A 115,343-nucleotide genomic window follows, 5' to 3' on the forward strand; every position below is an offset into this window, starting at 1 on the left:
TCGTTCCGGCATTCATCTGGGGGCATCGCCTCCGGTCGGCTTCGCTTCGACCTCCTCTCGATGTGTTCGACTGCGTCGAACGGCGCTGCGCGCCTACCCCCCAGATGAACACCTCCACTCAGCCTCCCGAAGGGGCGGGTGGATCAAGATCAAGAGCAGCAGGCGAGCTAACGCTCGGCCTGTTGAGTGGTGAGGAGCGAAAGGCGTACGCCGATCCCCTGTGGGAGCGAGCTTGCTCGCGATGGCGGCCGCACAGGCAACGGATGCGTCCGTTTAAACTGCGGTAAAAAAACCAGACCTTTCCCACGAGGTTTTCAGGTTGCCCGTAGGAAGCGGGTTCAATAACCTTTTGGGTGTCGCTGAAAATCAGCGATCGGGAGTGAGATCCCCGACTAAGCAATTGGAAACCAGCGCTAGGCCCTCCATAATTACCGCCAGCTCCAGGCTGTCAGCAATTGTTTTATGGCGGCTGTGTGCGGGCGGACTTCGGTCCGGCCGGGTTCCTTTTGCCGGTGATCTCACCCTGCACATAGCTGCCACCTCTTCTTCGAGTGAGATCGGGAATCGATGGCTCTAAACTCAAAAGGAAATGTAAGTGGATAAGTTAATCCCCGATCCCCCCTTCAACACCACCAAACCCTACAGTCCCAACACTATGTTCATGATCGCCCCCGACATGGATACCGAATCCCTTCTGGCCCACGCCTGTGAGTCATTGGCTTCAGCCAACGTCTTGGCCAGTGATTTCGCCACCTACCTGACCGGCTCCCAGCGCAGTACGGCGTTGGCCATTGCGCAGATCGTCATGTTGGCGGACCTTGCTGTGAATAGGGCTTTGGATATCGTCGACCCACAGGACTAGGCATTCCGTCAGGTTGACCGTGTCATCGTTCTTCGCGAGCAAGCCCGCCACCTTTGAAATGTATTCCCCCTGTGGGAGCGAGCCTGCTCGCGAAGGCGGCCTGACAGGCAACACATTTCCAGCGCCCATAAAAAAACCCGACCTAAGCCGGGTTTTTTTGACTGGTGTCGATCTTAAGCGGTGAAGGTTTTGCCTTCGAACTGCTCAGCCACGAATTTCCAGTTGACCAGGTTCCAGAACGCTTCGACGTATTTTGGACGAAGGTTGCGGTAGTCGATGTAGTAAGCGTGTTCCCAGACGTCGCAGGTCAGCAGCGGGGTGTCGCCGTTGGTCAGCGGGTTGCCGGCGCCGATGGTGCTGGCCAGGGCCAGGGAACCGTCAGCCTTTTTCACCAGCCAGCCCCAACCGGAACCGAAGGTGCCGATGGAAGTCTTGCTGAATTCTTCCTTGAACTTGTCGAACGAACCGAAGGCTGCGTTGATCGCGTCGCCAAGTGCGCCGGTTGGTTGACCGCCGGCGTTTGGCGCCAGGCAGTTCCAGTAGAAAGTGTGGTTCCAGACCTGAGCGGCGTTGTTGAAGATACCGCCCGAGGAAGATTTGACGATTTCTTCCAGAGTCTTGCCTTCGAACTCGGTGCCTGGCACCAGGTTGTTCAGGTTCACGACATAGGTGTTGTGGTGCTTGTCGTGGTGGTATTCCAGAGTTTCCTTGGAAATGTGCGGCTGCAGGGCATCGTGTGCGTAAGGCAGCGGCGGCAATTCGAAAGCCATGATGATTCTCCTAATCAGGTCAGTTGCGGTGAGCGCAAGGCCGATCACGGGCGGCCAGACAAGCGCCGGGGAGTTTGTACTCTTTGCGGCGCATCGGATCGGATCATAGCACCGGGGGTGCGGCATAACCACGCAACAACTGTGTGGGATAGAGGTTCCAGAGCCTTTTGGAATAAATCAGGCGCTGGTGATTAGTTGGGCCGCCACTGTGAACATCATCACGGCCACGAGCAGGTCGAGAATTCTCCAGGTGCTCGGTCGTGCCAGCCAGGGCGCCAACCACGCCGCGCCGAGCGCCAGGGTGAAAAACCACAGCAACGACGCACTGGCCGCGCCCACGACATAAGCGCCGGGCTCGGTTTGTTGGGCACCGAGGGAGCCAATCAGCAACACGGTATCCAGATAAACGTGCGGGTTAAGCAGCGTTACGGCCAAAGCACTGAGCATCACCGCGCGCAGCGAGCGCACCGTTTGGTTTTCGCCCTGTTGCAGGCTCTGTTTCGAGCAGGCCCGACGCAATGCCAGGCTGCCATACCAAATCAGAAACGCCGCGCCACCCCAACGGGCGACTGCCAGCAACGTCGGGTTCTGCGCCAGCACCGTCGCCAGGCCGAATACTCCGGCGGCCACCAGCAAGGCATCGCAGGTCACACAGAGTGCCGCCACGGGCAGGTGATGTTCACGCCGAAGGCTCTGAGCCAACACAAACGCATTTTGAGTACCGATCGCCATGATCAGCCCCGCGGCCACCAACAGGCCGTTCACATAGCTTTGCCACATAAGATGTTTACTCCGCGTTGGCCGCCAGATCCCGCAGCACGTGCAGGGCGCGTTCGGCATCGGCCTGGCCGACGAATAAATGGTCGTGGTAATAGCCGGCGATCACGTTGCAGCTGATGCCCGCCTGGCCTAATGCCGTGGCGAACGCGGCGGTCAGGCCGACGGCCTCGAGGGCCGAGTGCACGTTCAAGGTGATCCAGGCCGCGACGTAATCGAAACTGAAACCGGCCTTCTCGGCGTGGGAACGTTCCAGAATCACCGTCAGACCTTCCTGCTCGCGAAAACTGCCGACAATTTCAAGACCTGCCGGCAACTTGCCGTCTCGCAGGGTGCAGAACACGTATTCGCCGACGTTGAGTTGCGGGCTCATGCTGCGCAGCAAGGTTGCCAATGAAGTTTCGCCAGCCATGTCGATGATCCTTGTTGAAGAGTTCTTGCTGGCCATTCTCCGGTGTCAGCCTGTATAAGAAAAACCAATCATGCTGATCGCTCATTAGGAAAACTGATGTTCGACTATAAATTGCTTTCTGCCTTGGCCGCGGTGGTCGAGCAGGCCGGGTTCGAACGTGCGGCTCAGGTGCTCGGTTTGTCGCAATCGGCGATCTCCCAGCGCATCAAATTGCTCGAGGCGCGCGTCGGCCAACCGGTGCTGGTGCGGGTGACACCGCCGGCCCCGACCGAAATTGGCCGACGGCTGCTCAACCATGTGCAGCAGGTGCGTTTACTTGAACGGGACTTGCAAACTCTGGTGCCGGCACTCGACGAAGAAGGCCTGCCGGAACGCCTGCGCATCGCCTTGAATGCCGACAGTCTCGCCACGTGGTGGGCCGTGGCGGTCGGGGATTTTTGTGCGCAGCAGCATCTGCTGCTCGATCTGGTGGTCGAAGACCAGACCGTCGGCCTCAAACGCATGCGTGCCGGTGAAGTCGCAGCGTGCGTCTGCGCCAGCGAGCGACCGGTGGCCGGCGCGCGCAGCGTTTTGCTGGGGGCCATGCGCTACCGTGCGTTGGCCAGCCCGGCCTTTATCGCCCGGCATTTTCCTGAAGGTGTGCGCGCCGATCTGTTGTCGAAAACCCCCGCGTTGGTGTTTGGCCCGGACGACTTCCTACAGCATCGCTACCTCGCGTCCCTCGGCGTCGATGGCGGATTCGAACACCATCTATGCCCCTCGTCCGAAGGCTTCATCCGCCTCACGGAAGCGGGACTCGGTTGGGGCCTGGTGCCTGAACTGCAGGTGCGCGAGCAACTGGAGCGAGGTGTATTGGTAGAGCTTTTGCCCGATAAGCCGATCGATGTGCCGCTGTACTGGCATCATTGGCGCAATGGCGGTCAGTTACTGGGGTTACTCACCGATCAGTTGGTGCGTTCGTCGAAGCAATGGCTGGTGCCGTTGGACTGACGGGCAGCGTCAAGACCTGACGCCTTACGCAATATGCAAAACGCAAAACGAAATATTCGGAGTAATTCATGAAGATTCTGGTTACCGGCGCAAGCGGCTTCATTGGCGGGCGCTTTGCGCGTTTTGCCCTGGAGCAGGGCCTGGACGTGCGGGTCAACGGTCGCCGGGCCGAAAGTGTGGAGCATCTGGTGCGCCGTGGCGCCGAGTTCATCCAGGGGGACTTGAGCGACCCGGAACTGGCACGCGATCTGTGCTCAGACGTCGAAGCCGTGGTGCATTGCGCCGGTGCGGTCGGTTTGTGGGGGCGTTATCAGGACTTCCATCAAGGCAACGTGCAGGTTACCGAAAACGTGGTCGAGGCCTGCCTGAAACAGCGGGTTCGGCGACTGGTGCACTTGTCGTCGCCGTCGATCTACTTTGATGGCCGCGATCACTTGGGGCTGACCGAAGAACAGGTGCCCAAGCGCTTCAAACATCCCTACGCCGCGACCAAATACCTGGCCGAGCAAAAGGTTTTCGGCGCTCAGGAGTTCGGCCTCGAAACCCTGGCCCTGCGCCCGCGTTTCGTGACGGGGGCTGGTGACATGAGCATCTTCCCGAGGTTGCTGAAAATGCAGCGCAAAGGACGGCTCGCGATCATCGGCAACGGCCTGAACAAGGTTGATTTCACCAGCGTGCAAAACCTCAATGAAGCGTTGCTCAGCAGTTTGCTGGCCAGTGGTTCGGCCTTGGGCAAGGCCTACAACATCAGCAACGGCACGCCGGTGCCGTTGTGGGACGTGGTCAATTACGTGATGCGCAAGATGGATGTCCCACAGGTCACGCGCTACCGTTCCTACGGCTTGGCCTACACCGTGGCGGCGCTCAACGAGGGGGTGTGCACGTTGTGGCCGGGTCGTCCCGAACCGACCCTGTCGCGCCTGGGCATGCAGGTGATGAACAAAAATTTCACCCTGGACATCAGCCGCGCCCGGCATTATCTGGACTACGATCCCAAAGTCAGTCTCTGGACCGCCCTCGATGAATTCTGCGGCTGGTGGAAGGCCCAGGACATCCGCTGACGCGCGGGTTAGCGCCGCCACACTGAACCGAGTTCGGGGTTGAGGGTCAATCGATGCGGCAGTGGGGGTTATACTGCGCCGCATCAAGCCATCACCGCGTTCCACAAAGGTTGACTCAATGTCCATGCGTAACGATGCCAACGACGACTTCGACGATGTACCGAGCCTGCGTGCCGACAGCCTCGACGACGATGTTTTTCCGACCACGGCTCGCAACTCCGTGCATTCGCGGACCGCGCCAGTCGTCAAAGTCAAAAGCCCGAGCACCGGCCCGCTGTGGGCGCTGGTTGGCGCCTTGTTCTTTGCGTTTGCAGGCCTTGCCTGGTGGAGCTTCCAGCAGCTCTCGCTGATGGAACAGCAATTGGTGGCGACCCAGGAAAGTTTCGCGCGTATCAGTGAGGATGCGGCGGGGCGCTTGCAGGACATTTCCGGCAAGGTTGTCGCCAGTCAGACCAACGTCAGCAGCGACAGCGAAGCCTTGAAGCTGCAAATCAAACAGCTGGAAAGCAAACTCCAGGATCAAAGCAAACAACAGCAAGGCGTTGTCGGCCAGACCAGCGATCTGGACAAGCGCCTGGCACTGATGAGCGCACAAGCCACTGATCTGGATAAGCGCTTGGCGCAGATGACCGAGCAAGGCACCGAACAACAGACCGCCACCATTCAATTGCAGGCTCAGGTCAAAGTCTTGAACAGCGATGTAGCCGTGCTGAAAAGCACCCCGGCGGACACAGACAAATTCGACGCGCAACTTAAAAGCCTTGGCTCCGACATCGTTGCACTGAAGAAACAAGGCAACCCGAGCGCCTCCATCGAGCGTCTGGAGCAGGAAGTCATCATCCTGAAAAGCCAACAGGACAATCGCCCGGCCGCGACGCCAGGCGGGACCAATACCGCCGAATTCGACGCCTTCCGTAGCCAGGTCACCCGCAACATCAACACCCTTCAGGCGCAGATCCAGAATCTGCAGCAGCAGCTGCGCGCAAAGCCGTGAGTCTTCAACCGGCCTGTGTAGCAGCTGTCGAGCTCCAGCGAGGCTGCGTTCGGCTGCGCAGCAGTCGTCAATTCGATTAACTCGGTTTACCTGAAGCACCGCGTTGGTTGATTTACGACTGCTTCGCAGCCGAACGCAGCCTCGCTGGGGCTCGACAGCTGCTACAGAGCCGAACGCAGGCTTCGCCAGCTGCTACAGAGGATCGTCTTCTGTGCTTTCCTGAATATTCGTACATATCCCCAAGCCGTCTACGCTCTTGAAACACCGACAAGAACGAGGGATGCGTAATGGGGTTTTTGCATAGGTTGGCCTTGCTGGGCGTGATGCTTTTGCTGTGTCTTGGCCAGGTTCAAGCTGCCGGCACGGAAAAGGATGACAGCCAGGCTGCCAAAGCCTTGCTGGAAAAAGCCCTGGCGTACTACCACGACAATGGCGACAAGGCCTTCGCTGCTTTCAGCCGTCAGGGGGAGTTTGTCGACAAGGATCGTTACGTGTTCGTGGTCGACACCAAAGGCGTGATGCTTGCCAGCGGCGGACCGTCTTCGGCGTTGATTGGCCGTGATGTGTCCGATGTGCTTGGGCCGGATTTGCAGAAAGCCTTCAAAGACGCCTTGAACGTGCCGGAGGGCAATGGCATTCAGCAGGCCGAATACCGCTGGCAGAACTGGTCCGACGGCAAGGTCGAACGCAAGCATGTGTTCTACCAGCGCATCGGTCAGCGGATCCTGGCGGTCGGTTACTACTTGCCACGGGCCTCAGCGGAACAGGCGATGGCGTTGCTGAACAAAGCAGCGGCCGATCTGGCCAAGGACGAGAAGGGCACGCTCACGGCCATCAACTCCCTCAAGGGCGGTTACTTGCAGGATGACCTGTATGTCTTCGTCGTCGACTTGAACAACCAGCGTTATGTCGCCCATGGCACCAACCTGCGGTTGATCAATACCGATTTCAGCAAGATCAACGATCCGGAAGGCAAGCCGGTTGGGGAGCCGATCCTGGCGCTGATGGCCAAGCAGGACTACGGCGAATACCAATACCGTTGGAAAAACCCGGTGACCGGCAAGGTCGAGGACAAGCATGCCTACCTGAAAAAGGTCGGGCATTTTCTGGTGGCTGTCGGGTATTACAGCCCTTGAAGATCAAAAGATCGCAGCCTGCGGCAGCTCCTACAAGGGTGTACGCATGCCACTGTAGGAGCTGCCGCAGGCTGCGATCTTTTGCTTTTAGCGGACCTTGTCCTCACGCCCCCGCAACACCATGTTCGGCATCACAACCGCCGCCGCCAGCCCCAGCAGCGACACCGCCGCGCTGACCATCAGCAAATGTTGAAAGGTCAGCAACAGTTCGGCGCGCAAGGCGTTCTGCGCATCCCCCGGCGTGGCGTTCAAACCATCGAGCAAGACGTTCCCCGAACTGCCCTCGGCAATCATCGAAGAGCCGGCCAGGTGGGCAAAACTTGAGTCCTGTAACAACGCCAGCAGCAGGGCTGACATCAAGGCCACACCCACCGCGCCGCCCAGTGAGCGGAACAGGTTGGTGGTGCTGGTGGCGACACCGATGTCCCGTTGTGCCACCGAGTTCTGCGTCCCGACCAAGGACGTCGGGAACTGCATGCCGCTAGCGATCCCGCTGAGCAACATGAACAGACTACTTAGCACAAATGCCTGGGGAGGACTGAACGCCATACCGAGAATCGAGATCGGCATGAGCACGGCGCCCGTCAGAATCATGGGTTTGTAGCGCCCGGTCACCGAGGTTCTGCGGCCGGCGAAATACGCCCCGATCGGCAAACCTATCGCCAGCGGCAACAGGTGCAACGCGGCGCTGTCGGCCCCGGCGCCGGTAACGCTCTGGAAGCGCAGCGGCATCAACACAATCAGCGAGATCGCCTGGAAACTGGTGAAGAAGATCGTGCACCAGCACAGGATCGCATTGCGATTGGCGAACAAATGCATGGGTAGCAGCGGCTCCCGCGCCCGGCGTTCATGCCAGACGAACAGCGCCAGTACCAACACCGCACAGCCGAGCAGGCCCAGCACTTCGGCGCTGCGCCACGAATGGCCCTGGCCGACTTGGGTGATGCCCAGCAACAAGGCGGTCAAACCGATGATCATCAGCAACGTGCCGAGGTAATCGATGATGGGTTTGCGTTGTGGCACTGGCAAACCCACCAACGTTCGATTGGCCACCAGCCAGGCACCGAGGCCCAACGGAAGATTGATCAAGAACACCCAACGCCACGACAGGTACTCGGTCATGTAACCGCCGAGTACCGGGCCGGCCACGCTGGCCACGGCATACATGCTGCTGAAGTAGCCTTGATAGCGGCCACGTTCCCGGGGCGGCACGATATCGCCGATGATCGCCTGGCTGACCGAAATCATCCCGCCGGCGCCGATGCCTTGAAGAATCCGCGCCAGCACCAGCTGCTCCATGCTCTGGGCCATGCCGCAGAAAAACGAAGCGACCGTGAACAACCCCATGCCAAACAGCATTAACTTGCGGCGACCGTAGAGATCGCCCAGCTTGCCGTAGATCGGCACAGCCACCGTCATCGCCACCATGTAGCCGGAAATCACCCAGGCCAGCAGGCTGACGTCCTTGAATTGTGCGGAAATAGCCGGCATCGACACGGCGACGATGGTCTGGTCCAGCGCGCCAAGAAAAATCGCCAGCATCAGGGCGATCAACACGCTGCGAATGGCCGGTTTTGGCGTTTCAGGCTGGTTGAGATTGGTCACGGGTTAGAACCTGCGGACAGTGATTGACCCGCAAGGAGCAAGGCGAGCGGGGATGCTCGCCAGTGTAAGTCGATAGCAGGCTATTCGATAGCCTCGTATGGAAGGCCGACGTAATTTTCTGCAATGGTTTTTCGACCGGCCTCGGAGTCGACGAAGTACCCCAGTTCCGACTCGGCAATCCGCTGGCTGAAGGCGTCGTTATCGTCAAAGCGGTGCAGCATCGAGGTCATCCACCAGGAAAACCGTTCGGCTTTCCACACCCGGCGCAAACAGACCTCGGAGTATTTCTCCAGCAAATCCACACGGCCTTCTCGGTAAACCTTCAACAGAATAGTGAACAGCGTACTGACGTCGCTGGCCGCCAGGTTCAGGCCCTTGGCGCCGGTGGGCGGGACGATGTGCGCGGCGTCGCCGACCAAAAACATCCGTCCATACTGCATCGGTTCGACGACAAAACTGCGTAACGGCGCGATGCTTTTTTCGATGGAAGGCCCAGTGACCAACGATGCTGCCAACTCGCAAGGCAGACGGGATTTGAGTTCATCCCAGAAGCGCTGATCAGACCAGTTCTCGACGTGCTCGTCGGCCGGCACCTGGAGGTAATAGCGAGTGCGGGTGGCCGAACGCATGCTGCACAGGGCAAAACCGCGCTCATGCCGGGCGTAAACCAGCTCTTCGTGCACTGGCGGGGTATCGGCAAGAATCCCCAGCCAGCCAAACGGATAGACCCGCTCGAACACTTTCAGGCACTCGGCAGGAATCGACTGCCGGGCCACGCCATGGAAGCCGTCGCACCCGGCGATGTAGTCGCAATCGAGTCGATACAGCTCGCCGTCCTTCTCAAAAGTCACGAACGTCTCTTCGGTTTTCATCCCGTGAGGAACGACGTTGCTTGCCTCGTAAATCGTCTGCGCACCGGCCTCCCGACGAGCGGCCATCAGGTCGCGGGTGACCTCGGTCTGACCGTAGATCATCACCGTTTTGCCACCGGTCAGGGCTTGCAGATCGATGTGTACGCGGCGTGCGTCGAGGGCCAGTTCGAAGCCTCCATGGACCAGCCCTTCGGCGTCCATGCGCTGACCCACCCCGGCCTGGCGCAACAGCTCTACCATGCCTTGTTCGAGGACGCCGGCACGGATTCGTCCGAGCACATAGTCCGGGGTCTGGCGTTCGAGAATGAGGGTGTCGATGCCGGCGTTGTGCAGCAATTGGCCGAGCAATAAACCGGACGGCCCGGCGCCGATGATGGCGATTTGGGTTTTCAGCGTTTTCATTGTTTTTATGGCTCGCAAGCTTCACGCGACCAAGGCCGGTGAATAATTTTTATGGATCGAGTGCTTGCATTTTTCTCTCGCGAGTCTGTCAATTGAAGGGGAAAACTGAGCCGATACCTGTACATTCTGCCAATCGGTGCGATTATCGCCCGCCTACCCCCGAGGCCTGGATTGAAGTGATGAACAAGCCTGACCTACCTTCGATTCCAGTGTTCAAGCTCTACGGTGAAAGCCTGGATTGGCCGACCCCGGACTTGCTGCACTGTGAAACCATTTCCAAACGCAGCCGCGAACATCAATGGGAAATCAAACCCCACCGCCACGCCGATTTGTGCCAGTTGCTCTTCGTATTCAAAGGTCAGGCAGAGCTTGAAATCGAAGGCAAACGTACGCAACTGGCCGAGCCGGCGATCCTGGTTTTGCCGCCGTTATCGGTGCATGGCTATCGATTTTCCGAGGACGTCGAAGGGTTTGTCGTGACCCTTGCCGCGCCGCTGGTCGCCCATCTTCAGGCGCAACTGGGCAACTCGGTGAGCGCTTTGGCACAGGCTGAAAGTTATCCGGCAGGCAAGGACGGTGAATACCTCAACAGCCTGTTTTCAGCGCTGCAAGACGAATACACCGGCCACCAGCCGGCTCGCGAAATGCTCATGCATTCGCTGGTCAGCGTGATCATGGTGTGGGTCAGCCGCCAAGTGATTTCCCGCCGCAACGCCAGCCAGCGTCCGCAGCGTGCCCGGGAATACCTCAACGGTTTTATCCAACTGGTGGAAGAGACCTATCGCCAGCACGTCAAAGTCGAGGACCTGGCCCATCGGCTGGGGATTTCCGTGTCCCACCTCAACGGCACCTGCCGTGAGCTGGCGGGACAACCGGCGTTGCAGATCATGCACGAGCGTCAGTTACTGGAAGCCAAGCGCTTGCTGACCTACACCAGCATGACCATTTATGAGATGTCCGACGTGTTGGGGTTCTCTGATCCGACCAACTTCACGCGCCTGTTCCGGCGTCGAGTGGGGATCTCGCCCAAGGCATTTCGCGACCGCTTGAAGGCCGATCAGGACAACGAGGCCTGATCCCCTTCGTTACTTGAGGGCGTTGAGGGTCGCGTTGTGGGGAATGCAGCGTTCGAAGTTGCAGCTCGCGTATTCACGGGGCATTTGTCGCAACTGCTCGACGCGCCAGGCTGCGGTGCCATACAGCGCGAGCGTGGCCGCGCAGGTGATGAAAATCGCGAGGTATCTTCTTGTTTTGATGTTCATGGCGTTGACCTCTGAACGAATACCCTTCGGTACTCCTTTCAGCATAGGTCAGCGCCAGTGTGTTGCCAGCAAGCCGTGTTTTGTATGTAACCCGATATTCAGAACACTGATGCCCCCCTCGGGGGAGCGAGCTTGCTCGCGATAGCGGTTGATCATTCAACAAGGGTGTCGACTGACCCAACGCTATCGCGAGCAAGCTCGCTCCCACATTTTTTGATCCGGTTACAGGCCGATATCCCACTCCGGCTCTTCCGGAAATCTCAGCACCAGAAAATCCAGCATGCTGCGCAACGCCGCCGGCATGTGTTTGCGTGAGGCATACACCGCGTAAACGTTCATCTGTCGGGGTTCGGCATGGGGCAGCAGGCGGATCAGTTCGCCGCTGTGGATATGCACGCCAGCCTGATAACTGGGGAGCATCGCCAGCCCGGCACCGGCCATCGCCGCGCGCAACAACGTGCTGGCTTCGTTGGCGCTGATGTTGCCCTGCACCGGCACTGACACCTGCTCACCGTCCTCCTCGAAATGCCAGAGGCTTTTGCCGAAGTAGGAGTGGGTCAGGCAATTGTGCTGGCTCAGATCCTCGACCCGCAGCGGCGTCGGGTGTTCGAGCAGATAAGCGGGGGAGGCGCAGATCACCGAACGGCAGACCGTCAGCCGCCGCGCGATCAGGTTCGGGTCCAGGTCGTTGCTGGTGCGGATCGCCAGATCGATGCGCTCATCCACCAGGTTCACCGTGCGGTCGAGCATCTGCATGTCGATGCTGACGCCGGGATAACGTTTGACGTAAGCGGCCATGGCATCCGCCAGTTGTGCCTGACCGAACGAAGTGCTGACGCTGATGCGCAACACGCCGCGCGGTGCCTCGTCCGGTTCGCTGACGGCGGCTTGCATGTCCGTGGACAGGTCGAGCATTTGCCGACAACGGGGCAGGATTTCACTGCCGGCGGCGGTCAGGCTCAGCTTGCGCGTGGTGCGGTGCATCAGGCGTGCGCCGACCCAGTCCTCCAGCTCCGCCAGATAGCGCGAAACCACTGGCCGTGACAGGTCCAAGTGATCGGCGGCGGCCGACTGGCTGCCGAGGTCAACCACTGTGACGAACACCCGCATTGCTTGTAGACGATCCATCATTTGCCCGCTTTCAGAAACAAACTATGTCCCAGCATCGCATTTTTTGTACTGAGTCATGCAACTAAGCTCTGTCCCATCGCCAGCACGGCATTCGGACAACGGAGCAACAGATGATCGGCTTCCCCTCGCTTAAACGTATTTTGCTGGCCACCGCCACCCTCGGTTTCGCCGCCCACGCAGCGGCTGCCTCGACCCTGACCCTGGACGTCTACAACCCGGGCGACAAGGCGATTTTCCCGGTGACCTCGGTGTTGGTCAGCGGTGAGAAAGACGCGATTTTGGTGGATGCACAATTTGGCAAATCCCAGGCCGAGCAAGTGGTCGAGAAGATCCGCGCCAGCGGCAAGCAACTGACCACCATTTACATCAGCCACGGTGACCCGGATTACTACTTCGGCCTCGACACCCTGACTGCCGCATTCCCCAACGCCAAAGTGCTCGCCTCGCAGCCGACCGTGGACCACATCCAGAAAACCGTCGACGGCAAACTGGCGTACTGGGGGCCGAAAATGGGCGCCGACGTACCGGCCAAAACCATCGTGCCGGATGTACTCAAGGGCGACAGCCTGATGCTCGAAGGACAGAAGTTGCAGGTGGTGGGGCTGGACGGCAAGCAGCCGGATCGCAGCTTCGTCTGGATTCCGTCGATCAAGGCCGTGGTCGGTGGCGTCGTCGTCGCGGAAAACATCCACGTGTGGATGGCCGACACCCAGACGCCGCAGTCCCACGCCGATTGGCTGACCACGCTGCACGCCATCGAAACCCTGAAACCGAAAACCATCGTGCCGGGTCATTACCTCGGTGAGAGCGCCCGTTCGCTCGCCGCCGTGCAGTTCACCGCCGATTACATCAAGGCGTTCGACGAAGAAACCGCCAAGGCAAAGGACGCTGCCGCGCTGATCGCCGCGATGAAAAAACGCTACCCGAAGCTGGGTGAAGAAAGCTCGCTTCAACTGAGCGCCAAAGTCGCCAAGGGCGAGATGAAGTGGTAACCCGATTAACCCACTCACACTGATCCACGCTGGAGAACATCATGAGCAAGATCGCAATCATTGGTGCCACCGGTCGTGCCGGCAGCCAACTGCTGGAAGAAGCCCTGCGTCGTGGTCACAGCGTTACCGCCATCGCCCGAGACACCTCGAAGATCGGTCAGCGTGCCGGTGTGGTCGCCAAGAATGTCGATGCCCTCGATGCCGAAGCGTTGCAAGCGGCAGTTGCGGGCCATGACGTGGTGATCAGCGCTGCGCACTTCGCGACGCTTCCTGCCAGGGCTGTGATCGGTCCGGTGCAGAAGGCCGGCGTGAATCGTCTGCTGGTGGTGGGCGGTGCCGGTTCGCTGTTGCTGCCGGACGGAACCCGCGTCATCGATAGCGAGGGTTTTCCGCAGGCGTACAAGGCTGAGGCCAGTGCAGGTGCGCTGTTTCTGGAAAACCTGCGGCAGGAAAAAGAGCTGGACTGGACCTTTGTGTCGCCGTCGGCAGAGTTTGTCGAAGGTGAGCGCACCGGTACGTTTCGGATCGGCAAGGATGATTTGCTGGTGAGTAGCGAAGGGCGGAGCTGGATCACTTTTGCCGATTATGCGATTGCGATGATCGATGAAGTGGAAGCGCCGAAGCATTCTCGGCAGCGGTTTGCAGTCGGCTACTGATCCTCGTAACACCACAAACCTGTAGCAGCTGGCGCAGCCTGCGTTCGGCTGCGAAGCAGTCGTAAACCCGGTATCCACAGTTTTTCTGACACACCGCGGTGGATGGTTTCACGACTGCTTCGCAGCCGAACGCAGGCTGCGCCAGCTGCTACAGGATTTCGGTTTACCGTGACTGAGCCTGCTCCACCAACCACCCCATCAACTCCATCAACTTCGGCGAAGGCCCGGGTTTCTCCGGGAAAACCAGGTAATACGCCAACCCCGTCTTCACCTTCAATTCAAACGGCATGACCAGCCGCCCGGCACTCAGGTCATCGCCAATCAACGACCAATCCCCGATCGCCACGCCTGTCCCTTGGGACGCCATCGACATCGCCAGGTCCAGCGTTTCGAAATGCTGACCCTTGCCGACATTGCTCAAGCGAACATCCGCGGTGGCCAGCCAAGCCTTCCAGTCTCGTTCATCCCGAGTCGGGTGCAGCAGCATGTGCTGCTCCAGATCCTCCGGCGTCAGCAGCGGCACCGGACCTTCGAGCAACGGCTTGGAACAGACCGGCGTCAGTTGTTCATCGAACAAATGTTGAGACACCAATGAGCTGTCCGGCGGTGCGCCGTACATCACCGCTGCATCGAACTGCTCGCGATGAAAATCCACACCGTGCTTGGCCGTGGTGGTCAATTCCACCGGCACATCCGGACGCTCCCGTTGCCACTGCAACAGCCGCGGCAACAGCCAGCGCATGACACACGTCGGGGCCTTGAGTTGCAGGGTTTCGCGCTTCTCGCCGATCTGCTCCACGGCCTCGTCGATCAAGCCGAAAATCTGCTGGACCCGTGGCAGCCATTCCCGTCCTTCGGCCGTCAGGTCAAGGCCCCGGGCCTGGCGTATGAACAGTTCATAACCCAGATGTTCTTCCAGTCCGGCGATCTGCCGACTCACCGCACCTTGGGTGATGTACAGCTGTTCAGCAGCGCGGGTGAAGTTGCAGCACTGCGCGGTAATCATAAAAGTGTGCAGCGCCGGCAGGGGAGGCAATCGTTTCATTGGGATCCAAGGTATGACGTGAGGACATGGCTAGTATGACTTTTTATCCATTGTTGCGGCTACGTGTCGCCCGTTCCAATGAGGCCATCCCTGGACCTGCCCACTCATCATAAACACTGCGCAGGTCCGGCGTCTCAAACGAACAAAAAGGGCAAAGACATGGCGACGTGCGGCGAAGTATTGGTCAAGTTACTCGAAGATTACGGGGTTGAGCAGGTGTTCGGCATTCCCGGGGTTCACACCGTGGAGCTGTATCGCGGGCTGGCCCGTTCGAGCATCAACCACGTCACTCCGCGTCACGAACAGGGCGCCGGTTTCATGGCTGACGGTTACGCTCGCACCAGCGGCAAACCGGGTGTGTGCTTCATCATCACCGGCCCTGGCATGACCAATATCACCACCGCCATGGGCCAGGCCTACGCCGACTCGATCCCGATGCTGGTGATCTCCAGCGTGCAATCGCGCAGCCAGTTGGGCGGCGGTCGCGGCAAGCTGCACGAGCTGCCAAACCAGAGCGCATTGGTCGGTGGCGTGGCGGCGTTCTCCCACACCTTGATGTCGGCGGCTGAATTGCCGGGCGTCCTGGCGCGTGCCTTTGCACTGTTCCAGGCCGGCCGTCCGCGCCCTGTGCATATCGAAATTCCGTTGGACGTGCTGGTAGAAGAGGCCGATGACCTGCTCGCCAGCGTACCGGTGAACATCGACCGCGCCGGTGCCTCGCCGAGCGCGATCAGCCGCATGACCGCGCTGCTGGCCGGTGCAAAGCGCCCACTGATTCTCGCCGGTGGCGGCGCCATCGATGCCGCGGCCGAGTTGACTGAACTGGCCGAACTGCTGGACGCCCCGGTAGCCCTGACCATCAATGCCAAAGGCATGCTCGAATCCAACCATCCGTTGCTGATCGGCTCGACCCAGAGCCTGGTCGCCACTCGCGCCCTGGTGGCCGAGGCTGACGTGGTGTTGGCGATCGGTACCGAACTGGCCGAGACCGATTACGACATCACCTTCGCCGGCGGTTTCGAGATTCCCGGCGTGCTGCTGCGTGTGGACATCGACCCCGACCAGACCGTGCGCAACTACCCGCCGAAAGTCGCATTGGTAGCCGACTCGCGCAACGCGGCTCAAGCCTTGCTGAGCGAACTGTCCCACCACTCGCTGGCCGAGAGCCGCAACGATTGGGGCCAGGTCCGTGCCGCACGCTTGCGCGACGAACTGGCCGCCACCTGGGACGCGCCGACCCTGGCCCAGACCCGTTTCCTGGAAACGGTTCTGCACGAATTGCCAGAGGCCGTTTTCGTTGGCGATTCGACCCAACCGGTGTACACCGGCAACCTGACGTTCAACCCGGAGCGCCCGCGTCGCTGGTTCAACTCGTCCACCGGTTACGGCACCCTCGGTTACGCCTTGCCGGCAGCCATCGGCGCCTGGCTCGGCGGTAGCGTCGAAGGCGGTGTCCGGCCGCCAGTGGTGTGCCTGATCGGCGACGGCGGCCTGCAATTTACCCTGCCGGAACTGGCCAGCGCCGTTGAAGCGCGCACCCCGGTGATCGTCCTGCTGTGGAATAACCAGGGCTACGAAGAGATCAAAAAATACATGGTCAACCGCGCTATCGAGCCAGTGGGCGTAGACATCTACACCCCCGACTTCATCGGCGTGGCCAAGGCGCTGGGCTGTGCAGCCGAAGCCGTCGACGGTGTCGAGCAACTGCGCAGCGCACTGCGCGCCGCTGCCGATCGCCAGGGTCCGACCCTGATTGAAATCGATCAGACCCAGTGGATGAAGGCGGTGTCGAAATGAGTTTCCGCATGATTTTCCCAACGGCACTCGACGGTCTGTTCATCGATGGCCAATGGTCCGCTGGCAGCGAACACCTGCGCGTGATCAACCCGGCGACCGAAGCCTTGTTGACCACCGTGAACGGCGGCGATGAACGTGCTGTCGATCAAGCCGTCACTGCCGCGACCAACGCCTTCAAGGAGTGGTCGAAAACCACCGGCGCCGAGCGCGGTGCAATCTTGCGCAGAATCGCTGCGGGCGTGCAGGCCGGTCGCGAACAGTTGATGCATTTGCAGTCGAGCAACAACGGCAAACCACTGTTCGAAGCGGCCATCGACGTCGACGACGTGATCGCCACCTTCGAGTACTACGCAGGTCTGGCCGAAGGGCTCGATGCCAGGCAAGACAGCAATGTGGAGCTGCCAACCGACGACTTCAGCGCTCGCGTGCGCCGCGAGCCGTGCGGTGTAGTCGGCCTGATCGTGCCGTGGAATTTCCCTATGGTCACCACCGCCTGGAAACTCGCCCCAGCCCTGGCCGCCGGTTGCTGCGTGGTGCTCAAGCCGTCCGAAGTCACGCCGCTGCCGGAGCTGGAACTGGCGGCGATCATCGCCGAGGCCGGTCTGCCCAAAGGCGTGTTCAACCTGGTGTGCGGCACTGGTCTGGCGGTCGGCGCGCCGTTGTCCGCTGATCCGCGCATCGCCAAAATCTCCTTCACCGGCAGCAACGCGGTCGGTGTTCAAGTCATGCAACGTGCCGCAGAAACCGTGAAGGGCGTGAGCCTGGAACTGGGCGGTAAATCCTCGCTGCTGGTGCTCAAAGACGCAGACATCGAACTGGCCGTGGAAGTGGCCTGTGGCGGAGGGTTCTTCAACGCTGGGCAGATGTGCTCGGCCACCAGCCGCGTGCTGATCGCCGATGAACTGGCGGACGAATTCCTCATCCGTTTGAAGGCCCGCGCCGAAGCCATTCGCGTGGCTGACCCGTTCGACCCGAACGTGGAAATGGGCGCACTGGTCAATCAGGCGCAATACCAGCGCGTACTCGGCCACATCGATCGTGGTTTGAGTGCGGGCGCCAAACTGATGTGCGGCGGCAATCGTCCGGCAGACCTGTCGCGCGGCTATTTTTTGCAGCCGACCATCTTCATCGACGTGCCCCTCGACAGTGCGCTGTGGTGTGAAGAGATTTTCGGTCCGGTGATCTGCGTGCGCAGTTTTGCCACCGAAGCCGAGGCGATTGCCCTGGCCAATGACAGCCAGTTCGGTCTGGTGGCCAGCGTGGTCACCCGCGACGCCGAAGCGGCAGATCGGGTCGCCAACGCTTTGCAGGCGGGGCTTGTGTGGATCAACGCGCCGCAAGTGATCTTCCCGCAGACCGCCTGGGGTGGCTACAAACAGAGCAGCATCGGCCGCGAATTAGGTCCGTGGGGCTTGCAGGCGTTTCAGGAAATCAAACACGTGATTCGTGCCGTCTGAAGGCACGAAAAAGGTGAGCGCATGCCTCGTGATGAGGCATGCGCTGGCGTCATGGCTTCAATGAGTTTTTATCGATAGTCAGGTGTTTTGCACGACCTCAGGATGAAGCGGTCGGCTCAACTCAAACCCTTTGAAACCGGGGGTTTGGTGCTGATCTGGGCGCGCGGATGCAACGGTTGCGACCCACCTCATACTTACAAAAACAAAGGGAGTCCTTCATGGGCGAGCATGATTTAAACAGACGTCAATTCATTAAAACCGTGGGCGTGGCGTCCGTAGCCGCGGCGGCCATGAGTTTGCCCTTCGTCAAGGCCAATGCCAGTGACACACGCTTCCAGGGCAAAACCCTGCGCCTGCTGACCTGGTCCGATGACACGGGCCTGGCCGCACTGCGCAACATCGCGGCAACCTTCGAAGACAAATACGGTTGCAAGGTCATCGCTGACCGCACCGGCAGCACCTCGGAAATGGTCGCCAAACTCAAGGCCGCCGGTGATCGTCCGCAGTACGACATCATCACCCTGGCAGGCGTCGGTGCCGAAGGTCTGGCCGCGGCCAACCTGCTGGAAAAACCCGACCTCAACCGCATTCCCAACCTGGTCGACGTACCGGAGAAATACCGCACCGGCGCCAACGGTCACGGCATCGGTTACCTGCTCTGGTGCAACAGCCTGGTCTACAGCACCCGCACCATCAAAGAGGCACCGAACAGCTACGCCTCGCTGTGGGATCCCGAGTTGGCGCCGAACATTTTCCTGCCGCCGCCGAACTGGACCGAAGCGATGGACCTGATCATCATCGCCGCCAAACTGGCCGGTGGTGACGAGCACAACATCGAGCCTGGCTTCAAGAAACTCGCCGAGCTGAAAGATCGTGTGGTGACCCTGGGTGAAAACCCGAACCAGATCGCCGAACTGTTCCGTACCGGTTCCCTGGACATGGGCGGCTTGTACGCACCGGCATTCTTCCCGAAACAGATCCGCGACCCGGCTTACGGCCTGGGCGCCACCTTCGGGATGAAGGAAGGTTTCTACACCGACCTGATGCTCTCGGTGATGCCGAAGAATCGTCCGGGCGATATCGACCTGGCTTACGCCTTCATCAACCACTCTCTGGACCCACTGGTGCAGGGCAAGATGGCTGAGGACATCTACAACGGTCCGGTCAACGCCAAGGCGATCATCTCCGCCGAAGCACGCAAGAGCCCGTACATCCTCACGCCGGAGCAGATTGCCGAGAAGGCGATCATGCACGACAACGCCTTCCTGGCCTCCGTGCATGACCAATGGATTCGTCGTTACACGGAAATCTTTTCTTCCTGATCGAGTGACGAACACAGGATCTTCAACCACTGAAGATCCCCTGTGGGAGCGAGCTTGCTCGCGATTGCTGACTGTCATTCAACATTGATGTCGACTGATACACCGCTATCGCGAGCAAGCTCGCTCCCACAGGGGCCGAAGTGATTTCGAGTCTTGTGTTCGTCATCTGCTTTCCATTGACGAGACCCTTGCTATGGAACACCAACCTCTGACTCATCCGGTCGCCGCCGCTCCTGTGCGCGCCAATCGGGGTGTTTCGCCGACGACGCGTGCCTGGTTTTTCCTCTCGCCGTCGATGCTGTTTCTGGGCGTATTGATCGCCGCCAGCCTCCTGGTACTGCGCATGAGTGTGGGCACCAAAGGCGCGGAATGGACCGGGTTCAGCCTGGCCAGTTACGCCCAACTGCTGGAACCGTATTACCTCAAATCCTTGCTGCTGACCCTGCGTCTGGCGCTGATCAGCGCGGTGATTGCGGTCGTGTTGGCGATCCCGGTGGCCTACACCATGTCGCGGCTGACCTCACCGTTTGTGCGACGGATCTTCCTCGCCGCGGTGCTGCTGCCATTGCTGGTTAACCTGCTGCTGCAAAGCTACGGCTGGCTGGTGATTCTGGGACCTGGCGGGATGCTCAATCAGGCGCTGATGGGCCTGGGCCTGATAAAGCGCCCGATCATGCTGCTCTACAACCAGAACGGCGTACTGATGGGCCTGGTGCAAACCGCGTTCCCGTTGGCCGTGCTGCCGATTGCCAGCGCCATGCGCGGCGTCGCCCGTACTTATGAAGAAGCCGCTGCAACCCTGGGCGCCAGCCGTTTTCAGGTGTTCCGCCAAGTGGTGTTGCCGATGAGCATGCCGGGGATCATTACCGGCGCGACGTTGGTATTCGCCTACAACGCCAGCAGCTTCGTGGTGCCATTGCTGCTCGGTGGCCGACGCGTGCCGATGCTGGCCGTGATGGTGCACGACCAGATCGCCCCACTGATGAACTGGCCCGCCGCCTCCGCTGCCGGTGTGGTGCTGATTGTCACCACGCTCGCAATCATGACCTTGTCCGAATACATAACCGGCCGTCGTCGGCGCATGCTGGAGGCTTCCCAATGAGCACCCTGATCAAGAAACGTTACGGGCTGCTGCCCGGCGAGACCGGAAAGTTTGCCGGCATCCTGTCGGGCTTCATCCTGCTGCTGGCGGTGTTGCCGATCCTGACCATGATTGTGATGTCGTTCAGTGGTGCGTCGAACCTCGACTTCCCGCCGAACAGCTACAGCCTGCAATGGTACAAGGCTGCCTGGAACACCTTCGTGTCGCCGGATTCCAGCGATGTGCTGAGCCTCGGCAAGGCCATGACCACCAGCCTGATGGTCGCGTGCCTGACCATGGTGTTTGCGACGATTGTCGCGGTGCCGGCCGCCTATGCCCTGACCCGTTGTGAGTTCCGCGGCAAAGCCGTGGCGCTGCAACTGATGTCGCTGCCATTGGTGTTCCCGATGGTGGTGTTGGGGCTGGCGTTATTGCTGGTGTTTGACAGCCTGCCATTTCAAATCACTACGTCGCGGCTGGTGATTGCCCACGTGATCCTGGCGCTGCCGTTCGTGGTGAAAAACTGCACCGCCGCGATGCTCTCCATCGGCAGCGAAGTCGAAGAAGCCGCGCAGATGCTTGGCGCTTCACCGACCCGGGCGATTATCGATGTGGTGGTGCCGTTGATGAAGTCGGGGATTCTGGCGGGGATGCTGCTGGCGTTCATCGTCTCGTTCAACGAATTCACCGTGACCTACTTCCTCTACACCATCGACGTCATGACCGTGCCGATCTGGATGTACAGCCGCACCGTGTCTTCGCTCGACCCTACCGTTTTCTCGTTTGCCGTGCTGATCGTGCTGATCGACTTCGTCCTGATCTGGGCGTTGGAGAAGCTGGTCGGTGAAGGTGGCGTTTCGTTCTGATTCTTGAGGTGCAACATGACTGGTCTGATTCTGGAAAACGTCGAGAAACATTACGGCTCGGCCTGCGCGGTAAAGGATGTAAACCTGCATTTGCCTGAGGGCAAACTGGTGTGTTTTCTCGGCCCTTCGGGCTGCGGCAAAACCACGTTGCTGCGCATGATTGCAGGGCTTGAAACCTTGAGCGGCGGCGAGATTCGCCTGGACGGTGAAGACATCGGCCACACGCCTGCGCATCAACGTAACTTCGGCATGGTGTTTCAATCGCTGGCGCTGTTCCCGCACATGACGGTGGGGGAGAACATCGCCTATCCGCTGAAACTGCGTGGCGTCAGCAAGGCTGCTCAGCAGGCGCGGGTGGTGGAGTTGCTGCAACTGATTCAGTTGCAGGAAATGATCGACCGTCCGGTGTCGAAACTCTCTGGCGGTCAACGTCAGCGCGTGGCGATTGCCCGGGCGATTGCCAATCACCCGAAAATCCTCCTGCTCGACGAACCGCTGTCGGCGCTGGACGCCAAGCTGCGTGAGTCGATGCAGGTGGAAATCCGTCAGCTGCAACAACGCTTGAACATCACCACCATCATGGTGACCCACGACCAGCGTGAAGCCATGACCATGGCGGATATCGTCGTGGTATTGGGTGAGCATCGGGTCCAGCAAGTGGGCACGCCGATTGAAATCTATCGTCACCCGGCCAATGAATTTGTCGCGGACTTTATCGGCTCGGGCAATATTTTCCCTGCCACGGCACTGGGCAATGGGAAGATTGGGCTGCCGGGTGGCGATGCGCTGGAAGTGCCGATCTGCAGCAGCATTGTGGTGGGTGAGAAAGTGAAGATGCTGATTCGCCCTGAGGACCTGCAACTGTCGCATCCACAGGCGACGGCGGGGAATCGGTTGCTCGGTAAGGTGACGTTCGTGCGTGATATTGGCGCGACCATCGAAACGACAGTGGAGTGTTCCGGGGTGTCGTTTACGGCGTTGAGTACGCCGTGTCAGGGGTTTGGGTTGAGCATTGGCAATCCGGTGTCGGTGACGTTGCCGGCTGAGGCGTGCCGAGTACTAAGCGCCTGACATCAGGAATTGGCTGGATTCACTGGCCTCATCGCGGGCAAGCCCGCTCCCACAGGGTTCGTCGGTGTTCACACAATTTGTGACCACCAATAATCCCTGTGGGAGCGGGCTTGCTCGCGATGAGGCCGGCCACACCAGCGCAAAAATCAGATCAAACCGTCAACCGCAACCGCGCCAGATCCCTTAACGGCGGGGCCCCGAACAACCGGCTGTACTCCCGGCTGAATTGCGAAGGGCTTTCATACCCGACCCGATACCCCGCCGCCGAAGCCTCCAAGCCTTCCGCCAGCATCAACCGTCGCGCTTCTTGCAGGCGCAGTTGCTTCTGATACTGCAACGGACTCATCGCCGTCATCGCCTTGAACCGGTGATGCAACGTCGACACACTCAGGTTCACTTCCTTCGCCAGATCATCGATGCGTAGCGGCTGTTCATAGTTGCCGTTGAGCCATTTGATCGCCTGGCTGATGCGATGGCTCTGGCTGTTGGCGATAGCGATTTCGTACAGCCGATGACCCTGCTGGCTGCGCAATAGTCGATACAGGATTTCCCGGCGAATCAGCGGTGCGAGCATGGCGATGTCTTTCGGCGCATCCAGCAAACGTGCCAGACGCAGCACGGCGTCGAGCATCGCGGTGTCGATCCGTTCGACATACAAGCCTCTTCCCGTTGGCCGGGTGGGCACACCGAGAGGGCCGGCGTCGGCAATCAGCGCGGAGATTTCCGCCGGGTCGATATCCAGCCGCACCGCGAGGATCGGTTCTTCAGACGTGACATTCACCACGCGCCCGCTCAGTGGCATCGAAACCGACACCACCAGGTAATTCAGCGGATCGTAATTGAAGTATTCATCGGCCAGCCTGACCTCTTTACGGCCCTGCGCCATGATGCACAGCGCCGGTTGCGCCAGTACCGGGGCAAACTCATGGGACTTGCTATGGCGCGACATGAACAACGAGCCGACGGCAGTCGCATAAGTGCCATCCTCCGCCGTGTTATGGCGAATGATAGCGGCCAGTTCCGCGCGCTGTTTCTCCATGTCGGCGTCCAGCGGGGCTTCAAAGTGATCGAGCGACGACATGCAAGGCATCCTCGGTGGGGCTTCAGTAATGAGGCGAGCTTAAGTTTGTGCAAGACGAAGCGGTAGACACATCCTGCCTCAACCTTGCCTGATTCTGCACGGAGTGAATTAACGGCACCTCTATGACAGGGCAACCCAAGGAAAACTTGCTTGAAAGCCCTGTTTCATTGGCACGAAAGCGTTTACAGGTTGTTACAGGTTTCTCGAGACGCCGCGCAGGATTGTGCAACAAGCCGGCAGGAATCGACTAACCGCGCTTCTACTTGCGCGCTTAACCTTTGATCCTGTCGCAGCCCGTCCCACGGCTGCCACTCGAGTACCTGGGAGGGTTGAACATGTCTACGCAGATCCCCGTCAGTCATATGGCTTTTGTCCGCGCCCGCGTCGGGCGTTCAGCGGAACTCGGCGTGCGCCTGAGCGCCTTGATCGAGCCGTCCCGCAGCGCACCGGGTTGCCTGAATTTTGCCCTGCAACATTCGCAGTGCGATCCGGAGTTGTGGCTGGTGTCCGGTTTCTGGATGAACCAGCAGGCCATGACCGCTTACTTCAGCACCCCGGCCATGCAGATTTTTGCCGGGTTGGTGCAAGACCTGGTGGTCAACAGCCTGGATTTTCATACCTTCAAGGACGTGTCGGCCGCCCAGGCGCTGGGGCAGTCCCAGTCGTGGGTACACAAAATGGCGGGTTGAGGGTTTAATGGCTCAACTCTCAATCAGCCAGGATCCGCGACATGGCACGCAAAGCCTTTGAAACCTTCGAAGCCGTATCTGCCGTAGTACCCCGTGAAGGCGGCTATCACGCCGCAATCGCCACCAAAGCCATCGGTGGTTCGGGTGCACCGCGCTTTCACAAGCTGCTCGAAGAACAGACCTTCAAAACTGCCCATGAGGCCGATGAGGCCGCAGCCAAAGAACTGACCCGTCTCAGGGACGTCAGCGAAGACGGCGACCTGATCTGGTAATTACTTGACCGCCCCCGGGCGATACATCTTGAACAACGCCTCAGGCCCCAGCTGGAAATAATCCGCTGGCCCGCCGCCGCGCAGGATCGGTTCTGCCGCGGCGGTGTCGTACACCCCATCCTTCAACAGCCACTTGGCGATATGCACGGCGACCACTTCGCCGAGAATCAGCCAGCTCGGCACCACGTTCCCGTCGGCCCGCTGCAACTGAATGATCTGCGTGACCTTGCACTCGAAGGACACCGGGCTTTCGGCGACGCGAGGCACCTGAATGATTTTCGACGCTGCCGGGGTTAGCCCGGACAGCTCGAACTCGTTGACCTCAGGTCCGACCATGGCAGAGCACTGGTTCATCTGCTCGGCCAGAGGACGGGTCGCCAGGTTCCAGGCGAACTCGCCGGTTCGCTCGATGTTATTCAGGCTGTCTTTGCGCCCGACACTGGAAAAACCAATGATCGGCGGAATGTAGTTGAACGCGTTGAAGAAACTGTAAGGCGCCAGGTTCAGGCGGCCATCGGCATCCTGAGAGGAAATCCAGCCAATGGGACGCGGGCCGACGATGGCATTGAACGGGTCATGCGGCAGGCCGTGGCCGTTGGCGGGTTCGTAGAAATGGATGTCGTCAGCCATGGCGTAAATTCCTGGGGGGCTCGGGAGGCGGTCATGGTGCAAGGACGAACGGATAATTTCCAGCGATGAGATCCAAATGTGGGAGCGAGCTTGGTCCCACAGGTTCTGTGTCGATCCCGGCATTTGTGTTCTTCCAGAAACGAGTAAGCCCGGCCGAAGCCGGGCTGTGAACATTCCTCCGGTTATCAGCCAATAGCTTCTGCAGTTCCGGTTTTGTCAAAACCATCGGCGGCATAGGTGTCTGAATGAGCACGTTCGACGGAGGCGCTGGCTTCGGAGGAGAAAGAGGCCGAGCCGGTTTTGTCATAACCATCAGCGGCAAAGGTGTTGGCAGCCAATACGGAAAGGGTCAGGGCGAGGATCAATTGGATTTTCATGACAGGTACTCCAGGTTCGTTCGCAGTGAATACGTTCAGGCGCTGATTCAGGGCCTGCAACTGATATACGTGCGTCACGTTGATGTGGATGCGGTCTGCTGCAGAATGCTGCGGGAGCATTAACCGATCGTTATCTGCTGGAGGGGGGCGACTTGAAACCGAAGGGGCCATGACAGCCACCCTCAATGTTGCTGTCAGTCCGTCTCGATCCGCGAATGCTTGCGGGTGTCTTTCATAGTGATGTACACCAGCAACGACACGGCAATACACGCGGTGACATACCAGTAGTAACCGGTTTCCATGCCGATGCTCTTGAACCACAGTGCGATGTATTCAGCGGTGCCGCCGAAGATCGACACGGTCAGCGCGTACGGCAGGCCGACGCCCAGCGCACGGATTTCGGTCGGGAACAGTTCGGCTTTGACCACCGCATTGATCGAGGTGTAGCCGCTGACGATGATCAGCGCCGCCATGATCAAGAAGAACGCGCCCCACCAGGTCTGCACGGTGTGCAGGGTGGTCAGGATCGGCACGGTGAACAGCGTCCCGAGAATACCGAAGGCAATCAGGATTGGCCGACGACCGACTTTATCCGAGAGCCCGCCAATGATCGGTTGCAGGCACATGAACAGGAACAGCGTGGCAGCGGAAATGGTGGTGGAGTCGGAGATGCTCATGCCGACGGTGTTCACCAGGTATTTCTGCATGTACGTGGTGTAGGTGTAGAACGCCAGGGTGCCGCCCATGGTCAGGCCGACCACGGTCATCAGTTCCTTCGGATGACGCATCAAGGTGCGCATCGCGCTTTCCTTGGCCTTCTCTTTCTTGGTGAACGACTCGGTTTCTTCCATGCCACGACGCAAGTACAGCGCGACCACGGCACACAGCGCGCCGATGGCGAACGGGATGCGCCAGCCCCAGGCGTACAGCTCTTCAGTGGTCAGGGTCTGTTGCAGCACGATCAACACCGCCAGGGCGATGAGCTGGCCGGAGATCAGGGTCACGTACTGGAAGCTGGAGTAGAAGCCGCGACGTTCCTTGGTCGCCATCTCGCTGAGGTACGTCGCCGAGGTGCCGTACTCGCCACCGACCGACAGACCTTGCAGCAAACGGGCGAAAATCAGCAGGATCGGTGCGCCGATGCCAATGGTTTCATAACCCGGGCTCAGGGCGATCAGCAGCGAGCCGAAACACATCAGGTACACCGAAGCCATCAGTGCTTTCTTGCGACCGGCCTTGTCGGCGTAGAGGCCCATCAACCAGCCACCGATCGGGCGCATCAGGAAGCCCACGGCGAAGATCGCGGCGGTGTTCAGCAGTTGTGCGGTGGTGTCGCCTTTGGGGAAAAAGGCCTTGGCGAAGTACAGGGAGAAGGCGGCGTAGACGTACCAGTCGTACCACTCGACCATGTTGCCGACAGAGCCGCTGAAGATCGATTTGATGCGACTGGCAGTGGTTCTTTCTTTGGCAGGCGAAGCGGTCGACCCAAGAGGCAGGGTTTGTGAGTTATCCATGACGGATCCTTCATTTAATTGTTTTTGTGGAGCGCGTTGAAACGCAGCCTGCTTGGGCTATAGCAGGAGATGTGCCAACGGAGGGAGGGGCGGTTTAGAGGGGGTGACGATGATTAGTGAGCGAAAATCCGCTCATTCCGGACAGGGTGTGAGCGGAAAGGCGCTTATCCAGCTTATGGATTTGCTTTGCCTGTACCGGCCTCTTCGCGGGCTTGCCCGCGAAGAGGCCCGATCAGACGCTACAAGAACATCTCCCGACTCAACCCATGCCGCTGCATCTTTTCATTGAACGTCCGGCGCGGCAGTTGCAGCTCTTCAAGCACCGCTTTCACATCGCCCTTATGCCGGGTCAACGCCGCGCGCAGACAATGCGCTTCAAACGCTTCCTGCTGCGCCGCCAGCGATTGCCCAGGGTCAATCCCCACCGGTTCCGGCTCACCCAGTCCTAATACTTGCCGCTCAGCAACGTTCGCCAATTCGCGCACATTGCCCGGCCAGTCATGGCTCAGCAGATGGCTCAACTGTGGGCCGCTCAGCGGTGGAAACGTCCGTCCCAAACGCTCGGCGGCATTTTGCGCAAACGACTCGAACAGCAGCGGAATGTCTTCACGCCGCTCGCGCAACGGCGGCAGCCGCAACTCGGCCACGTTCAACCGATAGGCCAGATCCTCGCGAAAGCGTCCGGCCCGGGCTTCGTCCAGCAAGTCGGGTTTGGTCGCGGCGATGATCCGCAAATCCACGCGGATGCTCTGATTGGAACCCAATCGCTCCAGCTTCTGCTCCTGCAACACCCGCAGCAATTTCACTTGCTGGGCCAGCGGCATGCTTTCGATTTCATCGAGAAACAGCGTGCCGCCATCGGCGTATTCGAGCTTGCCGATGCGTTTGCCCGAGGCGCCGGTGAACGCGCCGCTCTCGTGGCCGAACAATTCGGCCTCGAACAACTGCTCGGGAATCGCCGCACAGTTCAATGCCACAAACGGTTTGTCGGCACGCGGACCGAAGTCGTGCAGGCAACGGGCAACCAATTCCTTGCCGCTGCCGGTTTCACCACGAATCAACACATTGACCGGCAGCGTCGCCAGGTCCAGCACTTGCCGACGCAGCGTCTGCAAACCACGGGACACGCCCAGCAGCGTCGCATCGAGTTTGGCGCGGTTGTCCGCCTGCTCGTGCAGGGCACGGTTCTCCAGCACCAGCCGCCGCTTGTCCAGCGCACGACGCAGACTGCCGAGCAGGGTTTCGGGGCTGAAGGGTTTTTCAAGGAAGTCGTAGGCGCCATCGCGCATGGCTTCGACCGCCATCGGCACATCGCCGTGACCGGTCAGCAGAATCACCGGTAAGTCGGCATCGCGCCGCTGAACCTCGGCCAGCAGTTCCAGACCGGTCATGCCCGGCATGCGCACGTCGCTGAGGATCACCCCGGGGAAATGCTTCGGCAGCTGTGCCAGGCACTCATCGGCGCGGCTGAACAACTGCACCTCGAAGCCCGACAGGCTCAGCCATTGTTCAACGGCACTGCGAATGCTGCTCTCGTCGTCGACCACCATTACTGAGTTCAGCATGAGCCAGGGGCCTCCAGGTCGATGGGCAAGGTCACGGTGAACACCGCGCCGTTTGCATTATTGTCGGCGCTCAGGCGTCCGCCCGATTCGTGAACGATGGCAAAGGATACGGCCAGCCCGAGGCCCAGACCATCACCCACCGGTTTGGTGGTGAAGAACGGATCAAACACGTTGGCCAAATGCTCTTCGGCAATGCCGCCACCGTTGTCGGTGACGGTCAGGCGCCAGAGTTGTTCGTCGGCTTCGAGACGGATTTCCAGGCGTTTGCAGGGCTTGTCCTGCATGGCGTCCAGGGCATTGCGCAGCAAATTGATCAGCACCTGTTCCAGACGAATCGCATCGCCACGCACCCAGGCCGGGCGCGTCAGGTGCAGCACCGTGCTGACCTGTTCATCGCGCAACCTTGTGTCGAGCAGCTGCAACGATTGGTCGACCACCGCCGCCAAATCCAGGCGTTCGCGTAAACCGCTGGGGCTTTTGCGGGCGAAGGTTTTCAGGTGACCGGTGAGGGCGGCCATGCGCGTCAGCATGTCATCCACCGGTTTGAGCGCCTTGTAGGCGTCGTCGACCCGGCCGTGATCGAGCAGCAGCCTCAGAGTAGCAAGCTGCATGCGTTGGGCGGTCAGGGGTTGGTTGATTTCATGGGCCAGCGCGGCGGACATCTGGCCGAGGGCGGCGAGTTTGGCCGATTGCACCAGACCGTCCTGAGCGGTGCGCAGGTCGCGGGTGCGTTCTTCCACCAGTTGTTCGAGCTCTTCACGACTGCGCTGGCGCAGCTTGGCCAGACGCCAGCGCTGATTGAGGAACAGCAACAGAAACACCACGGCCAGCCACAACCCGGCAGCGGCAAGCCCGGCGTTGCGGCTGTCTTCGAAAGCGATTTGTGGACGGCGCAGCAGGTGCAACGTCCAGCCTTCAGTGCTCAGCGGCAGCGATTCCCACAGGTAATTGGCCGTCCCGTCAGGTCCCACGACCCGCGTCAGATCACTGTTGTCGTCGAAGCGCCGCACCGATTGATATTCGAGCGGTGTCAGCGGTTGTTTGTCGTATTGGCGGGTGACCTTGAGTTCGGCGTGATCACTGTCACTCAGCGGTTTCAACAGGCGATAGCGCCAGCCCGGCTGATTGGCGATGAAGATAATCCCGCGTGCATCGCTGACCAGCAGCGTGTCGCTGCCCTGACGCCACTCGCGCTCCAGTTCCGGAAATTCGAGTTTCACCACCATGGCGCCGAGGAACTGGCCGTCGTCGCCGGTGACCGCGCTGGACAGGAAGTAACCGGGAATGCCGCTGGTCACGCCCACCGCGTAAAAGCGCCCGGTGCCCTGGGTGCGGGTCTGGCTGAAGTAGGGGCGAAAGCCATAGTTGTGGCCGACATAACTGCTGGGCAGACGCCAATTGCTGGCGGCCACTGCCAGGCCGGTGTGGTCGAGCAGTTCCAGGGTCGAGGATTGCGCCGCGCCGTTGATCTTTTCCAGTTTGCGATTCAGTGCGTCCTGCTGTTCAGCGGATACCGAACCATGGAGCGCAGCGCGTAACTCCGGGTCCAGCGCGAGCACGGCGGGCAGGGCGCGGTAGCGATCGATCAGGGTGTGCAAAGAGTTGGCGTATAACGCCAGTTGCTGATTGGCGCGGGCGGCGTCTTCGACTAGCGCCTGGCGTTCGGCGTGACGCACGGCAAAACCCGCAGCCAGAGTGGCGCCTGCGAGAATCAGCAAAGTGTAGAGCGTCAACCTGGCTGTGCGGGAAATCAAAGGCATGCGGTCGGCATCGGATCAGCCATCGGATCGGCAAGATAGCATGCCTGTGTAGAGTCTCTGTAATAGTCCTGCGCACGCTTCAGGCTGACGGTGAAGGTCGCTTACTTGGCCAGTCTTGTCGCTGTCTATACCTTGCAATATTTTCCTGCGCTCTTAGTATTTTCGCCTGGAATATCTTCATGTCTGCTTTTATGGTCTTGAGCTCTGTCAGCTCTTCACTGCCAGTCACCCCGCCGGTTGAATACAACGATTGGGTTCCTAGCGCGATAAAGTTTTCCATTGCGAGGTCGAAGTCTACCGCGGCATCGGTGCCCAGTTTCGTGTAAGCGTCTTCCAGTCCATTGACCTTCATAGGGCTCAAGCTGTCTACCAGATCATTTGATTCTTCAGAGAGTTTTCCCAACTGGATCAATTCTTTTGCGCCCTGCTTTACGAGACGCCCCATTGCGAACGTTGCTATCTCCTTGAAAGGTGTTTTTTGGCCTTTCGATGTAAACGGGTTGTATTCATTGAGCAGGCCTTTAGCGTATTCGACAGAAAGAATCGAGGCATTATTCTTCTTGATTGTTTCCCAGGAAAGAGCAGCAGCCTTAGGTGTAATCGAAGGCTCAAGATTCGTTGCTTCGCCTATTTTCTCCATGGCTTTACTGGCCGCTTTTTTTGCGCCGAAAGCGCCGGCGGTCACGCCCGCGACAGTACCCACTACGGGTAAGGTAACCGTTCCCGCCAGTCCACCTGCGAAGCCTCCGGCCACTCCAGCACCGTAGGCAACAACACCGGTTACAACAGCGAATGCGTTAGTTTTAGCGATCATACGGTTTATGTCCTTTTCCTCAAAAGCATGCTCCAGCAATGTATTTTGTTTATCTACGGCCTTCGTTGCTGAGGACAGGTTTTCGATGAACGCTTTTATTTCTGAGCGTCGTTCGGCTTCTGTCTTGCTGAACCCTGCATTATCGATGTACCGCATAGGGTTGTTCCCCACAAACCCATACAGATTCAGCCCATCCACATCACCCGCCGGATCAGCACTGACCCAACGCTGCAACCACGGTGCGTAATAGCGCGCGCCGTAGTAATACAGCCCGCTGTCATCCATTTCCTTGCCCGAATAGCGAATGGTTTTGTAGTCGACGTCCACCTCGCTTCCCCGTGCGTACCAGGCCGTGGCGCCGAACGGGTAATAACCTTCCTGGCTGATCACCTGCGCATCTTGATCGAGTTCAATCGCGCAGGAACCCAAATGATCGTCGAGGCTGTAGCGCAATTGATCAGCGGCGACTTTGCCGGGTTTGCCGATCTTCCAGTGCAGGCAACGCACGCTGCCGTGCCCGCCGTGCAAGGTGATCACGTGCAATTCTTCGCCGCTGGCGCGGATGCGGATTTCCAGCCCCGGCAGATAGATCACCTCCTGGAAATGGCTGAGCGAGGGCGTGTGGGTTTCATGCCGTTTGTACACGCGTACGCCCTGGCTGTAGCGGTAGAACTCTTCGTCATCGGGGCCATCGTCGCGTTTGACCAGCGTCACCGATTCCAGCTGGTCCAGTCTGTTCCACGTCAAGGCTTTGCCCGGTTGCAAGTCCTGGAGATTACCTTGGAGGTCGAACAGCCTGGAAAAAACCGGTGCAGGGTCGCCCTCTTTCCAGCGCACGCCGCGATTGCTGACAGGGTCGATACACATCTCACGGGTATGTGAGGCGCCCGCCCGAACATGACGCAACTTGATCAGATTACCGCCAGGGTCGTACTTGTAGTGTTGCGTGTAGTTGAGCCGATTATTGGGGTCGCCGGGTGAGGGCCGTCCCGGAATGTCCGACGGTGGGGCATCGTCATAACCGGTGGCGCTGATCAGCCGGTACAGCGAGTCATAGGTGAATTCGCGGTGGCCGTCGATGAGCTGGTTGGCGAAGTAAGTCGGTTTGAACGCGTGGTCTTCGATGCGGGTGATGTTGCCAACGCGGTCGTAGAAGTACTCGAGGTTTTGCAGCGCCGGCTCGGCGTTTTTTTGTGCGCGTTGCGTGGACAGGCGCCCATCGACCGGGTCGTAGGTCCAGGTGCTCAGCACGTCGTTGCCAGCGCATTGTTCGATGATCTGGCCGGCGGCGTTGTACTGCGCGTCTTTCAGAACCGATTCCCAACTCAAGCCATCTTTAATCCGCAGCTGAACCTGCTGGAGCTGCCCGGCAACGTCGTAGCACAACTGTTGCTGGTGATCACCGGCATCGGTCTGGCTCAACAGCGTACCGAGCGGGCCATAACTTCGGCTGCTGCGGTAGGGCTTGCTCTCGGCTAGGGTTCGGGTTTCGCGCAGTGGCTGTCCCAGCAGGCTGTAGCTGTCGAGACTCAGGGTGCCGGAGCGGTCGACCTGCGCGGTCAATTGGCCGCGCCGGTTGAAAGCAGGATCGGCGGAGGAATCGGCATAGGTAAAGGTTTCGACGTTGGGCTCGCCGCTTTCCTCAATGGCGAGCGGGCGCAACAGAAGGTCGTAGGTGGTGCGCCAATGACTGCCACGTGGATCCCAGAGCTGCAGCTCTTCACCGGCCAGCCCTGGCAGGCTCAAACGCCAGCCGGCATCGACGCTGGTTATTTTAAGTGCCATGCCGTCAAGGCGATGGATGGTGTGCTGATTGGCCGGTAAGGGCGCTTCGGCCAACCGTGGATCGCGTTGTTCGACCAGATGGCCGGCGGCGTTGTGCGATTGACGGGAAATCAGTGACTGCACGGGGCCATCGAGTATGTTGCGCAAGTAGGCGACATGGCGCACCGGCAACCCGCGAGGGTCGCTGGCTGTGATTTGCGGGGTGCGCCAATGTATCAGTGGACTCATTTCGCAACCTTTTGCTCAAGGACTCTGGCTCGAACTCAACGATGCTGGTTCGCGCGTTTGCTCTGACGTGCCTGTCTCATCAGGTACTGGTTATCTGTGGTGCCATCTTCCTTGTACCAGGACACGATTCTCTGGGTGCTTTCGATCATACCCAGCACAGCCTTGCTCTGTTGTTGCAAGGTACTGCGTCGGATCGGCTGGTAATTTGACCTGTCGGTCATGTGCGTCACATTGGGGATCAGGTCGATTGGATTCACCGTTTCCTGCTTCAAGCGGCCATACGCCATTTCGACGCCTGCCGAGCGTTCTTCGATGGTTTGTTTCCAGCTCTCAAGCATCGTTTCGATCTTCTGGATCTTGACCGGGTCCAGGCGATTCTTGATGTCCTCGGCTTCCTGCACCCGAGAGCCCATGTTGAGCGCCGCACTGACACCCGGCACCACTGACCCGACGACACGGTTCAGAAAAAAACCGACACTGTCCTGCACCCAGTCCGTCGAATCGTCTGATGTGCTGATGCCGGCCTCTCGATCAATGGCTTGTATGGTCATCGCCGACGTTTGTGGAATCAGTGGCCTGATCAGGCTTGCGGTCGGAGTGAAGGCACCGATTGTCCCTCCCGCAATATCGCCGCCGATGTTCCCGCCAACCACACCTTGTGAATACATGGGTTTGCTCTGCCGGGTGAAGTTGACCACATGCAGGTCATCGGGCAGGAGAAAGTCGAAATTCTGACTGCCGTAATAGCCGCCGACGAAACCGATCCCGGCATTGATGGATTCTCCCACCAGGTTTTTCAGCAAGTCCTTGCCGATATTCTGCGGATGGGCGATGTTGCCCATCTGGTCCATTGTGGTGGCGGCATGGCCACCGAGTACGGTAATGAACTTTGAGTAATCGACGATATCTCGCTTCTCTTTCTGGCTGCCATCCGGATCCACGTACGACAACGGATTGTTACCGACAAACCCATATAAATTCAGCCCATCCACATCCCCTGCCGGGTCGGCACTGACCCAACGTTGCAACCACGGTGCGTAATAGCGTGCGCCGTAGTAATACAGCCCGCTGTCATCCATTTCCTTGCCGGAATAGCGGACGGTTTTGTAATCGACGTCTACCTCGTTACTGCGTGCGTACCAGGCCGTGGCGCCGAACGGGTAATAACCTTCCTGGCTGATCACTTGCGCATCTTGATCGAGCTCCAGCGCGCAGGATCCCAAGTGGTCATCGAGGCTGTAGCGCAATTGATCAGCGGCGACTTTGCCGGGTTTGCCGATCTTCCAGTGCAGGCAACGCACGCTGCCGTGCCCGCCGGGCAGGGTGATCACGTGCAGTTCTTCGCCATTGTCGCGGGTGCGGATTTCCAGCCCCGGCAGGTAGATCACATCCTGAAAGTGGGTCAGCAATGGCGTGTGGGTTTCGTGGCGTTTGTACACGCGCACGCCCTGGCTGTAGCGGTAGAACTCCTGGTCATCGGAGCCGTTGGTGCGTTTGACCAGCGTGACCGATTCCAGTTGGTCCAGGCTGTTCCACTGCAAGGCTTTGCCCGGCTGCAAGTACTGAAGGTTGCCGTGGCGATCAAACAGCTTGTTGAAGTCGGGTTCGTCACCGGGTGTCCAGCGCACACCGCGATTACTGCCAGGGTCGATGAACATCTCGCGGGTGTGACAGGCCCCCTCACGCTCATGGCACAACTTGATCAGGTTGTTACCGGCGTCGTACTTATAGTGTTGCGTGTAGTTGAGCCGATTGTTCGGGTCGCCGGGTGAGGGCCGTCCTAGAATGTCCGATGGCAGCGCATCGTCGTAACCGGTGGCGCTGATCAGCCGGTACAGCGAGTCATAGGTGAATTCGCGGTGGCCGTCGATGAGCTGGTTGGCGAAGTAAGTCGGTTTGAACGCGTGGTCTTCGATGCGGGTGATGTTGCCAACGCGGTCGTAGAAGTACTCGAGGTTTTGCAGCGCCGGCTCGGCGTTTTTTTGTGCGCGTTGCGTGGACAGGCGCCCATCGACCGGGTCGTAGGTCCAGGTGCTCAGCACGTCGTTGCCAGCGCATTGTTCGATGATCTGGCCGGCGGCGTTGTACTGCGCGTCTTTCAGAACCGATTCCCAACTCAAGCCATCTTTAATCCGCAACTGAACCTGCTGGAGCTGCCCGGCAACGTCGTAGCACAACTGTTGCTGGTGATCACCTGCATCGGTCTGGCTCAACAGCGTACCGAGCGGGCCATAACTTCGGCTGCTGCGGTAGGGCTTGCTCTCGACCAGGGTTCGGGTTTCGCGCAGTGGCTGTCCCAGCAGGCTGTAGCTGTCGAGACTCAGGGTGCCGGAGCGGTCGACCTGCGCGGTCAATTGGCCGCGCCGGTTGAAAGCAGGATTGGCGGAGGAATCGGCATAGGTAAAGGTTTCGACGTTGGGCTCGCCGCTTTCCTCAATGGCGAGCGGGCGCAACAGGAGGTCGTAGGTGGTGCGCCAATGACTGCCACGTTGATCCCAACGCTGAAGCTCTTCCCCGGCCAGTCCGGCCAGGCTCAAGCGCCAGCCGGCATCTACAGAGGAGACCTTCAGCGGCTCGCCGGACAGGCGGTAGACCGTGGTCAGGTTGGGGACGATACCGAACAATCGCGGGTCCCATTGTTCGAGCAGTCGCCCGGCAGCGTCGTAGTGCTGGCGGGTTATCAGGTTTTCCACGGGGCCGGCAGTAACCTTGCGCAAGTACGCGATCTGGCGAATCGGTAAGCCCCGGCTATCAATGGCCGTCACATTAGGGGTGCGCCAATGAACGGTGGTTGTCATGGCTTGCCTGCCTTCAGCTCACCTTCAATCGGTGCAACATAGGTGTCATTAAAGTCCAGGCTGGTGGTGTACCAGGGATGGATGACTTCGCGCGCGACATCCCCTTTGGCGTTGATGACTTTGGTCAGGCGACCGAGCACGTCGTAGAACTGTTGATCGTGATGGCCGAACTTACGAAAGGAATGGTCGTTGATGTAGTGGTGCACGTTGGCGAAGTAGGGGCGAAACACTCGAACGGGCAAGCCTTTGTTGTTGTACTCCACACGTTCGCTGACGCGCCAGCGTGGGTTGGCCGGCTCCACGCGCGGCTGGCCTCGGTCAAGAATCAGTGAGCGGTCTTCGGCCACGACAAAAGCCGGGCCTTGCTCGACCAACTGTTTGGTCTGCAGTGGCCGGCCAAAACCATCCACAAAGACTTTGACGATCTGGATTTGCTGCAGCTCATCATCCCAATAGCGGTCGGCGGTGAGGACGACGCTGTGCACCGGTTCGCGGGGAACCGTATGGATCAGGTCGAGCAGCGCTTGTTCAGGCGCGGTCAGGGATTTGAGCCGGGACAGGCGACGGCGGGCGCTGGCGCGAATGTGCAGACTTGGCAACACGTAGCCTTGTGCGACCCAGGTGGTCAGCCAGTCAGGTGTCTGCCTGACGGAATAAGGGAGTTCACCCATCCAGCTGAACAGGTCCTTGCGCAATACGCTGGCCGCCTTTTGCAGGGCGCCTTTCGGATCTTCGATGGCAGGGTCCGGACGATGGTCCATAGGACGTTCGTGTTCGTCGAGGGGGCGAAAACCCATTTCTTCGCCGTCTTCAGTTCCATAAAAACTGATGGCAAGGGGTTGTCCGGACGGCTCGTAAAGGGCTTCCTCGACATTGTTATTGGCATTGATGCTGCGCATGAGTTGCAGCGCGTGATAGTCATATTCGAAACGGGCTTCGCACTTGTCCGGCTGCGTGATGCTTTTCGGCAGCAGACAGTAGGCGTCGTAGCAGGCTGTCGTGGGGCCGTAACTGGGCGTTTCGTTGTACTCCATCACTTTGTAAAAACTATCGAACTTGCCGTACTTGGCAAAACCATACCGGGATGACCAAAGATTTCTTTCCTTGTCCTCTTCCTCGTCTGCCTCCTCGTCTACCCCCAGCACCAGGGGCATGAACGAATAGCCGATTTTTTCCAGTTCGTTCCGAATAACGAGCGACGGCACCGTGTCGTAGGCTTGCAGTGCTGTCTTGTCCAGTTGTGCGAGTTCCAACGGTGCCCGCAGTGCCTCGAAATCGGCGTGGCCATCGGTAAGCACTGTTCGATCGTCAGTCTTGAGGTAGCGATAGACTGACTGCGAGGTCAGTAGCCTCTGTGCGGCCCATTCCGGCGTGGCGTACAGCTCGATAAAGCGTTCATACGAGATATCTGCTGGGGTAAGTCCCGCGGGTGCCGTCCCCTTGGGCAAGACCATTGCGTTGCCACGTTGCAGATAGGGCAGACCTAGTCGCCAGCCTTGCAGGTCCTCCGTCAAGTGAATGAACTCGGTGCGGGTTTCGCTCAGGTAATAAGACTGTTGCGCCGGATCATGGGCATCAAGCCACCATTTCTGTTCATCGACATCGTCAAAGGGCGGTTTATCAATGGAGGTTCTGCGCCGTGCATAGCTGACCGTAATGCCATGCACAGGCAGACCGAACTCGTCATGGCCCAACGTGATTTCATGTCGGCACAGCGGGTCATCAATGAAGCGTTCGTACTGGTAGCTGATCTTTTCCAGCGGCAAGGGCAGCATGATCGGGTAAGCGTCATGGTCGCCCTTTTTGCGCAGCTCGCGGACCTTGTAACGGTTTTCCTCCACCGCGAAAGGCACCGCCATGCCCAGGTCATCGTCGGCGGCGTAGGTCTCCACACGCAGCACTGAACCTGCGAGGGCGCGGGCGATTTCGTGGGCGGTGGCTTCATCGGGCGGCGGGATCGGGTCATCGAAAGCGTCGTTGCGGTGATACTGGCAGAACAGCGTGGGTTTCAAATCACACGCTTCGGAGTCACGGTTGAAATAGCCATCGCGTGGCAGATCGATTTGCCGTCCGGTGTGAAACCAGGTGCAGACCAGCGCTGGGGCGGTAAAACCGATGTCGTCTGCACTAGCGCTGGTTTCGCTGTCGGTCTGACGCAGCAATCCGAAGCCGCGAAACTCGCGGTTCAGGCCATCGTAATAGCCCTGCAAATACTGGAAAAACTGGTTCAGGCAGTTGCCGGTGATTTCATCGAGTTGGCTTTGTTGCTTGACCACCGGTACCGGGAACGGCAGGTAGCAAATCGGCAAGCGTTTGAACGTGAGTATCCGATGCTTTTCATCCAGCCATTCCTGTGCCGAACTGCGATACACCACCTGCGTACTGCAACCCATGTTGTTGTTACTGGCGATGAGCATGTAAGGCTTGGCGCTGACGAAATCGTAGCGCCAGTGCCGTGGCTTCATATGCGGCACGGTCAGGATCAGGCTCGCGCAACCCAGGCCTTGCAAGTCGGCGAGGGTGACCTGGCACAGGTTGTCGTAACGGATGCCTTCGGGCCAAGGGACCGTGACAGGGATCTGCTCCAGACCATTGCCGCCGCGATTGAAATAGATCTGGAAACAGTCGGACTTCAGATAAATCAGTGCCGGTGCGCCAGAGCCGTCCAGGTCGGCAATCCGCACTCGCGCCGCGTCGAATGTCGCGTAATCGAAGGGCAGGGCACTCATGACAAAACCCTCGCCGAACCGACCGTGACCGAGGTTCGGCCAGCATTTGATTTCGTCGTGCCGGATGCGGCACAGCTCGGTCATGTCGCTGCCCAGCAAGTTGCTCAGCATCACCAGTTCGGTGCGGGAGTTGCTGAACAGCGGCAGTCGATCAGTGTCCGGTTTGTGCTCGACCTCCTGGCCCTGCGCGAAACCGTCCTCACGCCGGTTGGCGTACAGGCGCACGCTTCGCGGGCCGATCAGCGCCATCGAGCTGAGCCCGTCGCCCATCAAGTCGCCAGACTGTGAAAGCGTGTGGAAGAACTCCACCGGGAACGCCGTAAAGGGAATGAACCCTGACCAGCTGCGATCGGGGTTGAGGGTATGGAAACCGCTCATGCCGGGCGAGGCGAGGATCCAGTCGAGCCGGCCGTCGCCGGTCAGATCGGTCAGCGCCTGATAGGTCGGTTGATTGCGATCGGCCACGGGAATGCGGGTCAGTTCTGTCCATGGGCCATAGTGGATGTCATCCGCCCCCGTCGGCGCGCGCAAGGGTTCGCGGTAATACCAGCTCTGGTCGTAACGACAGAGAAACCCCGGCACGCCTTCACCGAACAAATCAACGCATTGGTGGCTCGCGCCGTCCTCGATGCCGGGCATGTTTTCGAAGGGGAAGAACGGGCTCGACTGCTTATTGAGTTCGAAGCCTGAATAGTCGAACTCCACCGGCGGCATGTTTTCCACGGCGCCGCTGGCGTCGTACGCTTGATAGTGAGCCGCTACGATTTGACTATAGGACCAGAGCGCTGTGCTGCGCGGGTAATCGAGTACCAGGCGTCGAACCAGCACCGGATTGGCCCCTAAATCGGGAAACTGATGAAACATCAATACTTGTTGGCAGAGGCGGCGAGTGCCCACTTCAAAGCCTTGACCATAGGAGGAAAAGGGGTCTGAGCGTGTCAGCCACGGATTAAGTGTGTCGCCGTCATAGACCGGTTTTTCCGTCAGGGCTTTAGTGCGCTCGCCGTAGTCGAATACCAGATGGAAGTGCCATGAAGGCGCTAATGTCAGTATGTTCCAGCCATACAAGTGCTGACTCGCTGCGAAGTTGCCATACAGCACGCGATGCAAGTAACGCTGAGCCCGGTAGTCGTGTGGCAGACCCGGGTCCTCAGACGAGTCCTCTGCTTTGTATTCGAAGCAAATGTGTTCACCGTGGGTGTTCATGCTTTCCTGCAACAACCAGGCAGCAACGCGTTGCGGGCCCTGCGGATCAGCCCGACGCGAGGTATCGGATTTACCGAACAGGTGAAGACTGCCATCGGCCCCATGCACCAGCCAGAAACCCTCGGGAGTGGTGTCGGAGCGCCAGAGTTCAATCAGATCGAACGAACTCTCGACCCGTGGCCAGTAGCGCACAACGCGGTGCTCGCCAATGGGGAGCTTGCGGTATTGAGTCTCGATTCTGGACTTGGGCTTGCCCTTGTCATCCAACTCGGGCATCAACTCCTCACCGCCGGGGCCGACCATGATGTCGACGTCGAGGTAATCAGGCACGCCCTTGCTGGTCCGGCGAGTGATGGCCCTGGTGCCCAAACGCCAGCCGATGCCGAACGGACCGTTACCGCCCTGGCTGTCATAGGCCAGCGCCATGGCGGGATCGAAACCGCGCCCTGCTGAAAGGGGCAGCGGCAACTCGAACGAGGCACTGCCCGTCACGCCGACCGATCCCCAGCTTTTGCCAATCGTGGCAATGGAAGCACTCTTGGCGATGGAGGGTTCAGTGATGCTCAGGGAGGCTTGCTCTTCCATGGGGCTGATCCTGTGTCGGCTTTGCGCTCTCCCGTAGCAACGGTGTCGCGTGATAGAGCGACGCTAACAAAATCAGGGGAAGGTGTGACCTGTCAGATCTGACAGGTGAGGCCGGTTTTTTTAGACCGAATACCGTGGGAAACACTGCGTTATATAGCGAATAGTAAAAGTGACACCCAAAAAAACGGCCGGGCCATCTAAAAGACGACCCGGCCGTATTGGCAGGCTGAAGCGCTTACTGCACTTCCACCGCCAGGCTTTCACTGATCTTTTTCTGCCAGATGGCAGGACCGGTGATGTGTACTGACTCGCCCTTGCTGTCGACCGCAACAGTCACTGGCATGTCTTTGACGTCGAACTCGTAGATCGCTTCCATGCCCAGTTCGGCGAAAGCCACCACGCGGGATTTCTTGATGGCTTGCGCCACCAGATAAGCCGCGCCGCCGACTGCCATCAGGTAAACGGCTTTGTGGTCCTTGATCGCTTCGATCGCGGTCGGGCCGCGCTCGGATTTGCCGATCATGCCCAACAGGCCGGTTTGCTCGAGGATCTGACGGGTGAACTTGTCCATCCGCGTGGCCGTGGTCGGACCGGCAGGGCCCACCACTTCTTCGCGCACCGGATCAACCGGGCCGACGTAGTAGATGAAGCGACCCTTGAGGTCCACCGGCAGGGTTTCACCCTTGTTCAGCATCTCGACCATGCGCTTGTGCGCAGCGTCGCGACCGGTGAGCATCTTGCCGTTGAGCAGGACGGTTTCGCCCGGCTTCCAGCTCTGCACGTCTTCCGGGGTCAGGGTGTCGAGGTTGACGCGACGGGCCGATGGGCCGGCTTCCCAGACGATTTCCGGGTAGGCGTCCAGCGGTGGCGCTTCAAGGGATGCCGGGCCGGAACCGTCGAGCACGAAGTGCGCGTGACGGGTGGCGGCGCAGTTCGGGATCATGCACACCGGCAACGAAGCGGCGTGGGTCGGGTAATCCATGATCTTCACGTCGAGTACGGTGGTCAGGCCACCCAGGCCCTGGGCGCCGATGCCCAGTTGGTTGACCTTCTCGAACAGCTCCAGACGCATCTCTTCGATACGATTCTGCGGGCCGCGTGCTTTCAGTTCGTGAATGTCGATGGACTCCATCAACACTTCCTTGGCCATGACGGCGGCTTTCTCGGCGGTGCCGCCGATGCCGATGCCGAGCATGCCCGGTGGGCACCAGCCAGCGCCCATTTCTGGAACGGTTTTCAGCACCCAGTCGACGATCGAGTCGGACGGGTTGAGCATGGCCATTTTCGACTTGTTCTCGGAACCGCCGCCCTTGGCCGCCACGTCCACTTCCACGGTGTTACCCGGAACGATGGAGTAGTGGATAACGGCCGGGGTGTTGTCCTTGGTGTTTTTACGAGCGCCCGCCGGGTCGGCAAGGATCGAGGCACGCAGGACGTTTTCCGGCAGGTTGTAAGCCCGGCGCACGCCTTCGTTGATCATGTCGTCCAGGCCCATGGTGGCGCCATCCCAACGCACGTCCATGCCCACGCGAACGAAGACGGTAACGATGCCGGTGTCCTGGCAGATCGGGCGGTGGCCGGTGGCGCACATCCGCGAGTTGATCAGGATTTGCGCCATGGAGTCACGGGCCGCTGGCGATTCTTCGCGCAGGTAGGCTTCGTGCATCGCCTGGATGAAGTCAACGGGGTGGTAATAGGAAATGAACTGCAGGGCGTCGGCAACGCTCTGAATCAGGTCGTCTTGCTTGATCACGGTCATGAGTCGCGCTCCTCTAAAAGACGGGAACATTCAATAAGGTGCTTGCAGCTTGGGTGCATCGGTCGGTTGCAAGCACCTTTCAAGGCACGCCGGGGCTGCTGGCGCGACGCTAAAAAGGCGCGGCAGTATAACGCGCCTCGGTTCCGGGCACACCCGCCGGTAGTCAATCGTTGGTCGCATACGCAAGTCGGTCGTGTGAATCCGATCCCTGTAGGAGCTGTGTAGGAGCTGTCGAGTGAAACGAGGCTGCGATCTTTTGATCTTGTCTTTAAAAAGCAAAGTCAAAAGATCGCAGCCTCGTTTCACTCGACAGCTCCTACATAGCTCTACACAGCTCCTACAATGGAAATCAGTCAGCGTTCTGACGCCAGTTTTCCGCCCTTAAAATTGAATGGTCATTTATCAGGCACGCTACTAAAGTGGCATTCGGTCTGTAGAGTAGGACACTCAAGCAGCCTCCCTTCGCACGGTGAGTCAACGATTGACCCATAACGCCATCCAGCGCTTGTTGCTCAAACGCTTTGCCCTCGCAGCCGGCACCTACGCCCTGGCCTTGCTGCTGTTGTGGCTGGCGTTTTTCACCGGTCATTACGATGAATCCCTGCCCAACGTGGCCATCGGCAGTGCGCTGGTGGTCATCAGTCAGGCGGCGTTGTTTGCGGTGTTTTACAGCGGCTGCAACCTGCGTTTTTCCGACCCCAGCCTGACCGAAGCGCAAGTGTTGCTGGGGCTGGGTTGGCAAACCTGGCTGATCGCCAATCTGGACGAGGCACGCGGCGCGTTCCTGGTGTTCTACGTGCTGATTCTGCTGTTCGGGTTGTTCCATCTTTCGCGCTTGGCCTTTTTGCGGTGCGCGCTGTTGGTGTTTTTCAGTTTCAGCGCGATCACGCTGTGGGAGGGCTACCACTTCCAGTTACCCGACCCGGCGCTGGCCGCGTTGCAGGTGTGCGTGCTGCTGATCGTGTTGGTCTGGCTGGAGCTTTATGCCCGTTACGTCCAGGCCTCCCGTCAACGCATGCGTCAGCGCCGATTTGCCTTGCAGGCGCATCAGGACACTCTGCGCGGGATGATGCGCCAGCTCGAAGACCTGGTGGCCACCGACGAACTCACCGGGCTGTTCAATCGCCGACATTTCCTGCGCCTGGCCTCCCGTGAGCTGAAGGCCATGGACGCTGGCGTCATGCATGGCCTGGCGCTGATCGACCTCGACCATTTCAAGCGGATCAACGATGTGCACGGTCATGCCGCCGGCGATCAGGTGCTGCAAGCCTTTGCTGGTGTGGCCACCGCCTGCTTGCGCGAGGGCGATGTGCTGGCCCGTTACGGTGGCGAAGAATTCGTCGTGCTGTTGCCCGATTGCAACGCCGAGCGCTTGACCTCCTGTTGCGAGCGGCTGCGCATTGCGTTCACGGATGTAGAACTGATCGGACTCAACGTCGCCCATCTCAGCTTGTCGGCGGGCATGACGTTGCTCGAACTGGGCGACGATCTCGATGAAGCCTTGCAGCGCGCCGATCAGGCGCTCTATCGCGCCAAGCGTGACGGCCGCAATCGTTGCGCGGCCGCGTGGGAGAACGTCGATGCCTGAGTTACGGGTCGGCGAACGCCAATGGTCGGTGGCGGCGGGCAGCAACCTGCTCGATGCGTTGAATCAGAACGGCGTGTCTGTGCCCTACAGCTGTCGCGCCGGCAGTTGCCACGCCTGTCTGGTGCAATGTGTCCAAGGGCTGCCGAGTGACAGCCGCCCCGACGCCCTGAGCGCAGACCAACGTCAGCAAGGCTGGCGCCTGGCGTGTCAGTGTCAGGTGGTCGAGGACTTGCAGGTGCACACCTTCGATCCTCAGCAGGACGGCCGCCCGGCCGAGGTGGCGGCTGTCGATTGGTTGAGCGCCAATGTGTTGCGTTTGCGCCTGACCCCTCAAAGCTCTTTGCGCTACAGCGCCGGGCAGCATCTGGTGTTGTGGGCGGGCAATGTGGCGCGGCCGTATTCATTGGCCAGCCTGCCGGAAGAAGACCGATTTCTGGAGTTCCACCTCGATTGTCGCCAGCCGGGGGAATTCAGCGACGCGGCCCGTCAGCTGAAAATCGGCGATTCGATCCGCCTCGGCGAGTTGCGCGGCGGGGCATTGCATTATGACCCGGACTGGAACACCCGACCGCTTTGGCTGATGGCTGCCGGCACGGGGTTGGGGCCGTTGTTCGGTATCTTGCGTGAGGCGCTACGGCAAGATCACCAAGGTGCCATTCGTGTCATTCACCTGGCCCATGATGCCGAGGAACATTACCTGGCCAAACCGCTGCAAGCCATGGCAGCCAGCCGCCCGAACCTGAGCATTGAGCTGTGGACAGCGGCCGAGTTGCCAGAGGCTTTGGCGCAACTGCGGCTTGTCTCCCGGCAAACCCTGGCCTTACTCTGCGGGGCCCCCGATAGCGTCGACGCCTTTGCCCGGCGCTTGTACCTGGCGGGATTGCCGCGCAATCAACTGCTGGCGGATGTCTTTGTTCTCCGTGGTTGAGCGCTGATTTTCAGACACCGAGACCACCATGAGCGATGCCATCCAGTTTGAACGTGAGCGTGGCCTGCTGACCCTGCGCCTCAACCGCCCCGACAAGAAAAACGCCCTGACCCGCGCCATGTACAGTCACTTGGCCGAAGCGCTGAAACAGGCGGATAGCGACCCCGAAATCAACGCCGTGCTGATCACCGGTTCTACCGAGTGCTTCACCGCTGGCAACGACATCGCCGACTTCATCCAGCAACCACCGAGCAACCTCGACAGCCCGGTGTTTCAGTTCATGCTCACCCTGCTCGAATGCCGCAAACCGGTGATCGCTGCCGTGGCCGGCGCGGCGGTGGGCATTGGCACGACGATGCTGCTGCATTGCGATCTGGTGTATGTCAGCCGCGATGCGCGCCTTCGCATGCCGTTCGTTAATCTCGGGTTATGCCCGGAGTTCGGCTCCAGCCTGATCCTGCCGCGACTGCTCGGGCAGGCCAAAGCGGCCGAGTTGCTGCTGCTGGGCGAAGGTTTCAGTGGTGAACAAGCCGCGCAGTGGGGCATTGCGACCGAAGCCTTGGACAGTGGCGCAGCGGTGTTAGCGAAGGCGCGGGAGATGGCGTTGCGTTTCGAGTCGCTGCCACCGGAAGCGGTGCGCATCAGCAAGCAATTGATGAAAGCCCCGGACCGGGAACAACTGCGCAAGGCAATAGAAGAAGAGAGCGCACAGTTCACCCAACGGTTGCGCTCGCCGGAAGCGATTGCTGCGTTGACCGGGTTCATCAAGCGCCACTGAATTTGGGTTGACCGGGCGGGCTTCATCGTCGGAACGCCGCCCGGAGCAAGCCCGCTCCCACAGGATCCGCGCCTTAGCTGAATGGCATTGGCCATTCATGGTGGGTTTTTGCGTTTTCGGGGGGGATGAAACAGACCAACGGTCACTTCTACTGTCAGTTCTGACAGTAGATTTTTCAGCCATCGAGGGGCTTAACTGTTCAAGTCACAAGGACGCAGACCGAGCCTGTTGCTTCGGTCTTCACTCATGGTTTGAAGGAGCAAGAACATGTCAGCACAACCTCACCTCGCCGGCAGTCTGGACCCTACCTTTGGTGATTCCGGCAAATTTTTCCCGGATTTTCCCGGCGCCGAGCTACTTAGTGTTAGCGCCTTGAAGACGGCCACGGATGGAAAAATCTATTTCGCCGGCGTTTACAGCACCGACGGTTTTGATGGGTACATGCTCGGACGCCTTGGTGCCGATGGTGCGCCAGACCTGACGTTCGGTAATGGTGGCTTGGTCACCGACTCGTTTGCGGGGCATGCCGATTCGAAAGTCAGTTCCATCTTGCTGCAGGAAGACGGGAAAATCCTGTTGCTGGGCTCAGCCTGTTTTGGTCGGTTGAGCACGTTGGCTCGTTATAACCACAATGGCACCCTGGATGTGGGCTTTGGTACGGGCGGACAAACCATTATCGACAGCGCCGATGATGCTTCTCTCGACCAGCAGGATCAGGATGCGAAAACCAATGCCGGTGGGACATCTGCCCCTGCACAACTGTTGCCGGACGGGAAAATCCTGCTATGCAGCTATCAAACTTATGTTCGTCCCTTTCAGGGCCGGATTTACAGACTCCAGAGCAACGGTGCGCTTGATTCGAGCTTCAATGGTGTCGGCTACATTGTCGTCAGCCTCCCCGATGGCTCGGATTCCATGGTTTACATCCGTAATGTATTGGTTCAAGCGGATGGTAAATACTTGGCGTGCGGCAATTACAAATCAGCGGAGCTTGCCTTCGTCGCTCGCTACACCCCTGACGGCCGTCTGGATCAGTCCTTTGGCGATAAAGGTTTCGTCAGTGTCAAGTCAGACTCAGGCAAGCTAATGCGCTTTATCGACATGGCGCTACAGCCCAATCAGCGAATTCTTGCTATCGGCACCACTCTTACCGAACCCTTCGAAGGGTTGATGGTCAGCCTTGAACCCGATGGCAGCCCCAACATTCAGTTCAACAGCGGCCGTCCGCTGTATACCCGGCTAGATAACAAACAGACCGAGTGGGGCAATGCAGTATTGCAAGCCGACGGCAAGATCCTGGTCTCTGGCGCCATAGAAAACCAGGACGTCAATTTCTACTACGCGGTGCTGGCCCGCTATGATTTCAATGGCACGCTGGATCCAGCGTTCAACGACACCGGTTGGCTTCCTACAGGGTTCAGTGCAGACAACCAAAACGTCGCCATGACATCGCAACGCGACGGGAGGATTCTGATCGCTGCTAGGGATAAGAATAGCCGTCCGGTGATTCTGCGTTATCTGCCCTAGTGTTCGATGGGCGATGAAGTCGCCTTTTGAATGAAAAGTTGCGCAGCCCAGGCTGCGCCACTTTGCTTGCCAGCGTCATTGCTGCTACGTAATCAGTGCGATGACGTTCAATAACGTTGTGTCCGGAGACCCGGAGTAAGACGAAAAAAAGCCCCATCATTCACATGACGGGGCTTTTGTTTTTCAGCAACCGGTCACTCAGACCATCGGGTCGCCAACGTGCAGGATTTTCATCCCGTTGGTGCCACCGATGGTGTGGTAGCTGTCGCCCTTGGTCAGGATGACCCAGTCGCCTTTTTCGACTACGCCGCGTTTGAGCAACTCGTCGATCGCAGCCTGGCTGACTTGCTCAGGCGGCAGGGACGCCGGGTCGAACGGTACGGTGTAGACGCCACGGAACATGGCCGCGCGGGCCTGGGTTTCGCGGTGCGGGGAGAACGCGTAGATCGGTATCGAGGAACGGATGCGCGACATGATCAACGGCGTGTAGCCACTTTCGGTCAGCGCGATGATCGCCTTCACACCCGGGAAGTGGTTGGCGGTGTACATGGCCGCCAGGGCGATGCTTTGGTCGCAGCTTTCGAAGACCTTGCCGATGCGGTGGCTGGAGGTCTTGCTGGTCGGGTGCTTTTCAGCGCCGATGCAGATGCGCGCCATGGCTTGCACCGCTTCCAGCGGGTACAGGCCGGCAGCACTTTCAGCCGAGAGCATCACGGCGTCGGTGTAATCGAGCACGGCGTTGGCCACGTCGGACACTTCGGCGCGAGTCGGCATCGGGTTCTGGATCATCGACTCCATCATCTGGGTCGCCACGATCACAGCCTTGTTGTGGCGGCGTGCGTGCAGAATGATTTTCTTCTGAATGCCCACCAGCTCGGCGTCGCCGATTTCCACACCGAGGTCACCACGAGCCACCATGACGGCGTCGGAGGCATTGATCAGCGCGTCGAGGGTTTCGTCGTCGGCCACGGCTTCGGCGCGTTCGATCTTCGCCACCAGCCAGGCAGTACCGCCGGCTTCGTCGCGCAGTTGACGGGCGTATTCCATGTCGGCGGCGTCACGCGGGAAGGACACGGCGAGGTAGTCGACCTGCATCTCGGCAGCGAGCTTGATGTCGGCCTTGTCTTTTTCAGTCAGGGCCGGTGCGGTCAGGCCGCCACCGCGACGGTTGATGCCTTTATGGTCGGACAGCGGGCCGCCGATCAGCACGGTGCAATTCAGTTCGGTGGCATTGGCGGTATCAACGCGCATGACCACGCGGCCGTCGTCGAGCAGCAGCTCGTCGCCTACGCCGCAGTCCTTGACCAGATCCGGGTAGTCGATGCCGACGACGGTCTGGGTGCCTTCGGTCAGAGGATGGCTGGTGGAGAAGGTGAATTGATCACCGATCTTCAGCTCGATCTTCTTGTTGGCGAATTTGGCGATACGGATTTTCGGGCCTTGCAGGTCACCCAGCAGGGCGACGAAGCGGCCGTGCTTGGCGGCGAGGTCACGCACCAGCTTCGCGCGAGCCTTGTGCTCGTCGGGGGTGCCGTGGGAGAAGTTCAGGCGGGCGACGTCCAGGCCAGCCAGAATCAGCTGTTCGAGAACTTCCGGCGAGTTACTGGCCGGGCCAAGGGTAGCGACGATTTTGGTGCGACGGACGGACATGCATAGACTCCTGAGTTCAAGCGCTGAGTGAGGCTACTATGCTCCGGGGGTGTAGTCATTGTTCATGTGCACTACTTATTCGTTTCTTTATTGAATCGAACATTCCTGAAAGTTTTCAGCCTCGCCGATTTCAATAGACCTACCGTTTGTCGACACTGTTAGTTCTAACAGGTAGGCAGGCGCTTGGGGGCGGGGTTGAATGCGCTGGAGCCTCGTCAAAGGGTGACGAGTCAAGGAGATGACAGCATGACCACAGATACTCAGGTACTGCCTGCGCCGGTAATCACTGAACCGGAAGAGGGCGAAAGAGCGGAACGCAGGCACAGATTCATGGGAACCGGCAAGTCAGGGGCCGAAGTTGTCGTTACAGCGGAAGGAAGCAACGTTGAGGTTCTGCGAACCATCGTGTCGGATGGTAAATGGTCAGGTACCCCTGATAAAGATCTGCCCGAGGGTACGAATAGAATTACTGCATCCCAGCGCGTTAACAGCGACTATTCGATTCCGTCGCCGGTTCGAACATTTACGGTCAAATGACCGGAACGTCTTCGTTCATTTGCAAGCCCACTGAGCCTTGGCGGTTCAGTGGGTTTTTTCGTTCGGTCCAGACTGAGTGCCGCACCTTCAGTTGATACTCCGAAGCGGTTGGTTCGTTACCCCATGTCTTTTGCTGCTACTACACGTTCAACTCCATCACCCGATCATTGAAGATTTCCGCCAACGGGTCGATACAGAGCTCAAGACAGGAGAACCCCCATGCGATTCGTGCTCATTGCCGCCCTTGCCATCAGTGCCCTCAGCGTCACGGGCTGCACCCGTTGGTCGATGAACCATCATTTGAATAACGCCTACAGCGCCTATGACCGTGGCAATTGCGAGCAAGTAACGCTCGAGCTGTCCAAAGTCGAACGCGCCAGCCGCGCGCGCCCTTACGTGTGGCCGGAAGTGTCGATGCTGCGCGGGCTGTGTCTGGAGCGGCAGAAGCTGTTTGTCGATGCGGCTCAAACCTACCAGTTCATCATCGCCTCGTACCCGCAAAGTGAATACGCCTACCGCGCCCGCGCCCGCCTGGAAACCTTGCAGTCGCTGGGCCACTATCCGCTGCGCAGTGCTGCTGCGGTCGTGCGCCCGACGCAGTTCTGATTGTCAAAGGCTGGCTCACCGGTGGTGGTGAGCTATAGTCGAATAGTCGGTTTAGAGCCTTGCCTCTCATCGACGCAACACCTGTGATCGGCAGGAGTAAGCGGCAGCGGCTTTATGGACTGTCGCACCGGGATCGGGGAGAGCGCGCCCATGCCTCTGTATAAAAAGAAGCAGGCCCGTTCCGAAGCATTAGTGCGGCTCTGCTTAAGGGCCTTGCTGGGCCATTTGCGCATGTTCACTGACCGCCGGATCGAGCGGCATCAACTGCCGTATTTTCTAAAAGTGTTCAACAGCGTCACCGACAAACCCATCGGCTTTCTGGGCAACGTGTCCGAAGACGGGCTGATGCTGATCAGTCAGTTGCCGATGATGATCGGCGCCGATTTCGATTTGCGCCTGAAAATCCCCGCCAGCAACGGCTGCATGCAGGTCATTGATCTTCAGGCGTGTTGCCTGTGGTGCCATGAAGACACGACCCCTCACCACTACGACGCCGGGTTCAGCCTGCAACGGGCGCCGCCGGAATATGGGCAACTGGTCAGCGCCTTGAAGCAATACTTCAGTTTTCAGCCGTTGCCTGCTTCGGCATGAGTGCTGCGGTGCCTTAACTATTGCTATCGCGAGCAAGCTCGCTCCCACAGGGTCTGGCGTTGTTCACAAAACGTGTGTTCACCGCAGATCCCTGTGGGAGCGAGCTTGCTCGCGATGGCGTCAGTGCAGACAACCAATTACTAACAGCTAAGCCGTAGCAATCGCCTGCTCGTTCTCCAACGACCTCTCCACCAGCCTCAACGCCTCAGTCCGCGGCTACATTTCCTTGCGCCGCAGGAAAGTGACGGGGTGTAGGGTGACCGCTCGTCGGGACTGTCATATCTGACAGGTAGGCAGGGTTATCTCGGTTTGGCTTAAATGTCTCCAGACAAATGGCGGTTTTCCCACCACTGGAGACATCGATCATGTTGGATCAACCAGATCAACCAGATCAACCAGATCAACCAGATCAGACCATTAATCTCCAATACCGACCTCTAACCCGGCCTCTTCCTGGCGCTGGGGTTTCGCGTCTGGATTTCTCCATTAAGGGGCCTTCCGGACAGTCTTCAAGCGACGTTCAAGTTGACTTGCATTTCAAGCGTAACGGTACTCATGTCGGTAACGATAAGATAAATATCTACACCAACCCTTTTGAAACTAAGAGCGTGTTTACACGGCCAGGAATTTATAATGTCCATTACACGTACCTGAATAGGGACTCTGATAGGTGGTCTTATTGGTACGATTCAGGGGCTTTTTGCGTCATGGACCCGGTCGCTATTAATCAGATACCGCCGATTTTGTATGAAAGAAGGCCCACGTTTTCAGGAAGTGGCCAGGTATACTCGTTTGTGCAACTTGTCAGGGCGGACAATCATTCTGTTGTTCTAAGCAATCGCAGTTTGGTTTCTTCATTTGGGCGTTGGGAGCTGTCGCTCAATCAGGATCTGCCCCTAGGCAATAACTCGATTAAGGTTAGCCAGTGGGAAGCCGGTTACACCCCGATCTACTCTGCTGCACGCAACTTCTTTGTACTCAGGAGGACGGTCATCACCTCACCCACTGCGAATCAGCTCGTGGCGAGTCACGAGATAGTCTTCAGGGGCGAAACCCACCCAGACGCCAGGCTTGTTGTGGTCAGGGCGACCAATCATTGGAATGAGTTCAGCCCGGCCATTCCCGCTCCAGGCTCCGGCAATTGGGAAGCGCCGCTGAATGTAACGCTGCCAAGTGGCGACGTGAGTGTGCAGGCTCAATATATAGTGAGCGGTGCCCCTCTCGGCTATTCGGATGCCGTGACTTTTAAAGTGTTAGGTGTGCCGGCCATCAGTACTCCCGCTGCCAGTAGCGAGCAAGAGCAGATATTTACCGTTACTGGTAACAATGGGCTAACCGGTGCCAAGGTCGAAATATACAAGGACGCGTTGAGCGGCAAGGTCGGTGAAAGCGGCGTGTTAACGGGGGCGAACTGGACCGCTGAAGTCACTGTGGACCCGGGGAGCCAATCTCTGGTTGCGTTACAAAAACATAGCGGGAAACAGTCACTACGCGGCGCCCCCCGCACCTTCAAAGTCCGACCACCCCAGTTATCGCCAATCACTGTTACGCACCACAACAACAACTCAACCGTCCGGTTGTCCGGCACAGGGTATCCGGGGGCGCTCGTCCACATCCATTACAGCAGCAATACCTCCCCCCCATTTGAGGGAGTTCCCGTTGCCGATAACAGGACATGGTCAAAGGACATCGTGGGTCTTTTGCCAAGCCTTGCTCTATATAAATTCGGCGCACAGCAGAGCGTTTCTGACGGCGGCAGTGGTCAGATCAGGAGCACGGGGTGGACGTTGGTGTCGGTGACGGTGATTACGCCCAAACCGACCGTCGACGCTCCGACGCTGAGCGGACAGATCCCTACGTTCAGTGGCAGGCGCAATGTTTGGGGCGATAACAGGGTCGCTATCCAGATCACGCTCAACGACGCCGCAAACCCGAATATTCCGGATCTCATTGCCGTGTCGGGCGAGCCATGGCGCACCACGGCGACCGGCAAAATTGCCCCAGGCAGTTACACCGTCAAGGCGCGGCAAGGAGTAAATAACCGCTGGTCGGAGTTTACGGTGCTGACTGAGAAGCTGATTATCCAGCCCGATCTGCCGGAGCTTTTCTCCCCGGCCGCTGGAGTTGAAACGCAACAGACTGTGCAGTTTCATGGCAAGACCTGGCCCAATGCCCAGGTCGTCGTGCGCTTTAAAAATGGCGAGCCGATCAGGACGGTGAGCGCCAATGGAAGTACGGGCGAATGGAGCTTCAACTACACATTACCTCTGGGGCTGGTCGAGGTTCAGGTGCTATCGACGTTTGGTGGACAGACGTCGGAGGTGAAGAATCAATCCTTCCCGGTCAAGACCCCACCCCCGACGATTAACTTTCCGACCGCCAACAACAATGAAGTCCCTCCGAAACCGGTCATAGAAGGCACCGGGATTGCAGGCTGCTGGGTTCATGTTTACTCGTGGAACACGGATCTCCAGTTAGGCCGAGACCAAGTGGGCACGGACAACACATGGAAGGTGACCCTCGACGAACAAAACCTCGGTGATGTGCGTATTTATGCCAAGCAGATCTTCAATACGACCTATGCATCCAATGAGACTGATGCACTGCTGATCAAGGTGGTTGTGCCGTCCCCCTCCATTGAGGCGCCTGTAAATGGTACGAGACCCGCGCGGACCTTTACCGTCAGCGGCGAGGGTGGTTGGCCGGGGGGTGTCATCGACCTGACACTCAATGGGCAGCCGTCGACCTATAAGGACATTCAAGTGCAAACCGACGGTTCATGGCAGGAGGAGGTGACCTCCGTGGTGGGTTTGCTCGAGATCAAGGCAATCCAACGGTACAAGGGCGTTCCCTCCAAAGACAGTCTCACCTGTTCGGTGACAGTGGTGCCTGCCGTGCCGGTGATTGATACGCCCAGAGAAGGCGAACTGATGTCTGAGACGGTTGTGTTTTCCGGGTTCGGTTATGCAGGGGATTCGGTGAGGCTTTATCGCAGGGGACTCCCGTTCGAGACGCATCGCCCTGTCCCTGTCAGCCCACGGGGAACATGGTCGTTTCCCCTTCGTTGGGCAGAGCCCGGAAAGCCCTTTACCGTTACCGTGGAACAGATCGCGCCCGGTAATTATGTATCGGACATGTCCCCAAGCCGTAACTTCACGCTGCTCTCGACAGCCCCGACCATCACCGCCCCTGTAGAGGGCGATTGGGTCGGTGTCAGACCAGAGTTCAGTGGTTTGGCAACGCCTGGGGCCACCATCAGCGTCGCCTCATGGTTTGACACCGCTAACCTGCTGGCGCCGCCAAAGGCAGCTGATGACAAGGGCGTATGGAAAGTGACGGGCAACCAGAGTCTGCCCGTCGGCGCGGCGTGGGTGGTCGTGCGCCAGACCCTGCCGGACGGTACGGCATCGGAGTGGGCCGAGAGTGGGCGTTTTATGGTGGAGGAATAGCCACCGGTTTGAAGCGCCCGCGAGGGTGATTGATTTCGGTTGATACCTCGCTGTCCCCCTATGGCCCTCTTGTGAGGGCCATTTTTTCTGCTTTCGCTGGCTTTCAAGGGCCATGCATCCCGACCAGCGGTCATCACAACTGTCAGTTATGACAGTAGACCGCACCTCATCAGCAAGCGCTAAATCGAGTTGTCTAGAGCACCCACCCACTCACGGGTGAAGTTCGGCATTGGTTTTTGCCTGAGGGGGAAATACCGCAATGAATACATCTGACAATCGGCCGATTCATCAATTGATCAAGGCGGTGCTGGGGGAGCAGCGCATTGGCATGTTCGGGCCTTTCGATGACTACATCGCGCAAAACCCCAGCGTGTTCGACCTGATAAAACTAGGGCCTACCGGGTTAGAGAAGCTTGGCCTGAGTCAGGAAGAAGCCCACTCCCTGATAGTCCGAGGCGATGCCCTGGCCCTGTACATCGCCAGGGCGTTTCGTGAACAGAGCCTGAGGCCGGACGGCCCGAATGCGCAGAGCGCAGGGTGGGTGATAACCAAGGTTCCGACCTACGCAGAGTTGTTCAAGCCTGATTTCTCCGCCTGCAGCCCGGTCAATGCTCTTGAGTCCAGCGCCTCGACGACTGCCTATATGGTAGAGCTGCGCGAGTGGGTGCGCGACAAGCTTATCCCCCTCGGCGATGACGATCGAACGCTACCGCTGAGGGTACGACGGCCGGATGTGGACAAGCATCTGATCGACCCTATGGCGGTGAACCGCACCTTGTCCGCGCTTGAGATCGTCAATCGGGTACTCGAAGCTCAAATCAGCGCGAAACATTCGAATGACAGCATCGATGACTTGCTGCGCCGCACCCGCTTTCACAATGGCCTGCCCTTTGACCCGGATTGGGCAAGCATTATCTATGTCATCAAGGCCGCGCTCGGCAGCGGCTCGTTGGGTGAGCTCGTTGGTCGTACGGACACGGACTATCCGTATTTCAAGAACCCGGGGGCACGCGGCAGCAAGTCTGATATTGCACTGCGCCAGAGTACCGATTTCGGGCCCATCCGGCAGGCGCTGCTGCTGGAGGCTCCGTATTTCCCGCTCAACGGCACTCAGGCCGCGAAGCCGTTACGACGGGTCGATCCCCGGACCCGGTTGATCGATCCAGACCCTGACAAGTCTGCTGCGGATTTTTATCCGGAGAATTTCGGTCGAATTGGCCTTATTGATGTGCGCCAGTTATGGGCTTTTTCCATGGCGACACAACTTGCCCCGGCAGGTGTCGAGGCGCTTTTGGGATTGGCAGCCTTTGCCCCCACACTCTCTGAAAATGCCCCCGCGCTGGTAGATCCGGAGAAACCTGATTCCGGGGCGTATTTCGGGGCGGCGTTTATCCATGCGGAGCAAGGTCCGGCGATTACCTTGGTCCGGGGCGGGCCGGGGAACAATTTCGAGCTACACAATGTGGGTGAGGAGCCCAAAAAGCACCTTGAACACCGCATGGACCGCATCAACCGCAAGTGCCGTCTGGACCGCTGGCTGGGTTTGCCCAGCAACGAGGTCGACCAACTGCTGATGGCGGCGATCCACGCCGAACGGCGTGAGGGCCTTACCACCTCGGTGTGGATCACCGATAACACACTGCGGGCCCTGGGGCTGTTTCAAGTGTTGCGCACGGACTATGAATGCAGCGCCGAAGAATTCGCCGCGTTCATCGATGTGATGTCGGTGTACGGGCGGGACGAGGTGCTGTCCCACTTCGACCGTGTGTATAACCGGCAGTCGCTGTACCTCGAGCCCTTGAAGATCGATGACGTCGAGTTCGCGATCATCCCGAGGACCGAGGCCGATGAGCGCACGGTGCAGCAGATTTGCAGCGGGTTGGAGATCAACTTCGAGACCTATCGTTACCTGGCGACCGTGATTGCCAAGGCCTTTGACCTCAAGACCCATCTGATACGCAACCTGGAAGTGTTCTCCAGTTTTTATCGGTTGGTCAGGCTGGCTCGGCTGTTAGGGGTCACCCCGGTCGAAGCGACGGCGTTGCTGCAGACCCTGGGCGAAGGGGATGACTGGGTGGCGCAGCTGGCGGGTACCCCGCGAGTGGCGACCTACATGGGCGGTGAAAGCACGGATGTGTTGAGTGTGATACGGGCCCTGATGGACAGCGTGCGCTGGTCTCGCAGTTACAATATCGGCGTGTTGTGGCTGGTGCAGAACGTGAACCCGGTGGTGGTGCCGGCGGTCTGGTCCGAGGCGCAGGAGCGCTTGTTCCAGCAACTGCACAGCCAGGTGAAACCGGTGCGGTTGGTCGAGGCCATGTTGCTGGAAGAAGGGGTACCGGCACTTGTCGACAATATAACGGGCGAAAACAGAAGCTGGTTGCCGCTGTTTGACGCCTTGGTGGATGAGCACGGCCTGGTGATGGGGGAGCACGAAGAAACCGAGGAGCAGTATCTGGAGTACGCGCAGGACCAGATCATGGAAGTGCTTAAAAATGAGATGCCCGGTGAGGGCGAGCCTATCACACGTGAGCGCGAGCGTATTCAGGCACTCCTCCTGTCGGTGCTGCTGCGCATCAGGGCCGAGCAGCACTCCGTGGTGCAGGAAGCGCTTGCCGTGTTTCTCGGCCTGCGCTCGGAGCTGGTGCCGTGGGTGCTGTTCTGGGCTCAGGGCCACGCGTATCCGTTGTTGCAACAGGCCATGACGATGGGCCCGGGCGACAAGCGCCGCTCACTGGAAGAGCCGGACCCGGCAGATCCCTTTCTTGAAATGCTGGCAGAGCTGGAGCGGCGCAGCAAAGTGGCGACCGGACTGGCGCTGAGCCCCGAGCTGCTCGCCACGCTCCTGACGGGCGATCAGTACCAATGGTTCAGTCTGGAGAGCCCCTATGAGATGTCGATCAAGACCGTCTATTTTCTGGCGTTCTATGGCCGAATGATAACCTTGGCCCGGCAGCCTGAAGCCCAGATACTCGACTACTTGCGTCAGGTCAATCAACTGCCTGATGACCTCTCTGAGGACGGGATGCGCCTGGTGCGCGATGCCGCGGCCGACAAGCTGGCCGCGTATTTTGGCTGCGGGATCCGGCATGTGCTCGAATGCGCGGATCAGGCGAACCCGGTAGACCCGGACAGTGAGGTTCCGGCAAGACCGCTGCTGCGCACGCTTGCCCATCTGGACCTGTTGGTTCGCACCCTGGAGCTGTCGAGGCAAGGGCTGGATGCAACCACCGGGTTTATGTTGGGCCGTCTCACACCCAGGGATCTGGAGTCGGTCTATACCGCCGCCGCACAAACCGCGCTGGAGAGCCTGGCCAAATCAGCTACCTTGAAAATCGTCGAGGAGTCTGGCGAGGTCGGGCAGAGCGTCACTACGCGTTGCACCGTCGATTCGACCACCTTGATTGCCAACCTGGCGCAAGAGGTCGCCGTGTTCGACATCACCTTGCTCGATTTCTACGGTGAACCGCTCAAGGGTGTTGATATCGAATGGACCACGGATCTGGGGTATCTGCTCGACTCCACATCCAGGACCGACCACCTGGGACGCGCCACGGCCCGTCTGCAGGCGGGCGCGGGAATGGGCACGGCCCATGTCCGCTTCAACCTGCTGATGCGCGATCCAAGCTATGCACCGTCGGTGGTGATTGGCTGCGATGAAGCATCGCTCAACTTCCCATCGGAGCTCATGTCGAAGCTGCCCAATGATCCGGTTCTGGCAGGGCACCTCACAGAGGTGGAGGTCTACGCAACGCTGGTCGACATGTACGGCAATCGTGCCGCCTTACGACCGGTTGCCTGGGCGACCACCCATGGCCGCATCCGCCCCAGTGAGACCTTTACCGATAAAAATGGCGTCACCCGCGTCAGGATCTCCAGCCTGAGCGCAGGTGAGGCCAAGGTCTCGGTGACGTACCCGAATACTGAACACAGCGCGGACTTCAACGGGAAAATCACCTTTGAGGAGCGGCCGCGGATTCTCGATAAGCCTTACGCCATTAGTCAGGCGGTGCAGGGTCAGGTGCTAAAAATGCAGTGCAAGGTGGTCGGGCTCGGTGGGCAGCCGGTAGAGGGCGAGACCGTCAATTGGTGGACTAGCGAGTCAACTACCAGACACCCTGTAGAGAGTTCTGACGATGGACTGTGTACATTCGAACTCACGCCGCGGCCGGGCGGGCTGACCGTCTATGCGCAACGGGGCACTGACTCCGTTATGAGCGTTGAAATTTGGGTGGCGAATGACGTCTTCATCCCGAGTTACTCCGTGGACTATCGGCTTCCAGTTGCCGGTGCTCGTGAGCCCAGCATGCTCTGGATTGATGTCAAGGTGCAGAACACCCCGGCAGCACTGGGCGTCGCCAACTATCCGATCGAATGGAAGGTCGAAAGCGTCCCGGCAGGCAACGGATTTCCAACCACCGAGGTCATCACGACCAATGCCGAAGGCCGTTCGAACTTCCCGTTCAAACAGCCAAGGCCTGGCAAGTACCGGGTTACGGCAACGTTGGTAGGCAAAGAAGACAAGACACAGCTGTTCGAGCTGACGGTCATTCCGGCCTTCGTATGGAAGGTCAAACTGATCCCCACGCGTCCATCCGGGCCCGAGCAGATCATCCTTCCTGGCACTGGTCAGTTCGAACTGTTCCGAGGCGAAGAGTATGAGCTCGAGATCGTTCCCGATGACCTTGTGCCACTCAAGGACTCCCAAGGCGCGTTGGGCTGGAGTTCCGATTACACGAGGAAAGCCCTGGGGCTGGAGTTCGATCCGCCACTCGCCGCGCACTTTACGTTTGAGGGCGATCAGAAGCAGACCTGGACCATCAAGGCGGGCGACCTCAAGAGCGGCACGTTCCAGCTGGGCTTGCTCTGTGACCGGCTCAATGAGGCCTTGATCCTGGAGGGGACATTGAGTAAGCGCCCATTGCCCAAACGACCGCGCTCGGCCTGAGGCCCGGCACTATCGAATCATTGATCGGGCGGTGCCTGCCCGAACCTACTGTTGGCCTGCCGTGGCGTTGCGTCGCCACGGGTCTGGCCCCTCAAGCGTCGCGACAGGGAGCAAGAACGTGGACAAACTCCATATCGATGAACTGGCGGAACTGCGCAGGGATGCGCTGGTGCAATACATTCTGGGCCAGAAAGCCTGGGAGGGCGCGGTGGCCCTGCTGACACCCAATGATCTGTATGAATACCTGATGACCGACCCACAGGACAGCGCCAAGCTGCAGGCGACCTGGGTTTCGGCCCTCGTCAGGTGCCTGCAACAGCATATTCAAGCGGTCTACAGCGGCATGGAACCCGGTTACGAGGACAGCCACTTCGACGAGGAGGATTTGCAACACTGGTATCAGATTCTCAGTCACTACGGCACCTGGGCCGGTAACCAGATGCTTATGGACTATGCGGAGAACTACATCGTCCCGTCGCTGCGCCTGAAAAAAACCGCATTGTTCAAGGCCCTTGAAAACAGCCTGAACCAGATGCGCCTCAGTACCGGCTCCGTGCAGTTGGCCCTGCAAGAGTACTTGCAGAGCTTCCAGCGCACCTGTGATCTTGAAGTGATCAGTGGCTACATCGATGGCGGCAATTACCAGGACGCGCCGTATTACTTTATCGGCAGAGAAAGAACCCCTCCCCACGCGTATTACTGGCGCAAGGCTCGGGTCGAGCTGACCGATACCACCCCAACGCTCAACCCCACGGCCTGGGGCGAGTGGCAGTTGATCGATACGGGGGCGACGGGCAAGGTGCTGGATATCCGTCCGGTGCATTGCGGGGGCCGCCTGATGCTGGTCTGGTGTGAATGGCGAGATCGGCAGCTGGATAGTGAGGGGCGGGTGAGCGTGCCTTGGTCTCTGGAGATAAAGGTCACGCATGCCGGCCTGAATGGCCAGTGGTCACCGCCCATGACCTTGCATCAGCGTGACTGTGATCACGATGTCTCCAAGGGCCGGATGACCGCGGTGGTCTTTGGCGGCGGTGACCCTCGTGCTGACCGCCTGGCGGTTTGCTACACCAATCGCTCATCCCTGACAGCGGTCTCGGCGCTCAAGGACATAGAGATTCATGTCAACCTCGATACGATGTTTCGCAAGGTAGCGGACGACCGGCTGGCGATGCTGGCGTTGACCTTTGCCCGTTTTCAGTCGCCGGACACCTTGCAGCACAAAATCCTTCCGACAGATCTCTCGCCCATCACTATCGGGTTTACGAAGGATGTTGAAGGCAGCATCAATGATCAGCTGTCGCTGGAGGTGATCCACACGCGCGAAGCTGATGGGGGTAAGGTCTGGGACGTCTTGCGGGTTCGCGGGCGTTGCGATGCCGTGAGGGAGGACCGGCGCGCGATCAAGACGCTGTCCATTGGCTGGCAAGGGCGTGCTTCAGTGACAACTCCGGTGTTTGATATCCGGCTGGTCGAAGCGGGGGAGGATCGACTCACGGTCACCTTCAGCACTTCTGCTAAACCGGCCGCCGCTCTTGAGCTGAAGTTCAACGCGGTGCTATTTCATTCGTTTGCCGTTGCTGATTTCAAGGAAACCGAGGCCGGTACAGATGTCTGGGTCGCAACTGCCGTCACTAAAAAGTTGTCAGCAGCGCAATTGTCGGCACTGATGGTGATGACGCCAGAAAAGATTTTGACCGGCGCGGGTTTTTCGGTGCCGCTGTTGGGAGAGACGCTGGCGAACGAGACCAATCAGCTCGTACCGAAGATTTTCTACGCCGCGGCGCCCTTCATACTGAGTTTTTCTGCCAGAACCGTGATCGACCCTCCAGACTGGACCGCGACCGGTGAATTGAACGGTGACTTCGCAACGCCCTGGTTGGTTTACCGCAGGGATATTGCGGCCGTTTCAACCCTCGCCACGTTCCCCATTGATTCGCCGATGGCATTCACCTTTGGTGTAGTGGGCTCAGACCTGGCATATGGACGAAATGGCTATCAGGTGACCCTGACCCGTGCCTCACAGCTGTATGACATTCCTTCCATCGACAACAGCAACCCTGACGCGGCGCAGTTCCTGAGTTTCAATAAATCTGCTCAGGCCCTCAAGTTTGTCCGTCTGAACTCCAAGTTCGGCCCGGTGCTGGTAGAGCGCGCAGCGATCTCAACCGACGCGGTGCTGGCCTGGGACATCCAGCATGTCGAAGAACCTCCACTACCGAACGGGACTGTTGAAACGAACGGGCCGTTCGATGGCTGCAATGGCTTGTTTTTTTGGGAGCTGTTTTTCCACCTGCCGGACCTGGTGGGGTCACGCCTGATGGAGGAAGGCCGTTTTCGCGAAGCGCAAGGTTGGTTCGAATACATTTTCAACCCGCTGGCGCGGGCGATAGAGGCGGATCCAGATGATCTTGACGTCATCCCGGCCCCTCCTTTCTGGCGTTGCCGTCCCTTGAACATTCCCCTCAATCCGGCCTATGAGGCGTTTGCCCCCCACGACCCGGATGCGATCGGATATACCGCACCGGTTCACATGCAAATCGCCATTTTCATGCGCTATGTCCGCAACCTGATTGCCTGGGGCGATGGGTTGTATCGCCAGTTGAGCCGCGACAGCATGGTCGCCGCCAAACTGTGCTACGTCAGAGCGTTATCGTTGATGGGCGAGGAGCCGGATGTACGCACGGCCAACGCCTGGACGCCGGCCAAACTGGAGGATTTATTGGAACAGATCCGGGGGCGGGAAGACCTCAAGGCGTTCGAGGCTGCTTTTGACCTCCACCAGGCGGAGGTCCCGTTGGGCATGTCGGCCACGCCTCGGTTGGGTTTGCTGGGCAGCGGTGTTTTCCGGCCTCCGGTCAACGAGCAGTTGATAGCAGTCTGGGCCATTCTCAAGCAACGGCTGGCCAACCTGCGCAACGACCTGACGATCGATGGCAAGCCGCTGTCGATTCCGCTGTTCGACGCGCCGGTCGAGCCGCTGGACCTGTTGCGGGCGCAGGGGCAGGGGAACTCGGGCGTGCCACGCAATCCTGGTGGCCAGGTGCAGGTGGTGCCGCATCGCTGGCGTGTCATGCATGAGATGGCCCTGCGTGGAGTACAAGCCCTCGCCGAGTATGGCGATCAGGTTCGCCTGTGCCTGGAGCAACGTGACCGCGGGCAACAAGAGGAACTGCAGCAGAAACAGATGCTTGAGCTGGGGAGCTATGCCAGGACTGTACAGATGGAAACCATCGCTCAGTTGGTGGCGACTGAAGCCTCCTTGAGGCAGAGCGAGGTCATGGTCAAGGCGCGGGCGGATCATTACACCAAATTGGCCGATCCCAAAGAAGGAGGAGGGGTGTCGCAGGCCGAGTATGACGTTCTGGAAAAAACCCTGTTGGCGAAAAGTGTTGGCCTGGGTGCAGCGGCCCTGCAGACGGTTGGGGCTGGGCTCGATGTGCTTCCCAATATTTTTGGGGTTGCAGCTGGTGGCTATCGATTGGCGGCTATTCCCTATGCCATCGGCTACGGTATCCAGGTTGCTGTAGATGCCTTGTTGATCGAAGCCGAGGAGACCGGAATCAACGAGCAGTACCGGCGTCGTCAGGTGGAGTGGGAATTGGCCCGCGACCAGGCGGGCCTGGAAGCCCAGACGCTACGCAAGCAGATCGAGGCCCAGCGACATGCCATCAACGCAGCCCGGGCCAGCCTGGAGCAAACCGACCTCGCCAATGCCCACGCCCAGCAACTGTTTGCGTTCTACAAGAACCGTAGCACCAGTCAGGCGCTTTACAGCTGGATGCTGGGGCAAATGAAAACCTTGTACTTTCAACTCTACGATGCCGTGGTTGCGCTGTGCCTGAGTGCCGAGACGTGCTGGCAGTATGAAATGGGCGATTACCAGGAGCGTTTCATCCGCCCGGATGTCTGGCTGGACACCTTCCATGGCTTGACCGCCGCCTACTCGTTGAAACTGGACCTGCTCAAAATGGAGTCGGCCTACCTCAAACGCAACGAGCGCCGGATCGAATTGGTCAAGACGATCTCCCTCAAGACGCTGCTGGAAGGGGGGAGTGAGGATGATAAAAAACATTGGAAGGAGCTTTTGGCAGGCGACCGCGGGACGCTCGACTTTACGCTTGGGCAGAAATGCTTCGATAAGGACTACCCAGGGCATTACTGCCGACAGATCAGTTCGGTGGCGATTACCTTTCCGGCAGTGTTGGCCCCTTATCAGGACGTTCGCGCCCTCCTGATGCAGGTGGGCAGCTATACGGCAACCCAACCGACCCTCGATTCAGTGAAGTACCTGCACGAGCTGCCCTCCAGTGATCCGATACCGCTGGGGGTGATTCTGAATGTGCGCCCCCACCAGCAAATCGGTGTGTCAAAGGGGCTGGAAGATAACGGTATCGTCATGGATTTCGACAATAGCCGCTACCAACCTTTCGAAGGCACTGGCGCGGTGTCAACGTGGAGATTGACGTTTCCACGGCATGGGGACACGCCACAACAAACACTGCTCAACTCGTTGACAGACATCATCCTCCACCTCAGTTACACGGCTAAAGACGGTGGGACGGCCTTCGCTGCGGCGGTTGAAGGCAAACTTGGATCTGCGACGTGACCGGGGCGCAGCCCGGTAAGGGCAGAGCACATCAATTGCACTTGAAGAGGGTGTGCTCATGAGCGAGCCAACGATCACTGCCAATCACAACTTTATTGTCAATGGGCAGTTCCTCGAGACCTTGGAGGCTCCCTGGATAGTTAATGATGATGCAAAGGTCATCATCGCTGAAGAGCAGTGGAACGGCGCTGCCACCAAGCATCTGCGCCTGGTCAACGAGGGGACTGCCGAACAAACCATTACGCTGGTGGACCTTCCGAAACCAACGGCGGGTAGGGCTGACTATCGACTGAGTTTCTGGTACGAGGCCACTCAGGGCGCGGAGTGTAAGGTGCAGATTTCCTCTGGATCGAGCGGAACGAAGACGGAGCTTCTTGTGCCAACGCGCCTTGGCGAACTGGAGCGCGGCGATGAGTCCGAGGAACCCTTTGATCTGGATCTTCAGCGGCGTGAATATAACCTCGACTGGTTGAAACCGGAGGAGACCACCGTCACCATCACGTTCATCAGTCCGGCAAATGATCGTCCGGGTATGTCTCGGGGATTACGTGTCACCCAGGTGATGATTGAACTGGTCCTTGAAGACTTGAAACTGAAGAGCTGGACACTGGACCCGCTGGACCCGCTTGTCCACACGCTCGATAAACCATTGCGTCTATGCTTCGGTGCCACTGGCGAAGACGCTTTTGCGTTCACGATGAAACCGGTCGATGACAGCGTGTGGAACGGGACGAAGGTGGGGTTGCTGGTGAATGAGCAGACCACCGACCCCAGAGACATGATCGGTACATCGCCGCCCTTGGGATCGGAGCAGTCCATAGAAGGGACGTGGTTGATCAGTTGCGCGGACGCGGACGGTGACGAAGAGGACATTGAAAGCGTACTGAACGTTCGCAGTCAGTACACCGCGCCAATCTATTCGATACCGGTTTTGTTGGGTAATTACCGGCTCGATATCGTCGCGGTGAGAGAGGCCGATTACTACCCGGTGGTTGATCTTAAGCAAGAGGTGAGGCTGACCGTACGTGTGGAGTCCCACTATACGAAAAGACCCATGGCCAATCGTGAGGTCACCTGGACCCTGAAAGGTCCGAACGTCAAGGGCGATATTGTGTTGCTCAGGCAACCCACTGACGGTGTGGGTGAAGCCAGTTGCACCTACACACCGGATAAGAAGGGCGAGTATGAAATCGTCGCCTCCGTCGACAGTCATTATAAAAAGGACGACGCCAGGTACGCGTTCAATGTGCGTGTCCTGAAGGAGGATCCATGGCTGAGCGCAACATTTTCGCTTGATGGTCCGCCCCGTTCCTGGACGTGGGGAGAGCAGACCGCCTACCCAGGTCGCGGCGCGACTCATGGGGTGACGCTGGCGTTCCCGACCAGCCACGCATTGGCCGATACCGACCTGGCGTTGCATTGGACGGGGGACGATACGCCCGATGGTCTGGGCGTGACATTCGAGCCCGAGCTTGATGCCTTGATCCCTATCGCGGGGCAGGGTCTGACGTGGAAAATGGCGTGTGAGAATCGAAGAAACAGCCGTTTCGAGTTCAGCGTCCGCTGTTCGAAACTGTTGAAACCATCCCCCTTCCAGACGCTGGAGTTGGCCCATAACAGGTTGGCTCTTGGGGAGGTGAAGCAGTCATCGAGATTTCCGGCGGTGGGCGGTGCCGACCTCCAGTTGGAAGTTCAAATACTGTCGCAGGTTCCCGATGTGGGGGGCGTGTCAGGGGTTGATGTCCAGTGGAGTATCAACGAGTCGCCCGACGAGACATTGCGGACGGGCATGGACGGTTGGTGTGTGTACCCCTTCAGTCCTGTCGAGGAAGGTGCTTTCAAGATCACAGCCGAAGCATTCAGCCCTTATGAGCCCCCGAATCCCAAGTATGAATTCGATGTCACGGTTTTGGCTGAAAATCCATGGAACAAGCTGGTAACCGTGACACTGAATAGCCGCCAAGAAGAAAGGGTCGGACTGCTCTGTTTTCGCAATGTTGAGCCGGTAGACCTGCTGATCATGCCGGCTGAAGACACCCTTTTGTGCGAAGAAATCTATCTGGATCTGACGAGTGCAGGCGATTCGAGTCTGGGCTTTTTCTTCAACCCTCCGATGGAAAACAAGCGTCGATTGACCGAGAACGGGTTGACTTGGAAGGTTCATTCAACCTCCGAAATCAGTGCTCGTTTCCAGTTGAACGTGTGCCATGACGATTTGTCGCCTTTTGAGTTGCAGGGGCGACTGCTGTCGAAAACACTTGAGGAAGAGGGAACGTTCGAGTTCGACGACAAGAAGCTGGCCTTCGGAAGCACGGCGTATCCCTGTCTGGGAGGTGAGCACACCTTACGCTTTACTCCCAATCCCAGCAGCCTGTTGATCGGGCTTGAGGTCACGGCAAAGTTGGCCGATGCGTCAAGCCATGCACTCAATCTGGAGCTTGAACCTAAAACTCCGCGGGAACTCACAAGTGACGGCCTGGAGTGGACGCTGGACGGTCGCGACAGCACCGAAAGCGGGATGTCGGGGCTCTCGCTGGAGCTCAATCAGGCCGGGTTTACTTTCCCAGCGGTGCCTATGTCGTTGGGGCACAACCGAGTCAAGATAGCAAAGGTGCGTGAGGCCAGTTTTGATCCGGAGGTGGGGCAGACCGTCACACTGTGGCTCAATGCAGAGTCTTTCTATACCCGTCAGGCAGTGGCAGATGTCGAGGTGAGTTTTAAGCACGGAGGCACTTCAACACCGATTTTTACCGAGAATGACGGCTGGGCAAAATTTGATTACCCCGCCACACAACCGGGTGAAGACTGCGTTATCGCCACGGTGCGAAGCCCATACGATGAGCCTGATGCTTTCCCTTCTCATACCTTTGAAATCAAGGTGATAGCCGCTGGCACCGAAGAGTCGGGCACCCGTGTGTCGACTTCAACAACGCAGACGAAAAAGGGATAACTCATGGTCGACCAAAAAGATCTGCAGAATAACCGTGTTGAGATTGGCCAAGTGCGTGAAGCCACTTTTGATCCGGTAGTCGGTGAAAGCGTTGTCCTGGCGCTCAGGGTGCGCTCGTCCAGCACCCAGTTGGCGGCGTCGAATATAGAGGTGATCTTTACGGTCGAACAAACGCCTTGGCGGGTGGGTACCGACGACACTGGCTGGGCAAGTTTTACCTATAAGGCCGACAGACCAGGGGACGTTGTAGTGGTCGCTACGCTGGACAGCGTAAACGATGGCCCCGAGGCTGCTCCATTACATACATTCCGCTTCAAGGCACTGGCCGCGGGTGTCTGGGACGATGCCCAGATCCAACTGAACACCGATTCGGTAACCGTCTGGGGCGCCGAGACCCGGTTCCCCCGGCTCACTCAGTCTCATACCGTCAAATTGTCGGTAGCCAATGCGAATAGCCCTTTGCTCGGTCGCGACGTTTGCCTGGGATTGAAGGGCTACTCCTCGGCCAGTGAACTGGGATTGACCGTGACGCCAGCGTTGGGTGAGTCCCGACGATTGACCTCAGCCGGTTTGAGTTGGCAGTGCACCGGCACGATCGGCGGCGCTTATGCATTGCAACTGGCGGCCTCTCGCCTGCTCATGAAGTCACCGGTCAATGCGATGTCGTTGGGGGCATTCATCCCCACGACCGGGTTGCCTGCCGGTATTACTTACCGGGTGGGTGATCAACTGTCCGAGGTGAAGGGTTCCGAGATTGTGGTGAGGATTCCGTTGGGAGCCTCTGTTGTGTTCAGCATTTCGGTTCCTTCCGAGATGCTGAATGGGATGGCGTCGTTCGAATTGCTTGAGGGGCGGGACGTAGGTTTTTCCTCGATGCTTGATTCCCCACAGCAGTTCAGCCAACGGACTAAAGAATGGAAAGTTCTGGCTTCGGTGTGGGGACTTGACGAGTACATCTTTCGGTTGACGTACTCCGCTTTCCCGGATTCTTCACAGATACTGAAATTTCTGGTCGAGTAATCTGACGTTGACCCCGATCAATGGTCAGAAGGCTCCCGCTTTTTTCCAGCTCAAATACCGCGTCACCAACTCGGCCCCCAGTTCTGCGGGCCGAGCATCCACCACCTGCACTCCATGAGCACTCAACCGCTCATGGAGTTCCGCCCGTTCATTCAAGTAATCCACCGTCCCGCAGTAGGCCAGCGCCTCCGGCAAGGTTTGCACCGGCGTGTGTCGCAGGTTGTCGAGCAGGTCTTCGCGCAGGCTCGCCACCAACACCCGATGCTGCTTGCTCAGGCGCTTGACGGCGGTGAGCAGTTCGTCATCGTCTTCGTCCCGCAGGTTGGTCACCAGCACCACCAGAGCCCGGCGTTTTTGCCGGGCCAATAATTGGTTGGCGGCGGCCTGGTAATCGGCGGGGCGCTGGGTGCTGTTGAGGTCGTAGACGGTGTTGAGCAGGACCTTGAGTTGTTGAGTGCCTTTGACCGGGGCGAGGTAATGCGGGCGGTCGCTGGCGAAGGTACTCAGGCCTACCGCATCGCCTTGGCGCAGGGCGATGTAGCTGAGCAACAGGCAGGCGTTGAGTGCGTGATCGAAATGCGCCAGTTCACCGTCCTGGCTGCGCATGCGGCGACCGCAGTCGAGCATGAAGATGATTTGCTGATCGCGCTCGTCCTGGTACTCCCGGGCGATGGGCGTGCGTTGGCGGGCGGTGGCTTTCCAGTCGATCTGGCGCAGGCTGTCGCCTTCGCGGAATTCACGCAGTTGATGAAACTCCAGACCCAGGCCGCGTCGCTGGCGTTGGCGCACGCCAAGTTGGCTGAGCCAGTTGTCCACGGCCAACAGCTGGCCGCCGTAGAGGCGGGCGAAGTCGGGATAGACGCGGGTGTTGTCGGTCACATTGAGCAGGCGTTTGTCGGACCATAAACCCAATGGGCTCGGCAGGCTGATTTCGCAGTGTTCGTAGGTGAAATGACCGCGTTTGAGCGGGCGCAGGCGATAGCCGATCTGGCTTTGCTGGCCGGGTTGCAGCTCGATCGACAGAGGCAGGTTTTCGAAGCTCAGGCCTTCCGGCACATGGTCGAAAATCTGTACGGTCAGTGGTTGATCAAAGTCATGCTCGATTTCCAGTCGCACTTCACCCCATCGACCGAGTGCAAGGCTACCGGGCATTTGTCGCTGGAGGCGGGGAGAGGGCAGGCGCTTGAGGTGGATGCCGTCGAGCATTGCCAGGGCCAGCAGTGCCAGCAGCAATCCCCAGTTGATCGATAACAGGCTCGAGGGAACCGCAAATTCCAATGCCCGCAACGCGCCCAGCACGATGCCGATGGCCAGCAACACGGCGAGCCAGATCAACAGAAGCCGGGACGGTTTCATTGCGTGACACCGTGTGGCCTGTTGAAAAGATCGCAGCCTACGGCAGCTCCTACGCCAAACACAAACCCCCGTAGGAGCTGCCGAAGGCTGCGATCTTTTCTGGTGTCGACGCGAATCTCGACCACGGCGTTCACACTCTTGGCGCCGGCACTTGATCGAGCAGTTGCTTGAGTACTTGATCGACGTCCAGCCCTTCTATGTCCAGCTCCGGCGCAATCCGCACACGGTGACGCAACACCGCGAGGGCGCAGCCTTTGATGTCATCCGGAATCACAAACTCGCCGCCACGTAACAACGCTCGTGCCCGAGCGCAGCGCACCAGCGCAATGGAAGCCCGAGGCCCGGCACCGAGGATCAGGCCCGGCCAGTTGCGGGTGGTGCGGGCCAGGCGCACGGCATAGTCGAGCACCTGATCGTCCAGCGGCAGATCGCTGGCGATGCGTTGCAAAGCCAAGACGTCTTTGGCTTGCAGCACCGTGCGCAGCGGTTGCACATCGAGCATGTCGGCCCGGGTCGAGCGACTGACCTGGCGGACCATGTTCAACTCTTGCTCGGCGTCGGGATAATCCATGCGCACCTTGAGCATGAAGCGATCGAGCTCGGCTTCCGGCAATGGGTAAGTGCCTTCTTGTTCGATGGGGTTTTGTGTGGCGAGCACCATGAACGGTTGCACGATGGGTAGGGCGCGGCCTTCGAGGGTGACTTGCCGTTCCTGCATGGCTTCGAGCAGCGCGGCCTGGGTTTTCGCCGGGGCGCGGTTGATCTCGTCGGCCAGTAAAAGGTTGGTGAACAACGGACCTTTGCGCAGTTTGAATTGCTCGGTCTGCAAGTCGTACACCGCATGCCCGGTGACGTCGCTGGGCATCAGGTCCGGGGTGAACTGGATACGCGCGAATTCACCGCCAAAGCAGCGAGCGAGGGCGCGCACCAGCAACGTTTTGCCCAGCCCCGGCACGCCTTCGAGCAGTACGTGGCCACCGGCGATCAGCGCGGTGAGGACGTCGTCGATCACGGTGTTCTGGCCGATCACGGCTTTTTGCAGTTCAGTTCTTACTGCTTGGGCCAACTGGCTGGCGCGTTGGCGCTGCTGGGCGGCGTGGGTCTGTGTGCCGGGCTCGATCTGTTCACTCATAAGGCGTTCCTCAAGGTTTGCAGGTGGGCGACCTGGCGGCTGAATTCAGCGCTGGACAGCCGCTGCTTCGGTCGCGGGCTCATGGCCTGGCTGATAGCGCGTGTGGGTTGGCCGGTCAGGCGTGCGAGCACCAGCCATTGTTCGGCAACGCCGAGTTGTTCATAACCTTGATGACGGCGCCGCACGCGCCGCAGGATGTCTTGCTGCAAGGCGTGCAGCAGGTGGTCCTGACCGTTGCGGCGCAACATGAAATCGGCGCTGGCGCGCAGGTGTTCCTGAAGTTGACGACGGGCCCTTGGGGCTGGTTCCAGCAGCGGACCCTGGCGCACGCCGACGTGCCAGACGCCAAGACCGATCAGGGCAAAAAGGGCGACCAGAGCCTGCGGGAAATAGCGCAGAAGCAAGGTCAGCAGGCCGTCGTGATCGGTATTGAACAGCAGGGTCACGTTCGTGTCTGCGGTCAGGTACCAGAGCAGCCAGGCGTTGTCGTACTGGTCGATGGCCGGGGTTTTCCACAGGTCGGCGTCGGTGACCACGGTGATCGAACCGAGCCCGTGATTGAGCTGCATCATGTGCGTGGCCTTGCCGCTGTTGGCCCAGGCTTGCGCGAGGTTTTTCGGGTCTTCGAGATGGAATGCGGTATCAAAACCGGCGTAGGCCGGCGCGTTTTCGTCTTCCAGATACAGCTTGGTCAGCTTGGGGTAAGGATCGTTGTCGATAGCGGGCGGCGGGTCCTTGAGGTCTTTGCTCAGCGACTGGTGCAGCTGCACCCGGTCGAGCAGCAGGTCATTGCTTTGGCCGGTCTTTTCATCCCACAGCGACTGGGCAACAAACAAAAGTCGCCCGCCGGCCCGGGTCCAGTTCAACAGCTGATCGATCTGGCGCGGGGTCATGTTGTACCGGTCCCCGAGCAATAACAGGCTGTGCTGATGCGGTTCCAGGGTGGGCAGAATGTCGAGGCTGTTGGCGTGGCTGACGGTCAGGTTCTGTTTGCGCAGAAAATGCTCGGCAGCAAGGTAAGGATTGGCCTGGGCTTCGGGCGAGGGGCCGTGATCGATGTCTGCCTGATAGGGCGTCGCCTTGACGTACAGATAAACACTCAGCGCGCTCAATAGCACGGCGATGAACACGCCGACCGCCAGCCAGCGTTGCCGGTTCAACGCAACGCTCCCGGGCCGAACAGGGCTCGCCAGCCGTCACAGAGTTCCTGTTGCAAATGCGCGGGCGGCAGGCGATGCCCGTAGGCCATGTTCTGCCAGTGCCCGGTCAGGTTTTTACTGAAGGCCAGCAAGGCAGGTTGTTGCAGGTGTTCGATGCGCTGAAGAACTTCGCCTTCGGTGTCGGCGGGTTTGAGCGCCATGTTGAAGTCGTGCAGCAAGTGGCTGAGCAGACCGCGATAGAGCAATCCGAGCGCCTCGCGAGGGTGGGTTTGCCAGAGGCGTTCGGCGCTGGCGGCGATGTCGGCGGGCAGGGTTTCGCGGTTGAGGTCCAGGCCGAAAGCCTGTTGCGGTAATGGCCGCGCGACCTTGCTGTTCAAGGCCGGTCGACGGCTGACGAAGGCTTGTAACCAGTCACGGTAATGCCAGATCAATAAACCAATGGCACCGATCACGACACCCCACAACACAACTTCAATCAGCGTGGCCGCTGCGCCGAAGCGTTGGTTGTCCAGAAGCTTGAGCAGCGCCTCCAGCCATTCGGGTGTTTGGTCATCGTCCGCCGTGTCGGCGTCTGGTTTGTCCTCGCCAAACCGATAGCGCGTGACCGATTCCTTGTTCCTGAATGGAGGCTGATCGAGGATCGCCTTGATGCTGTCCCGGGATGCCTGACTGGTCAGTGGCTGGTCCAGCAGGCGTGGGCTGTCGGGTGAAATGACTGGCTCGGCGGCCCATACGGTTTGTGCTGTCGGCATCAACAGGAACGCCGCCAGCAGCAGGGTGACGGCGGCGCTGCTCAAGCGTTGGCGCATGCGGCGGAACACCAGCTCGATATCCCAGGCCTCCAGCACCGTGCGCCGATTCAGATAAAGGCTGAAGCCGCAGGCGACATAAACCGGTTCCCAGACAATGAGCACCAGTGCGTAAAAGGCATTGGTCAGGTGTTCCAGCCATCGCCAGTCCTGTGTAGCGGCGGTGATCAAGGTCTGCCAGCTCCAGTCGAGTTCGACCTGTTGCGGCAAGAACATGTAGAACAGCACCATCAGGCCGATCCATAACGCGCTTTCCAGATGCACGCCGATGATCGTCAGCCACTGCGCGGCGCCGGCATTGCGTTGCAGCAGCACCCGCAAGCGCTGTTGTCGCGCTTGCCCACTCAGCCCTTCGAGTTGCACCACCGGCATCAGGAAACTGCGACTCAGGCTCAGTCGTCGCCAGGTCAGACTCGCCAGCAGTTGCGGTTTGAGCAGCTGCGGAAATTGGCGTAGCGCCTGCTGCAGGGTGGGCGTTTCGCCGAACATGGCTTTGGACAGTATGTACAGCGGCAGGCGGTCGAACGCCGGTTTCAGCCACCAGAAAATGAACACGGCGAGGGACGGCGAATCCCACAGCACCCAACTGAGCAGTGCGAAAATCGGCAAGGTCACGATGGCCCAACTGGTCATCAGCAGACGCCGGTGTCGCTGGCTCAGCAGGACGCCCAGGTCCATGGCTTCCCAGGTTGTGCGCGGGCGGATGACAACCGTGGCGTCACTCAGGCGCATGGCGGGTCCGTCCGGCAAACAGCAGGTAAGTCGCCACCAACAACCAGAGCGCTGCACCGACCAGGTATTTGGTCATTGGCGAGACCCCGATCGTGGACGACCAGTACGCTTCGATAAATGCCGCAATCAGCAGAAACAGCATGACCCCGCAAATCAGCAGCACGCTCTTGCGTGCCGCCAATCGCAGGGCTTCGGAGCGGGGCAGGCGCCCCGGCGCGATCAATGCCCAACCCAATTGCAGGCCGGCGGCACCGGCCAGTGCGATAGCACTCAGTTCGAAGGCGCCGTGGCCAACAACGAATGACCAGAAGGTTTGCCCGTAGCCGATGTGCGTCAGGTGCCCGGCCACCGCGCCGATCATCAAACCGTTGAAGAACAGGAAAAACGCGCTGCCCAGGCCAAACAACAAACCGCTGGCGAAGGTCTGAAAGGCAATGCCGATGTTGTGCATGATGTAGTAACCGAACATCACCCAGTCTTCACTGGCCGCCCGTTCCGCCGAACGCCCCAGGTGACCGGCCTCGGGGTCGTACATGCCTTGCATCTCGCTGACCTGCTCGGCCGGGATCAGGTTGTAGACGAAGTCCGGAAACAGATACACCAGCACTGCGATGCCGATCAGGCTGCCAAAAAACATCAGGCCGGCGGCGAGCACGAAGCGCCACTGTTCGCGCACCAGTCGCGGGAAGTCAGCCAGGATGAAGCCCAGCACGTTGGCGCTCAGTCGACTGCGGTGGCGATAAAGCTGTTGATGTCCGCGCAGGACCTGTTGCTGTAATGAGTCGATCAGAAAGCTGCTGTAACCACGTTCCTGTGCCAGCGCCAGATGCTGGCAGAGACGACGATAATCGCTGGGGAAGCGGGCGACTCGCTGTGCTTCCTTGCCTTGCTCCAGCTGTTCAAGCACGAGGGTAAATTGCTCCCATTCGGCCTTGTGGCGAGTTTCGAAAAGGCTTTGCTTCATGTCGGGCCCAACAAGCCGCGGGCGATGCCATTGAGTTCGTCCACGGCCCCTGGCGCCGACACCTGCAACGGTTGCGCGAGTATGGCCGCCAGCTCTTTGACCCGTGCTTCAGAAAGTTCACCCTGGCGCTCGGCAAACCCGAGGATGGCGCGTTGTTCGGTCAGCGTCAGCGCAAAGGCCGGGCGCCGGGGCTGGACGGCGGGCAGTTGTGGGCGGGCGAGCGGCTGTTCGCGGTAGATCACCAGCGTGCCGGCAGCCAGATCGCCGAGGCGCTTGAAGGTGGGATGTTGCAGGCAACTGATGGCGCCGAGGAAATAGCCGAACGGCAGCATGTCGACAAATCGCAGCAGGTTGCGCAGCAGCGAAGCAGACCAGCCGATCGGCGTGCCATCGTCCTGCACCACCCGCAGGCCCATCCATTGCTTGCCTGGCGAACGCCCCTGATTGAGCACTTCGAACAGCACCATGTACCACCAGCTCACCACGAACAACAGAATCGAGCCGAGCCCTGCACCGAGTTTCCCGAGGAACGCCAGGACAATGAACAGCAGGCCGACGATCAACCCGCGCAGCCCGAGATCGATGGCGAACGCCAGCGCACGAACCATCAACCCGGCCGGGCGCAGTGGCAGATCGATGCCTTCCGGCGTTTCGACTTGATACCGCGTATCCAGTGGCGGGGACAGCGTCGCTTTCCTTGGCAGTGCTGTGGTCTCGAGCATGGGCAACCTTGATGTGGCCTGTTCGGGATTCGATGTCCGTCCGATGCTAGCAGCCTCTCGGGGGAAAACGACATAACTATGTATTGCACGGTAAGTGGCCAGAGGTGATTGAATGACGAGATTACTGGCCGGGGCGGGATGTGAACGCCTAGACTTCGCCGATCTTCAGTTCAGGAATAGCCCGTGACCTCTATCTTCTGGTACGACTATGAAACCACTGGCATCAACCCCCGTTGCGACCGCCCGCTGCAAATGGCGGGGATTCGCACTGACTTCGATCTCAATGAAATAGACGAGCCGGTCAACCTTTACTGCCAGCCCAGTGAAGACATCCTGCCCCATCCGGCGGCTTGCGCGATCACGGGGATTACGCCCGGCCGACTGGCCGAGCAAGGCCTGAGCGAAGCCGACTTCATGACGCGGGTGCATGCCCAACTCGCTGCGCCCGGCACGTGCGGGGCGGGGTACAACACGTTGCGTTTCGATGACGAGATGACCCGTTACAGTCTTTACCGAAACTTTTTCGACCCTTATGCGCGCGAGTGGCAGGGCGGTAATAGCCGCTGGGACCTGATCGATGTGGTGCGTGCAGCCTATGCCTTGCGCCCTGACGGCATCGTTTGGCCGACGGACGACGAGGGGCGGATAACGCTCAAGCTCGAACGCCTGACCGCCGCCAATGGCATTGATCACGGAAATGCTCACGAAGCGCTTTCGGACGTTCGCGCCACCATCGCCCTGGCGCGTCTGATCCGGGAAAAGCAGCCGAAGTTGTATGACTGGTTGTTTCAGTTGCGCGGTAAACAAAAGGTGATGGATCAGATTCGTCTGTTGCAGCCGATGGTGCACATCTCCGGGCGCTTTTCAGCGGCGCGCAGTTATGTCGGTGTGGTGCTGCCCTTGGCCTGGCACCCGCGCAACAAGAACGCCTTGATTGTCTGTGACCTGCACCTGGACCCTCAGGGCTTGCTCGATCTTGATGCCGACACCTTGCGTCAACGGCTGTATACCCGCCGCGATGACTTGGCCGAGGGCGAGTTGCCGGTGCCGCTCAAACTTATCCACATCAACAAATGCCCGGTGGTGGCGCCGTTGTCGGTACTTCGCTCTGAAGATCAGCAACGTTTGGGGCTGGATATGTCGCTCTACCAAGAGCGTGCGCTGCGGCTAAGTGACGCACAAACAGTTTGGCGAGATAAAGTTCAGGCGATTTATGCCAGCGAAGATTTCACCTCGAGCCAAGACCCTGAGCAGCAGTTATACGATGGTTTTATCGGTGATCGGGATCGGCGCCTATGTGAACAAGTCAGGTCTGCCGACCCGGCTCAATTAGCGCAACAACAATGGCCTTTCGATGATGAACGATTGCCTGAATTATTGTTTCGATATCGCGCACGCAACTTCCCCGACACGTTGAATTTCGAAGAGCAAGAACGCTGGAGAATATTCTGTCAGCAACGTTTGTCAGCACCCGAGTGGGGGGCGCCAAATACGCTGGAAACTTTTGTAGAAGCCGCAGCCCAATGGAGTATTACGGCTACATCGTTTCAGCGAGAGGTGCTGAATGAATGGCAGAATTATGTCGAAGGATTACGCAAACGTTTGAATCTTTGAAATCGAAAATGTTCGGGGGCTGAATACCGGGCATAAAAAAACGCCAGCAGATGCTGGCGTTCTTTTTTGTCGCGGATGAGTCTGCGACAAGCTCTGCGGCTTAGCCCAGCAGGGTAGCCCAGCCTTCAACCACGTCACCGCCCCACTTGGCTTTCCACTCTTTCAGCGTTTTGTGGTTGCCACCTTTGGTTTCGATGACTTCGCCGTTGTGCGGGTTTTTGTATTGTTTAACTTTGCGAGCACGCTTGGTGCCAGTAGTTTTTACTGCGCCGCCGCGTGGTGCTTTGGTTTTGGACTCTGGATCCAATAGCGCAATGATGTCACGCAGAGACTTGGAGTACTCGCCCATCAGGGTGCGCAGTTTGCCTTCGAATTCCAGCTCGGTTTGCAGTTTGTCGTCTTGGGACAGGTTCTTCAAACGGGCTTGCAGCTCTTTGATAGCTTCTTCGGTGGCGCGGTATTCGTTGATCAAGGACATGAGGACTACCTTATGTTGGGGCGCTGGATGGCAGGTGACAGTGCGGCAATAATAGTCAGGGTGTTTCACCAAGTAAACATTTAACCGGAGTTTTATTTAAATTAGTTACGGTGAATAGGCATAAATTACCGGTGTAGTTAAATAGTGTGATGCAGTCATCACGAATATTCACAATTGGGCACTTGAAGATTGGCAACAGGAACACCATCGCGCGGGTTGCAGGTGCTACCAGAACCTGTGCCGCTTACCTTTGTGTCGGGCCAAACGTCATCAATACTGCAGTTTTGCTGCGCAATCGCTAGAATGGCCGCCTTTGCGAAGTTCTGGAGTTTGACCCTCATGCGCACTTTTCGGCTGGTGATTGCTTGCCCGGACCGCGTCGGCATCGTTGCTAAAGTCAGTAACTTTCTGGCGTCACATAACGGCTGGATCACTGAAGCGAGCCATCACTCGGACAATCTCAGTGGCTGGTTCTTCATGCGTCACGAAATTCGTGCCGATTCGCTGCCCTTTGGTATCGATGCCTTTCGCGAAGCGTTTGCACCGATTGCCGAAGAGTTCTCGATGAACTGGCGCATCACCGATACCGAGCAGAAAAAGCGCGTGGTACTGATGGCCAGTCGCGAGTCTCACTGCCTCGCCGACTTGTTGCATCGCTGGCACAGTGATGAGCTGGATTGCGAAATTTCCTGCGTGATCTCCAACCATGACGACTTGCGCAGCATGGTCGAGTGGCACGGGATTCCGTATTACCACGTACCGGTCAATCCGCAGGATAAAGAGCCGGCCTTCGCCGAAGTCTCGCGCCTGGTCAAACAACACGATGCCGAAGTGGTCGTACTTGCCCGCTACATGCAAATCCTGCCGCCCGAGTTGTGCAGCGAATATGCTCACAAGGTCATCAACATTCACCACAGCTTCCTGCCGTCGTTCGTCGGTGCCAAGCCGTATCACCAGGCATCGATGCGTGGCGTGAAGTTGATTGGCGCTACTTGCCACTATGTGACCGAAGAGCTGGATGCCGGTCCGATCATCGAACAGGACGTCGTTCGGGTCAGCCACAGTGACAGCATCGACGACATGGTGCGTTTCGGTCGGGACGTCGAAAAGATGGTGCTGGCCCGTGGTCTGCGTTATCACCTGGAAGATCGGGTGCTGGTGCACGGCAACAAAACCGTGGTGTTCTGACAGCGATACAACACGGTTGAAATTAGAAGGGCCTGGGCGTTCAATCGCTTCAGGCCCTTCGCCGTTTCTGCACTGAGGACATGACCATGGCCGATCCGCTGGACAAAGCGACCTCCAAGGCTCCTGCCACGTTGGGCGAGGGGTGTTTGAGTCGTTACGACCCGGATGACATGAACCCTGAAGACGGCACGGAGTTTCCCGGTGCCGCCGAGTTGTGGGAACAGTTGAATCCGGAGTCCAACGAAGAAATCGGGGAGGCCTAAAAAGATCGCAGCCTGCGGCAGCTCCTACATGGATCGCGTACCCCTGTAGGAGCTGCCGCAGGCTGCGATCTTTTAGGCCTGTTTGAATTTCATCAACTTCTTCAGCAGCGGCCGCCCAAGCATCAGTAAAAATACCGGCCCGCCGACTACCAGATAAAAGTAATAAGTCACCGCCCGCCAGATCAGAATCGCCGCCGCCGCGGTGGATTTTCCTACCATCGGCGCCAGCAGCGCCGCCGAGGTTAGCTCCGCCGCCCCGGCACCGCCCGGCAACAGGCTGAACTGCCCCGCACTTAGCGAGAGCATCTGGATCAGAAAGCTCCAGGCCCACTGCAAATCCGCCCCGAGCCCACGCAACGCCAGATACAGCACGCTATAGCGCAAGATCCAATGCAGGCAAGTCAGGGCAAACACCGTGATGAGCGTCTGAAAAGGCAGCTTCAGTGTGTCCGTGAACGCCGCCAGAAAGTGCAGGAGTTTTCGCGCCCAGCGTACGCGCGTGGTGGCTTTGACATTCAGGCGAGCGAGCAATCGACCGCTCAGACGAATCAGTACTCGATGGTAGCGGGCGACCACCACGCAACTGAACAACCCGCCGAACATCGAAATGGCGCTGACGGTCAGCAGCCATTCCATGCGTTGGCTGAGGTGCTGGAACAACGCATAAATCAGGATTCCGCTCAGCGCACAAAGAAAAAAAAGCAAATCGCTCAGCTGATCCATGGCAAACACGGCGCTGCCCCTGGCCGGACGCACGCCATTGCGCGCCAGCAGCGCCATGATGGTCAGCGGTCCGCCGCTGCCGCCGGGGGTAGCGCAATAGGCGAATTCGGCGGCCATCACCACCCCGAGACTTTTCAGCGGGCCCACCTTGTCGCGCTGATCTCCTAGCAACAGGCGCAAGCGCATCGTGTTCAGCACCCAGCACAGCAGGATCATGCCGAACATGATCAGTAACCATGTCAGCGGAAAGCTTTGCAGTCGATACCAGGTTTCGTTACCGCCCAGCAGCGACGGAATCAGCACCGCAGCGAGCAGCGCGACGAGCAGCAGAATCCCGCGACTCATGCGGCGCGACCCATACGGTCGCTTTGCAGCGCCAGCCAGCGTGCCTTGGTCATCGGCACACGTCCCTCGTCGAGCAAGCGCTTGAGGGTTTGCAGCCAGTAAGTGCGCGAGAACTCGTGGCGCATATCCACCGGGTGCAAGCCAAGACGAATCACCGGTGCTTGCTGCCAGCGTTGCTCGCGTTGATCGCTGACGAACTTCGACAACCCCCGGCGCCAGGCACTGCGCGCACTCCAGACCAGGCCGGGCGCATCGACCTCGGTGAAGTCCGGCAGACGATACAGATGCTGAGGATCGCTGGTGTAACTCAGGGGTAACTGGCGCAAGGCCTGGCGCGTCCCTTCGCTCATCAACCAGGCCGGGGCGACGAAGCCCTCCAGCGGCCAGTGATAACGGTGGAACACTTCGATGCCGGCGCGCAGGCGGGCGAGGGCGGCTTCTTGAGACAGGCTGTAAAACTCGCCTTCGTGGGTGTAGATCCTGCGCATGAACCAGTCTCGTGGCGTGTTGGGGGTGGGCTCTTCATCGCAATGAAAGTAACCGTGCAATGCCAGTTCGTCACCTCGGGCGATACGACGGGTGAGTAAACGTCGAAATCCCGGATGCCCCTCCAGATCGTTGTGTTTGTGGAAATTGGGCACCACCAACCAGGTCATCGGCACCTCGCCCAAGGCGTCGACGGCTTCGACAAAGGGTTGATAATCGGCCCAGGTTTGCGGTGCGACGTCGTGCAAGACGAGTAACAGGCTGGGCGGGTTCATGGGCTCAACCATTGGCCGTCAGCGGCAAGTGGCTGCCGAGCACGGCGTGATAGTGCCCCAGCAGGCTGTTGACTACCGTGTCCCAGGAGTAATGCCGCTCGACATGGCTGCGGGCCTGTTTGCCCAAAACGACGCTGCCCGAACTGAACAGCTCGCGTACGGCGTTGGCCATCGCCAATGGATTATTCGGCGGGCAGAGCAGGCCGCATTGATCGGTGATGATTTCCTGAAAGGCCCCGGCCGCCACGGCCACCACCGGAATGCCACTGGCCATGGCTTCAAGAACCACCAGGCCGAATGTTTCCTGATCACCTGCATGCAGCAGCGCATCGGCGCTGGCCATCAATCGCGCCACGTGTGCCGCCGGACAGAACTCACCGATCACGGTAACGTTGTCGGGCACTGCGGCCGGCATCGACGAACCTACCAGCAGCAGGTGATAGCGTCGGCCCAGGCGTTTCATGCAGTCGAGCAGCACCGGCAGGTTTTTTTCCTTGGAGCCGCGCCCGGCGAAGATCAGCAAATGAGTGTTTTCATCAATGCCCAATTCGGCCCGCAGGCCTGTGTCTCGTGCAGAGGGATTGAAGGTTTGCAAGTCGACGCCCAGCGGTTGCACGAAAACGTTCTTCACCCCCAGTCCGATCAGCTTGTCGGCCATGATCTGGCTGGGCGCCAGAACCCGATCGAAGTTGCCATAGAGTTTGCTGACATAGGCTTCGACGTTGGTGGTGACCCAGTTGCCCATCCGATTGCTGACCAGCAGTGGCAGGTCCGAATGATAAAAGCCGATCACCGGGACATCGAGTTGCCGCCGGGCGTCGAGGGCCGCCCATGCGGTGAGGTAGGGGTCGCCGACCTCGATCAGGTCGGGCTGTAAATCCTGCAGAACATTGCGCCATGGCGCGAGACGGAGGGGGAATCGATAACCCTTGCCAAAGGGCAGGGCGGGGGCCGGAACCGTGTAAACGCCATCCTGTTCACTTAAGTAAGCCCCGGGGATCAGCAGGCTGTGGCGAATGCCCGGCTTGATGCCCAGGCGACGGTGTTTTGCATCCAGATAAGTGCGCACGCCACCGCTGGCAGGGGCGTAGAACATGGTTATGTCAGCGATATGCATGATGAACATCCCTCCGGTCCGTTGGGCTCCCTTGGTTGACCTTTATGAAGGATAGATGTTCGGTTGGGGTTTTGTGGCGGGGGAGGGGCAGCGGGGTTTTGCGGTGTGTTACAGACCGCTATCGCGAGCAGGCTCGCTCCCACAAGGTCTGGCGCTGTACTTGTGGGAGCGAGCCTGCTCGCGAAGAGGGCGGATCAGACACTAGATACGGAAACTTCCCACCAACTGTTTCAGGCGCGCCGCCTGCTGCTCAAGATCCGAGCACGCCCGCAACGTCGATTGCAGGTTTTCCACCCCTTCCTGATTCAGTGTGTTGATCTCGGTAATGTCGACGTTGATCGACTCCACCACCGCAGTCTGTTCCTCGGTCGCCGTGGCCACCGACTGGTTCATCCCGTCAATCTCGCCAATACGCAACGTCACGCTGTTCAACCGCTCACCGGCCAGGTTGGCGATTTCGACGCTGTCCTGACTGTGGCGCTGGCTGTCGCTCATGGTGCTGACGGATTCGCGGGCGCCGATTTGCAACTCCTCAATCATGGTCTGCACCTGCTGCGCCGATTCCTGAGTGCGGTGCGCCAGGTTGCGCACTTCATCGGCCACCACGGCAAAACCCCGACCGGCTTCACCGGCACGTGCTGCTTCGATGGCCGCGTTCAGCGCCAGCAGGTTGGTTTGCTGGGAGATGCTGGTGATCACTTCGAGAATCTGCCCGATGTTCACGGTTTTGCTGTTCAGCGATTCGATGTTGGTGCTTGAGGCGCTGAGCATGCTCGACAGCTGATTCATCGCGACAATGCTGCGATCCACCACTTGCTGACCATCTTCGGCCAGGCTGCGGGCATCGCTGGCCTGACTCGATGCTTGTGCTGCGTTGCGGGCGATTTCCTGAGCGGCGGCGCCGAGCTGGTTGATCGCCGCGGCCACGCTGCTGGTGCGCGAAGCTTGTTGGTCGGAGTTGAACATCGAGGAGTTCGAGGCGGCCACTACACGCAAAGCCACTTCGTTGACTTGCCCGGTGGCCGACGACACTTCGCGGATCGAACCATGAATGCGTTCCACGAAGCGGTTGAACGCGGTACCGAGGACACCGAATTCGTCGTTGTTCTGGATGGTCAGGCGTTTGGTCAGGTCGCCTTCGCCGTCGGCGATGTCTGCCATGGCGCGGGTCATGACGTGCAGCGGCTGGATCAGGATGCGGATGAGCATGCCCAGCAGAGCGATGATGATGGCCACGGCAATGACCGTCGCAACGACTGCCGAGGCGCGGAATTCGCTGAGCATCGAGAAGGCTTTATCTTTATCTACCGACAGACCGATGTACCAGTTGACTGATGGCAGGCCTTTGATCGGGGTGAAGGTGACGATGCGGGTTTTGCCGTCGACCTCCACTTCACTGAAGTCGCTGCTCAGGCGCGGGGTATTTTTCGGGTATGCCTCGCTCAGGGACTTCATCACCATGGTTTTGTCCGGGTGGACCAGAATCTTGCCGTCGGCGCTGACCAGAAACGCGTAACCCATGCCGTTGAAGTCGCGGGCGCTGAGGGTGTCGATCAGGGTTTGCAGGCTCAGGTCGCCGCCCACCACACCCACGCTTTGCCCGGCTTTTTTCGAGGCGGTGGCGATCGAGATGATGGTTTGGCCGGTGGCCGCGTCGATGTAGGGTTCGGTCAGTGTGGCGGTGCTGCTGCTTTCCGCGCCTTTGTACCAAGGGCGAACCCGTGGGTCGAAGCCGTCGGGCATCTTCGCATCCGGGCGGATGGTGAAGTGGCCGGTGGCGTCGCCCAGGTAGGACGCCATGAAGGTCGACGTCAGGGCTTTCTGCTCAAGCAGGCTGGAGACGGTGGCCTGTTCGGGGTTGATGGCGATGTTCTGGGCGAGGTTGTCGATCAGCAGGATACGACCGGCCAGCCAGGTCTGGATGTTGTTGGCGGTGACGTCTCCCATCTCATTGAGGTAGTTATCCAGGTCTTCGCGAATGGCGTTGCGCTGCAAATAGTCGTTGTACAGCGTGAACGAGGCGAAGGCGGCAATGACGATCAGGGCGGCGGCAAGCAGGATTTTATGGCTGAAGCGCAGATTTTTGTTCATGGCTCGGGGTGTCCGCTAAGGTCTTATTGTTCGGGGCGTGTTGCTGTTAATGCGCGCAAAATGAGTGCGCAACGGAGCGAGTCGGTAATTCCTGCTCTCCATAGGGGAATGTCGGACCTTGCTTTCAGTTGGGTCTCTCGCTTATTTCTATCGGCCGTGAAGGATCAAAGATTAACCATGGGTGACAAAATGCCTGACTCATTACAACTCGTTATCGGCGCCGACCTCGCCGGGCAGCCGATTGCCCAGGCCATGCGTCTGGCGAACCGTCATGGTTTGGTCGCGGGCGCTACCGGGACGGGCAAAACCGTCACCTTGCAACGGATGGCCGAAGCATTCAGCGATGCCGGCGTGGCGGTGTTCGCCGCCGATATCAAGGGTGACCTGTGTGGTCTGGGCGCTGCCGGCAACCCTCAAGGCAAAATCGCCGAGCGGATCGCCGGGATGCCCTGGCTGAACCACACACCTCAAGCGTATCCGGTGACCCTGTGGGACATTCACGGTCAGTCCGGTCATCCGTTGCGCACAACCTTGAGCGAAATGGGGCCGTTATTGATTGGCAGCCTGCTGGAGCTGACCGACAGTCAACAGTCGGCGCTGTACGCCGCGTTCAAGGTGGCGGACCGTGAAGGGCTGTTGCTGCTGGACCTCAAGGACCTGAAGGCACTGCTCAATCACCTGCGTGACAACCCCGAATTGCTGGGTGACGACGCCGCGCTGCTGACCACCGGTTCCAGTCAGGCACTGTTGCGGCGTCTGGCGACCCTGGAACAGCAGGGCGCCGAAGCGCTGTTCGGTGAGCCGGCGCTGCAACTCGAAGACATTCTGCAGCCGACCGCCGAGGGTCGCGGGCGCATTCACTTGCTCGATGCCAGCCGTCTGGTGCATGAAGCGCCGAAGGTCTACGCAACGTTCCTGTTGTGGCTGCTGGCCGAACTGTTCGAGCAATTGCCAGAGCGGGGGGATTCGGACAAACCGCTGCTGGCGTTGTTTTTCGACGAAGCGCATTTATTGTTCACCGGTACGCCAAAGGCTTTGCAGGATCGTCTTGAGCAGGTGGTGCGGTTGATACGCTCGAAAGGCGTTGGCGTGTATTTCGTCACGCAATCGCCGGGCGATTTGCCGGATGACGTGCTGGCTCAGCTCGGTCTGCGCGTTCAGCATGGCCTGCGCGCGTTCACCGCCAAGGAACAGAAATCCTTGCGAGCGGTGGCCGAAGGCTTCCGGCCGAACCCGACGTTCGATGCCTTGTCGGTGCTGACCGAGCTTGGAATCGGCGAGGCGTTGGTCGGCACGTTGCAGGACAAGGGCACGCCGGAGATGGTCCAGCGGGTTTTGGTGGCACCGCCGCAATCGCGGATCGGGCCACTGAGCGAGACTGAACGCACAGTGCTGATCTCGGGGTCGCCATTCAAGGGGCGGTATGACAAACCCGTTGATCGCGAATCGGCTTATGAAGTGTTGATGGGGCGCAAAGGGTTGGCGCCAGAGCCTGACGCTGTTCCGGGCAAACCGGCAGCCGAAGAGCCAAGCTTCACCGACAAGGCCGGGGAATTCCTCGGCACCGCGGCGGGGCAGGCACTGAAATCAGCGATGCGCCAGGCGGCCAATCAATTGGGCCGACAGTTGGTACGCGGGTTGATGGGCTCGCTACTCGGTGGCAGCAAACGCCGCTAGCAAGCGGGCTCGGTCAAAATGTGGGAGCGAGCTTGCTCGCGATTGCGGTCTCACATTCAACGCATATGTTGACTGATACACCGCTATCGCGAGCAAGCTCGCTCCCACATGGGTTCAATGTCATGCCTTGGGTTTGGCGTGCGCCGCCAACCGCTCCAGAGCCGCCCGCAGATTCGGATCGCTGATCCCGTCGGCTGTGGCCTGAATGGTCGCGCCTGCATCGGTCGACAAGCTGATGGTATGGCCAGCCGCCCCTTGCTGAACCGTGGGCGGCTGGACCTTGAACAGAATCCGCGTCAGGCTGGCGAATTCGTCGAACATCTGTAGTTGCCGTTGCAGACGCTTTTGCTGATAACGCAGGCGGGTTGCCCAATGACCGTCGGTCACTATCAGCAACAAACTGCCTTCGCGCCACGACGCCACATGGCAATGCTCGCGGGCGGCGGGCTGCAATTGGCTTTCCAGCAGACGTTGTAAATGACCCAGGCGTTGAGCGTGGCCGAAGATGGCTTTCAGCGGTTTGGCTTCGCGAAGCAGGACGGCGGGTGCTCTGGCCGTAAGAGGGCGAAATGCCATGATCAGACACCTGAAGTAACAGAGCCGCCATGGTAGCAGAAAGCACCGGATGCACCCGAGCCATTGCTTTGCGAGCGCTTTACCCATTAAATCAACAAGTAACTTGTGCCGTGAATGGCTTGAAGTTCAGCAAAAAGCCCTTATTTTAAGTGAGCCCCGTCACAGCGCTGTGCCAGCATCGTGGAATAACGCCACTTTCCTCACCATCGTTTCCGGGTAGAATGCTCGTTCGCATGCGGCCATGAGGGCTGCTCGGGCGACTCACGGGGCCGCCCTCCATCCCTTTAGTGTGGAAGATCCTGCCGATATGTTTGCGCCTTTGTTAAAGAAACTTTTTGGAAGCAAGAACGAGCGTGAAGTCAAACGCATGCTCAAGACGGTGCAACTCGTCAATGCCTTCGAAGAGCAAATGGTGGCCCTTTCGGACGATCAATTGCGTGCCAAGACAGATGAGTTCAAGGCCCGCATCGCCAAAGGGGAAACCCTCGACAAGCTGCTGCCAGAAGCCTTTGCGGTCGCCCGCGAAGCCGGTAAGCGCGTCATGGGTATGCGCCACTTCGATGTCCAGCTGATCGGCGGCATGACCTTGCATGAAGGCCAGATCGCGGAAATGCGTACCGGTGAAGGCAAGACCCTGGTGGCAACACTGGGCGTTTACCTCAACGCGCTGTCCGGCAAGGGCGTGCACGTTGTGACGGTGAACGACTACCTGGCCCGTCGTGACGCCAACTGGATGCGTCCGCTCTACGAATTCCTCGGAATGTCGGTCGGTGTTGTCACGCCGTTCCAGCCGCCGGAAGAGAAACGTCTGGCATACGCTGCCGACATTACCTACGGCACCAACAACGAATTCGGTTTCGACTACCTGCGCGACAACATGGCGTTCAGCATGGAAGAAAAATTCCAGCGCGAACTCAATTTTGCCGTGATCGACGAAGTCGACTCCATCCTCATCGACGAAGCCCGTACCCCGCTGATCATTTCCGGTCAGGCCGAGGACAGCTCCAAGCTGTACATCGAGATCAACAAACTGATCCCGCAGCTTGAGTTGCACATCGAAGAAGTTGAAGGCGAAGTCACCAAGGCCGGCCACTACACCGTCGACGAGAAGACCCGTCAGGTTGAGCTCAACGAAGCCGGTCACCAGTTCATCGAAGACATGCTGACCCGCGTTGGCCTGCTGGCTGAAGGCGAGAGCCTGTACTCGGCGCACAACCTTGGTCTGCTGACTCACGTTTATGCCGGTCTGCGCGCTCATAAACTGTTCAATCGCAATGTCGAATACATCGTGCAGGATGGCCAGGTCGTTCTGGTCGACGAACACACCGGTCGCACCATGCCGGGTCGCCGTCTGTCCGAAGGCCTGCACCAGGCCATCGAAGCCAAGGAAAACCTGAACATTCAGGCCGAAAGCCAGACCCTGGCCTCGACCACGTTCCAGAACTACTTCCGTCTGTACAACAAGCTGTCCGGCATGACCGGTACCGCCGACACCGAAGCGTTCGAATTCCACCAGATCTACGGTCTGTCGGTGATGGTTATCCCGCCGAACAAACCGCTGGCGCGTAAAGACTACAACGACCTGGTGTTCCTGACCGCCGAAGAGAAATACGCGGCGATCATCAATGACATCAAGGAATGCATGACCCAGGGCCGTCCGGTACTGGTGGGTACTGCAACCATCGAAACTTCCGAGCACATGTCTGCGCTGCTGCAGAAGGAAGGCATCGAACACAAGGTTCTGAACGCCAAGTTCCACGAAAAAGAAGCCGAGATCATTGCCCAGGCCGGTCGCCCAGGCGCACTGACCATCGCCACCAACATGGCCGGTCGTGGTACCGACATCCTGTTGGGCGGTAACTGGGAAGTGGAAGTGGCAACCCTGGAAGACCCGACCCCTGAGCAGATTGCCCAGATCAAGGCCGACTGGCAGAAACGTCACCAGCAAGTGCTCGAGTCGGGCGGTTTGCAGGTGATTGCTTCCGAGCGTCACGAATCGCGCCGTATCGACAACCAGCTGCGTGGTCGTGCCGGTCGTCAGGGTGACGCCGGTTCCAGCCGTTTCTACCTGTCGCTGGAAGACAGCCTGATGCGCATCTTCGCCTCTGATCGGGTGAAGAACTTCATGAAGGCCCTGGGCATGCAGCCTGGCGAGGCGATCGAGCACCGCATGGTGACCAACGCCATCGAGAAGGCTCAGCGCAAGGTTGAAGGCCGCAACTTCGACATTCGTAAGCAACTGCTCGAGTTCGACGACGTCAACAACGAACAACGTAAAGTGATCTATCACATGCGTAACAGTTTGTTGGCCGCCGACAACATCGGTGAAACCATCGCCGACTTCCGTCAGGACGTGCTCAACGCAACGGTCAGCGCACACATTCCACCGCAATCGCTGCCTGAGCAGTGGGACGTTGCCGGTCTGGAAGCGGCGTTGCAGAGCGACTTCGGTGTGGCGCTGCCGATCCAGAAATGGCTCGACGAAGACGACCACCTGTACGAAGAAACCCTGCGCGAGAAGCTCATGACCGAGCTGCTGGCCGCGTACAACGAGAAAGAAGAGCAGGCGAGCGCCGAGGCGCTGCGCACCTTCGAGAAGCAAATCGTTCTGCGTGTGCTCGACGACCTGTGGAAAGACCACCTGTCGACCATGGATCACCTGCGTCATGGCATCCACTTGCGTGGTTATGCACAGAAGAACCCGAAGCAAGAGTACAAGCGCGAGTCCTTCACGCTGTTCTCCGAGCTGCTGGATTCGATCAAGCGCGACTCGATCCGTGTGCTGTCCCACGTTCAGGTTCGCCGCGAAGATCCGATCGAAGAAGAACAGCGCCTGCGTCAGGAAGCCGAAGCGCTGGCTGCGCGCATGCAGTTCCAGCACGACGAAGCACCGGGGCTTGAGCAACCGGAACTGCTGGGTGAAGAGGTCGATGTCGCCCTTGCCACCGCTCCGGTACGCAACGAACAGAAGCTGGGCCGCAACGAACTTTGCTACTGCGGTTCGGGCAAGAAGTTCAAGCATTGCCACGGGCAGATCCAGTAAAGCCCGTTTCATACGCTGAAATACCCGCGCCGCGACCGGCTTATGCCGTCGCGGCGTTTTGCCATTTAAACCACCGTTCTTCCTGAAAGCGGTGCCGACATCATTTATTAAGGAGCGCATTCATGGCTGTTGGTCTTGGTCCTTTGCCAACGTTGCACCCGGTTGCCGGTTTTGAACTCGGTATCGCCTCGGCTGGCATCAAGCGCCCGGGGCGCAAGGATGTCGTGGTCATGCGCTGTGCCGAAGGTTCCACGGTCGCTGGCGTGTTCACCCTGAACGCCTTTTGCGCGGCTCCCGTGATCCTGGCCAAGCAGCGTGTGCAAGGTCCGGTGCGTTACCTGTTGACCAATACCGGCAATGCCAACGCCGGGACTGGCGAACCAGGTCTTGCCGCCGCCGAGCGCACGTGCGCCAAGCTGGCTGAGTTGGCCGGCGTCGACGCCAGCCTGGTGCTGCCGTACTCCACCGGTGTGATCGGCGAGCCGCTGCCCGTCGAGAAAATCGAAGGGGCTCTGCAAGCCGCCCTCGACGACCTGTCGGTCAACAACTGGGAAGCTGCCGCCACCGGCATCATGACCACCGACACCCTGCCAAAAGGTGCCAGCCGCCAGTTCCAGCATGACGGCGTGACCATCACCGTCACCGGTATCAGCAAAGGCGCGGGTATGATCCGCCCGAACATGGCGACCATGCTCGGCTACATCGCCACCGACGCCAAAGTCTCCCGCGACGTGCTGCAAAACCTGCTGCTGGACGGTGCCAACAAGTCGTTCAACCGCATCACCATCGACGGCGACACCTCGACTAACGACTGCTGCATGCTGATCGCCACCGGTCAGGCTGCACTGCCGGAAATCACTGAGGCCAGCGGTGATTTGTTCGCCAAGCTGAAACAGGCCGTGTTCGAAGTGTGCATGGACGTGGCCCAGGCCATCGTTCGCGATGGCGAAGGCGCGACCAAGTTTGTGACCGTTGAAGTCAACGGCGGCGGCAATCACCAGGAATGCCTGGACGTCGGTTACACCGTGGCTCACTCGCCGCTGATCAAGACCGCACTGTTCGCCTCCGACCCGAACTGGGGCCGCATTCTGGCTGCCGTGGGCCGTGCCGGCGTACCGAACCTGGACGTGAGCAAAATCGACGTGTTCCTCGGTGATGTCTGTATCGCCAGCCGTGGCGCTCGTGCATCGACCTACACCGAAGCCCAGGGCGCGGCCGTGATGCAGCAGGAAGAAATCACGATCCGTATCGAACTGGGTCGCGGTGATTGCAGCGAAACCATCTGGACCACCGACCTTTCCCACGAATACGTGAAGATCAACGCCGAATACCGCACTTAAGACCGAGTTGGCCCCATCGCGAGCAAGCTCGCTCCCACAAGTTTTGTGAACGCCGCAAATCCAGTGTGGGAGCGAGCTTGCTCGCGATGACGGACTACCAGACGCTAGAGATTCTGGCCTGCATTCCTCATCAAAAGGTCCCGAACATGAGCCTCCACCTGATCATCGGCGACAAACTGATTTCCTCCTGGTCCCTGCGCGGCGCGTTGGCCCTCGACCTGGCCGGCGCCCCTTACACCGAAGAACTGATCAAGCTGAACCAGCCGGATACGCGTGAGCGTCTGCTCAAGCACTCGCCGACCGCGAAAGTCCCGCTGCTGAAAACCGAACACGGCACCATCGCCGATTCCCTGGCGATTGCCGAGTATCTGGCAGAGCAGTTTCCCGACGCCGGCCTCTGGCCCAAAGACACCGCCGCCCGCGCCCAGGCCCGTTCGGCTTGCGCGCAGATGCACAGCGGTTTCTTCGCCATGCGCGGCAACATGCCATTCGACTTGAGTCACGACGCTGCGCTGTCGCCGACACCGGCTGGCGTCCAGGCCGACATTGAGCGTATGTGGGCGTTGTGGGCCGAGTGCCGCGCCGCCGCCACCGAAACCGGTCCGTTCCTGTTTGGCGGCGCGACCCTGGCCGATGCCTTCTTCGCACCGATCGCCGTGCGCCTGCGCACCTATCAGGTGAGGCTGCCCGCAGCGGACGCGGCCTACGTCGAAACCATCTACCAATGGCCAGCCTTCAAGGCTTGGCAGAAGGCAGGTCTGGAGGAAGTAGAACGGTGAAACGAGTCCACGTAGCCGCTGCTGTTATCCGTGATAACAGTGGCAAGATCCTCATTGCCCGCCGTGCCGACACCCAGCATCAGGGTGGCCTGTGGGAATTTCCCGGTGGCAAGGTCGAGGCCGACGAATCCGTCGAAACCGCCCTGGCTCGCGAGCTCCTTGAAGAGTTGGGCATCGTGGTCAACGCGGCTCGCCCGCTGATCAAGGTCCGGCACGATTACCCGGACAAGCAAGTGTTGCTGGACGTTTGGGAAGTGTCGGCCTTTACCGGCGAACCGCACGGCGCCGAAGGCCAGCCGCTGGAATGGGTCGCGCCCCGCGATCTGCTGAACTACGAGTTCCCGGCGGCCAACCAGCCGATTGTCGCGGCTGCGCGGTTACCCGCGCAGTATTTGATTACCCCGGACGACCTGGAAACCCCGGCCTTGCTACGCGGTATTCAAAAAGCCATCGCTGGCGGCATCAAGCTGATCCAGTTGCGGGCACCCAACGGCTACGATCCGAAGTACCGCGATCTGGCGGTGGACGCGGCGGGGCTGTGTGCGGGCAAGGCGCAGTTGATGATCAAGGGGCCGTTCGAGTGGCTGGGAGATTTCCCGTCCGCCGGTTGGCACATCACCTCCGCGCAACTGCGCAAATATGCGGCGGCTGGCCGCCCGTTACCGGCGTCGCGCTGGTTGGCGGCGTCCTGCCATAACGCTGAAGAGCTGGCGTTGGCCGAGCAGATGGGGGTAGATTTTGTGACCCTGTCACCGGTGCAACCGACCCTGACTCATCCGGGGGCTCAGCCGCTGGGTTGGGAACAGGCTGGCGCGTTGATCGAAGGTTTCAGCAAACCGGTGTTCTTGCTCGGTGGTGTTGGCCCGGCGGATCTTCAGAAAGCCTGGGACGCGGGCGCACAGGGTGCGGCGGGGATTCGGGCATTTTGGCCACAGGCCTGATTCTTCGGTGAGGCTGCCGGCCTCATCGCGGGCAAGCCCGCTCCCACAGTGGTTCGTGGCGGACACAGATTTGTGTACGACATTGATCCCTGTGGGAGCGAGCTTGCTCGCGATGAGGGCCTGGCAGACGATAATTTATTCGGGTTTTGCCGCCGGTTGCCACAATATCTCGGCAATCCCCTGCCGCTTGGCAATCAACCGCGCCACCACAAACAACAAGTCCGACAACCGATTGATATACGCCAACCCAACCCCGGCCAATGGTTCGACAGCATTCAAATGCTGACACCGCCGCTCGGCGCTGCGTGCCAGGCTTCTGCACACATGTGCCTGGGCAATCAACGCTGAACCACCCGGCAGAATGAAATTCTCCAGCGGCCCCAGCTCTTCATTCCACACATCGATCGCCGCTTCCAGCCGTTCGACTTCTGCCGTGTTCAGTGCCTGATACACCGGCATCGCCAGTTCACCACCCAAGTCGAACAACCGATGCTGGCAAGGCGCCAAAACCTCGATCACCTCGTTCAATCCTGGATAGGTGCCACTTTCCGCCGCCAACCCGGCCAATAGCACACCCACCTGGCTGTTCAACGTATCGACTTCGCCAATGGCTTCGATCCGCGGATGGTCCTTGGGCACGCGGCGGCCGTCGCCCAGCCCGGTTTCGCCTTTGTCGCCGGTGCGGGTGTAAATCTTCGACAAGCGAAAGCCCATGGTTACCTCGATAGCTGATTGAGTTCTTGAGAGACGAGCGGGGTGCCCGCCAAGGGCAGGCGCAAGGTGAAACACGTGCCTTGGCCCAGGGTCGATTGCACTTCCATCTGACCCTTGTGGTTGTTGGTAATGATGAAATACGAGACCGACAGGCCAAGACCGGTGCCCTGACCGATTTCCTTGGTGGTGAAGAACGGCTCGAAGGTGCGTTTGCGCACACTCTCGCTCATGCCGATGCCGTTGTCCTCCACCTGGATTTCCGCCCACGGCGGATTCAGCTTGGTGCGCAGAATGATCCGTCCCGGCTCGCGGTCGCCTTCGCGCTGGTGAATAGCCTGCGCGGCGTTTTTCAGCAAATTGAGCAGCACTTGCTCCAGTTCGTTCGCCGTGCCGGGCACCGGACCGAGTTGCGGATCGAACTGGCGAATGATCGCCTGGCCCTTGAAGTCGAAACCGATCGCCAGGTCGAAGTCGTTGCCGGCGATTTCCACCGCCTGATCGATCAGCGCCGGCAGGTCGCACGGGGCCATTTGCCGGGTACTGCGGCGGCTGAAGCTGAGCATGTGGGTGACGATTTTCGCTGCCCGGGCACCCGCCTGTTGAATGCCATCGAGCAGTTGCGGCACTTCCCGCGCTTGCAGGTATTTGTTGACCGTATCCAGCGCGATCCCGGTTTGCTCGGCTTGTTCGAGATTCTTCGGCAGATCAGGCGAAAGGCGTCGGCGAATGTTCTGCACGTTGTGCAGGATCGCGCCCAACGGGTTGTTGATCTCGTGGGCCATGCCCGCGGCAAGGCCGCCGACCGAGAGCATTTTTTCCGACTGCACCATCATTTCTTCCAGCGACAGGCGCTGAGTGATGTCGTCGATCCGGATCACCACACCGCGCCCAGCACCGCCCATCAGCGGGTAGAACGTCAGGGCGTAGTGCTTGGGTTCTTCGTCCTTGAGCCACGTCACCCGTTCAATCTTGGCCACCGTGTGCTGCTCGACGGTTTGCTTGAGTTGCGGCAGAAACGGCTTGAGCGGTTCGAAGGCAAGGAAGATCGGCTGGTTCAAGGCTTCGTCGAGGCGCGTGCCAGACAGGGCGCTGGCCTCTTGATTCCACTGCGTCACGTAGAGTTGTTCATCAAGGGCGATCAGCGCCGAGGGCATGGAATCGATGATGCTGTTGAGGTAGTTCTGGAAACCGGTGAGCTTCTTCTCGATCTTGCTGCGCACCTGGACTTCGAGCTCCAGTTTGCGATTGGTATGGCGGGTTTCTTCGGCCAGGCCCTGAGCCTGATCATACGCAGCCTGGGAATCGTCCCGGGCCCGTTTGAGTTGCTGCTCCCGGGCTTCGATCCGCGAGAGCATGGTGTTGAATGCTTCGGCGAGGCTGCCGATTTCGTCATGGTTGCCGCGGGAGGCGCGCAGGGCGTAGTTCTCTTCCCGGGTCACTTGCCGGGACAACTCTTCGAGCTGATGAATTGGCCGGGTGATCAGGCGTTTGATTTGTCGGGCAATCACCAGCCACAACAGCACACTGAAGATCAGAATCCCGAGACTGGCGGTGAGCGTCCCGGTGTAGAACGCCATCGGCAGTTCGCTGCTGGCGACCAGTAACAGGTGGCCGGGCGCGGTGCCGGGGCGGGGCAGGGTGATGATTTGATTGCTGCGAAACTCCGTGGCTTGCCACAATTCAATGTGCCGGTAACGCGTTGGCAGGCTCAGATTGTCGCCATGCTGCAGCTGCGCCAGACGCTCACCCTTGCCGTCATAAAGGGCCGCCGCGCGCAGCGGTGAATAGCTGTTGAGTTCATTGAGCAGGCGTTCGGCGCTTTGCGGTGACTGCAAGGCTTCGGACACCAGGCTGGGGTTGGACACCAGGCGGCCGATGGTCTGCAAGGCCTGAGGTGCCATGCTTTCCTGGGAGATGTAGTACGCGGCGCTGATAAAGGTCAGGTTGGCGACCAGCAGGACGGTGGTCAACAGCACCAACAGGGCGGCCAGTAATTTCTGGCCGACCGGAAGGTTTTCAAGGCGCTGGCGCAATGGCATCAGGTTCATCGCTGAAAAGGAACAAGTGGCCAGCGTAGCCGCTGCTCAGTCGCTGGGCAATCCAAGGCTGTGCAGATGGGTGATCAACCTTTGCTCAAGTTGATTGAGGTGCGGCAGGTTCAACTGATGCCTCGCGGCGACTTTGCAAGCATGACCCAATAGATAGCTGATCTCGGTGCGGCGCTGGCTCGCCACGTCCTGGTACATCGAAGAGTAGTTGGCGGCGGTTGCGTGAATCACCCGTTCGACTTCCTGTTGAAGGTCCTCGGCCGCTGCTGGTTGACCGCACTGCTCAAGCAACTCGGTCAATTCGACGCAAAGGGTGGCGACTTCACAGTGGTGTTCCTGTAAACCGCCATTACGGCAATCGTGCAGCACGGTCAGCGGATTGATCGCACAGTTGAGCGCCAGTTTTCGCCAAAGCCGGGTCAGAATATCGGTGCTCCACTCGTGGGGAATACCGGCGGCGCTCACGTCATCCAGCCAGATCGGCGCCACGGGATGCCCGGCATCCCCCAGCCAGGTGTAACCGTGGCCGGCGAATACCACGCGCCAGTCGCCATCGCGAAAGGCGCCTTCGGTGCTTGAGGCGCAAATGCAGCGTGCCTGCGGTACCTTCGTGGCGACGGCGTCCTGGCTGCCAAGACCGTTCTGCAACAGGATCAGCTCGGCGTCGGGGGCCAGGCGCGGTGCCAGTTGGGCCACGGCTTTCTCGGCATCGTAGGCTTTACACGCCACCAGCAGACGGTTGATCGGTTCACTGTTGTCGGGTGTCTCGGCGGGCACCGGATAGCACTGCGCTTCACCGTGTTCGACCAGCGTCAGCCCGCCCGCCGCCTCATACGCCTGCAAGCGTGCAGCGTCCCGCACGATCAGCTTGACCGGCACGCCGGCCCGCGCCAGTCGAGTGGCCCATAAGGTGCCAAGGCTGCCGCCGCCCAGAACATGCCAGGTGGTGGACATCAGCTTTTTGCTCTGTTTATCGCGCGCATGGGAGGCTCGCAGTGAATGATGGGAAAGACCCGTTATAATCAGCGCGGATTTTAACCGCAAGCCAGGCGTGCTCTATCGTGATCGAGCATGCCCTTTTATTGGAGAGATTACATGCCGTCGTTCGACGTGGTATCCGAACTGGACAAACACGAAGTCACCAACGCGGTCGAGAACGCCGTCAAGGAACTCGATCGTCGTTATGACCTGAAAGGCAAAGGCACCTTCGAGTTCAAGGAAAAGGACCTGACCGTCAACCTGACCGCTGAAGCCGATTTCCAGCTCGAAGCGATGATTGAGATCCTCAAGCTGGCCCTGGTCAAGCGCAAAATCGACGTGCAGTGCCTTGAAGTCAAGGATGCCTATGCGTCGGGCAAACTGATGAAGCAGGAAGCGGTCCTCAAGGAAGGCATCGACAAAGAGCTGGCGAAGAAAATCGTCGCTCATGTCAAAGACGCCAAGCTCAAGGTTCAGGCTGCCATTCAGGGTGAGCAGGTGCGCATTACCGGCAAGAAGCGTGATGACTTGCAGGAAGCCATCGCGGCCCTGCGCGCCAAGACGTTCGATATGCCGCTACAGTTCAACAACTTCCGCGACTGACCTTTTAAAGCGGGAACCCTGTGGGAGCGAGCTTGCTCGCGATGAGGGCGTATCAGTCGACATCACTGTTGAATGACGCACCGCAATCGCGAGCAAGCTCGCTCCCACAGGGAATGTGCTCACCCCCGGCGGGTCTTTTCTGCCGCTAATTTTTCGCGTGCCGGATGGCCGGAAATCAGGAGAATGTAGATGGATTTGAATACTGAAGTGGACAACCTGGTCAAGGCGTCTCAAGCCTGGCTTCCGATGATCATGGAATACGGCAGCCGCGTGCTGCTGGCGGTGATCACCCTGGCCATCGGCTGGTGGTTGATCAGCAAAGTAGCGCAAAAGCTTGGCGGGTTGCTGGCGCTGCGTAACGCCGACCTCGCGCTGCAAGGGTTCATCAGCAGTCTGGCGAACATTATTCTCAAGGTTTTGCTGGTAGTCAGCGTGGCATCGATGATCGGCGTGGAAACCACCTCGTTCGTCGCGGCCATCGGTGCGGCGGGTCTGGCCATCGGTCTGGCCTTGCAAGGTAGCCTGGCGAACTTCGCTGGCGGCGTGCTGATTCTGTTGTTCCGCCCGTTCCGCATTGGTGACTGGATCGAAGCCCAAGGTGTTGCCGGCACTGTCGACAGCATCCAGATCTTCCACACTGTGCTGCGTACCGGCGATAACAAAACGATCATAGTGCCTAACGGTAACCTGTCGAACGGCATCATCACCAACACTAACCGTCAGCCGACGCGCAAAGTTGTGTTTGATGTGGGGGTTGATTACGAAGCGGACCTGCAGAAGGCCCGTCATGTTTTGCTGGACCTGGCCCAAGACGAGCGTGTTTTGGCTGACCCGGCACCTCAGGCAGTGATTTCTACTCTGGGCGACAGTTCGATTACTGTTTCCCTGCGGGTGTGGGTCAAGACGGCGGATTACTGGGATGTATTGTTCATGTTCAACGAACAGTCTCGTGATCGATTGAAAACTGCCGGTATCGATATTCCGTTTCCACAGCGGGTGATTCGAGTGGTTCAGGAAGCTGCGGTGCAGTAAAGCAACAAAAAAGGCCCATCCGAAGATGGGCCTTTTTTTGATTACCGCGAACTAACTTTCGGCAATTACAGAACCGAAATCGGGTAGTCGACGATCAGACGGAACTCGTTGATATCGCCTTCAGCCTGGTCGGTATTGGCACGGTGCCATGCTTGACGAATGCGGAAGGACAAATCTTTCGCAGGGCCGGCCTGAACTACGTACTTGGCTTCTAAGTTAGTTTCGTGATGCTTGCCATCTTCGCCGTAGCCGTAAAGGCGGTATGGGCTGTCGGCATCCATTTTGGTGCCGTCGATATCCCAGCCTTTAGCGTAACGGGTCATGAAGCTCAAACCAGGTACGCCGTACTCAGCCATTTTCAGGTCATAACGAATTTGTACAGACTTTTCGTTTGGCGCGTTGAAGTCAGAGTACTGGATGGAGTTGGCGAGGAAGATCGAGTCGCCGCCGCGGTTGTTGTCACCCACACCGACGTAGTCGAACGGGGTGTCGCCGTTAACTTTCTGGAAGCCGAGGGTAACGGTGTGAGCCTTCAGGAACGAATAAGCGGCTGCCAGCGAGAACGTGGTGTTGCTGATGTCGCCCGCTTTTGCATCGCCAGCATCGGTGGTGCGGTAGATGTTACCGTCCAGGTTGACCGACTGATCGCTACCCATTGGAATGGTGTAGTTCACGTTGGCGTAGTACTGGTTCCAGATGTCCTTGAACTCGGAACCATAGAGCGAAACGCTCAGGTTGTCGGTAATGCCGTATTTGCCACCGGCATAGTCCATGGTCCTGCCGGTTACAGAGTCGTCAGGGGGAGAGCTCGCGTACTGGGCGTGCAACTCACCGTCGCTGTTCATCTCATCCTGGCTGGAGGCCGAGTAGAAGTGACCGGCTTCCAGGTCCAGGTTGTTGATTTCGCTGCTCTGCAGTTGGAAACCGGTAGCGGTTTGAGGCAACAGACGGGAACCGCCCACAGCGAACACTGGGGAGGTGCTTGGCTGCATCTGACCGAACTTCAGTTCAGTCTTGGAAATGCGAACTTTGACTGCTGCACCGGCTTTGCCGAAGCTGTCGCTGTTTTCGCGTTCGCTGTTGGTTGACAAGTTGCCCGAGCCGGAAAACTTGTCGCGGGCGTCCAGCTTGATACCCAGGTAGCCGAATGCGTCAACACCTACACCAACAGTACCTTGGGTGTAACCGGAACTGAATACACCGTGGAAACCCTGGGTCCAGTCTTTGTCATCGACTGAACGGTCTTTCTTGTCACGGTTAAAATAGTAGTTGCGAAGCAGCAAGTCGAACTTGGCGTCTTCAACAAAACCTTTGGCTTCAGCCTGGTCACTTACAAAAGGTGCGGCCGTAGCCATTTGGGTGCTGGCTGCTGCTGCAACTGCCAGTGCGATCATGCTCCACTTCATCACGCGCATCGTGATTTGCTCCTTTGGTTTTTAGAAGAGTACTGCCGTCCCGCCTGTTTTATTATCCGGGCGGCTCTTTCTTTTTGTGTCGGCGCAAACTTATATCACGCCGACCATGTTGGCGATACTTGCGCATCTAACCTTGCAGCTTCTTTACGACCCTGTCGCAAACGGCTTGGTAGATGTCGCAAATTTACAGCCTCGACGCAAGCGGACTGACAACTTTTAACGTTGTTTTCCAGGGCCTGAGCATCGGTAAAAAGAGTCCCTGGTGAAACGCTTGAATCTCCATCGGGCAACCCTGCCACTGTTTTTATTTGCCTTAAGGCTTCCACTTCCAGCGGACGCTTTAGAGGCGATGTGGGTGTGAATGCAACAAGCGTGCACAAATCAGAATCCTGCTGGGTTTTTTTCTGAAAGCCTGCCTGTGACTGTAAAAACCTCATAAAACCGGGGTGTTCAAGCACGTTTTGTTCGGGCTTGACGCCATGGTTTGCATCGTGTTGTACCCTCGTGGTCGACTGCGTGACAACCCCAAACGTTACCGGTTCACCCCGCCAGTGAGTAAATGGCGGATACCTGACCGACTCAGCGTAGACGCACTGTGCGGTTTTGGTGCAAAAAATTTTAATCGCTGTACTGAATTCATACAGTGCGGCCGTTTGTCAAATTCGAACGCGTCGTTGTTTATCAGTCAGTTCGGCGTTTTTTGGGTGGCTGCTGGTTCTGTAATGGTGCGTCCTGAACGAAAATGACTCATGGCGGGGCGCGTGACCGGTCGTTTGTAGTTTCTCGGGTTGGCTTCGACCATGGTTCGTCGTGAAGCCAGCGGCGTTCGCAGGTATGCTGCCGTCCTGTCGCTTGGTGCGCCGTCTCTCGGGATGGACGCTAAGCTGAAAAATGATGACCAGGCGGGAGTGCGCGCAGTGTTCGCTTTAGATCCACGGCTTCAACAAGACACGTTACCGATTGGGGATTTCCCACTCTGCCGGTTACTGCTGTCCAATGATTCGAACTACCCCTGGTTCATTCTGGTGCCACGTCGCGACGATATCAGTGAGATATTTCAGTTGGATGTCGCAGATCAACAGCAGCTGTGGCAGGAAACGACCGCACTGGCGGAAATGCTCAAGGACTCGTTTGACGCGGACAAGTTGAATGTCGCGGCCTTGGGTAACGTCGTCAGTCAGTTGCACATGCATGTGATTGTGCGCAAGCGTGAGGACGCCGCCTGGCCGGCGCCGGTCTGGGGTCAACACCCAGCCAAGCCTTATGGCTCAGAGCAGATCGCGTTGATTCGCGAGCGGTTGCGCCTGGTTTTGACCGATGATTTTACGTTTCTGGAGGGTTGAATCATGAGCCTGGAAGCACGCGTTACCGATCTGGAGAGCCAGCTGGCGTTTCAGGATGACACCATCCAGGCATTGAGTGATGTGCTGGCGACGCAGCAGCGTGCGGTTGAGCGCCTGCAACTGCAAATGGCCGCCTTGCTCAAGCGGCAAGAGGAAATGGCCGGTCAGTTCGAGACGTTTGAAGAAGAAGCGCCACCGCCGCATTACTGAGTGTGACCAACAGACGGGCAATAAAAAACCGCGAACAGCCAGGCTGTTCGCGGTTTTTTTTAGCCTTGGATCAGCGACGCGGCAGTGCGGCGATCACATCTTCGGCTTGCAGGCCTTTGTCACGATTCATGACGGAGAACTCCACGCGCTGGCCTTCGACCAGAACGCGATGACCTTCGCCACGAATGGCCCGGAAATGCACGAAAATATCGTCGCCGGAATCACGGGAAATAAAGCCGAAGCCTTTGGAGGTGTTGAACCACTTGACGGTGCCGGTATCGCGGTTGCTCATGTCATAGCTTGGCGAGGCGGCGGCCGGTGAAGATTTGTAGAAGCTGATGGCCAGGTGCAGAAGAACGGCAATCAGGGCAGCGACCAGGCTGAACAGAACAGCAGGTTGACCGGCAATGACAGGCATCGGCGCGATCAGCGTCAGGGTTTGCAGGACGACGGTCAGAACCAGCAGGGCGCTGACCAGGTTTTGCAGTTGATGACGCGGGCCTTTGTTCCAGTAGGGGATAACAGGAGCGAGGGTGAGGTTGAGCAGGCCGAAAAAGGCCAGGTACAGCGCATCGGGTTGTTGCAGGTAAGGTACGGCTTCGGATCGCAGGCTAGGGATGAAGGACAGCAGCAGGGCTGCTGCGCCCATTAGCAGGTGGACAATTTTCAACATTTTGAGTAACTCACGTTAAGACGGATCACAAGGAAGAGCTGATGGAGCACGGTTCGCTTCAGAACAATAAGAGGCGTTGGACACGTACCCGGTATCAGCCTATGCGCAGCCCCCGGAAAATAGGCGGTAGCGACACACTGCCTATTTAACAGCAAAGCCTGCGGCTACTCAAATCAGCCAGTCCAGCGGTGCCCTGAGGGTCGATTTGTCGCAGCAATCTGGAGAATCCGGGGCTGCGGGGTGCCGGCAGGCTTGCTAGAGTGGTCCTGCACCTGTTGGATGAATTTCATCACCTTTAGGGGAAACGCATGGCAATCGATATCGGTATCAGTGAAGAGGATCGCAAGTCCATCGTCGACGGACTTTCGCGCCTGCTGTCGGACACTTATGTACTTTATTTGAAAACCCATAACTTCCATTGGAACGTCACCGGTCCGATGTTTCGGACTTTGCACTTGATGTTCGAGGAGCAATATAACGAATTGGCCCTGGCCGTCGATTCGATTGCCGAGCGCATTCGCGCCCTCGGGTTTCCTGCGCCAGGCGCCTATTCCATTTATGCTCGACTGTCTTCTATTAAAGAAGAGGTCGGCGTACCCAGCGCCGAAGACATGATCAAGCAACTGGTCGACGGGCAAGAGGCGGTCACACGTACTGCACGCGGGATATTCCCTCTGCTCGACAAGGTCAGTGACGAGCCAACAGCTGACCTCCTGACCCAGCGGATGCAAGTCCACGAGAAAACCGCGTGGATGCTGCGCTCCCTGCTGGATCAGTAACAATGTCGGTGCGCGGATGGCGCCCATGAGGTGTTGTTCGCGCCCTGTCTTCTCGTGACTTTAAATGCCTTTCCATTGAATGATATTGCACCTAGGTGTGTAGGAAATTGACTGGACTAGGACGGTCTCCATGATCGCCCTTCAGTTGTTGGCTTATCCTACGTTGATGGTCATAAAGTCATCTGGATATAACTTTGCGCCTGCGCTTTTATAGAGAAACAGCTTGTTGCTCTTATAAAAAAACAAGGATGGCAAAGGAGTGTCAACGATATGGATTACGAAGACAGGAGAAGCGAGGTGAAGGTCGGTCCGGTCAAGGAGATAAGGATCGATCCATTTGTCAGCGAATTTGATATGGGCCTGGCCCAGCCTTTATCCCGGTCAGTGCGGCTAAATGGCTTTGCAACCTGTTTGCGGCTTGAACAGGTCTACTGGGATATTTTGGGCGACATGGCCAAGGTCAACTGCTGTACGGTCAGTGCGCTGTTGTCCCATGTGGACCGCGAGGTGCATTTGCGTCACGGCGGGGTCAAGAACTTCACCGGGCTGGTGCGGGTTGTGTGCGTCGTGCACAGCCTGAAGGAAGGCGGCTGCGTCGCCATGCCTTAGCCACAAGGGGTGGAATGGGTAGAGTATCGGTCTGTGCAGTCTTACGGCTGCACAGGCTGCATTTAATGGATATAATCCCGCTCTTTGCCGCAAAACCCAGCGTGTGCGGTAGCAATCTGATCGCCGAGACAACCCCCATGCCGATGTACGACTATCAATGTGCTTCCTGTGGTCATCAGTTGGAAGCCATTCAAAAGATCAGCGCAGCACCGCTGGTCGACTGCCCTGCCTGCCAGGCGCCAGAGCTTAAGAAGATGCTGTCCATGCCGGGCTTCCGCCTTAGCGGCACCGGCTGGTACGAAACCGATTTCAAGACCGGTTCCAAGAAGAACCTGGCCGGCGGCGACAAAGCTGACTAGGGTCTTGAGCCTGAGTTGAACCACACGTGCGAGCTCTTGCATCATCTGGCGCCTTTCACAAGGGCAGGATATGAGCAAGGCCTCCAACCGAATTTCGAATTACGAGAAGCGAAACCACTACCATGATGCGCAGCCATTATTGCGGCCAACTGAACGAAAGCCTGGAAGGCCAGGAAATTACCCTTTGCGGATGGGTTCACCGTCGCCGTGACCACGGTGGGGTGATTTTCCTCGATATCCGTGATCGTGACGGTCTGGCCCAGGTGGTGTTCGACCCGGACCGCGCTGAAACCTTCGCCGCCGCCGATCGCGTGCGCAGCGAATACGTGGTCAAGGTCACCGGCAAGGTTCGCCTGCGTCCGGCCGGTGCCGGCAACGCCAACATGGCGTCGGGCATGATCGAAGTGCTGGGCTACGAGCTGGAAGTACTGAACGAAGCGGAAACCCCGCCGTTCCCGCTCAACGAGTTCTCCGACGTCGGCGAAGAAACCCGTCTGCGTTATCGCTTCATCGACCTGCGTCGTCCGGAAATGCTCGAGAAGCTGCGTCTGCGTTCGCGCATGACCACCAGCATCCGTCGTTATCTGGACGAGAACGGCTTCCTCGACGTCGAGACGCCGATCCTGACTCGCGCTACCCCGGAAGGTGCTCGCGATTACCTGGTGCCGAGCCGTACTCACGCCGGTTCGTTCTTCGCCTTGCCGCAATCGCCGCAGCTGTTCAAGCAACTGTTGATGGTTGCCGGCTTCGATCGCTACTACCAGATCGCCAAGTGCTTCCGCGACGAAGACCTGCGTGCCGACCGTCAGCCTGAATTCACTCAGATCGACATCGAAACCAGCTTCCTCGATGAAAAAGACATCATCGGTATCACCGAAGGCATGATCCGCAACCTGTTCAAGGAAGTGCTGGACCTGGAATTCGGTGAGTTCCCGCACATGACCTACGAAGAGGCCATGCGTCGTTACGGTTCCGACAAGCCGGACCTGCGTAACCCGCTGGAACTGGTTGACGTTGCCGATCAACTGAAAGACGTCGACTTCAAGGTGTTCAGCGGCCCTGCCAACGACCCGAAATGCCGCGTTGCCGCTCTGCGCGTTCCAGGCGCGGCGAGCATGCCGCGCAAGCAGATCGACGACTACACCAAGTTCGTCGGCATCTACGGTGCCAAGGGCCTGGCGTACATCAAGGTCAACGAGCGCGCCAAAGGCGTTGAAGGTCTGCAATCGCCGATCGTCAAGAACATCCCTGAAGCCAACCTCAATGTGATCCTTGATCGCGTTGGCGCGGTTGACGGCGACATTGTGTTCTTCGGTGCCGACAAAGCCAAGATCGTCAGCGAAGCCCTGGGCGCGCTGCGGATCAAGGTCGGTAACGATCTGAACCTGCTGACGTGCGAGTGGGCACCGATGTGGGTTGTCGACTTCCCGATGTTCGAAGAGAACGACGACGGTAGCTTCACTGCCTTGCACCACCCGTTCACCGCGCCGAAGTGCACCCCGGAAGAACTGGAAGCCAACCCGGCGACCGCTCTGTCCCGTGCCTACGACATGGTCCTGAACGGCACCGAGCTGGGTGGCGGTTCGATCCGTATCCACCGCAAGGAAATGCAACAGTCGGTATTCCGTCTGCTGGGTATCAGTGAAGCGGAACAGGAAGAGAAATTCGGCTTCCTGCTTGACGCCCTGAAATACGGCGCGCCGCCGCACGGTGGTCTGGCCTTCGGTCTGGACCGTCTGGTGATGCTGATGACCGGCGCCCAGTCGATCCGTGAAGTGATTGCCTTCCCGAAAACCCAGAGCGCCGCTTGCGTCATGACTCAGGCCCCGGGTGTGGTAGATGCCAAGGCATTGCGCGAACTGCACATTCGTCTGCGCGAAACGCCTAAAGCTGAGTAAGGCTGACCAGAAGGGCGCATCTTCGGATGCGCCCTTTCTTTTATAGAGTGGTCGAGATTTTTGTTTGCTGGCTGGCGCCTCATGGTGCGGCGGGCAATGTTTCAAAGAGAATTCGGAGCGAGATATGGCGGGTCATTCCAAGTGGGCGAACATCAAGCACCGCAAAGAACGTCAGGATGCCAAGAAGGGCAAGATTTTCACCAAGTGGATTCGTGAACTGACCGTTGCTGCCCGTCAGGGCGGTAGTGATCCGGGTTCCAACCCGCGTTTGCGTCTGGCGCTGGACAAGGCCCTCGGCGCGAACATGAGCCGCGACATCATTGATCGCGCGGTCGCCCGCGGCGCCGGTGCTGCCGACACCGACGACATGGTCGAACTGACCTACGAAGGCTACGGCCCGGGCGGCGTGGCGGTGATGGTCGAGTGCATGACCGACAACCGCAATCGCACCGCCGCCGCTGTTCGCCACGCGTTCAGCAAGTGCGGCGGCAACCTCGGTACGGACGGTTCGGTGGCCTATCTGTTCGAGCGCAAGGGGCAGATTTCCTTCGCACCAGGCGTTGACGAAGATGCGCTGATGGAAGCGGCGATGGAGGCCGATGCCGATGACGTGGTGACCCACGAAGACGGCTCCATCGACGTATTCACCTCGTTCGCCGGTTTCTACTCAGTGCGTAATGCGCTGGAAGCGGCCGGTTTCAAAGGTGATGACGCGGAAATCGTGATGTTGCCGACCACCAGTGCCGAACTGGACCTGGAAGGCGCCGAGAAGGTTCTCAAGCTGATCGACATGCTTGAAGACCTGGATGACGTGCAGAACGTCTACTCCAACGCGGACATTCCAGAGGCAGTCGCCGCACAGCTCGGATAAGGGTGACTAAGATCTAATGTGGGAGCTGGCTTGCCTGCGATGCCATCACTTCGGTCTGTCTGATACACCGAGGTGATGCCATCGCAGGCAAGCCAGCTCCCACAATTGTTATTCGCTGTATTGAATATCGTGCTCTTACCTAACCCGCAGGCGTTATGACTTTAATTCTTGGTATCGACCCCGGTTCGCGCATTACCGGTTATGGCGTAGTGCGTGATACCGGGCGTGGTTGCGTTTACGTGGCGTCGGGCTGCATTCGCACAGGTTCCGGCGAGCTGCATGAACGCCTGCAAATCGTCTATCGCGGCGTGCGCGAAGTCATCCAGACCTACGGCCCGGTGACCATGGGGATCGAAAAGGTCTTCATGGCGCGCAACGCCGACTCTGCGCTGAAACTTGGCCAGGCCCGCGGCGCAGCCATCGTTGCCGGGGCGGAAGAAAGCCTGGAAATCGCTGAATACACCGCGACGCAGGTCAAACAGGCGGTGACCGGGACCGGCGCGGCGAATAAAGAGCAGGTGCAAATGATGGTCATGCACATGCTGAAACTGACCAGCAAGCCGCAAATCGATGCCTCGGACGCCCTGGCCATTGCCATTTGCCATGCTCACACCCGTTCCAGCCTGTTACCCCATGGCCTGGGTACGGCACGCAGTCGTGGCGGGCGCCTGCGTCTCTGATAGCATCAGCAATCAATTTTTTATGGAGCGAGGGTTTTGCGCCTGTGTCGTCGGCGCAAAACCCTTGTTCTGTCAGTCGCCAGCACTGATCTGGCCAACGCTCAAGGATCTGAAACGTGATTGGACGCTTGCGCGGCACACTGGCTGAGAAACAGCCGCCGCACCTGATTCTGGATGTAAACGGTCTGGGGTATGAGCTGGAAGTGCCCATGACCACGCTTTATCGCTTGCCGTCGGTCGGTGAGCCGCTGACCTTGCACACCCATTTGGTCGTACGCGAAGACGCGCAGTTACTCTATGGCTTCTTCGGCAAGCGCGAGCGAGACTTTTTTCGCGAGTTGATCCGTCTCAATGGTGTGGGGCCGAAATTGGCCCTGGCCCTGATGTCGAGCCTGGAAGTCGATGAGCTGGTCCGTTGCGTGCAGTCCCAGGACACCTCGGCACTGACCAAGGTGCCGGGCGTGGGCAAGAAGACTGCCGAGCGTTTGCTGGTGGAACTCAAGGATCGCTTCAAGGCCTGGGAAACGGTGCCGGCGATGTTCGCGTTGGTGCCAAACCAGCCGGGTGGGCCAGATGCGCCAGCTCCGGTTGCCACCGCCGAAAATGACGCGGTCAGCGCGCTGATCTCCCTGGGCTACAAGCCGCAGGAAGCCAGCAAGGCGATTTCCGCGATCAAGGAGAAAGGTTTGAGCAGTGAAGACATGATTCGTCGTGCCCTGAAGGGAATGATCTAAGTGATTGAAGCTGATCGTCTGATTACCGCCACACCTGGTCCTCGTGACCGCGAGGAAGTCCAGGACCGGGCGATTCGTCCTGTCAGCCTGGCCGAGTACATTGGCCAGCCGACCGTTCGCGAGCAAATGGAGTTGTTCATCCAGGCGGCTCGTGGGCGCAATGAATCCCTGGACCACACGCTGATTTTCGGCCCGCCGGGTCTGGGTAAAACCACTCTGGCCAACATCATCGCCCAAGAAATGGGCGTGTCGATCAAGAGCACCTCGGGCCCTGTGCTTGAGCGCCCGGGTGATCTGGCTGCGCTGCTGACCAATCTTGAGCCACACGACGTGCTGTTTATCGACGAAATCCATCGGCTCTCGCCGATCGTCGAAGAAGTGCTGTACCCGGCCATGGAAGATTTCCAGCTCGACATCATGATCGGCGAAGGGCCGGCCGCGCGCTCGATCAAGCTTGATCTGCCGCCGTTCACCCTGGTCGGTGCGACGACGCGGGCGGGGATGCTGACCAATCCGCTGCGCGACCGTTTCGGGATCGTCCAGCGCCTGGAGTTCTACAACACCGCCGACCTGGCAACGATTGTCAGTCGTTCGGCTAACATCCTCGGCTTGCCGCTGGACCCGGAAGGCGCCTTCGAAATCGCCCGCCGTGCCCGTGGTACGCCGCGGATCGCCAACCGCTTGCTGCGCCGGGTTCGGGATTTCGCCGAAGTTCGCGCCAAGGGCCACATCACCAAACCGATCGCCGACCTGGCCTTGAACCTGCTGGATGTCGACGAGCGTGGTTTCGATCACCAGGATCGACGTCTGTTGTTGACCATGATCGAGAAGTTCGACGGTGGGCCGGTCGGGGTCGATAGCCTCGCTGCAGCCATCAGTGAAGAGCGTCACACCATTGAAGACGTGCTTGAGCCGTACTTGATCCAGCAGGGCTACATCATGCGTACGCCGCGGGGGCGAGTGGTGACCCGGCATGCGTACCTGCACTTCGGTTTAAACATCCCGTCACGATTGGGCGAGATGCCCGTGGTAGACGAGTTCCTCGATGCCGTGGACGATTAATAACCTTTGCGCGCCGATTTATTCGGGGTTTGTGCGGTCCTAGGACCGTACTTTCGCCAGAAAGCCGTGAATCAATGAAAAACAGTTGCCTGGCCGGATTGGCAACCTGAGGAGTAAGCACTAGAGTATGCGCGCGCAAAACGGGCTTGAGCCTTTCGCACTTCGTTGTCGCGTTTATTACGAGGACACCGATGCGGGCGGCATCGTGTATTACGTTAATTACCTCAAGTTTATGGAACGGGCTCGAACCGAGCGGCTCCGGGAGCTGGGCTTTGCCCAATCCCAGCTTGCAGGTGAGGACCTGTTGTTCGTCGTGCATTCCAGCGAAGCGCGTTACCACGCGCCGGCGCGACTGGACGACGAGCTGCTGGTAAGCGCTGAAGTAATCGAATTGAACCGTGTCAGCCTGCGCTTCAAACAGCAGGTCAGGCGAGCCACGGATAATGCGCTGCTCTGCGAAGGGCAGTTTTTGGTGGCCTGTGTGCGCACTAACAGTTTGAAACCCCGGGCCATTCCCGAAGCTCTACGTGCGGCCTTTGCCGACGTGAGCGGCGCGGGTACACACTCAAAGCAGGAGATAAAGCGTGGAAGCTAACGTCGTCGACCATTCCTCCATGTGGAGCCTGGTCAGCAATGCCAGTATCGTGGTGCAACTGGTAATGCTGATCCTGGTAGCCGCATCGGTGACCTCATGGATCATGATCTTTCAGCGCAGCAATCTGCTGCGCGCCGGTCGACGTGCCCTGGAGAGCTTTGAAGAGCGCTTCTGGTCGGGTATCGACCTGTCCAAACTCTACCGTCAGGCCGGCAGCAACCCTGATCCGGATTCGGGCGTAGAGCAGATCTTCCGTGCCGGTTTCAAGGAATTCTCCCGTCTGCGCCAGCAGCCAGGCGTTGACCCGGAAGCGGTCATGGAAGGCGTGGCCCGCGCCATGCGCGTCGCCATTTCCCGCGAAGAAGAAAAGCTCGAGCAGAGCCTGCCGTTCCTCGCGACCGTAGGTTCCGTCAGCCCGTACATCGGTCTGTTCGGTACCGTCTGGGGGATCATGAACTCCTTCCGTGGTCTGGCAACTGCCCAGCAAGCGACGCTGGCCACTGTGGCTCCAGGTATCGCCGAGGCACTGATTGCAACCGCGATCGGTCTGTTCGCCGCCATCCCGGCCGTTATCGCTTACAACCGTTTTGCTGCTCGCAGTGAAACCCTGCTGGGCCGTTACTACACCTTCGCCGATGAATTCCAGGCGATCCTGCACCGCAAAGTGCACACCAGCGAAGAATAAGCAGGTAATTTCCAATGGCTTTAATCGCTCGAGCTCGCAAAAAGCGCAAGCCGGTTGCCGAGATGAACGTGGTGCCTTACATCGACGTGATGTTGGTGCTGCTGGTCATCTTCATGGTGACCGCTCCGATGCTCAATCAGGGCGTGAAAGTTGATCTGCCCAAGGTTTCCAGCGAAGCCTTGCCGCAGGACAACAACACTCAGGTCCTGACCATTTCGATCAAGGCTGACAAGACCTATTACTGGAACCTTGGCAGCGAAGTCGACACTGAAAAGCAGCAGGACAAGGCAATGACCTTGCCGCAGATGACTGACGCCGTGACCAAGATCATTCGCGCCGGTACTGAAGGCGGCAAGCGTACCCAAGTGTTCATCCGCGGCGACAAGACCGTTGATTACGGTTCCGTCATGGGCGCCATGGGCGGGTTGCAGAAAGCCGGGGTCGGTAACGTTGGCTTGATTACCGAGGCACCCTGATGCAGCAAATGCGAGAGCCGTCCGCCTCGGAAAGCTACTTCTGGCCTAGTGTCCTGGCGATTGTCTTGCACGTGCTGGTGTTCGGCATGCTGTTCGTCAGTTTTGCCTTCACGCCCGAACTGCCGCCGGCCAAGCCGATTGTCCAGGCGACCCTGTACCAACTGAAATCGAAAAGTCAGGCGACCACCCAGACCAATCAGAAGATTGCGGGTGAGGCGAAGAAATCCGCCGCGCGCCAGACCGAAGTCGAGCAGATGGAACAGAAAAAGATCGAGCAGGAAGCGATCAAAGCCGCGGAACAAAAGAAGGAAGATGCGGCTCAAAAAGCCGAAGAATCCAAAAAGGCCGACGAGACGAAGAAAGCGGAAGAGGCAAAAAAGGCTGATGAAGCCAAGAAAGCCGATGAAGCGAAGAAGACCGCCGAAGCCAAAAAGGTCGAAGAGAAACAATTGGCTGATATAGCCAAGAAGAAGTCTGAAGAAGAAGCCAAGAAAGCAGCTGAAGAAGAGGCCAAGAAAGCGGCCGCTGAAGAAGCGAAGAAAAAGATCGTCGAAGACGCGAAGAAGAAAGCCGCGGAAGACGCCAAGAAGAAATCTGAAGCTGAAGACGCGAAGAAGAAAGTCGCCGAAGACGCGAAGAAGAAAGCTGCTGCCGATGCTGCGAAGAAAAAATCGCAGGAAGCGGCACGTAAATCCGCCGAAGACAAAAAGGCTCAGGCCTTGGCAGATTTGCTTTCCGACACGCCGGAGCGTCAGCAGGCCTTGGCGGATGAGCAGGGTGACGAAGTCGCCGGTAGTTTCGATGATCTGATCCGTGCTCGTGCAGCGGAAGGCTGGGCTCGTCCACCTTCGGCCCGCAAAGGCATGACAGTCGTGTTGCAAATCGGCATGTTGCCGGACGGTACGGTGACTTCGGTCAGCGTCGGCAAGTCCAGTGGCGATGGTCCATTTGACGCTTCTGCTGTAGCAGCGGTGAAGAATATTGGACGTTTGACAGAAATGCAGGGAATGAAGCCGAGCGATTTCGCTCCGTATCGTTCATTCAAGATGACATTCACACCTGAGGATCTAGCCTTGTGAGAAACCTTCTTCGAGGAATGCTTGTCGTTATCTGCTGCCTGGCAGGGATAGCGGCAGCTGATGAAAAAAACATTCTGGTCACCAGCGGCAGTGATCGGGCCACCCCGATTGCAGTCGTTCCGTTTGGCAACCAGGGCGGCAGCGTGCTGCCGGACGACATGGCCGAAATCATCGGTAACGACCTGCGCAACTCGGGTTACTACTCGCCGATTCCAAAACAGAACATGATCAGCCAGCCAAGCCAGGCCAGCGAAATCATCTTCCGTGACTTCAAGGCGCTGGGTGCCCAGTACGTCATGGTCGGCAGTATTGCTCCTGCAGGCGGTCGCCTGCAGGTCCAATACGCACTGTTCAACGTCGCCACCGAGCAGCAAGTGCTGACCGGCAGCGTGTCGGGCAGCGTCGATCAACTGCGCGACATGTCGCACTACATCGCGGACCAGTCGTTCGAAAAACTCACCGGTATCAAAGGTGCGTTCTCGACTCGTCTGTTGTACGTGACAGCCGAGCGTTTTTCCGAGAAGAACACTCGCTACACGCTGCAACGTTCGGACTATGACGGTGCCCGCGCTGTGACCCTGCTGCAATCGCGCGAGCCGATCCTGTCGCCGCGTTTCGCACCGGACGGCAAGCGCATCGCTTATGTCTCGTTCGAGCAGAAGCGTCCGCGTATTTTCATGCAGAACATCGACACCGGTCGCCGTGAGCAGATCACCAACTTCGAAGGCCTGAATGGCGCGCCAGCATGGTCGCCGGATGGCAATCGTCTGGCATTCGTACTGTCGAAAGATGGCAACCCGGACATCTACGTGATGAACCTGGGTTCGCGTCAGATTACGCGTGTCACTAACGGTCCTGGCATCAACACCGAACCGTTCTGGGGTAAAGATGGTTCGACCATCTACTTCACCTCGGACCGTGGCGGCAAGCCGCAGATCTACAAAACCAGCGCAGGCGGTGGTGGTGCGGAGCGTGTGACCTTTATCGGTAACTACAACGCCAACCCTAAACTTTCGGCTGACGAAAAGACCCTGGTGATGATCCATCGTCAGGAAGGTTTCACTAATTTCAAGGTGGCGGCCCAGGATTTGCAGCGCGGAAGCGTAAAAATCCTCACTGATAGCACTCTGGACGAGTCGCCTACTGTTGCGCCCAACGGCACCATGGTAATCTACGCCACCCGCCAGCAGGGCCGGGGAGTCTTGATGCTCGTGTCCATTAATGGACGCGTAAGGCTCCCGCTTCCTACCGCACAAGGCGAAGTCAGAGAACCTTCCTGGTCCCCTTACCTGAACTGACGCGGCGCTACACGTTGTACTTAACACACTGGGGTTCATTAGGAGTTTCACGATGGAAATGCTGAAGTTTGGTAAATTTGCTTCGCTGGCGCTGGCCAGGGCTGTAGCTGTAGGTTGCTCGTCCAAAGGCGGCGACAATGCCGGTGAAGGCGCTGTAGATCCAAACGCTGGTTACGGCGCAAACACTGGTGCAGTTGACGGCTCCCTGAGCGAAGAAGCTGCTCTGCGCGCAATCACCACTTTCTACTTCGAATACGACAGTTCGGACCTGAAGCCAGAAGCCATGCGCTCCCTGGACATTCACGCCAAAGACCTGAAAGCAAACGGCGCTCGCGTTGTTCTGGAAGGCAACACCGACGAACGTGGTACTCGTGAGTACAACATGGCACTGGGCGAGCGTCGTGAGAACGCCGTTCGGCGTTACCTGGTACTGCAAGGTGTTTCCCCAGATCAGCTGGAACTGTTTTCCTACGGCGAAGAGCGTGCTGTTTCTACCGGCAACGACGAGCAGTCCTGGGCTCAAAACCGTCGCGTCGAACTGCGTAAGTAATTCGTCATGCGAACGTGCCGTCGTGCTGTAACTGTTTTGGCTCTCAGCCTCGCACCGCTTGCGGTGTGGGCTGCGGTTCCTGTGGTCGATAACGACTCCGGCTATAACAATAGCGGGACTAGTAATCCGCCTGCGGGTTACGGTACGAACGGCGCCTATGCCGGGGGAGGGGTTTCGGCCCCTGTCTCGGCACAGGGCGAGCTGTTCAACCAACTGCAATCGATGCAGGAGCAGATCTCGCGCCAACAAGGCATCATCGAAGTTCTGCAAAATGATGTAGCGCGCATGAAGCAAGAGAACCTGGAGCGATATCAGGATCTTGATCGGCGCATAGGAACCGGCGTTGCACCAGCCGCGACTCCTGATAATTCTTCCACCGGTGGCAGTTTGAATGCCCCCGGTGCAGCAGTGGGCGCAGCCGCAGGAGCGGCAGCCGCTCAGGCACCTGCCGCGGGTAGCGAACCGGCTGATCCGGCGAAGGAAAAACTGTATTACGATGCAGCTTTCGACCTGATCAAAGCCAAGGATTTCGACAAGGCCAGCCAGGCTTTTGCCGCATTCCTGCGCAAGTACCCGAACAGTCAGTACGCGGGTAATGCCCAGTACTGGTTGGGCGAAGTGAACTTGGCCAAGGGCGATCTGCAAGGTGCAGGTCAGGCTTTTGCCAAGGTTTCACAGCTGTACCCCAAGCATCCAAAAGTGCCTGATTCGCTGTACAAGCTGGCTGATGTAGAGCGCCGCCTTGGTCACCCCGACAAGGTCAAAGGCATTCTGCAACAGGTTGTGTCGCAATACCCGGGCACTTCCGCTGCTCAGCTGGCTCAGCGTGATCTGCAGAAAATGTAAGGCTGCTTGACCTGTTTCGAAGAAACCCGCGCTTGTCGCGGGTTTTTTCGTTAGAATTCACGCCCTTTTTATGAAACACGCTTTTTGGGATCTGCGCGGTGGCGGGGTTCCTTGAAGTGCCTGACGGAGGCGGACAGCCTGTTTAGCTGTTATGCCCGTGGCGACTATGCAAGACACATTGAGAATCACCGAAGTTTTCTACTCGTTGCAGGGTGAAACGCGGACTGCCGGGCTGCCCACTGTTTTTGTGCGTCTGACCGGTTGCCCATTGCGTTGCCAATACTGCGACAGCGCTTATGCATTCACTGGCGGCACCATTCGCACGCTCGACGACATTCTTGAGCAAGTGGCCGGTTTTCGTCCGCGTTACGTCTGTGTCACCGGCGGCGAGCCGCTGGCACAACCCAACGCCATCCCATTGCTCAAGCAGTTGTGTGACGCCGGTTACGAGGTCTCGCTGGAAACCAGCGGCGCCCTGGATATCTCGGCGGTCGATCCACGGGTCAGTCGCGTCGTCGACCTGAAAACCCCGGGTTCGAAAGAAGCCCATCGCAACCGCTACGAGAACATCGAACTGCTCACGCGCAACGATCAGGTGAAGTTCGTCATCTGCTCGCGGGAAGACTATGACTGGGCCGTGTCCAAGCTGATCCAGTACGGTCTGGATCAGCGCGCCGGTGAAGTCCTGTTTTCGCCAAGTCACCATGACCTCAATGCACGGGACCTGGCTGACTGGGTGGTGGCGGACAACCTGCCAGTGCGTCTGCAATTGCAGTTGCATAAATATCTGTGGAATGACGAGCCGGGGCGCTGAAATGACTGAACAACTGAACACTGCTGAAAAACGTGCGGTCATCCTGCTGTCCGGCGGGCTCGACTCCGCGACCGTTGTGGCCATGGCTCGTGCTGAAGGCTACAGCTGCTACACCATGAGCTTCGACTACGGTCAGCGGTCTCACGCCGAATTGCACGCCGCCGAACGTGTCGCCCGAGACTTGGGTGTTATCGAACACAAGGTCATCGGTCTGAACCTGAATGGCATCGGCGGTTCTGCACTGACCGATAGCAGTATCGATGTGCCGGAAGTGGCGGGCGAAGGCATCCCGGTAACTTACGTGCCGGCGCGCAACACGGTGTTCCTGTCCCTGGCTCTGGGCTGGGCTGAAGTGCTGGGCGCGCGTGACATCTTTATTGGTGTGAACGCCGTGGATTACTCCGGATACCCAGACTGCCGTCCCGAGTTCATCGAGTCTTTCGAGCGCATGGCCAATCTGGCGACCAAGGCCGGCGTAGAAGGGCTGGGCTTTCGTATTCAGGCACCACTGCAGAACCTGAGCAAGGCGCAAATTGTCCAGGCAGGCGTGAAGCTGGGTGTTGATTACGGGCTGACTGTTTCCTGCTATCAGGCCGACGATAATGGCCGCGCATGCGGCAAATGCGACAGCTGTCGCCTGCGTGCAGAAGGCTTTGCGGCAGCCGGAATCAGCGACCCAACACCTTATTTTTGATTTATTTCAAATTAGGTGTTGAATAGTCCTTAAAAATCAGTATTATACGCGCCACCACACAGCGGGTCGTTAGCTCAGTTGGTAGAGCAGTTGGCTTTTAACCAATTGGTCGTAGGTTCGAATCCCACACGACCCACCATTTTTGTAGCAGTTTTAAAAGTCTGGAAGGCCCACGCAAGTGAGGATTTCCGGATTTTTTTTTGCCCGCGATTTGAGCTCGCTTAGTTCCGGGCTGCAACCCGTGACGCAGGTCAGAATCATCTTTTGCATCCACGGGATATTCTGTAGCCTTGCGCAGCTTCAACGTTGTCCGTGCCTGATGATACTCACTCTCCCGGCGGTACCCTGAAGGGGCCGGAGCCGGGTGTATACTCGACTTTCGCGCGAAAGCGCCTGCAGGTCTTGCGAACATGACGCAGATTTCCGAACGCCTTCTGGTTCAAGCCCACCTCGACGCCAAGCAGCCAAAGCCGCTGACTGCCGAGGAGGAGGCCTATTACCGTGCCGCCATCGCTGCCGAGCTCAAGGCTCAGGATGCGGTGCTGGTTGCTCACTTCTATTGCGATCCGGTTATTCAGGCCCTGGCCGAAGAAACCGGTGGTTGCGTCTCCGACTCGCTGGAGATGGCCCGCTTCGGCAATGCTCATCCGGCCAAGACCGTGGTGGTCGCCGGTGTGAAGTTCATGGGCGAGACCGCCAAAATCCTCAACCCTGAAAAACGCATCCTGATGCCAACTCTGGAAGCGACTTGCTCGCTGGACCTGGGTTGCCCGGTGGACGAGTTCTCGGCGTTCTGTGATCAGCACCCGGAGCGTACCGTGGTGGTGTATGCCAACACGTCGGCGGCGGTCAAAGCCCGGGCGGATTGGGTGGTGACTTCAAGCTGCGCGCTGGAGATCATCGAAAGCCTGATGGATAACGGCGAAACCATCATTTGGGGCCCGGACAAACACCTG

General features: G+C 58.8%; 94 protein-coding genes and 1 tRNA gene (1 of these 95 running past the window's edge). 59 read left to right on the forward strand and 36 right to left on the reverse strand.

Features of this window, described 5'->3' with window-relative positions; translation table 11 throughout:
- The first annotated feature begins 595 nt into the window (after window positions 1–595).
- Window positions 596–862 (forward strand): DUF6124 family protein, encoded by a 267-nt coding sequence (locus ACIQU2_RS18010; protein WP_403143015.1) that lies wholly within the window; start codon window positions 596–598, stop codon window positions 860–862.
- 173 nt (window positions 863–1,035) lie between these two features.
- Here ACIQU2_RS18010 and ACIQU2_RS18015 read toward each other — a convergent pair whose 3' ends face one another.
- From ACIQU2_RS18015 to ACIQU2_RS18025, 3 genes are all read right to left on the reverse strand, one after another.
- The gene (locus tag ACIQU2_RS18015; protein WP_074874062.1) at window positions 1,036–1,632 is read right to left on the reverse strand and encodes a superoxide dismutase; all 597 of its coding nucleotides are present in this window, start codon (window positions 1,630–1,632) and stop codon (window positions 1,036–1,038) included.
- A 177-nt stretch (window positions 1,633–1,809) separates the two neighbouring features.
- Complete coding sequence (locus ACIQU2_RS18020; RefSeq protein WP_347804438.1) at window positions 1,810–2,412, reverse strand: LysE/ArgO family amino acid transporter; 603 nt, start codon at window positions 2,410–2,412, stop codon at window positions 1,810–1,812.
- Between the two features lie 7 nt (window positions 2,413–2,419).
- Window positions 2,420–2,821 (reverse strand): ACT domain-containing protein, encoded by a 402-nt coding sequence (locus ACIQU2_RS18025; RefSeq protein WP_033057513.1) that lies wholly within the window; start codon window positions 2,819–2,821, stop codon window positions 2,420–2,422.
- 96 nt (window positions 2,822–2,917) lie between these two features.
- On the opposite strand from ACIQU2_RS18025, the gene ACIQU2_RS18030 reads away from it, so the two are divergent.
- The 4 genes from ACIQU2_RS18030 (at window position 2,918) to ACIQU2_RS18045 (ending at window position 7,002) form a co-directional block, all read left to right on the forward strand.
- Window positions 2,918–3,811, forward strand: a complete 894-nt coding sequence (locus ACIQU2_RS18030; protein WP_056741339.1) for a LysR family transcriptional regulator ArgP — start codon at window positions 2,918–2,920, stop codon at window positions 3,809–3,811.
- A 68-nt stretch (window positions 3,812–3,879) separates the two neighbouring features.
- Complete coding sequence (locus tag ACIQU2_RS18035) at window positions 3,880–4,872, forward strand: NAD-dependent epimerase/dehydratase family protein (RefSeq protein WP_403143019.1); 993 nt, start codon at window positions 3,880–3,882, stop codon at window positions 4,870–4,872.
- A gap of 118 nt (window positions 4,873–4,990) precedes the next feature.
- Window positions 4,991–5,866 (forward strand): ATPase, encoded by an 876-nt coding sequence (locus tag ACIQU2_RS18040; protein WP_403143021.1) that lies wholly within the window; start codon window positions 4,991–4,993, stop codon window positions 5,864–5,866.
- 287 nt (window positions 5,867–6,153) lie between these two features.
- Window positions 6,154–7,002: a cache domain-containing protein gene (locus ACIQU2_RS18045; RefSeq protein ID WP_347804435.1), complete on the forward strand. Its 849-nt coding sequence runs from the start codon at window positions 6,154–6,156 to the stop codon at window positions 7,000–7,002.
- Between the two features lie 87 nt (window positions 7,003–7,089).
- Here the strand turns inward: ACIQU2_RS18045 and ACIQU2_RS18050 are convergent, their stop codons facing one another.
- Both ACIQU2_RS18050 and pobA read right to left on the reverse strand, forming a co-directional pair.
- A complete protein-coding gene (locus ACIQU2_RS18050) occupies window positions 7,090–8,607 on the reverse strand; it encodes an MDR family MFS transporter (protein ID WP_403143022.1) in 1,518 nt (505 codons plus the stop codon).
- A gap of 80 nt (window positions 8,608–8,687) precedes the next feature.
- Complete coding sequence (gene pobA / locus ACIQU2_RS18055; RefSeq protein ID WP_403143223.1) at window positions 8,688–9,872, reverse strand: 4-hydroxybenzoate 3-monooxygenase; 1,185 nt, start codon at window positions 9,870–9,872, stop codon at window positions 8,688–8,690.
- Between the two features lie 188 nt (window positions 9,873–10,060).
- Here pobA and ACIQU2_RS18060 point away from each other — a divergent pair, with 188 nt between their 5' ends.
- Complete coding sequence (locus ACIQU2_RS18060) at window positions 10,061–10,957, forward strand: helix-turn-helix domain-containing protein (RefSeq protein ID WP_403143025.1); 897 nt, start codon at window positions 10,061–10,063, stop codon at window positions 10,955–10,957.
- 9 nt (window positions 10,958–10,966) lie between these two features.
- Here ACIQU2_RS18060 and ACIQU2_RS18065 read toward each other — a convergent pair whose 3' ends face one another.
- Together ACIQU2_RS18065 and ACIQU2_RS18070 are read right to left on the reverse strand one after the other, a co-directional pair.
- Window positions 10,967–11,143, reverse strand: a complete 177-nt coding sequence (locus tag ACIQU2_RS18065) for a hypothetical protein (protein ID WP_283189005.1) — start codon at window positions 11,141–11,143, stop codon at window positions 10,967–10,969.
- A 222-nt stretch (window positions 11,144–11,365) separates the two neighbouring features.
- A complete protein-coding gene (locus ACIQU2_RS18070) occupies window positions 11,366–12,271 on the reverse strand; it encodes a LysR family transcriptional regulator (protein WP_347804432.1) in 906 nt (301 codons plus the stop codon).
- Window positions 12,272–12,384: 113 nt separating this feature from the next.
- Here ACIQU2_RS18070 and ACIQU2_RS18075 point away from each other — a divergent pair, with 113 nt between their 5' ends.
- Both ACIQU2_RS18075 and ACIQU2_RS18080 read left to right on the forward strand, forming a co-directional pair.
- Window positions 12,385–13,266: an MBL fold metallo-hydrolase gene (locus ACIQU2_RS18075; protein WP_403143028.1), complete on the forward strand. Its 882-nt coding sequence runs from the start codon at window positions 12,385–12,387 to the stop codon at window positions 13,264–13,266.
- Between the two features lie 41 nt (window positions 13,267–13,307).
- Window positions 13,308–13,922: an NAD(P)-dependent oxidoreductase gene (locus ACIQU2_RS18080; RefSeq protein WP_403143031.1), complete on the forward strand. Its 615-nt coding sequence runs from the start codon at window positions 13,308–13,310 to the stop codon at window positions 13,920–13,922.
- A gap of 163 nt (window positions 13,923–14,085) precedes the next feature.
- Here the strand turns inward: ACIQU2_RS18080 and ACIQU2_RS18085 are convergent, their stop codons facing one another.
- Window positions 14,086–14,967 carry a LysR substrate-binding domain-containing protein gene (locus tag ACIQU2_RS18085; RefSeq protein WP_403143032.1) on the reverse strand — a complete coding sequence of 294 codons (882 nt, stop codon included), beginning with the start codon at window positions 14,965–14,967 and terminating at the stop codon, window positions 14,086–14,088.
- 159 nt (window positions 14,968–15,126) lie between these two features.
- Between ACIQU2_RS18085 and ACIQU2_RS18090 the strand changes: the two genes are divergently transcribed.
- From ACIQU2_RS18090 to ACIQU2_RS18115, 6 genes are all read left to right on the forward strand, one after another.
- Entirely contained in the window at window positions 15,127–16,764 is a 1,638-nt protein-coding gene (locus ACIQU2_RS18090; protein ID WP_403143034.1) for a 5-guanidino-2-oxopentanoate decarboxylase, read from the forward strand.
- A gap of 8 nt (window positions 16,765–16,772) precedes the next feature.
- A complete protein-coding gene (locus tag ACIQU2_RS18095) occupies window positions 16,773–18,221 on the forward strand; it encodes an aldehyde dehydrogenase family protein (protein ID WP_347806225.1) in 1,449 nt (482 codons plus the stop codon).
- A gap of 218 nt (window positions 18,222–18,439) precedes the next feature.
- Window positions 18,440–19,543 carry an ABC transporter substrate-binding protein gene (locus ACIQU2_RS18100; protein WP_347806223.1) on the forward strand — a complete coding sequence of 368 codons (1,104 nt, stop codon included), beginning with the start codon at window positions 18,440–18,442 and terminating at the stop codon, window positions 19,541–19,543.
- A gap of 193 nt (window positions 19,544–19,736) precedes the next feature.
- The gene (locus ACIQU2_RS18105) at window positions 19,737–20,645 is read left to right on the forward strand and encodes an ABC transporter permease (RefSeq protein ID WP_403143038.1); all 909 of its coding nucleotides are present in this window, start codon (window positions 19,737–19,739) and stop codon (window positions 20,643–20,645) included.
- Window positions 20,642–21,490 carry an ABC transporter permease gene (locus tag ACIQU2_RS18110; RefSeq protein ID WP_403143040.1) on the forward strand — a complete coding sequence of 283 codons (849 nt, stop codon included), beginning with the start codon at window positions 20,642–20,644 and terminating at the stop codon, window positions 21,488–21,490. The genes ACIQU2_RS18105 and ACIQU2_RS18110 overlap by 4 nt, the downstream gene beginning before the upstream one ends.
- A 15-nt stretch (window positions 21,491–21,505) precedes the next feature.
- Window positions 21,506–22,561 (forward strand): ABC transporter ATP-binding protein, encoded by a 1,056-nt coding sequence (locus tag ACIQU2_RS18115; protein ID WP_403143043.1) that lies wholly within the window; start codon window positions 21,506–21,508, stop codon window positions 22,559–22,561.
- A gap of 151 nt (window positions 22,562–22,712) precedes the next feature.
- On the opposite strand, the gene ACIQU2_RS18120 is transcribed toward ACIQU2_RS18115, so the two are convergent.
- The gene (locus ACIQU2_RS18120) at window positions 22,713–23,642 is read right to left on the reverse strand and encodes an AraC family transcriptional regulator N-terminal domain-containing protein (protein WP_403143046.1); all 930 of its coding nucleotides are present in this window, start codon (window positions 23,640–23,642) and stop codon (window positions 22,713–22,715) included.
- Window positions 23,643–23,977: 335 nt separating this feature from the next.
- Between ACIQU2_RS18120 and ACIQU2_RS18125 the strand changes: the two genes are divergently transcribed.
- Both ACIQU2_RS18125 and ACIQU2_RS18130 read left to right on the forward strand, forming a co-directional pair.
- Window positions 23,978–24,331 (forward strand): antibiotic biosynthesis monooxygenase family protein, encoded by a 354-nt coding sequence (locus ACIQU2_RS18125; RefSeq protein WP_403143048.1) that lies wholly within the window; start codon window positions 23,978–23,980, stop codon window positions 24,329–24,331.
- A 41-nt stretch (window positions 24,332–24,372) separates the two neighbouring features.
- Window positions 24,373–24,603: a hypothetical protein gene (locus tag ACIQU2_RS18130; RefSeq protein WP_008156042.1), complete on the forward strand. Its 231-nt coding sequence runs from the start codon at window positions 24,373–24,375 to the stop codon at window positions 24,601–24,603.
- Here the strand turns inward: ACIQU2_RS18130 and ACIQU2_RS18135 are convergent, their stop codons facing one another.
- The 9 genes from ACIQU2_RS18135 to ACIQU2_RS18175 all read right to left on the reverse strand — a co-directional run bounded on the left by ACIQU2_RS18135 (window position 24,604) and on the right by ACIQU2_RS18175 (window position 42,353).
- Window positions 24,604–25,233 (reverse strand): flavin reductase family protein, encoded by a 630-nt coding sequence (locus tag ACIQU2_RS18135; RefSeq protein WP_403143051.1) that lies wholly within the window; start codon window positions 25,231–25,233, stop codon window positions 24,604–24,606.
- A 185-nt stretch (window positions 25,234–25,418) separates the two neighbouring features.
- Window positions 25,419–25,610 (reverse strand): hypothetical protein, encoded by a 192-nt coding sequence (locus ACIQU2_RS18140; protein WP_348132285.1) that lies wholly within the window; start codon window positions 25,608–25,610, stop codon window positions 25,419–25,421.
- Between the two features lie 194 nt (window positions 25,611–25,804).
- Window positions 25,805–27,124, reverse strand: a complete 1,320-nt coding sequence (locus ACIQU2_RS18145) for an MFS transporter (RefSeq protein WP_403143054.1) — start codon at window positions 27,122–27,124, stop codon at window positions 25,805–25,807.
- 239 nt (window positions 27,125–27,363) lie between these two features.
- Window positions 27,364–28,689 carry a sigma-54-dependent transcriptional regulator gene (locus tag ACIQU2_RS18150; protein ID WP_403143057.1) on the reverse strand — a complete coding sequence of 442 codons (1,326 nt, stop codon included), beginning with the start codon at window positions 28,687–28,689 and terminating at the stop codon, window positions 27,364–27,366.
- Window positions 28,683–30,449: an ATP-binding protein gene (locus tag ACIQU2_RS18155; protein ID WP_403143060.1), complete on the reverse strand. Its 1,767-nt coding sequence runs from the start codon at window positions 30,447–30,449 to the stop codon at window positions 28,683–28,685. Before ACIQU2_RS18155 ends, ACIQU2_RS18150 begins: the two co-directional genes overlap by 7 nt.
- A 79-nt stretch (window positions 30,450–30,528) precedes the next feature.
- Complete coding sequence (locus tag ACIQU2_RS18160; RefSeq protein WP_403143062.1) at window positions 30,529–33,102, reverse strand: RHS repeat domain-containing protein; 2,574 nt, start codon at window positions 33,100–33,102, stop codon at window positions 30,529–30,531.
- Window positions 33,103–33,311: 209 nt separating this feature from the next.
- Window positions 33,312–36,074 (reverse strand): RHS repeat domain-containing protein, encoded by a 2,763-nt coding sequence (locus ACIQU2_RS18165; protein WP_403143065.1) that lies wholly within the window; start codon window positions 36,072–36,074, stop codon window positions 33,312–33,314.
- Window positions 36,071–40,594 (reverse strand): SpvB/TcaC N-terminal domain-containing protein, encoded by a 4,524-nt coding sequence (locus ACIQU2_RS18170; RefSeq protein ID WP_403143067.1) that lies wholly within the window; start codon window positions 40,592–40,594, stop codon window positions 36,071–36,073. Before ACIQU2_RS18170 ends, ACIQU2_RS18165 begins: the two co-directional genes overlap by 4 nt.
- A gap of 235 nt (window positions 40,595–40,829) precedes the next feature.
- A complete protein-coding gene (locus ACIQU2_RS18175; RefSeq protein WP_129437918.1) occupies window positions 40,830–42,353 on the reverse strand; it encodes a fumarate hydratase in 1,524 nt (507 codons plus the stop codon).
- 481 nt (window positions 42,354–42,834) lie between these two features.
- On the opposite strand from ACIQU2_RS18175, the gene ACIQU2_RS18180 reads away from it, so the two are divergent.
- The 4 genes from ACIQU2_RS18180 to ACIQU2_RS18195 all read left to right on the forward strand — a co-directional run bounded on the left by ACIQU2_RS18180 (window position 42,835) and on the right by ACIQU2_RS18195 (window position 47,174).
- Window positions 42,835–43,941, forward strand: coding sequence for a GGDEF domain-containing protein (locus ACIQU2_RS18180; RefSeq protein ID WP_347803711.1), 1,107 nt, complete (start codon window positions 42,835–42,837; stop codon window positions 43,939–43,941).
- Window positions 43,934–44,869 (forward strand): iron-sulfur-binding ferredoxin reductase, encoded by a 936-nt coding sequence (locus tag ACIQU2_RS18185; protein WP_347803712.1) that lies wholly within the window; start codon window positions 43,934–43,936, stop codon window positions 44,867–44,869. Before ACIQU2_RS18180 ends, ACIQU2_RS18185 begins: the two co-directional genes overlap by 8 nt.
- A 28-nt stretch (window positions 44,870–44,897) precedes the next feature.
- Window positions 44,898–45,647, forward strand: coding sequence for an enoyl-CoA hydratase-related protein (locus ACIQU2_RS18190; protein ID WP_403143071.1), 750 nt, complete (start codon window positions 44,898–44,900; stop codon window positions 45,645–45,647).
- 267 nt (window positions 45,648–45,914) lie between these two features.
- Window positions 45,915–47,174 carry a hypothetical protein gene (locus ACIQU2_RS18195; RefSeq protein ID WP_403143073.1) on the forward strand — a complete coding sequence of 420 codons (1,260 nt, stop codon included), beginning with the start codon at window positions 45,915–45,917 and terminating at the stop codon, window positions 47,172–47,174.
- 198 nt (window positions 47,175–47,372) lie between these two features.
- Here the strand turns inward: ACIQU2_RS18195 and pyk are convergent, their stop codons facing one another.
- The gene (pyk, locus tag ACIQU2_RS18200) at window positions 47,373–48,824 is read right to left on the reverse strand and encodes a pyruvate kinase (RefSeq protein ID WP_129437911.1); all 1,452 of its coding nucleotides are present in this window, start codon (window positions 48,822–48,824) and stop codon (window positions 47,373–47,375) included.
- Window positions 48,825–49,070: 246 nt separating this feature from the next.
- Between pyk and ACIQU2_RS18205 the strand changes: the two genes are divergently transcribed.
- The 8 genes from ACIQU2_RS18205 to ACIQU2_RS18240 all read left to right on the forward strand — a co-directional run bounded on the left by ACIQU2_RS18205 (window position 49,071) and on the right by ACIQU2_RS18240 (window position 67,531).
- Window positions 49,071–49,361 (forward strand): hypothetical protein, encoded by a 291-nt coding sequence (locus ACIQU2_RS18205; protein ID WP_403143075.1) that lies wholly within the window; start codon window positions 49,071–49,073, stop codon window positions 49,359–49,361.
- 219 nt (window positions 49,362–49,580) lie between these two features.
- Window positions 49,581–49,967, forward strand: a complete 387-nt coding sequence (locus tag ACIQU2_RS18210) for a tol-pal system YbgF family protein (protein WP_140676880.1) — start codon at window positions 49,581–49,583, stop codon at window positions 49,965–49,967.
- A 231-nt stretch (window positions 49,968–50,198) separates the two neighbouring features.
- Complete coding sequence (locus ACIQU2_RS18215) at window positions 50,199–50,558, forward strand: PilZ domain-containing protein (protein WP_403143226.1); 360 nt, start codon at window positions 50,199–50,201, stop codon at window positions 50,556–50,558.
- Between the two features lie 707 nt (window positions 50,559–51,265).
- Window positions 51,266–54,007 carry a hypothetical protein gene (locus ACIQU2_RS18220; RefSeq protein WP_403143077.1) on the forward strand — a complete coding sequence of 914 codons (2,742 nt, stop codon included), beginning with the start codon at window positions 51,266–51,268 and terminating at the stop codon, window positions 54,005–54,007.
- Window positions 54,008–54,266: 259 nt separating this feature from the next.
- Entirely contained in the window at window positions 54,267–58,955 is a 4,689-nt protein-coding gene (locus tag ACIQU2_RS18225) for an Ig-like domain-containing protein (RefSeq protein ID WP_403143079.1), read from the forward strand.
- 118 nt (window positions 58,956–59,073) lie between these two features.
- Complete coding sequence (locus ACIQU2_RS18230; RefSeq protein ID WP_403143081.1) at window positions 59,074–63,561, forward strand: neuraminidase-like domain-containing protein; 4,488 nt, start codon at window positions 59,074–59,076, stop codon at window positions 63,559–63,561.
- 58 nt (window positions 63,562–63,619) lie between these two features.
- On the forward strand, window positions 63,620–66,511 hold the full coding sequence (locus ACIQU2_RS18235) for a hypothetical protein (RefSeq protein WP_403143083.1): 2,892 nt from the start codon (window positions 63,620–63,622) through the stop codon (window positions 66,509–66,511).
- Between the two features lie 3 nt (window positions 66,512–66,514).
- Window positions 66,515–67,531: a hypothetical protein gene (locus tag ACIQU2_RS18240; RefSeq protein WP_403143084.1), complete on the forward strand. Its 1,017-nt coding sequence runs from the start codon at window positions 66,515–66,517 to the stop codon at window positions 67,529–67,531.
- Window positions 67,532–67,555: 24 nt separating this feature from the next.
- Here the strand turns inward: ACIQU2_RS18240 and ACIQU2_RS18245 are convergent, their stop codons facing one another.
- The 6 genes from ACIQU2_RS18245 to ACIQU2_RS18270 all read right to left on the reverse strand — a co-directional run bounded on the left by ACIQU2_RS18245 (window position 67,556) and on the right by ACIQU2_RS18270 (window position 74,406).
- The gene (locus ACIQU2_RS18245) at window positions 67,556–68,887 is read right to left on the reverse strand and encodes a DUF58 domain-containing protein (RefSeq protein ID WP_403143087.1); all 1,332 of its coding nucleotides are present in this window, start codon (window positions 68,885–68,887) and stop codon (window positions 67,556–67,558) included.
- Window positions 68,888–69,017: 130 nt separating this feature from the next.
- The gene (locus ACIQU2_RS18250; protein ID WP_403143089.1) at window positions 69,018–70,019 is read right to left on the reverse strand and encodes an AAA family ATPase; all 1,002 of its coding nucleotides are present in this window, start codon (window positions 70,017–70,019) and stop codon (window positions 69,018–69,020) included.
- Window positions 70,016–71,179, reverse strand: a complete 1,164-nt coding sequence (locus ACIQU2_RS18255) for a DUF4350 domain-containing protein (protein WP_403143091.1) — start codon at window positions 71,177–71,179, stop codon at window positions 70,016–70,018. The genes ACIQU2_RS18250 and ACIQU2_RS18255 overlap by 4 nt, the downstream gene beginning before the upstream one ends.
- Window positions 71,176–72,720 (reverse strand): DUF4129 domain-containing protein, encoded by a 1,545-nt coding sequence (locus tag ACIQU2_RS18260; RefSeq protein WP_403143093.1) that lies wholly within the window; start codon window positions 72,718–72,720, stop codon window positions 71,176–71,178. The genes ACIQU2_RS18255 and ACIQU2_RS18260 overlap by 4 nt, the downstream gene beginning before the upstream one ends.
- Window positions 72,707–73,684, reverse strand: a complete 978-nt coding sequence (locus ACIQU2_RS18265; RefSeq protein WP_403143096.1) for a stage II sporulation protein M — start codon at window positions 73,682–73,684, stop codon at window positions 72,707–72,709. The genes ACIQU2_RS18260 and ACIQU2_RS18265 overlap by 14 nt, the downstream gene beginning before the upstream one ends.
- A complete protein-coding gene (locus ACIQU2_RS18270; RefSeq protein ID WP_403143098.1) occupies window positions 73,681–74,406 on the reverse strand; it encodes an RDD family protein in 726 nt (241 codons plus the stop codon). The genes ACIQU2_RS18265 and ACIQU2_RS18270 overlap by 4 nt, the downstream gene beginning before the upstream one ends.
- 183 nt (window positions 74,407–74,589) lie before the next feature.
- On the opposite strand from ACIQU2_RS18270, the gene sbcB reads away from it, so the two are divergent.
- Window positions 74,590–76,020: an exodeoxyribonuclease I gene (gene sbcB / locus ACIQU2_RS18275; RefSeq protein WP_403143100.1), complete on the forward strand. Its 1,431-nt coding sequence runs from the start codon at window positions 74,590–74,592 to the stop codon at window positions 76,018–76,020.
- A 100-nt stretch (window positions 76,021–76,120) separates the two neighbouring features.
- On the opposite strand, the gene mvaT is transcribed toward sbcB, so the two are convergent.
- A complete protein-coding gene (gene mvaT, locus ACIQU2_RS18280) occupies window positions 76,121–76,498 on the reverse strand; it encodes a histone-like nucleoid-structuring protein MvaT (protein ID WP_007933316.1) in 378 nt (125 codons plus the stop codon).
- Between the two features lie 339 nt (window positions 76,499–76,837).
- Between mvaT and purU the strand changes: the two genes are divergently transcribed.
- A complete protein-coding gene (gene purU, locus ACIQU2_RS18285; protein WP_074879520.1) occupies window positions 76,838–77,686 on the forward strand; it encodes a formyltetrahydrofolate deformylase in 849 nt (282 codons plus the stop codon).
- 86 nt (window positions 77,687–77,772) lie between these two features.
- Window positions 77,773–77,949: a hypothetical protein gene (locus tag ACIQU2_RS18290; RefSeq protein WP_347806216.1), complete on the forward strand. Its 177-nt coding sequence runs from the start codon at window positions 77,773–77,775 to the stop codon at window positions 77,947–77,949.
- 72 nt (window positions 77,950–78,021) lie between these two features.
- On the opposite strand, the gene ACIQU2_RS18295 is transcribed toward ACIQU2_RS18290, so the two are convergent.
- The 4 genes from ACIQU2_RS18295 to ACIQU2_RS18310 form a co-directional block, all read right to left on the reverse strand.
- A complete protein-coding gene (locus tag ACIQU2_RS18295; RefSeq protein WP_403143103.1) occupies window positions 78,022–79,017 on the reverse strand; it encodes a YbhN family protein in 996 nt (331 codons plus the stop codon).
- On the reverse strand, window positions 79,014–79,790 hold the full coding sequence (locus ACIQU2_RS18300) for a DUF2334 domain-containing protein (protein WP_403143105.1): 777 nt from the start codon (window positions 79,788–79,790) through the stop codon (window positions 79,014–79,016). Before ACIQU2_RS18300 ends, ACIQU2_RS18295 begins: the two co-directional genes overlap by 4 nt.
- Complete coding sequence (locus ACIQU2_RS18305) at window positions 79,783–80,904, reverse strand: glycosyltransferase family 4 protein (RefSeq protein ID WP_403143109.1); 1,122 nt, start codon at window positions 80,902–80,904, stop codon at window positions 79,783–79,785. The genes ACIQU2_RS18300 and ACIQU2_RS18305 overlap by 8 nt, the downstream gene beginning before the upstream one ends.
- Before the next feature lie 192 nt (window positions 80,905–81,096).
- On the reverse strand, window positions 81,097–82,986 hold the full coding sequence (locus ACIQU2_RS18310; RefSeq protein WP_403143111.1) for a methyl-accepting chemotaxis protein: 1,890 nt from the start codon (window positions 82,984–82,986) through the stop codon (window positions 81,097–81,099).
- Between the two features lie 189 nt (window positions 82,987–83,175).
- Here ACIQU2_RS18310 and ACIQU2_RS18315 point away from each other — a divergent pair, with 189 nt between their 5' ends.
- A complete protein-coding gene (locus tag ACIQU2_RS18315; protein ID WP_403143113.1) occupies window positions 83,176–84,663 on the forward strand; it encodes a helicase HerA-like domain-containing protein in 1,488 nt (495 codons plus the stop codon).
- Between the two features lie 120 nt (window positions 84,664–84,783).
- Here the strand turns inward: ACIQU2_RS18315 and ACIQU2_RS18320 are convergent, their stop codons facing one another.
- Entirely contained in the window at window positions 84,784–85,239 is a 456-nt protein-coding gene (locus ACIQU2_RS18320; protein WP_111451433.1) for a DUF721 domain-containing protein, read from the reverse strand.
- A gap of 307 nt (window positions 85,240–85,546) precedes the next feature.
- Between ACIQU2_RS18320 and secA the strand changes: the two genes are divergently transcribed.
- The 4 genes from secA (at window position 85,547) to ACIQU2_RS18340 (ending at window position 91,342) form a co-directional block, all read left to right on the forward strand.
- Window positions 85,547–88,282: a preprotein translocase subunit SecA gene (gene secA / locus ACIQU2_RS18325; protein WP_347803494.1), complete on the forward strand. Its 2,736-nt coding sequence runs from the start codon at window positions 85,547–85,549 to the stop codon at window positions 88,280–88,282.
- Window positions 88,283–88,404: 122 nt separating this feature from the next.
- Window positions 88,405–89,622, forward strand: a complete 1,218-nt coding sequence (gene argJ / locus ACIQU2_RS18330; RefSeq protein ID WP_403143117.1) for a bifunctional glutamate N-acetyltransferase/amino-acid acetyltransferase ArgJ — start codon at window positions 88,405–88,407, stop codon at window positions 89,620–89,622.
- A gap of 146 nt (window positions 89,623–89,768) precedes the next feature.
- Window positions 89,769–90,401 (forward strand): glutathione S-transferase family protein, encoded by a 633-nt coding sequence (locus tag ACIQU2_RS18335; protein ID WP_347803496.1) that lies wholly within the window; start codon window positions 89,769–89,771, stop codon window positions 90,399–90,401.
- A complete protein-coding gene (locus tag ACIQU2_RS18340) occupies window positions 90,398–91,342 on the forward strand; it encodes a Nudix family hydrolase (RefSeq protein ID WP_403143120.1) in 945 nt (314 codons plus the stop codon). The genes ACIQU2_RS18335 and ACIQU2_RS18340 overlap by 4 nt, the downstream gene beginning before the upstream one ends.
- A gap of 135 nt (window positions 91,343–91,477) precedes the next feature.
- On the opposite strand, the gene ACIQU2_RS18345 is transcribed toward ACIQU2_RS18340, so the two are convergent.
- Genes ACIQU2_RS18345 through ACIQU2_RS18355 form a run of 3 tightly spaced genes read right to left on the reverse strand, consistent with a single transcriptional unit; the run spans window position 91,478 to window position 95,058 of the window.
- On the reverse strand, window positions 91,478–92,056 hold the full coding sequence (locus ACIQU2_RS18345; protein WP_403143122.1) for a cob(I)yrinic acid a,c-diamide adenosyltransferase: 579 nt from the start codon (window positions 92,054–92,056) through the stop codon (window positions 91,478–91,480).
- Window positions 92,057–92,058: 2 nt separating this feature from the next.
- The gene (locus ACIQU2_RS18350) at window positions 92,059–94,095 is read right to left on the reverse strand and encodes an ATP-binding protein (protein ID WP_403143124.1); all 2,037 of its coding nucleotides are present in this window, start codon (window positions 94,093–94,095) and stop codon (window positions 92,059–92,061) included.
- 45 nt (window positions 94,096–94,140) lie between these two features.
- Window positions 94,141–95,058 (reverse strand): putative 2-dehydropantoate 2-reductase, encoded by a 918-nt coding sequence (locus ACIQU2_RS18355; RefSeq protein WP_403143125.1) that lies wholly within the window; start codon window positions 95,056–95,058, stop codon window positions 94,141–94,143.
- Window positions 95,059–95,199: 141 nt separating this feature from the next.
- On the opposite strand from ACIQU2_RS18355, the gene ACIQU2_RS18360 reads away from it, so the two are divergent.
- The gene (locus ACIQU2_RS18360; protein WP_007906601.1) at window positions 95,200–95,685 is read left to right on the forward strand and encodes a YajQ family cyclic di-GMP-binding protein; all 486 of its coding nucleotides are present in this window, start codon (window positions 95,200–95,202) and stop codon (window positions 95,683–95,685) included.
- Window positions 95,686–95,874: 189 nt separating this feature from the next.
- On the forward strand, window positions 95,875–96,717 hold the full coding sequence (locus ACIQU2_RS18365) for a mechanosensitive ion channel family protein (RefSeq protein WP_403143126.1): 843 nt from the start codon (window positions 95,875–95,877) through the stop codon (window positions 96,715–96,717).
- A 65-nt stretch (window positions 96,718–96,782) separates the two neighbouring features.
- Here ACIQU2_RS18365 and ACIQU2_RS18370 read toward each other — a convergent pair whose 3' ends face one another.
- Complete coding sequence (locus ACIQU2_RS18370; RefSeq protein ID WP_403143129.1) at window positions 96,783–98,132, reverse strand: OprD family porin; 1,350 nt, start codon at window positions 98,130–98,132, stop codon at window positions 96,783–96,785.
- Window positions 98,133–99,049: 917 nt separating this feature from the next.
- On the opposite strand from ACIQU2_RS18370, the gene ACIQU2_RS18375 reads away from it, so the two are divergent.
- The gene (locus ACIQU2_RS18375) at window positions 99,050–99,475 is read left to right on the forward strand and encodes an HIT domain-containing protein (RefSeq protein ID WP_347803495.1); all 426 of its coding nucleotides are present in this window, start codon (window positions 99,050–99,052) and stop codon (window positions 99,473–99,475) included.
- A gap of 3 nt (window positions 99,476–99,478) precedes the next feature.
- A complete protein-coding gene (locus ACIQU2_RS18380) occupies window positions 99,479–99,685 on the forward strand; it encodes a SlyX family protein (RefSeq protein WP_008147392.1) in 207 nt (68 codons plus the stop codon).
- Window positions 99,686–99,755: 70 nt separating this feature from the next.
- On the opposite strand, the gene ACIQU2_RS18385 is transcribed toward ACIQU2_RS18380, so the two are convergent.
- Entirely contained in the window at window positions 99,756–100,358 is a 603-nt protein-coding gene (locus ACIQU2_RS18385) for a cold-shock protein (protein WP_008147390.1), read from the reverse strand.
- Between the two features lie 308 nt (window positions 100,359–100,666).
- Between ACIQU2_RS18385 and ACIQU2_RS18390 the strand changes: the two genes are divergently transcribed.
- The 19 genes from ACIQU2_RS18390 to nadA all read left to right on the forward strand — a co-directional run.
- Window positions 100,667–101,137, forward strand: a complete 471-nt coding sequence (locus tag ACIQU2_RS18390) for a Dps family protein (protein ID WP_140676806.1) — start codon at window positions 100,667–100,669, stop codon at window positions 101,135–101,137.
- Between the two features lie 270 nt (window positions 101,138–101,407).
- Window positions 101,408–101,746 carry a ribbon-helix-helix domain-containing protein gene (locus tag ACIQU2_RS18395; RefSeq protein ID WP_403143133.1) on the forward strand — a complete coding sequence of 113 codons (339 nt, stop codon included), beginning with the start codon at window positions 101,408–101,410 and terminating at the stop codon, window positions 101,744–101,746.
- Between the two features lie 137 nt (window positions 101,747–101,883).
- A complete protein-coding gene (locus ACIQU2_RS18400; RefSeq protein ID WP_010457489.1) occupies window positions 101,884–102,105 on the forward strand; it encodes an FmdB family zinc ribbon protein in 222 nt (73 codons plus the stop codon).
- A gap of 122 nt (window positions 102,106–102,227) precedes the next feature.
- Window positions 102,228–104,003, forward strand: coding sequence for an aspartate--tRNA ligase (aspS, locus tag ACIQU2_RS18405; protein ID WP_347803483.1), 1,776 nt, complete (start codon window positions 102,228–102,230; stop codon window positions 104,001–104,003).
- 124 nt (window positions 104,004–104,127) lie between these two features.
- A complete protein-coding gene (locus ACIQU2_RS18410; protein ID WP_149628447.1) occupies window positions 104,128–104,874 on the forward strand; it encodes a YebC/PmpR family DNA-binding transcriptional regulator in 747 nt (248 codons plus the stop codon).
- Between the two features lie 155 nt (window positions 104,875–105,029).
- On the forward strand, window positions 105,030–105,554 hold the full coding sequence (gene ruvC, locus ACIQU2_RS18415; RefSeq protein WP_008147379.1) for a crossover junction endodeoxyribonuclease RuvC: 525 nt from the start codon (window positions 105,030–105,032) through the stop codon (window positions 105,552–105,554).
- Window positions 105,555–105,670: 116 nt separating this feature from the next.
- Window positions 105,671–106,288, forward strand: coding sequence for a Holliday junction branch migration protein RuvA (gene ruvA, locus ACIQU2_RS18420; protein ID WP_007897033.1), 618 nt, complete (start codon window positions 105,671–105,673; stop codon window positions 106,286–106,288).
- Window positions 106,289–107,350 (forward strand): Holliday junction branch migration DNA helicase RuvB, encoded by a 1,062-nt coding sequence (ruvB, locus tag ACIQU2_RS18425; RefSeq protein ID WP_046049660.1) that lies wholly within the window; start codon window positions 106,289–106,291, stop codon window positions 107,348–107,350.
- 127 nt (window positions 107,351–107,477) lie between these two features.
- On the forward strand, window positions 107,478–107,945 hold the full coding sequence (gene ybgC, locus ACIQU2_RS18430) for a tol-pal system-associated acyl-CoA thioesterase (RefSeq protein ID WP_008147372.1): 468 nt from the start codon (window positions 107,478–107,480) through the stop codon (window positions 107,943–107,945).
- Entirely contained in the window at window positions 107,935–108,630 is a 696-nt protein-coding gene (tolQ, locus tag ACIQU2_RS18435; protein WP_008147369.1) for a protein TolQ, read from the forward strand. Before ybgC ends, tolQ begins: the two co-directional genes overlap by 11 nt.
- Window positions 108,631–108,653: 23 nt before the next feature.
- On the forward strand, window positions 108,654–109,106 hold the full coding sequence (tolR, locus tag ACIQU2_RS18440; protein WP_161807482.1) for a protein TolR: 453 nt from the start codon (window positions 108,654–108,656) through the stop codon (window positions 109,104–109,106).
- On the forward strand, window positions 109,106–110,185 hold the full coding sequence (tolA, locus tag ACIQU2_RS18445) for a cell envelope integrity protein TolA (RefSeq protein WP_403143136.1): 1,080 nt from the start codon (window positions 109,106–109,108) through the stop codon (window positions 110,183–110,185). Before tolR ends, tolA begins: the two co-directional genes overlap by 1 nt.
- The gene (gene tolB / locus ACIQU2_RS18450) at window positions 110,182–111,483 is read left to right on the forward strand and encodes a Tol-Pal system beta propeller repeat protein TolB (RefSeq protein ID WP_074879460.1); all 1,302 of its coding nucleotides are present in this window, start codon (window positions 110,182–110,184) and stop codon (window positions 111,481–111,483) included. Before tolA ends, tolB begins: the two co-directional genes overlap by 4 nt.
- A 52-nt stretch (window positions 111,484–111,535) precedes the next feature.
- Window positions 111,536–112,033 carry a peptidoglycan-associated lipoprotein Pal gene (gene pal, locus ACIQU2_RS18455; RefSeq protein WP_403143139.1) on the forward strand — a complete coding sequence of 166 codons (498 nt, stop codon included), beginning with the start codon at window positions 111,536–111,538 and terminating at the stop codon, window positions 112,031–112,033.
- 6 nt (window positions 112,034–112,039) lie between these two features.
- Entirely contained in the window at window positions 112,040–112,879 is an 840-nt protein-coding gene (ybgF, locus tag ACIQU2_RS18460; protein WP_403143141.1) for a tol-pal system protein YbgF, read from the forward strand.
- 166 nt (window positions 112,880–113,045) lie between these two features.
- The gene (gene queE, locus ACIQU2_RS18465; RefSeq protein WP_129437837.1) at window positions 113,046–113,693 is read left to right on the forward strand and encodes a 7-carboxy-7-deazaguanine synthase QueE; all 648 of its coding nucleotides are present in this window, start codon (window positions 113,046–113,048) and stop codon (window positions 113,691–113,693) included.
- Window position 113,694: 1 nt separating this feature from the next.
- Window positions 113,695–114,387 carry a 7-cyano-7-deazaguanine synthase QueC gene (gene queC / locus ACIQU2_RS18470; protein WP_347803479.1) on the forward strand — a complete coding sequence of 231 codons (693 nt, stop codon included), beginning with the start codon at window positions 113,695–113,697 and terminating at the stop codon, window positions 114,385–114,387.
- A gap of 63 nt (window positions 114,388–114,450) precedes the next feature.
- A tRNA-Lys gene (locus ACIQU2_RS18475) sits at window positions 114,451–114,526 on the forward strand.
- A gap of 271 nt (window positions 114,527–114,797) precedes the next feature.
- A protein-coding gene (nadA, locus tag ACIQU2_RS18480) for a quinolinate synthase NadA (protein ID WP_403143144.1) crosses the window boundary here: on the forward strand, window positions 114,798–115,343 show its 5' portion. It continues 513 nt past the right edge of the window; only the first 546 of its 1,059 coding nucleotides appear in the window; it begins with the start codon at window positions 114,798–114,800; its stop codon lies off the right edge, out of view.

Origin of the sequence: Pseudomonas sp. NPDC098740 (assembly GCF_044760065.1) — a bacterium.
In the GTDB taxonomy this organism is placed as follows: domain Bacteria; phylum Pseudomonadota; class Gammaproteobacteria; order Pseudomonadales; family Pseudomonadaceae; genus Aquipseudomonas; species Aquipseudomonas rossensis.

Bases quoted from the DNA above. Each gene is read 5' to 3' on its own strand.
- ACIQU2_RS18390 (WP_140676806.1), top strand. From the start codon at position 100,667: ATGGCAATCGATATCGGTATCAGTGAAGAGGATCGCAAGTCCATCGTC.
- ACIQU2_RS18265 (WP_403143096.1), bottom strand. From the start codon at position 73,684: ATGAAGCAAAGCCTTTTCGAAACTCGCCACAAGGCCGAATGGGAGCAA.
- ACIQU2_RS18215 (WP_403143226.1), top strand. From the start codon at position 50,199: ATGTTCACTGACCGCCGGATCGAGCGGCATCAACTGCCGTATTTTCTA.
- ACIQU2_RS18070 (WP_347804432.1), bottom strand. From the start codon at position 12,271: ATGGATCGTCTACAAGCAATGCGGGTGTTCGTCACAGTGGTTGACCTC.
- ACIQU2_RS18040 (WP_403143021.1), top strand. From the start codon at position 4,991: ATGTCCATGCGTAACGATGCCAACGACGACTTCGACGATGTACCGAGC.
- ACIQU2_RS18185 (WP_347803712.1), top strand. From the start codon at position 43,934: ATGCCTGAGTTACGGGTCGGCGAACGCCAATGGTCGGTGGCGGCGGGC.
- ACIQU2_RS18155 (WP_403143060.1), bottom strand. From the start codon at position 30,449: ATGCCTTTGATTTCCCGCACAGCCAGGTTGACGCTCTACACTTTGCTG.
- ACIQU2_RS18065 (WP_283189005.1), bottom strand. From the start codon at position 11,143: ATGAACATCAAAACAAGAAGATACCTCGCGATTTTCATCACCTGCGCG.
- argJ (WP_403143117.1), top strand. From the start codon at position 88,405: ATGGCTGTTGGTCTTGGTCCTTTGCCAACGTTGCACCCGGTTGCCGGT.
- purU (WP_074879520.1), top strand. From the start codon at position 76,838: ATGCGCACTTTTCGGCTGGTGATTGCTTGCCCGGACCGCGTCGGCATC.
- ACIQU2_RS18140 (WP_348132285.1), bottom strand. From the start codon at position 25,610: ATGAAAATCCAATTGATCCTCGCCCTGACCCTTTCCGTATTGGCTGCC.
- ACIQU2_RS18385 (WP_008147390.1), bottom strand. From the start codon at position 100,358: ATGTTGAAAATTGTCCACCTGCTAATGGGCGCAGCAGCCCTGCTGCTG.
- ACIQU2_RS18210 (WP_140676880.1), top strand. From the start codon at position 49,581: ATGCGATTCGTGCTCATTGCCGCCCTTGCCATCAGTGCCCTCAGCGTC.
- ACIQU2_RS18105 (WP_403143038.1), top strand. From the start codon at position 19,737: ATGGAACACCAACCTCTGACTCATCCGGTCGCCGCCGCTCCTGTGCGC.
- ACIQU2_RS18135 (WP_403143051.1), bottom strand. From the start codon at position 25,233: ATGGCTGACGACATCCATTTCTACGAACCCGCCAACGGCCACGGCCTG.
- ACIQU2_RS18190 (WP_403143071.1), top strand. From the start codon at position 44,898: ATGAGCGATGCCATCCAGTTTGAACGTGAGCGTGGCCTGCTGACCCTG.
- ACIQU2_RS18350 (WP_403143124.1), bottom strand. From the start codon at position 94,095: ATGCCATTGCGCCAGCGCCTTGAAAACCTTCCGGTCGGCCAGAAATTA.
- tolA (WP_403143136.1), top strand. From the start codon at position 109,106: ATGCAGCAAATGCGAGAGCCGTCCGCCTCGGAAAGCTACTTCTGGCCT.
- ACIQU2_RS18295 (WP_403143103.1), bottom strand. From the start codon at position 79,017: ATGAGTCGCGGGATTCTGCTGCTCGTCGCGCTGCTCGCTGCGGTGCTG.
- ACIQU2_RS18205 (WP_403143075.1), top strand. From the start codon at position 49,071: ATGACCACAGATACTCAGGTACTGCCTGCGCCGGTAATCACTGAACCG.
- ACIQU2_RS18290 (WP_347806216.1), top strand. From the start codon at position 77,773: ATGGCCGATCCGCTGGACAAAGCGACCTCCAAGGCTCCTGCCACGTTG.
- ACIQU2_RS18260 (WP_403143093.1), bottom strand. From the start codon at position 72,720: ATGCGCCTGAGTGACGCCACGGTTGTCATCCGCCCGCGCACAACCTGG.
- ACIQU2_RS18225 (WP_403143079.1), top strand. From the start codon at position 54,267: ATGAATACATCTGACAATCGGCCGATTCATCAATTGATCAAGGCGGTG.
- ACIQU2_RS18355 (WP_403143125.1), bottom strand. From the start codon at position 95,058: ATGTCCACCACCTGGCATGTTCTGGGCGGCGGCAGCCTTGGCACCTTA.
- ACIQU2_RS18220 (WP_403143077.1), top strand. From the start codon at position 51,266: ATGGACCCGGTCGCTATTAATCAGATACCGCCGATTTTGTATGAAAGA.
- ACIQU2_RS18015 (WP_074874062.1), bottom strand. From the start codon at position 1,632: ATGGCTTTCGAATTGCCGCCGCTGCCTTACGCACACGATGCCCTGCAG.
- ACIQU2_RS18410 (WP_149628447.1), top strand. From the start codon at position 104,128: ATGGCGGGTCATTCCAAGTGGGCGAACATCAAGCACCGCAAAGAACGT.
- pal (WP_403143139.1), top strand. From the start codon at position 111,536: ATGGAAATGCTGAAGTTTGGTAAATTTGCTTCGCTGGCGCTGGCCAGG.
- ACIQU2_RS18025 (WP_033057513.1), bottom strand. From the start codon at position 2,821: ATGGCTGGCGAAACTTCATTGGCAACCTTGCTGCGCAGCATGAGCCCG.
- ACIQU2_RS18310 (WP_403143111.1), bottom strand. From the start codon at position 82,986: ATGAACAAAAATCTGCGCTTCAGCCATAAAATCCTGCTTGCCGCCGCC.
- ACIQU2_RS18335 (WP_347803496.1), top strand. From the start codon at position 89,769: ATGAGCCTCCACCTGATCATCGGCGACAAACTGATTTCCTCCTGGTCC.
- ACIQU2_RS18360 (WP_007906601.1), top strand. From the start codon at position 95,200: ATGCCGTCGTTCGACGTGGTATCCGAACTGGACAAACACGAAGTCACC.
- ACIQU2_RS18075 (WP_403143028.1), top strand. From the start codon at position 12,385: ATGATCGGCTTCCCCTCGCTTAAACGTATTTTGCTGGCCACCGCCACC.
- ACIQU2_RS18125 (WP_403143048.1), top strand. From the start codon at position 23,978: ATGTCTACGCAGATCCCCGTCAGTCATATGGCTTTTGTCCGCGCCCGC.
- ACIQU2_RS18235 (WP_403143083.1), top strand. From the start codon at position 63,620: ATGAGCGAGCCAACGATCACTGCCAATCACAACTTTATTGTCAATGGG.
- ACIQU2_RS18035 (WP_403143019.1), top strand. From the start codon at position 3,880: ATGAAGATTCTGGTTACCGGCGCAAGCGGCTTCATTGGCGGGCGCTTT.
- ACIQU2_RS18130 (WP_008156042.1), top strand. From the start codon at position 24,373: ATGGCACGCAAAGCCTTTGAAACCTTCGAAGCCGTATCTGCCGTAGTA.
- ACIQU2_RS18345 (WP_403143122.1), bottom strand. From the start codon at position 92,056: ATGGGCTTTCGCTTGTCGAAGATTTACACCCGCACCGGCGACAAAGGC.
- ACIQU2_RS18060 (WP_403143025.1), top strand. From the start codon at position 10,061: ATGAACAAGCCTGACCTACCTTCGATTCCAGTGTTCAAGCTCTACGGT.
- ACIQU2_RS18370 (WP_403143129.1), bottom strand. From the start codon at position 98,132: ATGCGCGTGATGAAGTGGAGCATGATCGCACTGGCAGTTGCAGCAGCA.
- ACIQU2_RS18085 (WP_403143032.1), bottom strand. From the start codon at position 14,967: ATGAAACGATTGCCTCCCCTGCCGGCGCTGCACACTTTTATGATTACC.
- ACIQU2_RS18270 (WP_403143098.1), bottom strand. From the start codon at position 74,406: ATGCTCGAGACCACAGCACTGCCAAGGAAAGCGACGCTGTCCCCGCCA.
- ACIQU2_RS18305 (WP_403143109.1), bottom strand. From the start codon at position 80,904: ATGTTCATCATGCATATCGCTGACATAACCATGTTCTACGCCCCTGCC.
- ACIQU2_RS18110 (WP_403143040.1), top strand. From the start codon at position 20,642: ATGAGCACCCTGATCAAGAAACGTTACGGGCTGCTGCCCGGCGAGACC.
- ACIQU2_RS18020 (WP_347804438.1), bottom strand. From the start codon at position 2,412: ATGTGGCAAAGCTATGTGAACGGCCTGTTGGTGGCCGCGGGGCTGATC.
- secA (WP_347803494.1), top strand. From the start codon at position 85,547: ATGTTTGCGCCTTTGTTAAAGAAACTTTTTGGAAGCAAGAACGAGCGT.
- ACIQU2_RS18030 (WP_056741339.1), top strand. From the start codon at position 2,918: ATGTTCGACTATAAATTGCTTTCTGCCTTGGCCGCGGTGGTCGAGCAG.
- ACIQU2_RS18240 (WP_403143084.1), top strand. From the start codon at position 66,515: ATGGTCGACCAAAAAGATCTGCAGAATAACCGTGTTGAGATTGGCCAA.
- ACIQU2_RS18170 (WP_403143067.1), bottom strand. From the start codon at position 40,594: ATGGAAGAGCAAGCCTCCCTGAGCATCACTGAACCCTCCATCGCCAAG.
- ACIQU2_RS18115 (WP_403143043.1), top strand. From the start codon at position 21,506: ATGACTGGTCTGATTCTGGAAAACGTCGAGAAACATTACGGCTCGGCC.
- ACIQU2_RS18320 (WP_111451433.1), bottom strand. From the start codon at position 85,239: ATGGCATTTCGCCCTCTTACGGCCAGAGCACCCGCCGTCCTGCTTCGC.
- ybgF (WP_403143141.1), top strand. From the start codon at position 112,040: ATGCGAACGTGCCGTCGTGCTGTAACTGTTTTGGCTCTCAGCCTCGCA.
- ACIQU2_RS18365 (WP_403143126.1), top strand. From the start codon at position 95,875: ATGGATTTGAATACTGAAGTGGACAACCTGGTCAAGGCGTCTCAAGCC.
- ybgC (WP_008147372.1), top strand. From the start codon at position 107,478: ATGCGCGCGCAAAACGGGCTTGAGCCTTTCGCACTTCGTTGTCGCGTT.
- ACIQU2_RS18090 (WP_403143034.1), top strand. From the start codon at position 15,127: ATGGCGACGTGCGGCGAAGTATTGGTCAAGTTACTCGAAGATTACGGG.
- ACIQU2_RS18315 (WP_403143113.1), top strand. From the start codon at position 83,176: ATGCCTGACTCATTACAACTCGTTATCGGCGCCGACCTCGCCGGGCAG.
- queC (WP_347803479.1), top strand. From the start codon at position 113,695: ATGACTGAACAACTGAACACTGCTGAAAAACGTGCGGTCATCCTGCTG.
- ACIQU2_RS18195 (WP_403143073.1), top strand. From the start codon at position 45,915: ATGTCAGCACAACCTCACCTCGCCGGCAGTCTGGACCCTACCTTTGGT.
- ACIQU2_RS18395 (WP_403143133.1), top strand. From the start codon at position 101,408: ATGGATTACGAAGACAGGAGAAGCGAGGTGAAGGTCGGTCCGGTCAAG.
- queE (WP_129437837.1), top strand. From the start codon at position 113,046: ATGCAAGACACATTGAGAATCACCGAAGTTTTCTACTCGTTGCAGGGT.
- ACIQU2_RS18080 (WP_403143031.1), top strand. From the start codon at position 13,308: ATGAGCAAGATCGCAATCATTGGTGCCACCGGTCGTGCCGGCAGCCAA.
- ACIQU2_RS18120 (WP_403143046.1), bottom strand. From the start codon at position 23,642: ATGTCGTCGCTCGATCACTTTGAAGCCCCGCTGGACGCCGACATGGAG.
- ACIQU2_RS18380 (WP_008147392.1), top strand. From the start codon at position 99,479: ATGAGCCTGGAAGCACGCGTTACCGATCTGGAGAGCCAGCTGGCGTTT.
- ruvC (WP_008147379.1), top strand. From the start codon at position 105,030: ATGACTTTAATTCTTGGTATCGACCCCGGTTCGCGCATTACCGGTTAT.
- pyk (WP_129437911.1), bottom strand. From the start codon at position 48,824: ATGTCCGTCCGTCGCACCAAAATCGTCGCTACCCTTGGCCCGGCCAGT.
- ACIQU2_RS18300 (WP_403143105.1), bottom strand. From the start codon at position 79,790: ATGGTTGAGCCCATGAACCCGCCCAGCCTGTTACTCGTCTTGCACGAC.
- ACIQU2_RS18175 (WP_129437918.1), bottom strand. From the start codon at position 42,353: ATGACCGTGATCAAGCAAGACGACCTGATTCAGAGCGTTGCCGACGCC.
- ACIQU2_RS18150 (WP_403143057.1), bottom strand. From the start codon at position 28,689: ATGCTGAACTCAGTAATGGTGGTCGACGACGAGAGCAGCATTCGCAGT.
- ACIQU2_RS18250 (WP_403143089.1), bottom strand. From the start codon at position 70,019: ATGAGTGAACAGATCGAGCCCGGCACACAGACCCACGCCGCCCAGCAG.
- mvaT (WP_007933316.1), bottom strand. From the start codon at position 76,498: ATGTCCTTGATCAACGAATACCGCGCCACCGAAGAAGCTATCAAAGAG.
- ACIQU2_RS18095 (WP_347806225.1), top strand. From the start codon at position 16,773: ATGATTTTCCCAACGGCACTCGACGGTCTGTTCATCGATGGCCAATGG.
- ACIQU2_RS18400 (WP_010457489.1), top strand. From the start codon at position 101,884: ATGCCGATGTACGACTATCAATGTGCTTCCTGTGGTCATCAGTTGGAA.
- aspS (WP_347803483.1), top strand. From the start codon at position 102,228: ATGATGCGCAGCCATTATTGCGGCCAACTGAACGAAAGCCTGGAAGGC.
- ACIQU2_RS18245 (WP_403143087.1), bottom strand. From the start codon at position 68,887: ATGAAACCGTCCCGGCTTCTGTTGATCTGGCTCGCCGTGTTGCTGGCC.
- ACIQU2_RS18165 (WP_403143065.1), bottom strand. From the start codon at position 36,074: ATGACAACCACCGTTCATTGGCGCACCCCTAATGTGACGGCCATTGAT.
- ACIQU2_RS18100 (WP_347806223.1), top strand. From the start codon at position 18,440: ATGGGCGAGCATGATTTAAACAGACGTCAATTCATTAAAACCGTGGGC.
- ACIQU2_RS18045 (WP_347804435.1), top strand. From the start codon at position 6,154: ATGGGGTTTTTGCATAGGTTGGCCTTGCTGGGCGTGATGCTTTTGCTG.
- ACIQU2_RS18145 (WP_403143054.1), bottom strand. From the start codon at position 27,124: ATGGATAACTCACAAACCCTGCCTCTTGGGTCGACCGCTTCGCCTGCC.